Origin of the sequence: Blastochloris viridis, assembly GCF_001402875.1 — a bacterium.
Taxonomy (GTDB): Bacteria; Pseudomonadota; Alphaproteobacteria; order Rhizobiales; family Xanthobacteraceae; genus Blastochloris; species Blastochloris viridis.
The window spans coordinates 54774-167777 of record NZ_CP012946.1 but is presented as its reverse complement, the minus strand read 5'-3'; the positions used below and the strand labels follow the sequence as shown (position 1 = coordinate 167777).

The 113004-nt window shown below is 68.6% G+C and carries 102 protein-coding genes, 1 tRNA gene and 1 pseudogene (2 of these 104 running past the window's edge); 49 read left to right on the top strand and 55 right to left on the bottom strand.

The window, feature by feature from the left end; all coding sequences use genetic code 11:
- On the bottom strand, window positions 1-88 hold the 5' portion of the coding sequence (gene metW / locus BVIR_RS00785) for a methionine biosynthesis protein MetW (protein ID WP_055036016.1). It extends 572 nt beyond the left edge of the window; only the first 88 of its 660 coding nucleotides appear in the window; its start codon is at window positions 86-88; its stop codon lies off the left edge, out of view.
- Complete coding sequence (metX, locus tag BVIR_RS00780) at window positions 85-1272, bottom strand: homoserine O-acetyltransferase MetX (protein ID WP_055036015.1); 1188 nt, start codon at window positions 1270-1272, stop codon at window positions 85-87. The genes metW and metX overlap by 4 nt, the downstream gene beginning before the upstream one ends.
- A gap of 186 nt (window positions 1273-1458) precedes the next feature.
- Between metX and BVIR_RS00775 the strand changes: the two genes are divergently transcribed.
- From BVIR_RS00775 to BVIR_RS00760, 4 genes are all read left to right on the top strand, one after another.
- Window positions 1459-2328, top strand: coding sequence for a chorismate mutase (locus tag BVIR_RS00775; protein WP_055036014.1), 870 nt, complete (start codon window positions 1459-1461; stop codon window positions 2326-2328).
- 109 nt (window positions 2329-2437) lie between these two features.
- Window positions 2438-3547 (top strand): pyridoxal phosphate-dependent aminotransferase, encoded by a 1110-nt coding sequence (locus tag BVIR_RS00770; RefSeq protein ID WP_055036013.1) that lies wholly within the window; start codon window positions 2438-2440, stop codon window positions 3545-3547.
- Window positions 3540-4511 (top strand): prephenate/arogenate dehydrogenase family protein, encoded by a 972-nt coding sequence (locus BVIR_RS00765; RefSeq protein ID WP_055036012.1) that lies wholly within the window; start codon window positions 3540-3542, stop codon window positions 4509-4511. The genes BVIR_RS00770 and BVIR_RS00765 overlap by 8 nt, the downstream gene beginning before the upstream one ends.
- 99 nt (window positions 4512-4610) lie before the next feature.
- Window positions 4611-4961 (top strand): YnfA family protein, encoded by a 351-nt coding sequence (locus tag BVIR_RS00760; protein WP_055036011.1) that lies wholly within the window; start codon window positions 4611-4613, stop codon window positions 4959-4961.
- Between the two features lie 26 nt (window positions 4962-4987).
- Here BVIR_RS00760 and BVIR_RS00755 read toward each other — a convergent pair whose 3' ends face one another.
- Window positions 4988-5770, bottom strand: a complete 783-nt coding sequence (locus tag BVIR_RS00755; protein WP_082416516.1) for a class I SAM-dependent methyltransferase — start codon at window positions 5768-5770, stop codon at window positions 4988-4990.
- Window positions 5771-6012: 242 nt separating this feature from the next.
- On the opposite strand from BVIR_RS00755, the gene gloB reads away from it, so the two are divergent.
- On the top strand, window positions 6013-6774 hold the full coding sequence (gene gloB, locus BVIR_RS00750; protein ID WP_055036010.1) for a hydroxyacylglutathione hydrolase: 762 nt from the start codon (window positions 6013-6015) through the stop codon (window positions 6772-6774).
- A complete protein-coding gene (locus BVIR_RS00745; protein WP_236823646.1) occupies window positions 6774-7271 on the top strand; it encodes a cupin domain-containing protein in 498 nt (165 codons plus the stop codon). The genes gloB and BVIR_RS00745 overlap by 1 nt, the downstream gene beginning before the upstream one ends.
- On the opposite strand, the gene yddG is transcribed toward BVIR_RS00745, so the two are convergent.
- From yddG to BVIR_RS00730, 3 genes are all read right to left on the bottom strand, one after another.
- Window positions 7272-8150, bottom strand: a complete 879-nt coding sequence (gene yddG, locus BVIR_RS00740) for an aromatic amino acid exporter YddG (RefSeq protein WP_055036009.1) — start codon at window positions 8148-8150, stop codon at window positions 7272-7274. It abuts the gene before it with no gap.
- Between the two features lie 88 nt (window positions 8151-8238).
- A complete protein-coding gene (gene phbB, locus BVIR_RS00735; RefSeq protein ID WP_055036008.1) occupies window positions 8239-8964 on the bottom strand; it encodes an acetoacetyl-CoA reductase in 726 nt (241 codons plus the stop codon).
- A gap of 157 nt (window positions 8965-9121) precedes the next feature.
- Entirely contained in the window at window positions 9122-10300 is a 1179-nt protein-coding gene (locus tag BVIR_RS00730; RefSeq protein WP_055036007.1) for an acetyl-CoA C-acetyltransferase, read from the bottom strand.
- Between the two features lie 261 nt (window positions 10301-10561).
- Here BVIR_RS00730 and phaR point away from each other — a divergent pair, with 261 nt between their 5' ends.
- Entirely contained in the window at window positions 10562-11131 is a 570-nt protein-coding gene (gene phaR, locus BVIR_RS00725) for a polyhydroxyalkanoate synthesis repressor PhaR (RefSeq protein WP_055036006.1), read from the top strand.
- A gap of 157 nt (window positions 11132-11288) precedes the next feature.
- Here the strand turns inward: phaR and BVIR_RS00720 are convergent, their stop codons facing one another.
- Window positions 11289-12989 carry a GGDEF and EAL domain-containing protein gene (locus tag BVIR_RS00720; RefSeq protein ID WP_236823644.1) on the bottom strand — a complete coding sequence of 567 codons (1701 nt, stop codon included), beginning with the start codon at window positions 12987-12989 and terminating at the stop codon, window positions 11289-11291.
- A 151-nt stretch (window positions 12990-13140) separates the two neighbouring features.
- Between BVIR_RS00720 and BVIR_RS00715 the strand changes: the two genes are divergently transcribed.
- Complete coding sequence (locus BVIR_RS00715; protein WP_055036005.1) at window positions 13141-13437, top strand: hypothetical protein; 297 nt, start codon at window positions 13141-13143, stop codon at window positions 13435-13437.
- 93 nt (window positions 13438-13530) lie between these two features.
- On the opposite strand, the gene BVIR_RS00710 is transcribed toward BVIR_RS00715, so the two are convergent.
- Complete coding sequence (locus BVIR_RS00710; RefSeq protein ID WP_055036004.1) at window positions 13531-14229, bottom strand: RluA family pseudouridine synthase; 699 nt, start codon at window positions 14227-14229, stop codon at window positions 13531-13533.
- 51 nt (window positions 14230-14280) lie between these two features.
- Here BVIR_RS00710 and ftsY point away from each other — a divergent pair, with 51 nt between their 5' ends.
- Both ftsY and BVIR_RS00700 read left to right on the top strand, forming a co-directional pair.
- Complete coding sequence (gene ftsY, locus BVIR_RS00705) at window positions 14281-15288, top strand: signal recognition particle-docking protein FtsY (RefSeq protein WP_210165874.1); 1008 nt, start codon at window positions 14281-14283, stop codon at window positions 15286-15288.
- Between the two features lie 2 nt (window positions 15289-15290).
- Window positions 15291-15872, top strand: coding sequence for a septation protein A (locus BVIR_RS00700; protein ID WP_055036003.1), 582 nt, complete (start codon window positions 15291-15293; stop codon window positions 15870-15872).
- A 144-nt stretch (window positions 15873-16016) separates the two neighbouring features.
- Here the strand turns inward: BVIR_RS00700 and BVIR_RS00695 are convergent, their stop codons facing one another.
- The 7 genes from BVIR_RS00695 to tsaD all read right to left on the bottom strand — a co-directional run bounded on the left by BVIR_RS00695 (window position 16017) and on the right by tsaD (window position 22489).
- On the bottom strand, window positions 16017-16562 hold the full coding sequence (locus BVIR_RS00695) for a L,D-transpeptidase (protein ID WP_055036002.1): 546 nt from the start codon (window positions 16560-16562) through the stop codon (window positions 16017-16019).
- A gap of 270 nt (window positions 16563-16832) precedes the next feature.
- On the bottom strand, window positions 16833-18785 hold the full coding sequence (gene acs, locus BVIR_RS00690; protein ID WP_055036001.1) for an acetate--CoA ligase: 1953 nt from the start codon (window positions 18783-18785) through the stop codon (window positions 16833-16835).
- Between the two features lie 179 nt (window positions 18786-18964).
- Window positions 18965-19627: a class I SAM-dependent methyltransferase gene (locus tag BVIR_RS00685; RefSeq protein WP_055038574.1), complete on the bottom strand. Its 663-nt coding sequence runs from the start codon at window positions 19625-19627 to the stop codon at window positions 18965-18967.
- A 98-nt stretch (window positions 19628-19725) separates the two neighbouring features.
- Window positions 19726-20148, bottom strand: a complete 423-nt coding sequence (locus BVIR_RS00680) for an EVE domain-containing protein (protein WP_055036000.1) — start codon at window positions 20146-20148, stop codon at window positions 19726-19728.
- A complete protein-coding gene (locus BVIR_RS00675; RefSeq protein ID WP_055035999.1) occupies window positions 20149-20445 on the bottom strand; it encodes a hypothetical protein in 297 nt (98 codons plus the stop codon). It abuts the gene before it with no gap.
- Window positions 20442-21437 carry an NAD(P)H-dependent glycerol-3-phosphate dehydrogenase gene (locus BVIR_RS00670; protein WP_055035998.1) on the bottom strand — a complete coding sequence of 332 codons (996 nt, stop codon included), beginning with the start codon at window positions 21435-21437 and terminating at the stop codon, window positions 20442-20444. The genes BVIR_RS00675 and BVIR_RS00670 overlap by 4 nt, the downstream gene beginning before the upstream one ends.
- A complete protein-coding gene (tsaD, locus tag BVIR_RS00665) occupies window positions 21434-22489 on the bottom strand; it encodes a tRNA (adenosine(37)-N6)-threonylcarbamoyltransferase complex transferase subunit TsaD (RefSeq protein WP_055038573.1) in 1056 nt (351 codons plus the stop codon). The genes BVIR_RS00670 and tsaD overlap by 4 nt, the downstream gene beginning before the upstream one ends.
- 113 nt (window positions 22490-22602) lie before the next feature.
- On the opposite strand from tsaD, the gene hemC reads away from it, so the two are divergent.
- The 4 genes from hemC to BVIR_RS00645 all read left to right on the top strand — a co-directional run bounded on the left by hemC (window position 22603) and on the right by BVIR_RS00645 (window position 27556).
- Complete coding sequence (hemC, locus tag BVIR_RS00660; RefSeq protein ID WP_055035997.1) at window positions 22603-23559, top strand: hydroxymethylbilane synthase; 957 nt, start codon at window positions 22603-22605, stop codon at window positions 23557-23559.
- Between the two features lie 4 nt (window positions 23560-23563).
- Window positions 23564-25822, top strand: a complete 2259-nt coding sequence (locus BVIR_RS00655) for a uroporphyrinogen-III synthase (RefSeq protein WP_055035996.1) — start codon at window positions 23564-23566, stop codon at window positions 25820-25822.
- 16 nt (window positions 25823-25838) lie between these two features.
- On the top strand, window positions 25839-27395 hold the full coding sequence (locus tag BVIR_RS00650; RefSeq protein ID WP_055035995.1) for a heme biosynthesis protein HemY: 1557 nt from the start codon (window positions 25839-25841) through the stop codon (window positions 27393-27395).
- Between the two features lie 85 nt (window positions 27396-27480).
- A tRNA-Thr gene (locus tag BVIR_RS00645) sits at window positions 27481-27556 on the top strand.
- 18 nt (window positions 27557-27574) lie between these two features.
- Here the strand turns inward: BVIR_RS00645 and BVIR_RS16570 are convergent.
- A complete protein-coding gene (locus tag BVIR_RS16570; protein ID WP_145911916.1) occupies window positions 27575-27850 on the bottom strand; it encodes a hypothetical protein in 276 nt (91 codons plus the stop codon).
- A gap of 90 nt (window positions 27851-27940) precedes the next feature.
- Between BVIR_RS16570 and BVIR_RS00640 the strand changes: the two genes are divergently transcribed.
- Entirely contained in the window at window positions 27941-28141 is a 201-nt protein-coding gene (locus tag BVIR_RS00640) for a CsbD family protein (protein WP_055035994.1), read from the top strand.
- A gap of 31 nt (window positions 28142-28172) precedes the next feature.
- Window positions 28173-28547, top strand: coding sequence for a hypothetical protein (locus BVIR_RS00635; protein ID WP_055035993.1), 375 nt, complete (start codon window positions 28173-28175; stop codon window positions 28545-28547).
- A 218-nt stretch (window positions 28548-28765) separates the two neighbouring features.
- On the opposite strand, the gene BVIR_RS00630 is transcribed toward BVIR_RS00635, so the two are convergent.
- Window positions 28766-29563: a response regulator gene (locus tag BVIR_RS00630; protein WP_055035992.1), complete on the bottom strand. Its 798-nt coding sequence runs from the start codon at window positions 29561-29563 to the stop codon at window positions 28766-28768.
- Between the two features lie 220 nt (window positions 29564-29783).
- Between BVIR_RS00630 and BVIR_RS17000 the strand changes: the two genes are divergently transcribed.
- From BVIR_RS17000 to BVIR_RS00610, 4 genes are all read left to right on the top strand, one after another.
- Entirely contained in the window at window positions 29784-29954 is a 171-nt protein-coding gene (locus BVIR_RS17000; protein ID WP_236823642.1) for a NepR family anti-sigma factor, read from the top strand.
- Window positions 29944-30489 carry a sigma-70 family RNA polymerase sigma factor gene (locus BVIR_RS00620; protein ID WP_082416514.1) on the top strand — a complete coding sequence of 182 codons (546 nt, stop codon included), beginning with the start codon at window positions 29944-29946 and terminating at the stop codon, window positions 30487-30489. The genes BVIR_RS17000 and BVIR_RS00620 overlap by 11 nt, the downstream gene beginning before the upstream one ends.
- 387 nt (window positions 30490-30876) lie before the next feature.
- Window positions 30877-31065: a DUF1328 domain-containing protein gene (locus BVIR_RS00615; RefSeq protein WP_417852037.1), complete on the top strand. Its 189-nt coding sequence runs from the start codon at window positions 30877-30879 to the stop codon at window positions 31063-31065.
- A gap of 371 nt (window positions 31066-31436) precedes the next feature.
- Window positions 31437-31694 (top strand): con-10 family general stress protein, encoded by a 258-nt coding sequence (locus BVIR_RS00610; RefSeq protein WP_055035989.1) that lies wholly within the window; start codon window positions 31437-31439, stop codon window positions 31692-31694.
- A gap of 500 nt (window positions 31695-32194) precedes the next feature.
- Here the strand turns inward: BVIR_RS00610 and BVIR_RS16565 are convergent, their stop codons facing one another.
- The 5 genes from BVIR_RS16565 to BVIR_RS00590 form a co-directional block, all read right to left on the bottom strand.
- A complete protein-coding gene (locus tag BVIR_RS16565; RefSeq protein WP_145911917.1) occupies window positions 32195-32461 on the bottom strand; it encodes a hypothetical protein in 267 nt (88 codons plus the stop codon).
- A 555-nt stretch (window positions 32462-33016) separates the two neighbouring features.
- Window positions 33017-33358, bottom strand: coding sequence for a hypothetical protein (locus tag BVIR_RS00605; RefSeq protein WP_145911918.1), 342 nt, complete (start codon window positions 33356-33358; stop codon window positions 33017-33019).
- Between the two features lie 91 nt (window positions 33359-33449).
- Window positions 33450-33761, bottom strand: a complete 312-nt coding sequence (locus tag BVIR_RS00600) for a hypothetical protein (RefSeq protein WP_156331021.1) — start codon at window positions 33759-33761, stop codon at window positions 33450-33452.
- Window positions 33762-33873: 112 nt separating this feature from the next.
- Window positions 33874-34974 carry an AI-2E family transporter gene (locus BVIR_RS00595; RefSeq protein ID WP_169788562.1) on the bottom strand — a complete coding sequence of 367 codons (1101 nt, stop codon included), beginning with the start codon at window positions 34972-34974 and terminating at the stop codon, window positions 33874-33876.
- A 215-nt stretch (window positions 34975-35189) separates the two neighbouring features.
- Window positions 35190-35708 carry a PRC-barrel domain-containing protein gene (locus tag BVIR_RS00590; RefSeq protein ID WP_055035985.1) on the bottom strand — a complete coding sequence of 173 codons (519 nt, stop codon included), beginning with the start codon at window positions 35706-35708 and terminating at the stop codon, window positions 35190-35192.
- Window positions 35709-35969: 261 nt separating this feature from the next.
- Here BVIR_RS00590 and BVIR_RS00585 point away from each other — a divergent pair, with 261 nt between their 5' ends.
- Together BVIR_RS00585 and leuD are read left to right on the top strand one after the other, a co-directional pair.
- On the top strand, window positions 35970-36398 hold the full coding sequence (locus tag BVIR_RS00585; RefSeq protein WP_055035984.1) for a metallopeptidase family protein: 429 nt from the start codon (window positions 35970-35972) through the stop codon (window positions 36396-36398).
- A 74-nt stretch (window positions 36399-36472) separates the two neighbouring features.
- Window positions 36473-37078, top strand: a complete 606-nt coding sequence (gene leuD / locus BVIR_RS00580; protein ID WP_055035983.1) for a 3-isopropylmalate dehydratase small subunit — start codon at window positions 36473-36475, stop codon at window positions 37076-37078.
- 254 nt (window positions 37079-37332) lie between these two features.
- On the opposite strand, the gene BVIR_RS00575 is transcribed toward leuD, so the two are convergent.
- The 6 genes from BVIR_RS00575 to tesB form a co-directional block, all read right to left on the bottom strand.
- A complete protein-coding gene (locus BVIR_RS00575) occupies window positions 37333-38151 on the bottom strand; it encodes an exodeoxyribonuclease III (protein WP_055035982.1) in 819 nt (272 codons plus the stop codon).
- 351 nt (window positions 38152-38502) lie between these two features.
- Entirely contained in the window at window positions 38503-39270 is a 768-nt protein-coding gene (locus BVIR_RS00570; RefSeq protein ID WP_055035981.1) for an outer-membrane lipoprotein carrier protein LolA, read from the bottom strand.
- Between the two features lie 116 nt (window positions 39271-39386).
- The gene (locus BVIR_RS00565; protein WP_055038571.1) at window positions 39387-41876 is read right to left on the bottom strand and encodes an FtsK/SpoIIIE family DNA translocase; all 2490 of its coding nucleotides are present in this window, start codon (window positions 41874-41876) and stop codon (window positions 39387-39389) included.
- Between the two features lie 222 nt (window positions 41877-42098).
- Window positions 42099-43562, bottom strand: a complete 1464-nt coding sequence (locus tag BVIR_RS00560; protein ID WP_055035980.1) for an ammonium transporter — start codon at window positions 43560-43562, stop codon at window positions 42099-42101.
- Between the two features lie 28 nt (window positions 43563-43590).
- Window positions 43591-43929 carry a P-II family nitrogen regulator gene (locus BVIR_RS00555; protein ID WP_055035979.1) on the bottom strand — a complete coding sequence of 113 codons (339 nt, stop codon included), beginning with the start codon at window positions 43927-43929 and terminating at the stop codon, window positions 43591-43593.
- 408 nt (window positions 43930-44337) lie between these two features.
- Window positions 44338-45204 (bottom strand): acyl-CoA thioesterase II, encoded by an 867-nt coding sequence (tesB, locus tag BVIR_RS00550; RefSeq protein WP_055035978.1) that lies wholly within the window; start codon window positions 45202-45204, stop codon window positions 44338-44340.
- A gap of 176 nt (window positions 45205-45380) precedes the next feature.
- On the opposite strand from tesB, the gene BVIR_RS00545 reads away from it, so the two are divergent.
- Window positions 45381-46607, top strand: coding sequence for a ubiquinone biosynthesis hydroxylase (locus BVIR_RS00545; RefSeq protein WP_055035977.1), 1227 nt, complete (start codon window positions 45381-45383; stop codon window positions 46605-46607).
- A gap of 9 nt (window positions 46608-46616) precedes the next feature.
- Here the strand turns inward: BVIR_RS00545 and BVIR_RS00540 are convergent, their stop codons facing one another.
- The 6 genes from BVIR_RS00540 to BVIR_RS00515 all read right to left on the bottom strand — a co-directional run bounded on the left by BVIR_RS00540 (window position 46617) and on the right by BVIR_RS00515 (window position 59266).
- The gene (locus tag BVIR_RS00540) at window positions 46617-47042 is read right to left on the bottom strand and encodes a DUF2934 domain-containing protein (RefSeq protein ID WP_197604381.1); all 426 of its coding nucleotides are present in this window, start codon (window positions 47040-47042) and stop codon (window positions 46617-46619) included.
- Window positions 47043-47604: 562 nt separating this feature from the next.
- The gene (gene glgX, locus BVIR_RS16195) at window positions 47605-51594 is read right to left on the bottom strand and encodes a glycogen debranching protein GlgX (protein ID WP_082416510.1); all 3990 of its coding nucleotides are present in this window, start codon (window positions 51592-51594) and stop codon (window positions 47605-47607) included.
- The gene (gene glgA / locus BVIR_RS00530; RefSeq protein WP_197604379.1) at window positions 51591-53237 is read right to left on the bottom strand and encodes a glycogen synthase GlgA; all 1647 of its coding nucleotides are present in this window, start codon (window positions 53235-53237) and stop codon (window positions 51591-51593) included. Before glgA ends, glgX begins: the two co-directional genes overlap by 4 nt.
- Complete coding sequence (gene glgC / locus BVIR_RS00525; protein ID WP_257720203.1) at window positions 53234-54559, bottom strand: glucose-1-phosphate adenylyltransferase; 1326 nt, start codon at window positions 54557-54559, stop codon at window positions 53234-53236. The genes glgA and glgC overlap by 4 nt, the downstream gene beginning before the upstream one ends.
- Window positions 54550-56742 carry a 1,4-alpha-glucan branching protein GlgB gene (gene glgB, locus BVIR_RS00520; protein ID WP_055035974.1) on the bottom strand — a complete coding sequence of 731 codons (2193 nt, stop codon included), beginning with the start codon at window positions 56740-56742 and terminating at the stop codon, window positions 54550-54552. The genes glgC and glgB overlap by 10 nt, the downstream gene beginning before the upstream one ends.
- Window positions 56743-56860: 118 nt before the next feature.
- A complete protein-coding gene (locus tag BVIR_RS00515) occupies window positions 56861-59266 on the bottom strand; it encodes a glycogen/starch/alpha-glucan phosphorylase (protein WP_055038569.1) in 2406 nt (801 codons plus the stop codon).
- Between the two features lie 426 nt (window positions 59267-59692).
- Between BVIR_RS00515 and BVIR_RS00510 the strand changes: the two genes are divergently transcribed.
- Together BVIR_RS00510 and BVIR_RS00505 are read left to right on the top strand one after the other, a co-directional pair.
- On the top strand, window positions 59693-60712 hold the full coding sequence (locus BVIR_RS00510) for a lipid kinase (protein ID WP_055035973.1): 1020 nt from the start codon (window positions 59693-59695) through the stop codon (window positions 60710-60712).
- A gap of 314 nt (window positions 60713-61026) precedes the next feature.
- Complete coding sequence (locus BVIR_RS00505; protein ID WP_055035972.1) at window positions 61027-61410, top strand: response regulator; 384 nt, start codon at window positions 61027-61029, stop codon at window positions 61408-61410.
- Between the two features lie 31 nt (window positions 61411-61441).
- Here the strand turns inward: BVIR_RS00505 and BVIR_RS00500 are convergent, their stop codons facing one another.
- The 3 genes from BVIR_RS00500 to BVIR_RS00490 all read right to left on the bottom strand — a co-directional run bounded on the left by BVIR_RS00500 (window position 61442) and on the right by BVIR_RS00490 (window position 66092).
- A complete protein-coding gene (locus tag BVIR_RS00500; RefSeq protein ID WP_055035971.1) occupies window positions 61442-62800 on the bottom strand; it encodes an ABC1 kinase family protein in 1359 nt (452 codons plus the stop codon).
- 83 nt (window positions 62801-62883) lie between these two features.
- Complete coding sequence (locus BVIR_RS00495) at window positions 62884-64053, bottom strand: alpha/beta fold hydrolase (RefSeq protein ID WP_055035970.1); 1170 nt, start codon at window positions 64051-64053, stop codon at window positions 62884-62886.
- Between the two features lie 221 nt (window positions 64054-64274).
- Window positions 64275-66092, bottom strand: coding sequence for a M3 family oligoendopeptidase (locus BVIR_RS00490; RefSeq protein WP_055035969.1), 1818 nt, complete (start codon window positions 66090-66092; stop codon window positions 64275-64277).
- 302 nt (window positions 66093-66394) lie between these two features.
- Between BVIR_RS00490 and BVIR_RS00485 the strand changes: the two genes are divergently transcribed.
- From BVIR_RS00485 to BVIR_RS00475, 3 genes are all read left to right on the top strand, one after another.
- The gene (locus tag BVIR_RS00485; RefSeq protein ID WP_055035968.1) at window positions 66395-67909 is read left to right on the top strand and encodes a sigma-54-dependent transcriptional regulator; all 1515 of its coding nucleotides are present in this window, start codon (window positions 66395-66397) and stop codon (window positions 67907-67909) included.
- A 203-nt stretch (window positions 67910-68112) separates the two neighbouring features.
- On the top strand, window positions 68113-70203 hold the full coding sequence (locus BVIR_RS00480; protein WP_055035967.1) for a L,D-transpeptidase family protein: 2091 nt from the start codon (window positions 68113-68115) through the stop codon (window positions 70201-70203).
- A gap of 301 nt (window positions 70204-70504) precedes the next feature.
- Complete coding sequence (locus BVIR_RS00475) at window positions 70505-72181, top strand: peptidoglycan L,D-endopeptidase MepK (RefSeq protein ID WP_417852062.1); 1677 nt, start codon at window positions 70505-70507, stop codon at window positions 72179-72181.
- A gap of 217 nt (window positions 72182-72398) precedes the next feature.
- On the opposite strand, the gene BVIR_RS00470 is transcribed toward BVIR_RS00475, so the two are convergent.
- The 4 genes from BVIR_RS00470 to BVIR_RS00455 all read right to left on the bottom strand — a co-directional run bounded on the left by BVIR_RS00470 (window position 72399) and on the right by BVIR_RS00455 (window position 77167).
- Complete coding sequence (locus tag BVIR_RS00470; protein ID WP_055035965.1) at window positions 72399-73415, bottom strand: esterase-like activity of phytase family protein; 1017 nt, start codon at window positions 73413-73415, stop codon at window positions 72399-72401.
- 8 nt (window positions 73416-73423) lie between these two features.
- Window positions 73424-75340, bottom strand: a complete 1917-nt coding sequence (cobT, locus tag BVIR_RS00465; RefSeq protein ID WP_055035964.1) for a cobaltochelatase subunit CobT — start codon at window positions 75338-75340, stop codon at window positions 73424-73426.
- A gap of 19 nt (window positions 75341-75359) precedes the next feature.
- Window positions 75360-76343, bottom strand: coding sequence for a cobaltochelatase subunit CobS (gene cobS, locus BVIR_RS00460; RefSeq protein ID WP_055035963.1), 984 nt, complete (start codon window positions 76341-76343; stop codon window positions 75360-75362).
- Window positions 76344-76546: 203 nt separating this feature from the next.
- Complete coding sequence (locus tag BVIR_RS00455; RefSeq protein ID WP_055035962.1) at window positions 76547-77167, bottom strand: J domain-containing protein; 621 nt, start codon at window positions 77165-77167, stop codon at window positions 76547-76549.
- A gap of 87 nt (window positions 77168-77254) precedes the next feature.
- Here BVIR_RS00455 and BVIR_RS00450 point away from each other — a divergent pair, with 87 nt between their 5' ends.
- A complete protein-coding gene (locus BVIR_RS00450; RefSeq protein ID WP_055035961.1) occupies window positions 77255-77521 on the top strand; it encodes a BolA family protein in 267 nt (88 codons plus the stop codon).
- Window positions 77522-77738: 217 nt separating this feature from the next.
- Here the strand turns inward: BVIR_RS00450 and BVIR_RS00445 are convergent, their stop codons facing one another.
- From BVIR_RS00445 to BVIR_RS00435, 3 genes and pseudogenes are all read right to left on the bottom strand, one after another.
- Complete coding sequence (locus BVIR_RS00445; protein ID WP_055035960.1) at window positions 77739-78023, bottom strand: GIY-YIG nuclease family protein; 285 nt, start codon at window positions 78021-78023, stop codon at window positions 77739-77741.
- Window positions 78024-78041: 18 nt separating this feature from the next.
- Window positions 78042-80045: pseudogene (locus BVIR_RS00440) on the bottom strand (methylmalonyl-CoA mutase family protein); the annotation flags it as partial.
- Between the two features lie 67 nt (window positions 80046-80112).
- The gene (locus tag BVIR_RS00435; protein WP_055035958.1) at window positions 80113-80364 is read right to left on the bottom strand and encodes a GlsB/YeaQ/YmgE family stress response membrane protein; all 252 of its coding nucleotides are present in this window, start codon (window positions 80362-80364) and stop codon (window positions 80113-80115) included.
- Window positions 80365-80593: 229 nt separating this feature from the next.
- Between BVIR_RS00435 and ccrA the strand changes: the two genes are divergently transcribed.
- Window positions 80594-81880, top strand: a complete 1287-nt coding sequence (ccrA, locus tag BVIR_RS00430) for a crotonyl-CoA carboxylase/reductase (RefSeq protein WP_055038568.1) — start codon at window positions 80594-80596, stop codon at window positions 81878-81880.
- Window positions 81881-82127: 247 nt separating this feature from the next.
- Here ccrA and BVIR_RS00425 read toward each other — a convergent pair whose 3' ends face one another.
- From BVIR_RS00425 to BVIR_RS00415, 3 genes are all read right to left on the bottom strand, one after another.
- The gene (locus BVIR_RS00425; RefSeq protein ID WP_055035957.1) at window positions 82128-84068 is read right to left on the bottom strand and encodes a propionyl-CoA synthetase; all 1941 of its coding nucleotides are present in this window, start codon (window positions 84066-84068) and stop codon (window positions 82128-82130) included.
- A gap of 299 nt (window positions 84069-84367) precedes the next feature.
- Entirely contained in the window at window positions 84368-85963 is a 1596-nt protein-coding gene (locus tag BVIR_RS00420) for a DHA2 family efflux MFS transporter permease subunit (RefSeq protein WP_055035956.1), read from the bottom strand.
- Between the two features lie 8 nt (window positions 85964-85971).
- Window positions 85972-87171, bottom strand: a complete 1200-nt coding sequence (locus BVIR_RS00415; protein ID WP_055035955.1) for an HlyD family secretion protein — start codon at window positions 87169-87171, stop codon at window positions 85972-85974.
- 249 nt (window positions 87172-87420) lie between these two features.
- Between BVIR_RS00415 and BVIR_RS00410 the strand changes: the two genes are divergently transcribed.
- On the top strand, window positions 87421-88113 hold the full coding sequence (locus BVIR_RS00410; protein WP_417852061.1) for a TetR/AcrR family transcriptional regulator: 693 nt from the start codon (window positions 87421-87423) through the stop codon (window positions 88111-88113).
- Here BVIR_RS00410 and BVIR_RS00405 read toward each other — a convergent pair.
- Window positions 88080-88793, bottom strand: a complete 714-nt coding sequence (locus tag BVIR_RS00405; protein ID WP_082417273.1) for an LOG family protein — start codon at window positions 88791-88793, stop codon at window positions 88080-88082. The genes BVIR_RS00410 and BVIR_RS00405 overlap by 34 nt on opposite strands.
- 317 nt (window positions 88794-89110) lie before the next feature.
- Window positions 89111-89293 carry a YdcH family protein gene (locus tag BVIR_RS00400; RefSeq protein ID WP_055035952.1) on the bottom strand — a complete coding sequence of 61 codons (183 nt, stop codon included), beginning with the start codon at window positions 89291-89293 and terminating at the stop codon, window positions 89111-89113.
- A 190-nt stretch (window positions 89294-89483) separates the two neighbouring features.
- On the opposite strand from BVIR_RS00400, the gene BVIR_RS00395 reads away from it, so the two are divergent.
- Window positions 89484-89690: a YdcH family protein gene (locus BVIR_RS00395; protein WP_055035951.1), complete on the top strand. Its 207-nt coding sequence runs from the start codon at window positions 89484-89486 to the stop codon at window positions 89688-89690.
- 20 nt (window positions 89691-89710) lie between these two features.
- On the opposite strand, the gene BVIR_RS00390 is transcribed toward BVIR_RS00395, so the two are convergent.
- Both BVIR_RS00390 and BVIR_RS00385 read right to left on the bottom strand, forming a co-directional pair.
- A complete protein-coding gene (locus BVIR_RS00390) occupies window positions 89711-90196 on the bottom strand; it encodes a peroxiredoxin (protein WP_055035950.1) in 486 nt (161 codons plus the stop codon).
- Between the two features lie 154 nt (window positions 90197-90350).
- Window positions 90351-91247 (bottom strand): protein-disulfide reductase DsbD domain-containing protein, encoded by an 897-nt coding sequence (locus BVIR_RS00385; RefSeq protein WP_145911920.1) that lies wholly within the window; start codon window positions 91245-91247, stop codon window positions 90351-90353.
- A 129-nt stretch (window positions 91248-91376) separates the two neighbouring features.
- Between BVIR_RS00385 and BVIR_RS00380 the strand changes: the two genes are divergently transcribed.
- Window positions 91377-91991, top strand: coding sequence for a YqgE/AlgH family protein (locus BVIR_RS00380; RefSeq protein ID WP_055035948.1), 615 nt, complete (start codon window positions 91377-91379; stop codon window positions 91989-91991).
- Between the two features lie 269 nt (window positions 91992-92260).
- Here the strand turns inward: BVIR_RS00380 and BVIR_RS00375 are convergent, their stop codons facing one another.
- The gene (locus BVIR_RS00375) at window positions 92261-95152 is read right to left on the bottom strand and encodes an EAL domain-containing protein (protein ID WP_055038567.1); all 2892 of its coding nucleotides are present in this window, start codon (window positions 95150-95152) and stop codon (window positions 92261-92263) included.
- 242 nt (window positions 95153-95394) lie between these two features.
- Entirely contained in the window at window positions 95395-96399 is a 1005-nt protein-coding gene (locus tag BVIR_RS00370; protein WP_055035947.1) for an NAD(P)H-quinone oxidoreductase, read from the bottom strand.
- Between the two features lie 271 nt (window positions 96400-96670).
- Here BVIR_RS00370 and BVIR_RS00365 point away from each other — a divergent pair, with 271 nt between their 5' ends.
- Complete coding sequence (locus BVIR_RS00365) at window positions 96671-96868, top strand: DUF1192 domain-containing protein (RefSeq protein WP_055035946.1); 198 nt, start codon at window positions 96671-96673, stop codon at window positions 96866-96868.
- A 346-nt stretch (window positions 96869-97214) separates the two neighbouring features.
- On the top strand, window positions 97215-97733 hold the full coding sequence (rcdA, locus tag BVIR_RS00355; protein WP_055035944.1) for a protease adaptor protein RcdA: 519 nt from the start codon (window positions 97215-97217) through the stop codon (window positions 97731-97733).
- Window positions 97734-97999: 266 nt separating this feature from the next.
- Here rcdA and rpmE read toward each other — a convergent pair whose 3' ends face one another.
- Window positions 98000-98227: a 50S ribosomal protein L31 gene (gene rpmE / locus BVIR_RS00350; RefSeq protein WP_055038566.1), complete on the bottom strand. Its 228-nt coding sequence runs from the start codon at window positions 98225-98227 to the stop codon at window positions 98000-98002.
- A 252-nt stretch (window positions 98228-98479) separates the two neighbouring features.
- Here rpmE and BVIR_RS00345 point away from each other — a divergent pair, with 252 nt between their 5' ends.
- The 7 genes from BVIR_RS00345 to proB all read left to right on the top strand — a co-directional run bounded on the left by BVIR_RS00345 (window position 98480) and on the right by proB (window position 106207).
- Complete coding sequence (locus BVIR_RS00345; RefSeq protein ID WP_055038565.1) at window positions 98480-100321, top strand: ABC transporter transmembrane domain-containing protein; 1842 nt, start codon at window positions 98480-98482, stop codon at window positions 100319-100321.
- A 246-nt stretch (window positions 100322-100567) separates the two neighbouring features.
- Window positions 100568-100882, top strand: coding sequence for a 50S ribosomal protein L21 (gene rplU, locus BVIR_RS00340; protein WP_055035943.1), 315 nt, complete (start codon window positions 100568-100570; stop codon window positions 100880-100882).
- A gap of 59 nt (window positions 100883-100941) precedes the next feature.
- Entirely contained in the window at window positions 100942-101211 is a 270-nt protein-coding gene (gene rpmA / locus BVIR_RS00335; protein WP_055035942.1) for a 50S ribosomal protein L27, read from the top strand.
- A gap of 132 nt (window positions 101212-101343) precedes the next feature.
- Complete coding sequence (locus tag BVIR_RS00330; RefSeq protein ID WP_055035941.1) at window positions 101344-101970, top strand: GNAT family N-acetyltransferase; 627 nt, start codon at window positions 101344-101346, stop codon at window positions 101968-101970.
- A gap of 267 nt (window positions 101971-102237) precedes the next feature.
- Window positions 102238-103863, top strand: coding sequence for an anti-phage dCTP deaminase (locus BVIR_RS16190; protein WP_145911921.1), 1626 nt, complete (start codon window positions 102238-102240; stop codon window positions 103861-103863).
- A 63-nt stretch (window positions 103864-103926) separates the two neighbouring features.
- Window positions 103927-104970, top strand: coding sequence for a GTPase ObgE (gene obgE, locus BVIR_RS00325; protein WP_055035940.1), 1044 nt, complete (start codon window positions 103927-103929; stop codon window positions 104968-104970).
- Window positions 104971-105067: 97 nt separating this feature from the next.
- The gene (gene proB, locus BVIR_RS00320; RefSeq protein WP_055038564.1) at window positions 105068-106207 is read left to right on the top strand and encodes a glutamate 5-kinase; all 1140 of its coding nucleotides are present in this window, start codon (window positions 105068-105070) and stop codon (window positions 106205-106207) included.
- Window positions 106208-106271: 64 nt separating this feature from the next.
- Here proB and BVIR_RS00315 read toward each other — a convergent pair whose 3' ends face one another.
- Window positions 106272-106523, bottom strand: coding sequence for a hypothetical protein (locus tag BVIR_RS00315; RefSeq protein WP_055035939.1), 252 nt, complete (start codon window positions 106521-106523; stop codon window positions 106272-106274).
- A 215-nt stretch (window positions 106524-106738) separates the two neighbouring features.
- Here BVIR_RS00315 and BVIR_RS00310 point away from each other — a divergent pair, with 215 nt between their 5' ends.
- The 7 genes from BVIR_RS00310 to BVIR_RS00280 all read left to right on the top strand — a co-directional run.
- The gene (locus tag BVIR_RS00310) at window positions 106739-108025 is read left to right on the top strand and encodes a glutamate-5-semialdehyde dehydrogenase (protein ID WP_055035938.1); all 1287 of its coding nucleotides are present in this window, start codon (window positions 106739-106741) and stop codon (window positions 108023-108025) included.
- A 94-nt stretch (window positions 108026-108119) separates the two neighbouring features.
- The gene (locus tag BVIR_RS00305) at window positions 108120-108782 is read left to right on the top strand and encodes a nicotinate-nucleotide adenylyltransferase (protein WP_417852036.1); all 663 of its coding nucleotides are present in this window, start codon (window positions 108120-108122) and stop codon (window positions 108780-108782) included.
- Window positions 108783-108911: 129 nt separating this feature from the next.
- Window positions 108912-109271 (top strand): ribosome silencing factor, encoded by a 360-nt coding sequence (gene rsfS, locus BVIR_RS00300; protein ID WP_055035937.1) that lies wholly within the window; start codon window positions 108912-108914, stop codon window positions 109269-109271.
- 14 nt (window positions 109272-109285) lie between these two features.
- Entirely contained in the window at window positions 109286-109768 is a 483-nt protein-coding gene (gene rlmH / locus BVIR_RS00295) for a 23S rRNA (pseudouridine(1915)-N(3))-methyltransferase RlmH (protein WP_055038562.1), read from the top strand.
- Window positions 109769-109998: 230 nt separating this feature from the next.
- The gene (locus tag BVIR_RS00290; protein WP_236823640.1) at window positions 109999-111300 is read left to right on the top strand and encodes a murein hydrolase activator EnvC family protein; all 1302 of its coding nucleotides are present in this window, start codon (window positions 109999-110001) and stop codon (window positions 111298-111300) included.
- Window positions 111297-112658 carry a S41 family peptidase gene (locus BVIR_RS00285; protein WP_055035935.1) on the top strand — a complete coding sequence of 454 codons (1362 nt, stop codon included), beginning with the start codon at window positions 111297-111299 and terminating at the stop codon, window positions 112656-112658. The genes BVIR_RS00290 and BVIR_RS00285 overlap by 4 nt, the downstream gene beginning before the upstream one ends.
- Before the next feature lie 191 nt (window positions 112659-112849).
- A protein-coding gene (locus BVIR_RS00280) for a divergent polysaccharide deacetylase family protein (protein ID WP_055035934.1) crosses the window boundary here: on the top strand, window positions 112850-113004 show its start. It continues 1051 nt past the right edge of the window; only the first 155 of its 1206 coding nucleotides appear in the window; it begins with the start codon at window positions 112850-112852; the stop codon falls past the right edge of the window.

Here is a 113004-nt window from a genome sequence, read left to right as displayed (position 1 = left end):
TGTCGGCGACGGTCAGAAGATCGACGCGGGCACCGTTGATCGCGCTCAGCGGCTTCGCCGGCGCAGCGGACGCTTCGAGCACGCTCATGCCGCCACCGGCAGGCCGCGCGCCTTGGCGGCGGCATCGAGGAAGCCGCGCAGGGTGGCTTCGAACTCCGGAACGTCGAGCAGGAAGGCGTCGTGGCCCTTGTCGGTCTCGATCTCGACGAACGACACCGAGGCGGCGGCGGCGTTGAGCGCCTTGACGATCTGGCGCGACTCCGAGGTCGGGAACAGCCAGTCGGAGTTGAAGGAAACGACGCAGAACCGCGTCCTGGTGCCGCGGAACGCCTGAGCCAGTATGCCGCCATGGTCGGCGGCAAGATCGAAATAGTCCATCGCCCGCGTCACATAGAGATAGGAGTTGGCGTCGAACCGCTCGACGAAGCTGAGGCCTTGGTGGCGCAGGTAGCTCTCGACCTGGAAATCGGCGTCGAAGCTGAAGCCCGGCGTGGTGCGGTTCTGCAGGCGGCGGCCGAACTTGTTGTGCAGCGCCGCCTCGGACAGATAGGTGATGTGGCCGCCCATGCGTGCCACCGCGAGGCCCTTTTCCGGCCGGGTGCCGGCTTCGATATAGCGGCCGCCGTGCCATTCTGGGTCCGCCATCACCGCCTGGCGGCCGACCTCGCCGAACGCGATGTTCTGGGCGGAGTGGCGGGCGGCGGAGGCGATCGGCAGCGCCGAAAACACCCGGTCCGGGTAGCTCGCCGCCCACTCCAGCACCTGCATGCCGCCCATCGAGCCGCCGGCCACCGCAAACAGCGTGTCAATGCCGAGGTGGTCGATGAGCTTGGCCTGGGCGTTGACCATGTCGCGGATGGTCACCACCGGCAGATCGAGCGCCCACGGCTTGCCGGTCGCCGGATTGGTCGAGGACGGCCCGGTGGTGCCCATGCAGCCGCCCAGCACGTTGGCGCAGATCACAAAATAGCGATCGGTGTCGAATGCCTTGCCCGGACCGACCATGGTCTGCCACCACCCCGGCTTGCCGGTGGCGGGGTGGACGTTGGCGACGTGCTGGTCGCCGGTCAAAGCGTGGCAGATCAGGATGGCGTTGCTGCGGGCGGCATTCAGCGTGCCGTAGGTCTGGTAGGCGCATTGCCATGGCGCCAGCACCGCGCCCGACATCAGGCGCAGCGGCTGCTCGACCCCGAACCGCACGACCAGCGACGACGGCTCGTCGGTCTCGCGGCGAGCCAGATCGAACACCCTCGCCTTGGCGTGCTTGGTCATTCCAATCCTTTGCGGTCCCATCGTTCTCGTCAACCGCCGTTTCGTTCGTTACAACGGACGAAACGGCCCGGCAAGATCGCCTGTCAAGCCCTCTGACACCGCTACGGAGCGCCCAGCCCGCCGGAGCCGCGGCAAAGCGCCACGCGCACGGCTTGCATCCTGCGGCATCCCGCCTATCAAACGGTTATGACAAAGCCCACCCCGCCCTTCTCCGCGCTGGCCCAGCTTCGGGCCGACATCGACCGCATCGACGCCGAGATGCACCGTCTTTTGATGGAGCGCGGCGAGATCATCGACCGCCTGGTGGCGGTGAAGCAGACCAGCGAGAGCGGGTCGGCGTTCCGGCCTGCCCGCGAAGCGGACATGATGCGACGGCTGGTCGCGCGGCACCACGGCCGGCTGCCGCTCGACACGGTGGAGAGCATCTGGCGGGTGATCATCGCGACCTTCACCTGGGTGCAGGCGCCCTACACCGTGCACGCCGACCTCTCGGCCGGCGAGGCGGTGATGCGCGACGTCGTGCGGTTTCATTTCGGCTTCACCGTGCCGTTCGTGACCCATGTCGGCGCAGCCGGGGCGCTGGCGGCGGTCGCCGCCTCCAAGGGCGACCTCGCCTTGGTGCCGGCGGCGAGCCTGTCCGGCAACGGCGCGTGGTGGACCGCGCTGGAGGCCGCAGGCGCGCCCAAGATCATCGCCCGGCTGCCGTTCGTCGAGCGCGCCGACCACCCGGCCGGGCTGCCGACCTTCGTGGTGGCGCGGCCGGCGCTGGACGCGGTGGCAAACGAGGTGACGACGGTGAGCGTGCGGGTCGCCGGCTGGGGACCTCAGGTGGCGAGCGCCATCGCCCCGCTCGCCGACACCATCGCCGCGCCCGACCGCGCGCTGGACGGCGCCATGCTGCTGGTGTCGCTGCCGCCCGAGCGGGCGCTGGACGACGTGCTCGTCGCCATGCGGCAGGCGGGCGCCTCGGTTCGCAACACCGCTCTCGTCGGCGGCCACGCCAGCCGCTATACCGTGGCGCGCGACGGCGCCCAGCCGGTTCCGGTGGGCCGCTGAACCGCCCGACCGCGCCCCGCCCCTCCCGCAATCGCACGTCTGGCGCCCTTCGGTCAGGCGCAAGTCAAGTCGCACGATTTACGTTGCACGATATTTCGGAGTTTCGATCATGAACGCGCCCGTCCGTCCGCTGCCCTGCCCTGGCGTGCTCGCCATCGATCCTTACGTGCCGGGCAAGAGCGGCGCGCCGGGCGTCGACAAGGTCTACAAGCTGTCGTCGAACGAGACCCCGCTCGGCGCCTCCAAGCACGCCATCGCCGCCTACGCCGCGCTGGCCGACAAGCTGGAGTTCTACCCCGACGGCGCCTCGACCGCGCTGCGCGAGGCGATCGGCTCGACCTTCGGCCTCGACCCCGCCCGCATCGTCTGTGGCGCCGGCTCCGACGAGATCCTCAACCTCCTGGCCCGCGCCTATATCGCGCCGGGCGACGAGGCCATTTATTGCACCTACGGATTCCTGGTCTACAAGCTCGCCATCCTGGCGTGCGGCGGCGTGCCGGTGGTGGCGCCGGAGACCGACTGCACCGCCAATGTCGACGCCATCCTGGCCAAGGTGACGTCGAAGACCAAGATGGTCTTCCTCGCCAACCCCAACAATCCGACCGGCACCTATCTGCCGGTCGACGAGGTGCGGCGGCTGCAGAACAGCCTGCCCGCCAGCGTGCTGCTGGTGCTCGATGCCGCCTACGCCGAATACGTTCGCCGCAAAGACTACGAGGCCGGCATCGAGCTGGTGGCGACGTGCGACAACGTCGTGATGTGCCGCACCTTCTCCAAGATCTACGGCCTCGCCGGCCTGCGCCTCGGCTGGATGTACGGCCCGGCCCACGTGGTCGACGCGCTGAACCGCATCCGCGGGCCGTTCAATGTCGGCGCGCCGTCGATCGCCGCCGGCGTCGCCGCACTGGCCGACGCCGACCACCTCAACGCCGCGCTGGCCCACAACGACCGCTGGCTGCCCTGGCTCGCCGAGGCGATCGCCAAGCTCGGCCTCACCGTGACGCCGAGCGTCGGCAACTTCCTGCTGATCCACTTCCCGGCCACGCCCGGCAAGACCGCCAAGGACGCCGACGCCTTCCTCACCGCCCGCGGGCTGGTGCTGCGCGGCGTTGCCGCCTATGGCCTGCCCGACTGCCTCCGCCTCACCGTCGGACCGGAGGAGGCCAACCGCCTGGTGGTCGAGGCGCTGACCGTATTCACCGGAGGCAGAGGTGACTGATGCCGCACCGGTTTTCGGCACCGTCGCGCTGATCGGCGCCGGGCTGATCGGCTCGTCGCTGGCACGGGCGACCCGCGCCCGCGGGGCCGCCACGACGGTGATCGTCACCGACGCCTCCGAGCGGGTGCGGCACCGTGTCCGCGCCCTCGGCTTCGCCGACGTCGTCGTCGACACCGCCGCCGAGGCGGTGGCGACCGCCGACCTCGTCATCGCCTGCGTGCCGGTCGGCGCGCAGGGCCTCGTCGCCGCCGAGATCGGTCCGGCGCTCAAGCCGGGCGCCATCGTCTCCGACGTCGGCTCGGTCAAGGCCGCGGTGGTGCGGGACATGGCGCCGCATTTGCCGGCCCACGTCCAGTTCGTGCCGGCCCACCCGGTGGCGGGCACCGAGAATTCCGGCCCCGACGCCGGCTTCGCCGAATTGTTCGAGGGCCGCTGGACCATCCTCACGCCGCCCGACGGCAGCGACCCATTGGCGGTGAGACAGGTCGCGACCTATTGGGAGCAGCTCGGCGCCAAGGTCGAGGTGATGACGCCGGAGCACCACGATCTGGTGCTCGCCATCACCAGCCACCTGCCGCACCTCATCGCCTACAACATCGTCGGCACCGCCGACGACCTGGCGGCGGTGACCAAGAGCGAGGTGATCAAGTTCTCGGCCGGCGGCTTCCGCGACTTCACCCGCATCGCCGCCTCCGACCCGACGATGTGGCGCGACGTGTTCCTCGCCAACCGCGAGGCGGTGCTGGAGATGCTCGGCCGCTTCACCGAGGATCTGGCCTATCTGCAGCGCGCCATCCGCTGGGGCGAGGGCGACAAATTGTTCGACCTGTTCACCCGCACCCGCGCCATCCGCCGCTCGATCATCGAAAGCGGGCAGGAGACCGCCGCGCCCGACTTCGGCCGCCGGGCCAGCCCTGCCAGGGAGCGGGTACCGGTGCCGCGGCCCTACGGGGCCGGGGAGTAGGCGCTCCCGCTCGGCACCGGACCGCAGCCGGATGGACCGCAGCCGGCCTCCGCGCCGCGGTCTGTTGCGCTCCGTCTCGGCAGATGACACCGTCCAGCCATGACCACGATTGCCGCCACCGCCCTGATCTATGCCGCAACCGCACTCGCCGAGATCGCCGGCTGCTTCGCATTCTGGGCGTGGCTGCGGCTCGACAAGTCGCCGCTATGGCTGCTGCCCGGCGTCGCCGCGCTGGTGGCGTTCGCCTATCTTCTGACTCTGGTCGACTCCTCGGCCGCCGGCCGGACGTACGCCGCCTATGGCGGCGTCTACATCACCGCCGCGCTGATGTGGCTGTGGTTGGTCGAAGGCAGCCGGCCCGACCGCTGGGACCTGACCGGCGCTGCGATCTGTCTGGTCGGCGCCGCCGTCATCCTGTTCGGACCGCGGGCCTATCCGGTATCCGGCTGATCAAGCCGGACCCCGGCGCCGTTCCGTCACCGCGCCACGGCGCCGCTGTCATCCCGCCCCACCGCATCGCCGAGGCTCACCCGCGCCCCGGCGGCGGCGGGACCGAACGCCGGCTCCAGCGAGGGCACCAGCCGGGTCCGCCGCACCGGCGCCGGCCGGTAGACCTGCTTGGTGGCCTCGACAATGTGGACCCCGGCGAACGGCAGGCCGAGCGAGGCGCCGAGCCGCTCCAACGCCGGCGCCGAGCGCAACAGCAGACCGCGCGGCGCCGGCGGCAGATAGAGCGCTTCCGACCAGCCCACCGGCGTGAACCAGGTTTCGCGCAACAGGTGGACGATCTGCGATTTCGAATAGGGTCGGCCCTGGCCGAACGGCGTCGAGTCGATGCGGGCCCACAGGCCCGAGCGGTTCGGCACCACCGCCAGCAGCCGGCCGCCGGCAGTCAGCGCCCGCCACACCTCGCGCAGCACCACCGCCGGATCGGCCGACATCTCGATCAGGTGGACGCACAGCACCCGGTCGATCGAGGCGTCGGGCAACGGCAGTTCGGCGGAGTCGACCAGCGCCGCCAGCGACGGCCCGCGGGTCGGCCAGTACATCACGCCCTGATTGTCGGGCATGAAGGCCAAGGTGCGCTCGGCCTCGTCTCGGAACACGCCGAGATAGGGCGTCGGATAGCCGAGCCCGATCATGCGCTCGCCGGTGACGTTGGCCCAGCGCGCCCGGATCGCCCGCGACACGAAGCGCCGCGCCACCATGCCGAGCGACTGGGCGTAGAAACTGCGAAGATCGACGACGTCGAGCGGCATGGTGCGCCTATCGGGTTGCAGAGCCTTCCGCCCGCTTCAGGCGGCACGGGGTTGATGCTAGCCTGCATCGTCTAGAACATGATGCGCGAACGGGGCAACAGCTCCTGAGAATACATCATGAACAACAAATACTTAGATCATGTTCCGCAACAGCGGGACGCGGGTTTGCGAAAGCAGCCGCGAGCAAACAAAGGCTATCGTCCCAAAACCGTACCGCCATCGTCCCCTGGGCCGGAACCGTCATGACCGCCACCATCCGCCAGTTTCGTTGCCGATCCGACAATTACGGCGTCCTGATCTTCGATTCCGCGACGCGCGCAACTGCCGCGATCGACGCACCCGACGCTGCCGCCATCCAGGCCGAGCTCGCGGCGAACGGCTGGCGGCTCACCGATATTCTGGTCACTCATCACCACGCCGACCACACCGCCGGTATTGCCGAGTTGGTCGCCGCCACCGGCTGCCGGGTGCTCGCGGCCAAGTCCGGCGACATCTCCCACGCCACCGCCACCCTTGCCGACGGCGACCACGTCAGGGTTGGCGCACTCGCGGCCACCGTGCTGGCGACGCCCGGCCACACCCTCGACCACCTTGCGTTCTGGTTCGCGGACGTCGGCGCCGTCTTCGTCGGCGACACCCTGTTCTCGCTCGGCTGCGGCCGGCTGTTCGAAGGCAGCGCGGCCGAGATGTGGGCCTCGCTCGACAGGCTGCGCGCCCTGCCGGACGACACCCTGGTCTATTGCGGCCACGAATACACCGCCGCCAACGCCCGCTTCGCCCTGACCATCGAGCCGAACAACGCGGCGCTGGCCGCGCGGGTGGCAGAGGTCGAGCGGTTGAACGCCGAGGGTCGGCCGACCCTGCCGACCACCATCGGCCTGGAGAACGCCACCAACCCGTTTTTGCGCGCCGACCGGCCGGAGGTCGCCGCCGCGGTGGGATTATCCGGCGCATCGGCGGCCGCCGTATTCGCCGAACTCCGGCGACGAAAGGACCGGTTCTGATGAGCGATGCGACCTTGCACCATCTCACGGCCGAAACACTGATGGCCCAGCCCCTCACCGCCAGCGATGTCATCGACCTGCTCGGCCTTCAGCCCCATCCCGAGGGCGGCCATTATCGCGAGACCTTCCGCGATGCCGGCGACATCCCCGGTGGCCGCGGCGCCTCGTCGGCGATCTTTTTCCTGCTGGCCGCCGGCGAGCGCTCGCACTGGCACAAGGTCGACGCCGCCGAAGTCTGGCATTTTTATGCCGGCGCCCCGCTGGTGCTGTCGCAGGCCGAAAGCGAGGCCGGTCCGGTGACCAGCGCCGTGCTCGGCCCAAACCTTGCGGCCGGGCAGCGGCCGCAGATCGTGGTGCCGGCCGATGTGTGGCAAGCGGCCGAGCCGCTCGGCGGCGCGTCGCCGCACACGTGGACGCTGGTCGGCTGCACCGTGGCGCCAGCGTTCGTGTTTCCCGGTTTCGAGCTGGCGCCGGCGGGATGGCAGCCCAAAAGCTGATCAGCGCCGGAAGAAATCCAGCGCCGCCACCACCGCGCCGGCGGTGATCAGCGCCGCCGCAGCGAGCAGCGTCCAGCTCGCGGCGGCGTAGCCCGCAATCACCAGCAAGCCGGTCGAGAGCACCGGCGCGGCGTAGGACGCTGCGCCCAGCACGGCAATGTCGCCGCGCTTGACGCCGTGGTCCCACACATAGAACGCCAGCCCGACCGGCCCCAACCCCAGCGCCACCACCGCCGCCCATTCGGTGGCGCCCGCGGGCCACACCGTATCCTCCACCGCAAGGTGGCACAGCGCCGACAGCACCGCGGTGACGAAGCAGAACCCGGCCACGGCGTCGGTCGGAACGTCTGGCAGGCGGCGCGACAGCACCGAATAGGTCGCCCACACGAAGGCGCACACGAACGCGGCGGCGAACCCCGGCAGATAGGCGTCGTCGATGGCGACTGCGCGCCCGCCGGTCACCACCACGATGGTGCCGGCAAAGCCGAGCATGGCGCCGACAACATGGTGGAGGCGAAGCCGCTCGCCGGGCAGCGCCGCCGAGAACAGCACGATGAGCAGCGGCCACAGATAGTTGATGAGGCCGGCCTCCGCCGGCGGCGCCAGCCGCAGCGCCATGAAATACAGCGCGTGGTAGCCGAACAGCCCGCCGACCCCGAGCAGCCACACCGGCACCGGCTGGCGCAGCGCATAAATGCCGGCCGGCCGCGCGATCCAGCGCACGGCGCCAACGGCGGAGCCGATCAGGAACGTCACCGCGGCGAGCTGGAACGGCGGGATGCCGCCGGAAGCGGCGGTGAGCGTCGCCAGCGTCGACCATAGGGCGATGGCGGCGAGGCCAACGAGCGTCGACGAACGGGTGGTGGATGCTGCGATCATGGACCGGGCGGGCGTGGACAGCGCGGTGTCGCTGGCCCGCCCGCCTTCGTCAAGCTCAGTTTGGCAGGAGAGCCGCCCCGCCCCACGGTCACGGCATGTATTGGCCGCCATTGATCGAGATCGAGGCGCCGGTGATGAAGCCTTCCTTGTCGTCGACCAGGAACATCACCGCGCGGGCGATCTCGTCCGGGTCACCGAGCCGTCCGACCGGGATCAGCGGCAGGATCGACTTTTCCAGCACGTCCTTCGGCACCGCCTGCACCATCTCGGTGCCGATGTAGCCGGGGCAGATGGCGTTGACGGTGATGCCCTTCTTGGCGTTCTCCAGCGCCAAGGCCTTGATGAAGCCGATCTCGCCGGCCTTGGCCGCCGAATAATTGGTTTGGCCGATCTGGCCCTTCTGACCGTTCATCGACGAGATGACGATGATGCGGCCGAAGTTGCGCTCGCGCATGCCGTCGATGACCGGACGGCACATGTTGAACAGCGAACTGAGGTTGGTATTGATCACCGCCGTCCACTGCTCGACGCTCATGCGGTGGAACATGGCATCTCGGGTGATGCCGGCGTTGTTGACCAGGATTTCGATCGGACCGAGGTCGGCCTCGACCTGCTTGATGCCGGCAGCGCAGGCATCAAAGGACGAAATGTCCCACTTATAGACCGCGATGCCGGTCTCTTCCTTGAACTTGGCCGCCGCCGCGTCGTTGCTGGCATAGTTGGCCGCGACGGTGTGCCCGGCGGCGTGGAGCGACCGGCTGACCGCCGCGCCGATGCCACGCGTTCCACCGGTGACCAGTACAACATGCCCCATAGCCGTTTCCCCTTTTAAACGTGATGAAAAATCGCGGGTTTTGTCTCCCGCGTTGTCGGTGACGCTCGTGACTTCGCTAGTTTGGGTCGGAATCGTGCGACGGGGCGCTGTGGCGTCCCGTCGCAGTCGACCATGTGCCAAGGCCGCTCGGGTCCGGTCAGGACCGCTCGAGACACATGGCGATGCCCATGCCGCCGCCGATGCACAGCGTCGCGAGCCCTTTCTTGGCGTCGCGTTTGCCCATCTCGTGCAGCAGCGACACCAGGATGCGGGCGCCGGAGGCGCCGATCGGATGACCGAGCGCGATGGCGCCGCCGTTGACGTTGACCTTCGCGGTGTCCCAGCCGAGGTCCTTGTTGACGGCGCAGGCCTGCGCCGCGAACGCCTCGTTGGCCTCGATCAGGTCGAGGTCCTCGACGCTCCAGCCGGCCTTCTTCAGCGCCGCGCGCGAAGCCGGGATCGGGCCCGAGCCCATCAGCGCCGGGTCGACGCCGGCCTGCGCCCACGACACGATGCGGGCGAGCGGCGTGAGCCCACGCTTGGCGGCCTCGGCCGCGCTCATCAATACCAGCGCGGCGGCGCCGTCATTGATGCCCGAGGCGTTGCCGGCGGTGACGGTGCCATCCTTCTCGAACGCAGGCCGCAGCTTCTGGACCGCTTCGATCGTGGTGCCGTGGCGGGGGAACTCGTCGGTGTCGACGACGATGTCGCCCTTCTTGGAGGGGATCACCACCGGCACGATCTCGTCCTTGAAGCGGCCGGACTTCTGCGCCGCCTCGGCCTTGTTCTGCGAGGCCACCGCGAACTGATCCTGCTCAAGCCGGGTGATCTGCCATTGCTTGGCGACGTTCTCGGCGGTGTTGCCCATGTGGTAGCCCTGGAAGGCGTCCCACAGCCCGTCGCGCAGCATGGTGTCGAGGAATTCGACCGTCCCCATCTTGGCGCCGTTGCGCAGGTGAGCGACGTGCGGCGCCTGGCTCATCGATTCCTGGCCGCCGGCCACCACGATGCCGGCATCGCCGGTGGCGATCGCCGCCGCACCGAGCGCCACCGAGCGCAGGCCCGAGCCGCACAGTTGGTTGACGCCCCAGGCCGGCACCTCGACCGGCAAACCGGCAGCGATCGCCGCCTGCCGCGCCGGGTTCTGGCCTTGGCCGGCGGTGAGGATCTGGCCGAGGATCACCTCGGTGACCTCGCCACCCTCGACCTTGGCGCGTTTCAGTGCCTCCTGGATGGCGATCTTGCCAAGCGCGTGGGCCGGCTGGCTCGCCAGGGTGCCGTTGAAGGTGCCGACCGGCGTGCGCGCCGCGCCGACGATCACGACATCGTCTTTCATCTCCCACTCCCGATTTATTATGTGCCCGAGATTCTTGTTAGCCTGACTGACATTGACCGGGCGAGCCGGCTTGCCGCTGCGGTTTTCACCGCCCGGCACAACCATCCTTCATTACCGTTCGTTGCGCTGTCAATTGATGCGTTCGGAGGTGTCGCAAACGCCGCAGGACGCGCGGAATCACCTAGCCGCCCGAGCGGAAAGGCCATATTCTTCACGAAAAGCGGCCTTGAGGATGGGCTGCCCGGGGAGACGCACCGCAAAATGGCCAAGACACACGATCCCATCACCATCAAGAAATACGCAAACCGGCGACTCTACAACACCGGAACCAGCAGCTACGTGACCCTGGAAGATCTCGCCGTGATGGTGAAAAGCGGCGAAGACTTCCTCGTCTACGACGCCAAGACCGGCGACGACATCACCCGTTCGGTGCTCGGCCAGATCATTTTCGAGCAGGAGAACAAGGAGGGCCAGAACCTTCTCCCGGTGACGTTCCTGCGCCAGTTGATCCGGTTCTATGGCGACAGCATGCAGATGCTGGTGCCGCGTTATCTCGACATGTCGCTCGATAACCTGTCGAAGGAACAGGAGAAGTTCCGCGGGTTGATGACCGGCGGCTTCGCCCAGGGGCCGTTCGGCGGGCTGATGGAGGAGCAGGCGCGACGCAACATGGAGATGTTCGAGCGCACCTTCACCATGTTCCTGCCGTTCGCCAAGCGCGAACCGGCGGAGGGCGCCAAGGCCGAACTGACCGACGAGATCGGCGACCTCAAGCGCCAGATCTCTGAAATGCAAAAGCGGATCGACAAGCTTTCCGAACGGGACAATTGATCGCAGCTCCGGCCGATCAGGCCGGAGTTTCGTCGTCCGGTCGCCGAAACACCCCGCCGATCAAGCATCGTCGGCGAGGTTGTTTGCGGATCACGGCGCGATCATCCGGGCGCGGTATGATTCGGCCGCGCGTCGCGGCCCGCCGGCGCAGCGCCGTTTACGCCGCGCCGTGCACCGCCGGCGCGGCGCGTTCCTGCGGCATGCCGAACAGCGAGCCCTGCAGATAGTCGCAGCCGATCTCCGCCAGCGCGGCGGCCGTGGCCTCGTCCTGCACCCACTCGGCCACCGCCTTCAGGTCCATCTGCCGCGCCAGCCGCACCAGCGTCTCGACGAAGGCGCGGTCGTCGCGCGAGGCCTGCATCCGCGCCACGAAGCCGCCGTCGATCTTGACCATGTCGACGGCAAGCTCGCGCAGATTGCGGAACGAGGTGTAGCCGGCACCAAAATCGTCGATCGCCGCCAGGCAGCCGAGATCGCGGACGCGGGTGACGAAGGCGCGGGTGGCATCGACGTCGCGGATCGCCGCCGACTCGGTGATCTCGACGATCAGCCGCCGCCCCATTTCCGGAGCTCGGCGCAGGCCCGCCGACAACAGGTCGCACCACTCCCGGTCCAGCGTCGAGGACGGCGAGACATTGATCGAGAGCCGGACCTCGGGCCGCTCGGCAAGTTCGGCCAGCGCCAGTTCCAGCACGCGATGGTCGATCAGCCGGACCAGGCCCAGCCTTTCGGCCACCGGAACCACCTGGGCGCCGTCGAGCAGGGTGCCGTCCGCGCCCCGCACCCGCATCAACGCCTCCAGGAACGCGACGTCCCGCGATGTCGTCGCCACGATCGGCTGGAACGCCAGCGACACCCGGCGCTGGTTCAGCGCCCCGACGATCTCGTCGGTGATCAGCGCGTTGGCCCGGCGCTGGCCCTCCCGCTCCACGCTCGGCACATAGGCGACGAAGGCGCCGCGGCGGCGGAGCTTGGCGGCGTCCAGCGTCTCCTGGGCGCGCAGGAAGATTTCCGGCGTCGAGCGGGCGTGGCGCGGAGCCACCACCCCGCCCAGCGAGATGGTGACCGCGACCGGACCGGCCTTGGTGTGAACCACGTCGCTGCGCATCGCCTCGATCAGGCGGCGGGCGGCGACGTCAAGGTCCTCGGCGCTGCAATTGTGGATCAGGATGCCGAACTTGTTGCCGGAGAAGCGGCCGATCGCATCGCCCCCGCGCAGCCGCGAGCGCAGCCGGCGCGCCACTGCGGCGATGACGTCGTCGGCGACGTCGAAGCCGTAGGCGTTGTTGATCACCGCGAGATTGTCGATCGCAGCAAGCAGAAAGCCGATCGATGAGCGGTACTTGTGGGCGGTCTCCAGGCCCTCCTCGACCACCTCGGCCAGCCGCGCCCGGTTCATCTCGCCGGTGAGCGGGTCGAACCGCGACCGGAACGTCAGATCCTGCTCGCGCTCGTGCCGCGCGGTGACGACCCGGACAATGCCGCTCACCCGCACCGGACGACCGTCGGCGCCGGCCAGCCAGCGCCCGGAATCCTCCAGCCAGACCGACGCCCCGCTCGGTCCCTCCGGGAAAAACCCATACTCGACGCAGAACGCCACCTTGGAGCCCGGCGCAGCGGTGCCGGAACGGGCCACCATGTCAAACCGGGACACCGCCGTCGCCGGCGCGACCAGCTCGGCGAAGCGGCGGCCGGTGTCGATCCGGTCCCGATCGCGCACGCCGAGGACGTGGTCCGCCCCCGCGCTCCATTGGAGCGTGTCCGAGCCGAGATCCCAGACATAGAGGGCCTGGCCGAGGCTGGCGAGCATCTCGACCACGTCCGAACCGGAAAATGCAGCGTCGTCGACTGTCGGCACAGCAATGGCTCCGGGTCAGCGGCAGGTTTGGCGAACCCTGCTCCGGCAACCGTTAAAGCCGGCCCAATACCGCCATCGCCGCTGGCCCGCGGCTTGAAAGGTGGGTGACAGGATGCCCTAAAGTGTCCCAGAATGGGACAGGAGCCTCGCCATGATGATCAACGCCATCACCAGCCCCACCACCGCCAGCCGGTTCCGCTCCGAGAAGGTGGCGCCGCTGACCGACACCGCGCTGGTGGCGGTCGAGCCGGCGACGCCGACCGCGCCAGGAGCACTTAACGTCCGCCGTCGGCCGGACGCCGGGCTGCTGGTGCAACTGATCGCCCACGCCGAGGGAATGGACTGGACCCGCGACAAGCGCCGCGCCGCCCCCGAAGTCGCCACCGCAGCTTACCGCGCCACCACCACCGCGCCGGCGACGCAGGGCCGGGAACTGGCGGCGGCCTGACAGGGCGCCTGAACGGCGGGTCGTGCGCTTTCCGTCAAACGGTTTTTCAACACCGAAGCCATGAGGTTTCGGACTGCCCGGCCGGGCCTTGCATCACACCTCGGCCCCGCAAGCAGCAAGCGCTGCGCGCATGTGCTCGGGCACCGGGGCGGTTGCCGTGACAGGCTCGGCGCCGGGGGCGAACGGCACCGTGACGGCGCGGGCGTGGAGGTGCAGCGGCGGCCCGCCGAACCGCAGCGCCTGGCCGTAGACGGCATCGCCCAGGATCGGAAAGCCGCACGCTGCGGAATGGACCCGCAGTTGGTGGGTGCGACCGGTGAGAGGCTCAAACTCCACCCATGTCAGGTCGCCGCCGCCGTGGCTGGAGGCCGCGCGACCGCGCACCCGGAACCGCGTCTTCGACGGCGCCCCGGCCGGGTCGACCTTCATCCACCAGCCGCGGCCGGGCTCCTTGGTCGCCAGCGGCAGGTCGATCAGCCCCTCATCGGTGTCCGGCGTGCCTTCGACCACCGCCCAATAGGTCTTGGACACGCGCCCGCTCTTGAATAAATCGCCGAGCCGCGCCAAAGCCTTGCGGTGGCGTCCCAGCACCAGGCAGCCGGAGGTGTCCTTATCGAGCCGATGGGCGAGCGCTGGCGCGCGCGGCAGGCCGAAGCGCAGCGCGTCGAACAGCTGTTCGAGGCTCTCACCGCCTTTGGGGCCGGAATGCACCGGCAGGCCGGCGGGCTTGTCGATCACCAGCATCATGGCGTCGCGGTGCAGCAGCCGCGCCTGCAACTCTTCTCCCGTCATCCGGTTCGGGCTATCGAGGGGCGAAGGCCCCGTCAACGTGCGAAGGCAAACATGACCCAAGATAAGCCCGGCTTCTTCGGCCGCCTGTTCGGACGCCGCGAGTCTGCCGAGACCGAGGCCGTGGTCGAGGCCGCGCCGAAGCTGAGCTGGTGGCAGCGGCTGAAGGGCGGCCTCGCCCGCACCGCGTCCGCGCTGTCGACCGGCATCACCGACCTGTTCACCAAGCGCAAGCTCGACGCCGGCACGCTGGAAGACCTGGAGGACCTGCTGATCCAGGCCGACCTCGGCATCGACACCGCCGGCCGTATCGCCGGAGTGCTGCGTCAGGAGCGCTACCAGCGCGACATTTCGCCCGACGAGGTCAAAGCGGTGCTGGCGACCGAGATCGAAGCGGTGCTGGAGCCGGTGGCCAAGCCGCTCGCCATCGACGCGGAGAAGAAGCCGTTCGTGCTGATGATGGTCGGCGTCAACGGCTCAGGGAAAACCACCACCATCGGCAAGCTCGCCGCAAAGTTCACCGCCGAGGGCAAGAAGGTGGTATTGGCCGCCGGCGACACATTCCGGGCCGCCGCCATCGAGCAGCTGAAGGTTTGGGGCGAGCGCACCAAGGTCACCGTGGTGTCCGGCGCCCAGGGCGCCGACGCCGCGGGATTGGCGTTCGATGCGCTCGCCGCGGCCAAGGACGGGGGCGCGGACATCCTGATGGTGGACACCGCCGGCCGGCTGCAGAATAAGGCGGCGCTGATGGCGGAGCTCGAAAAGGTGATCCGCGTGCTGAAGAAGCAGGACGAAACGGCACCGCACGCCGTGCTGCTGGTACTGGATGCCACCGTCGGCCAGAACGCGATGTTGCAGGTCGAGGCCTTTCAGAAGACTGCGGGCGTCACCGGTCTGGTGATGACCAAGCTCGACGGCACCGCCCGCGGCGGCATCCTGGTCGCGCTCGCCGCCAAATTCGACCTGCCGATCCACTTCATCGGCGTCGGAGAGGGCGTCGACGATCTCGAACCCTTTGCTGCGCGCGATTTCGCCCGTGCGCTGGTCGGACTGGAGGATTGACGATGACGACTGCCGAAACCCAGCCGGCGCGCCGCCAGCTCCACCCGCTGCTCAAGCTCGCGCTCGAACTGGGGCCGCTGGGGTTGTTCTTCTTCGCCAACGGCCGCTACGGCATCTTCATCGCCACCCAGGCGTTCATGGTGGCGGTGGTGATCGCGCTGGCGGCGAACTGGCTGCTGGCGCGGCGGCTCGCCGTCATGCCGCTGGTGTCGGGCGCGGTGGTGCTGGTGTTCGGCACCCTCACCGTGGTGCTGCAGGACGACGTCTTCATCAAGATCAAGCCGACCATCATCAACGTGCTGTTCGGCACCGTGCTGCTCGGCGGCCTCGCCTTCGGCAAGCCGCTGCTTGAACTGGTGTTCGACGGCGTGGTGTCGCTGACGAACGAGGGCTGGAAGAAGCTGACGGTGCGGTGGGCGCTGTTCTTCTTCGTGCTCGCCGTCCTCAACGAGGTGGTGTGGCGCACCCAGACCACCGATTTCTGGGTCAGCTTCAAGGTATTCGGCATCCTGCCACTGACCTTGGTATTCAGCGCGCTGCAGTATCCGCTGATGATGCGCCACGCCCTCAACAAGCCGAAGTAGCCGATCCCATCGTCGTCCCGGACGGCGCGGGATGCGGAGCATCCGGCACCGATCCGGGATCGTCAGCAGAAAAAACGTCTCTCCTGCTTGCGGCCCCGGATCGCGCGGCTGGCACCGCTTGTCCGGGGCGACGACGCGACAATCTCAGCGCTCCACCACCACGCGGGTGCCGACCCGAACCTGGGAAAACAGGTCGAGCACGTCCTCGTTCAGCATGCGGATGCAGCCGAACGAGGCGGCCGAGCCGATCGAGCGCCGCATCGAGGCCGAGGTGCCGTGGATGGCGTATTCGCCACCTGACAGCGTCAGCGCCGCCGCGCCCATCGGATTGCTGGCGGCGCCACCCGGAATGAGGCTCGGCAGCGACGGCTTGTAGCGTTTGACCTCGGTCGGCGGCGACCACGCCGGCTGAAGGTGCTTGCCGTCGATATAGGTCGCGCCGGTCCACTGACGGCCGCTCATGCCAACCGCGACCCGATAGCGAATGGCGCGGCCGTCGCCGACGACGTAATAGAGCCGCCGCTCCGACGTCTTCACGACGATGGTGCCGGGCATCGCCTCGGCCTTGAAGGTGACCACCTCGCGCGCCGCCGCGGCCGGCCGCACCTCCGCGGCAACCGAAACGCCCGCTGCAACCGCCGCGACCGCCGCGAGGCGGCTCGCTGCGGCAATTCCCCGAAACTGACGCATGACGCACTCCCACAGCCGGCTTCAGTCGCCGGGCGCAGGGATGATCGCCCAAACCGGTTGCCGGGCGATTTCCGGTGTCGAACCAGAGGCATCCGTCGCAGCACTATCGTCGAGGTTTCGCCAATCAGCGTCAACAAAACAAAAATCGCGGCGCGTTGGCCCGCGCCGCGATTGTCGAAGGTCATGGGGTTCCGGCTCATCGTGCCCGAGAACCGCCGCCTGCCCGCCCGACAGCCGGTTCCCAGATCACGCGATCTCCCGGAAAACGCGTCAGGCGGCCACGCCGCGGCGGTTCTGACGGTTGCCGATCAGGTCTTCGACCACGCCCGGATCGGCCAGGGTCGAGGTGTCGCCGAGATTGCCGAACTCGTCCTCGGCGATCTTGCGCAGAATGCGGCGCATGATCTTGCCGGATCGGGTCTTGGGCAGGCTGGGCGCGAACTGGATCAGGTCGGGCTGAGCGATCGGGCCGATCTCCTTGCGCACCCAGTTGACCAGTTCCTTGCGCAGTTCCTCGCTCGGCTCGATATCGCTCATCAAGGTGACGTAGGCGTAGATGCCCTGGCCCTTGATGTCGTGCGGATAGCCCACCACCGCCGCCTCCGACACCTTCGGATGCGCCACCAGCGCGCTCTCGACCTCGGCGGTGCCCATGCGGTGACCGGAGACGTTGATGACATCGTCGACGCGGCCGGTGATCCAGTAGAAGCCATCGGCATCGCGGCGGCAGCCGTCGCCGGTGAAATACTTGCCGGCATAGGTCGAGAAATAGGTCTGCACGAAGCGCTCGTGGTCGCCATAGACCGTGCGCATCTGGCCTGGCCAGGAGTCGGACAGCACCAGATTGCCTTCGCAGACGCCATCCAGCACCTGACCATTGGCGTCGACCACCTCCGGCACCACGCCGAAGAACGGCAGCGTCGCCGAACCGGGCTTGAGCTTGATGGCGCCGGGCAGCGGCGTGATCAGGATGCCGCCGGTCTCGGTCTGCCACCAGGTGTCGACGATCGGGCAGCGGTGGTCGCCGACCACGCGATGGTACCACTCCCACGCTTCCGGGTTGATCGGCTCGCCAACCGAGCCGAGCAGGCGCAACGACGCGCGCGAAGTCTTCGTCACCGGCGCCTCGCCGGCCTGCATCAGCGAGCGGATGGCGGTCGGGGCGGTGTAGAAGATGTTGACCTTGTGCTTGTCGATCACCTCCCAGAACCGGGAGATGGTGGGATAGTTCGGCACGCCCTCGAACATCAGGGTGGTGGCGCCGTTGGCGAGCGGCCCATAGACGATGTAGCTATGGCCGGTGACCCAGCCGACGTCCGCGGTGCACCAGTAGATGTCGCCATCGTGATAGTCGAACACATATTGATGCGTCATCGCGGCATAGACCAGATAGCCGCCGGTAGTGTGCAACACACCCTTCGGCTTGCCGGTCGAGCCGGAGGTATAGAGGATGAACAGCGGATCCTCCGCGTTCATCTCGGCCACGGCGCACTCGGCCGGCATGTTCTTGGCGATTTCGTCATAATAGACGTCGCGGCCGGAGCGCATCGGCACATTGGCGCCGGTACGGCGCACCACGATGACGCTCTCGACCCCGCCGGCGCGGTCGCAGGCGGCGTCGGTATTGAGTTTGAGCGGCACCTTGCGGCCACCGCGCAGGCCCTCGTCGGCGGTGACGATGACGGTCGAGCCGGCATCCTCGATGCGGCCGGCGAGGCTGTCGGGCGAGAAGCCGCCGAACACCACCGAATGGATGGCACCGATGCGGGCACACGCCAGCATGGCGTAGGCGGCCTCGGGAATCATCGGCAGGTAGAGGGTGACGCGATCGCCCTTCTTGACGCCGCGCGACTTCAGAACGTTGGCGAAGCGGCAGACTTCCTCATAGAGCTCGCGATAGGTGATCTTCTTGTCTTCCGCCGGGTTGTCGCCTTCCCAGATGATGGCGACCTGGTCGCCGCGGGTGGCAAGGTGGCGGTCGACGCAGTTGTAGGCAACGTTGGTCAGGCCGTCCTCGTACCATTTGATCGACACGTTGTGCGGATCGTACGAGGTGTTCTTGACCTTGGTATAGGGCGCAAACCAGTGAATGCGCTTGCCGTGCTCTCCCCAGAACGCGACCGGGTCCTTCACCGAGGCGGCGTAGATCTCCCGGTACTTGGCCTCGTCGACATAGGCGCGGGACGACCACTCGGCGGGAACGTCATAGGTCTTCTCGGACATTCATGTCTCCCCAGGACAATGGCCGCGGCTGCGGGCCGCGTGCTCGGATAGTTTCGCTCGCATATTTCACCGATCGCCGGCAAGGCGACAAGCGGCACATCTCTCGCACTTTGGTCGCGGACACCGCCATCGAACGCGCTGCAGGCGCCACGTTTTTCCGGCCAAGCGCAACCTGGACGTCAATTCGTCAGCGCAAACACCGACGTTTGCTTGACGTCATGATCCTCAACCTCGCGCGTCACCGGCACGGCGTAGCTGGCGAGCGCGGTGAGGCGCGCCTGCGGCAGATAGCTGCGGCCAGGATCGCCGACCAGCACCCGGACGCCGGCGGCGGCGTAGCGGTCGAGCAAGGCGAGGACCCGCTGGGCGAGATCACGCTCGTAAAACACGTCGCCGACCATGACGACGTCGACCCCCGGCATCGGCGGCCGGTCGAGCTGGTCGGCGGCCTCCACCGCGATCTCGACCGCGTTGGCGGTGGCGTTGAGGCCGATGGCGGCCACCGCGAACGGGTCGATGTCGGCAGCGGTCACCCCGGCGCCGGCCTTGGCGGCGGCGATCGCGACCAGGCCGGAGCCGGAGGCAAAATCGAGCACCCGCCGCCCGGCGAACTCGCCGGCATTATCGAGCACGAAGCGCGCCAATGCCTGCCCGCCAGCCCATGCGAACGCCCAGAACGGCGGCGGCAGCTGGATGCGGCCGAGCTCGGCCTCGGTCGCCTGCCACAGCGGCACCGCCTCGCCCGCGAGGTGAAGCCGGATTTCCGGCACGAATGCCAGCGGCTGAAGCCGGGTGTTGGCGCGGATGAAGGCGGCTGGCGAGGTCGCTGGTGGCAAGGTCATGCCGGCGGGCATATCATGACGGCGGCGAAGATGGGTGCTCGCCATGGGCGATCCCTCGCCGCGCCTGATGGAAGCGCCCGTTCAGCGACAGGTTGGCCTCACACCGCCAACCCGCCCATCCGGCAGATCAGCACCCATTCGGCGTCGGAGACCGGCTGCACCGACAGCCGCGAATATTTGAGCAGCGCCATGTCGGCCAGCGCCGGCGTCGCCTTGATGGCCGCGAGCGTCACCGGCTGCGGCAGTGGCTCGACCGACTTCAGATCCACCACCACCCACGGCGCGCCCGGCTCGGCGGTGGGGTCGGGATAGGCGGCGCGGATGACCTCGACGATGCCGACGATCTCCTTGCCCTCGTTGGAATGGTAGAACAAGCCGCGCTCGCCGACCGCCATCTTCAGGAGATTGAGCTTGGCGGCGTGGTTGCGCACGCCGTCCCAGGCGGTGCCGCGCTCACCGGCCGCAACCTGGTCCTGCCAGGACCATTTGAACGGCTCGGATTTAAACAGCCAATGCGCCATTCACGGCCCCGCTGCGTCGCGGGTCGCGGCGGTGGCGGCGCCCTGCACCACCGGGCGGAACGCGGCGAGTTCCTCGGCGAAGCGGTCGAACTCGGCGGCGGTCATCGTCGCCTTGGCGTCGCCGATGGCGATGTCGACCACGATTTCGCCATTGGCCTTGCGCCGCCGCACCACCGCCACCGGGCAGCTCGCCGAGTGGGTGAGTTCGAAGCCATGGGTGCGGGCGAGTTCCTCCGAGCCCATGCTGGACTGCGCCGCCTCCAGGCCGCGGGCGAGCCGCTCGAAAAAGCTGGTCATGCTGCCTCCGCCTTCTGGGGCCGGGTGAGCAGACCGGTGATGGCCTCGTCGATGCCGATACGGCCGGCCAGCACCGCCTCGACCGCACCCGCGATCGGCATCTCGACTCCGGCCTTTGCTGCCATCTCCACCAGCACCGGCGCCGTGAAGAAACCCTCCGCCAGCGGGCCCGAACCGGGCGCGGGCAGCGGCTCGCCGGAGCCCAGCTTGAAGCCGAGCGAAAAGTTGCGCGATTGCGGCCCCGAGCAGGTGAGAACGAGATCGCCGAGCCCGGACAGGCCCGCCAGCGTCTCCGGCCGGGCGCCGTGGGCGAGGCCGAACCGGCGCAGCTCGGCAAAGCCGCGGGTGATCAGCGCCGCCGCGGCGCTGGCGCCGAACTTGCGGCCGTGGGCGATGCCCACCGCGATCGCCAGCACGTTCTTGGCGGCGCCGCCGATCTCGACCCCACGCACGTCGGTGGAATGATAGAGCCGGAACGACGCCGAGCCGATGGCGCCGGCCAGCCACGCCGCGACGCTCTCGTCGGCCGAGGCGATGGTCACCGCGGTCGGCAGCCCGGCAGCAACGTCAGCGGCAAAGCTCGGACCCGACAGGATGGCGGGAGTGGCGGCGGGCGCGGCCGCGGCAATGACCTCGGTGACGAAGCGGTCGGTCTTGGGCTCGATGCCCTTGGCGCAGGCCACCAGCGGCGTGCCCGGCCGGATCAGCCCCGCGAGCTTGCCCGCCACCTCGCGCAGCGCGCCGGTCGGCACCACCATCAAAATAGCGGAGGCTTGCGCCAACACAGTGAGATCGCCGGTGACCTCGACGCCCGGCGCGATCGGCACCCCCGGCAGAAACATCTTGTTCTCGCCGGTTCGGGCCATGTCCTCGGCATGGCCGGGTATGACCGTCCACAGCACGGCGCGGGAGCCGGCCCGGGCGGTGGCGTTGGCCAGCGCGGTGCCCCAGGCTCCGGCGCCGGCAACTCCGATGGTGGCAAAATTGGTCACGGGTCGGTTGCCTCGATCTTGAGCGGCGAGCCCATCGGCCAGCGCGCCCGGGGTGGCGAATCAAGCTCGTCCGCCTTGCCCAGCGCCAACCGCTCGGCGCCGGCCCAGGCGATGATGGCGCCATTGTCGGTACACAGCGCCGCCGGCGGCAGCAGCAGCCTCAGCGCATTCTCGGCGGCGATCCGGTCCAGCGCGCCGCGAATCGCCTTGTTGGCGCCGACGCCACCGGCGACCACCAGCGCTTTGGGCTTGTTGTACTTGCCGGCGAACCGGCGCAGGCCCATGCGCAGGCGGTCGACCACGACATCGACCACCGCCGCCTGGAACGAGGCGCACAGATCATCGACGTCGCCGTCCGAGAGCGGCGCCGCGCTTTCAGCGGCGAGCCGCACCGCGGTCTTGAGGCCCGACAGCGAGAAATCGGGGTCGTGGCGCCCCAGCAACGGCCGCGGCAGAGCGAATCGGGCGGGATTGCCGCGGGCTGCGGCGATCTCGACCTGCGGCCCGCCCGGATAGGGCAGGCTCAGCATCTTGGCGACCTTGTCGAATGCCTCGCCGATGGCATCGTCGATGGTGGTGCCGAGCCGCTCGTAGCGATCGACGTCGAGCACCGCCACGATCTGGGTGTGGCCGCCGGACACCAGCAACAGGCAATAGGGAAAGCCGAGCCTGCCGACCAGGCGCGGCGAAAGCGCGTGCGCTTCCAGGTGGTTGACCGCGATCAGCGGCTTGCCGGTGGCGAGCGCGATGGCCTTGCCGGTGGTCAGGCCGACGATCACGCCGCCGATCAGGCCGGGCCCAGCGGCAGCGGCGACGGCGTCGAGGTCGGCAAAGCCCACCTTGGCTTCGGCCATCGCCCGGGAAATGATGTCCTCCAAGGCCTCGACATGGGCACGCGCCGCGATTTCGGGTACCACTCCTCCGTACTCGGCATGTTCGAGAACTTGGGATAGAACGACGTTCGACAGGATTTCGCCGTGGCCGTCGTCATGGCGACGGACCACGGCGGCCGAAGTCTCGTCGCATGTCGTCTCAAGTCCGAGTACGAGCATGTCCGTCACCGCGTTCCGGCTCCCGCTTGGTTCGTGTTCAGCGGATTAGTGATAGTCCGCATCCGCCCGCGCTCTGCGCATGTCTAAACGTCGGCGTAACATCGGCCTGCCTCATGACGCAATCTTCTCCGTTCCTTCGCCTCGGTACCCGGGGTAGTGCCCTCGCGCTCGCGCAGGCTTATGAAACCCGTCGCCGGCTGGCCGCTGCCCATGGCGTACCGGAAGACGACATCGTCATCGAGATCATCAAGGTGATCGGCGACCAGATCCTCGACCGGGCGCTGTCCCAGGCCGGCGGCAAGGGCCTGTTCACCAAGGAGATCGAGGACGCGCTGCTCGAGGACCGCATCGACCTCGCCGTCCACTCGTCGAAGGACCTTCCCACCGTGCTGCCCGATGGCTTGGTGCTGCCGGCCTTTCTGCCACGCGAGGACGTCCGCGACGTTTTGATCAGCCATACGACCGGCGGGCTCGAAGGGCTGCCGCAGGGCGGCAAGGTCGGCTCGGCCTCGCTGCGCCGCCAGGCCATGGTCAAGCGGGCACGGCCCGACCTTGAGGTGGCGCTGCTGCGCGGCAACGTCGAGACGCGGCTGCGCAAGGTCGCCGAGGGCACCATCGATGCCACGCTGCTGGCGCTGGCTGGCCTGAAGCGCCTCGGCCTGATCGACCGCTTGCCCGACGGCGTCACCGCCACCGTCATCGACGCCGACGCCTTCGTTCCGGCCGTCGGCCAGGGCGCCATTGCCATTGAGACCCGCGAGGGCGACGCCCGCACCCGCGAGCTGATGGCGGCGATCAACGAGCCGGCCACCGAGCGGGCGCTGGCCGCCGAGCGCGCGTTCCTGCATGAGCTCGACGGCTCCTGCCGCACCCCGATCGGCGGCCACGCCCGCGTCACCGGCGATCGGCTGTCGTTCTCCGGCGTGATTTTGGTGCCGGACGGCAGCGAGGCCCACGAGACCAGCCGCGAGGGCAGCGTGGCCGAGGCCGCCGCGCTCGGCGCCGACGCCGGCCGCGAGCTGCGCGGCCGGGCGGGGCCGGCGTTCTTCGCCGCGCTCGCCGGGGCTTGAGCCGATGCGCCTGCTGGTCACGCGGCCGGAGCCCGGAGCCAGCAGGACCCGGGCCGACCTCGCCGCCCGCGGCCATGATGCCGAGATCGATCCCCTGATGACCATCGTGCCGGTGGCGCTCGCGCCACCGGACGGCCGGTTCGACGCCGTGGCGCTGACCAGCGTCAACGGTGCGCGGGCGGCAGCCGGGCTGCCGTGGCTGGTCAAATCCGGCGTGCCGGTGTTCACGGTCGGCCGCCGCACCGGCGATGCCGCGCGCGCAGCCGGCTTTGCCGACGTCACCAGCGCCGAGGGCGACGTCGGCACCCTGGCGGACGTGCTGGCCAAAGGCCTGATTGCCGGTGAGCGGGTGCTGTGGCTGGCCGGCGAGGATCGCTCCGGCGATCTCGCCGCGGCGTTGGCGCCGCACGGCATTGCGGTCGAGACGGTTATCGCCTACCGCGCTGAACCGGCTGAACATCTCGCGGAAACGACGATCGCAGCATTGTCGGCCGGGCGAATCGATGGAATTCTGCACTATTCTCGCCGCAGCTGTGAGACGCTCCTGGCGGCGGGTCGGCGCGACGGTGTTTATGAGGCTGTCGTCCGCCTGCCACACTATGCGCTGTCGCCGCGAGTGGCAGCGCCGCTGGGGGCGGTGGGCGCCGACGTGCGCGTCGCTGCAACACCGGACGAGAGCGGGCTGTTCGAGCTGCTGCCGTCCGCAGGCGGCAATGATGTGAGGCATGGGAGGACGGCGATGGCATCAAACTGGGAAGGCGCGAAACCGCACGAGTCCGGGCAAACGCCCGCCGATCAAACCGCGTCGCCGACTGAAAACACCGCCGTGACGATCGAGGGCACTGTGCCCGAGGCGGCTGAGCCCGAGATGGCGACGTCGCCGGACGATACGCCGGCGGCCCAGGCGACGCCGGGCGAGGTAGCCGACTCGGGTACGTCTGAAACCGCCGCGCAGGCAGCCGAGGCGGCGCCGGTGGTGGCCGAGAGCCAGGCCGAGCGCCTGCCCGCCGACGCCGTGGCCGTCGACGAGACCCGGCCGGACGAGATCCCGCCCGCGGCGTCGAACCGCGAACCCGCGGCCGCCGAAGCCCCCGTCACAGCCGCCCCCGCAGCACGAGCCACCGCGCCCGCGCGCGGCGGCGGCGCGGTGGCTGGCACCATCGCCGGCATCCTGGCCGGTGCTGCAACCGCCGCCGCGCTGAGCTATCTGCCGATCCTGCCGCCGCGCCCGAGCGACCCCGGCCCGCTGCTCGAGGCCCAGGCCCGGCTGCAGGCAGCCGAATCCCGCATCGGCGCGCTGGAGGCCCGGCCCGAGCCGACCGCGTCCGAGCCGGCGCCGGCGAAGTACGACGAGATCGAGGCGCTCGGCCACCGCGTCGCCGACCTGGAGCGCGTCGCCCAGGCGCTGGCCCGCATCGACGCCCGCCTCGACGCGCTGGAGGCCCGGCCGCAGAGCGAGGGCGCCGCCGCGCCGCAAGCGCCGGCCGAGGACGCCCGCGTGTCGGAACTGGCAGAGCGCATCACCGCGCTCGACGGCCGGATCGAGACCACCGCCCACACCGCCGAAGAGGCGGTGAAGCTGGCGACCGCCGCCGGCGAGGCGGCGCAGCGCGCGGCCAGCGCCGCGACCGCGCTGCCCGACCGCCTCGCCACGCTGGACAAGAAGGTGGCCGACCTCGCCGGCCTGCCCGGCCGGGTGGTGGCGCTCGACCAGCGCATCCAGCTGGCGGCACAGCCGAGCCGGGCCATCGCTTGGCCGGTGGCGCTCGGCACTCTTCGCACCGCGGTCGACGAGGGCCGGCCATACCGGAGAGAGCTCGACGCCGCGGTGGCATTGTCCGGCCCCGGCTACGAGAAGCTGCGCAGCATCGACGGCGCGGCGGACAAGGGCCTGCCGACGTTGCGCGCGGTGCAGGCGCGGTTCGGTCAGGTGTCGAGCGCGCTGCTGGCGACGGTTCCGCGCACCGGCGAGCCGGAAGGCGTTTTGGAGCGCCTGGCCCGCAACGCCGAGGGGCTGGTGCGGTTCAGGCCAAGCCAGCCGGTCGATGGCAACTCGACCGGTGCCGTGGTCGCCCGCGCCGAGGACCAACTGGCACGGGGCGACCTCGCAGGAGCGATCGCCACCGTGGGCGAATTGCCACCCGACCTCGTGAAGGTCGCCACCCCCTGGCTGCAACTCGCCAAGGCGCGGCTCGACGCCGACCGCCTCCTGAGCGAACTGACCGCCGAGGCTCTCGCCGCCTTGGCCCGCACTGGCGGCTGAGAGCAGGAGACGCGCCATGATCCGCCTTGTTATATTCCTGGTTGTCCTTACCGCGATCGCGTTCGGCGCCGGCTGGCTGGCCGACCGGCCAGGCATCGTCGCCATCCACTGGCAGGGCTGGAACATCGAGACCTCGGTGCTGTTCGCCGCGGTGTCGCTGGTGTCGCTGGTGGTGGCCGCCGGGCTGCTGTGGTCGATCCTGTCGACGCTGTTCAACCTGCCCACCCTGATGTCGAGTTCGCTGAGCTCGCGGCGTCGCTCGCGCGGCTTCCAGGCACTGTCGCGCGGCATCGTCGCCGCCGGCGCCGGCGATGCCCGCACCGCGCGCAGGGCCGCCGCCGAGGCCGAGCGCCTGCTCGGCCACGAGCCACTGACGCTGCTGCTGCGGGCCCAGGCCGCCCAGCTCAGCGGCGACCAGTCGGCGGCCGAAGCGACGTTCCACGAGATGGCCGCCAACAAGGAGACGCGGCTGCTCGGCCTGCGCGGGCTGTGGATGGAAGCCCAGCGCCGCGACGACCTCGCCGCCGCCCGCGGCTACGCCGAAACGGCGGCCGGCGAGGCGCCCGGACTGCCGTGGGCGGCGCAGGCCGCGCTCGATACCCGCGCCGCCGCCGGCGACTGGGCCGGCGCGCTGGCGCTGCTCGACCGCAACAACCGCTCGGGCGTCACCGACCGCAGCTCGGTGAAGCGGCTGCGCGCGGTGCTGCTCACCGCCGACGCGATGGCGCGGCAGGCCGTCGAGCCCGAGGCGGCACGCGAAAAGATAACCGAGGCGATCAAGCTGGAGCCGACGCTGGTGCCGGCGGCGGTGCTGGCCGGGCGCCTGTTCGGCCGGACCGGCGAGCTGCGCAAAGCCTCCAAGATCCTGGAGACGGCGTGGCGCGAGACGCCGCACCCGGAGATCGCCGAGGTTTATGTCCATTTGCGTGACGCCGACGGCAGCCGCGACCGGCTGGAGCGGGCCAGGACGCTGCAGCGCCTGTCGCCGAGTGGCCATCCGGAAGGTGCGCTGGCGGTGGTGCGGGCCGCGCTCAACGCCCAGGACTTCGCCACCGCCCGCACCGCCATCGTCCACCTCACCTACGAGCCGACCCAGCGCGTCTGCCTGCTGATGGCAGAGCTCGAGGCGGCCGAGAACGGCGACGTCGGCAAGGCCCGCGAATGGGCGGCCCGCGCCGTCCGCGCCAAGCGGGACCCGGCTTGGGTGGCCGATGGCTTCGTGTCGGATCGCTGGCTGCCGATCTCTCCGGTCACCGGCCGCATCGACGCCTTCGAATGGAAGGTGCCGCCGATCGAGCTCGGTGGGCCGGTGCTGGAGCACGAGATGGAGACGGCGATGACCGTGGTCGAGGCCGCCGCCAACGCCCGCACCCAGGACGCGGTGACGGTGTCGCCGGCCGAGAGTGCGCCGGTGGTTCCGGCAGAGCCGATCATCGTCACCCCCGAGCCGGAGGTGCTGCCGCCCCAGCCCGCGCCGGACGCTCGAGGCCGGACGCAGCTTCAGGCCGGCGCCGACCCGGACACATCGCGCGGCGAGGCGAGCGAGCCGGCGGAGCAGCGCCAGCGCGCCTGAATCGGCCACCGCCGAGGAAACAGTTTGACCGGCTGGCACCGCCTCGCTTGAAAAAGCGGGGCGGTTCGTTTAAGCGGACACCGTCGCCGCGGTAGCTCAGCTGGTAGAGCACCTCATTCGTAATGAGGGGGTCAGGGGTTCGAATCCCTTCCGCGGCACCACCCATCCTCCTGACAAACTTAAGATTTCGAAGTCACGCAACGGGCGGCGATGGTTTTGTGCTGCGCGGGCGAAACAGCGGGGAAGCACTCGCACCACAGTTCGAGCGGGTTCCGGCTGCCAAAACGCACCTTCACCTTCAACAACTCAGCAGCCAATTCGGCGGAACCTGGTGATCTATCTGCACCGGTGCCGGAGACCTCGGCCAAGGCCGGCGGGCTCAGCCGCCCGGTCCGTTCCAGCTCCATTTCGAGCGGCCCGCCGGCGTTGGCGCGGTCGAGGCCTGCCGCGGTCACCGAGCCGGCACCGCGATCCGGAACCTCGCGCCCAGGCCGGCGTTGGAGGCAGGTGGCCGAACGGCTCGGCCCAACCATGTGGAGATCACGATGAATTGGGACCGCATCGAAGGCAACTGGAAGATGTTACGCGGCCAAATCCAGCAGAAGTGGGGTGACCTTACCGATGACGACCTCGACCGGATCGAAGGCAAACGCGTCGAACTGATCGGCCGTCTGCAGGCCCGCTACGGCCTGGCGCGTGATGAGGCCGAACGTCAGGTCGACTCCTGGACGGATACGCTATCGTGACCGCAAACAACAGTCATCGGCAGTGACAGATATGTTTGATTCGCTGAAACCCGTCGGCTCGATCGGCCGGCGCCTGGAGCGCACCGAGGCCCGCCTCGACCGCATGATCCGCGGCACGCCGTCGTGGTCGGACTGGCTCCCCGGCGCCGGGTCCCGCCCCGGCGTCTGGTCGCAGGCGCGCTCGGCCTGGTCGAGCCTCGGACCCAACCTGTTCGGATCCCGACCCCGGGCCGAGCGCTGGTCCGGCGCCGCCGACCGAGTCGGCGCTTCAACCCGCGCGATTGCCGAGGATCTGGTCCGGCTCGGCGCCCAGGCGGCCCAGAGCGCCCGCCACCGGCCGATCGGCAAGGTCGTGCTGGTCGCGGCCGGACTCGGCCTGCTGGCGGCGCTGGCGCGGCGGGATTGACCCTGAGCCCGCTCTGCCGCCCGGCCGGGCGGCGGCGGCCACTGACCGCCTTGGCATGCCTTGAGACCGAAGAGGCCGCCGGAACGCCAGCGGCCTCTTCTCGTTGGCGACCATCGCAAGATCGTCCCGGCCGGCCAAGCTTGCGCGGCCCAAAGGGGCCTACCCCAAGCTTTCTCGGGCCAAGCTTGCGCGACCAAAACCGATCGGGGAGCCGACGGTCAGGCCACCGCGCGGCGGCGCGGCCGGGCGTTGCGTTCGAAAAACAGCGCCTGACTGATCACGGCGGCGGCGTGGTTGGGCCGGAACGGCTTGGCGATCAGGAAGGCCGGCTCCGGCCGCTCGCCGGTGAGGAAACGTTCGGGATAGGCGGTGATGAACACCACCGGCACCTCGAACATGGTCAGGAGCTCGTTGACGGCGTCGAGCCCGGAGCTGCCGTCGGCGAGCTGGATATCGGCGACGATCAGGCCGGGCCGGCGCTCGGCCGCCAGCTTGATCGCCTCGTCGCGGGTGCGGGCGACGCCGAGCACGCGGTGTCCGAGCGATTCCACCAGCGCCTCGAAGTCGAGCGCGATCAGCGGCTCATCCTCGATGATCAGAACGTCGGTGGCGATGTCCTCGGCGAGTTCGCGGCCGGCGACGTCGAGCAGGTTGCGGAAGGTGGCGCGGTCGACGCCGAGGATGCGGGCGCCTTCGTCCTCGCTGAAATTCTCCAGGCTGACCAGCAGGAACGCCTGGCGCGGCAGCGGCGTCAGCTGCTTCAGCCGCGCCTCGCTGGGCGAGGACGGTGTGCTGTCATCGGCATGATTGACCGACAGCGAATTCCAGATCTTCGAGAAAATCCGGAACAGCTCGATCTTGTTGTCCGAGGGCTTGGTCGTGGCCGGGACGTTCGCCAGCATCGCTTCGAGCGTCGCGATCACATAGGCGTCGCCGCCCGCCTGATCTCCCGTAACGGCACGTGCGTACCGGCGAAGATAAGGAAGGTTCAGCGCCACGAGTTCGGCTGTCGTCATAACAGTCACCTCCAACCTTCGGGCGCAATCGCTCCGCCCCAGCTTCACCTGCAAACGCAGCCCCATCAAATTTGTTCCCCACCGGGAACCGAACTTCGCCCGGGAAGTTAGAGGGAAGACGCGGCATCGCAGCCCCGCGGGCGGGGATCGGGGGCAGGGTCAAGAGGGTCAATCAATGACACAATATAGGGCGCGGGGGCTTGAGACGGAGGCCGATCCGATGGATGCGTCGGCCGCGCTTCCTCGGCTCGACCGGGATGCGCAGGCCCGCATCGGGGAGCAATTGCGGGCGATGTACGACGAGCTTCTCCAGCAGCCGGTGCCGGTGCGGTTCGTCGAACTCCTGAAAGATCTCGACAAAACCGAGAAGGATACGATGGATGATGATTGAACCGTCCATGCGAGACGCCCTTCTTGCCGCGGTGCCGAGCTTGCGCGCATTCGCCATTTCGCTGTCCGGAAACGTCGATCGGGCGGACGATCTTGTGCAGGAGACACTGCTGCGGGCGCTCTCGCACATCGACAGCTTCCAGCCCGGCACCAATCTGAACGCCTGGCTGTTCACCATCTTGCGCAACCTGTTCCATTCCGAATATCGCAAGCGCCGACGCGAGGTCGAGGACGCCGACGGCGTCTACGCCGCCCGCCTGTCGACCCAGCCAGAACAGGGTGCGCGGCTCGACCTTGAGGACTTCAAGGCTGCGCTCACCCGCCTGCCGCCGGACCAGCGCGAAGTGCTGCTGCTGGTCGGCGCCTCCGGCTTCTCCTACGAAGAGGCGGCCGAGATCTGCCAATGCGCGGTCGGCACCATCAAGAGCCGCGTCAACCGCGCGCGCACGCGGCTGTCGCAGATGCTTGCGGTCGAGAGCGTCGACGACATCGGACCGGACGACAAGACCCGTGCCGCGCTGCAGGCGACCGGCTGACGACGTTGCGGGCGCCCTCTCGGGCCTCCGACCATAACAACAGTGTTGCGCGGGCCGGATGCCGCAACCGGCCTGCGCATTCGCTTGGGGTACCCTCCCCCATTGCGTCTTCTCACGACGTTTGAGACGCGGGGACGCGCTGCGGCCGGTTGCGGCTTCAGGCGTGGCGCGCGCTGACCTCCCAACAGTGTCCGGCAATCGCTGGGTGGTGCCGCCCAGCGGCCCGGCGGGTAACGAGCCTGGGAACCCGACGTCGCCAGTCGGTTTGCCGGCTTATCGAAACCCGCCGAAGCTGCAAATGTTGCAGCGGCTCGGGTGCGCGCCAGGGAACAGGTTGCACCGCCTCACGTTGGTAGATCGCACACATCGACCCAATGGAGGCAAGTCATGATCGGCAATTTGATCAACTGGGCCGTCATCTTGTTAATCGTCGCGCTGGTGGCAGCGGTATTCGGATTCGGTGGCCTGGCCGGCACGGCGACCAGCTTCGCGACAACGCTGTTCTGGATCGCGCTGGTATTCGCCTTGGTGCTGTTCGTCGCCAACCTGCTGCGAGGAGGGCGCAGCACGTTGTGATCCGACGTCGGGCTGCGGCCTGAAGTCCGTGATGTCCTCGCCGCGAGTTCCGGTGTCACCGAAGCCGCGCGGCGGGGGCCTTTCGGCAATCGCGACCCAGGGCATTCTTCGTAATCGTCGATGCCGGTTTGCCAACGCGACTGCGCAACCCCAACGGCTATGCGCGACCGCCTGGTCCAATCGGCGGACGCTCGTTCCCTCATGCCGCATCAGGTCCCGAGCGCGCGGCGGGCCTCACCCGGCGCGCGCTCGCGAGGTGCGGCATATCGAGCATCGCCGCAAACGTCGCAGTCAATCGCGTACCGCCAACGGAACCACGACGACGCCGTTCGCGTTCTTCTCCCGACAACGACCATAAGGAGTGCGTGGGAATGGAAGCGATCGCCAAAGCCAAGCGCGGCTTTGCGGCAATGGACGCCCAGACTCGGCGTGCCATCGCGCGCAAGGGCGGGCAGAGCGTTCCGCCGGAGAAGCGCGTGTTTGCCAAGGATCGCTCCTTGGCGACGTCGGCCGGCCAGAAAGGTGGACGCAGCGTCGATCCTGCCAACCGCTCGTTCTCGCAGGACCGAGAACTGGCCTCCGACGCCGGGCGCAAAGGCGGCCGCAAGCGCGCAGCCGCTCACTCGTAGTCGCCGGCCGGGAATGGACCGCCGCAGGTGCGGCGACCCCGAGCAAACACCGAGCACAGACAATCTGCCCGCCGCGACGGACTCCGGAAGGAGACCGCCGCGGCGTCAGCGTTTTGGCAGGGCCACCTCGAAATACGGAATTCTGGCAACACGGCTGCGGACGATTGCAGCCCGAGCCAGGAGCCGAATTGCGGGCGAGAGTGCTTTTTCGACACCGGTTTTCCGCCCGCGCGCATTGAGCCGACCGCCGCATCGGTCGGCGTTGCGGTCACCTTGTGTTTCGTGCCGCGCGAAACCGGCGACTGCCGCGAAAGCATGGCTCCGCCGCCGCACGCACAACGCCGGGCGCCGGTCCATGACCGACGTCCGGCGGCAGCCGTTGGCAGCGGGCTGCGCAATCCCTCGGCCGGCGCGGCGTCATCGCGGTTGGCGCCGCAGCGGAGCGTTGGTTGGATCTGATTTCGTCCGCGAAGCCCGCACCCGCTTTTGCGGAGCGTGCGTCAGCCCTTGGCACCATAGCCCTTGGCCGAATTGGTGCGGCGCACACGCGATCGGCCGACGGCAGCCGGCTGCTGGCCGGCGCCCTCGACCAGATCGGGGGCATGGCGCACCAGAAGATCGTCGAACCCCGCGTCGGCATGGCTGTTCAGCGCCCGCGCCAGCCGCGAGGCGCCCACCAGCTCGGGGCCAGACTGCGCGTCTACGATCTGACGAATGCTTTCACGCACCATCGACACTTCGAGGGCGGGGCGGGAACGTGCACTCATATCGGACATCCTCGACGAACAGTTGAAGACGGAGGGACTTCGCAGCCGCGCGCTCGGTCATCGACTCCAAGTCACCGTCGACCGAAACCAACGACGATTGAACCAACGACGATTGAACCGACGATGACTGAAACCGACGACGGCCGGGGTATCGACGGCCGACGCCGCCGCGAAGCGAGGTGACGCGGCCGCCGGCTGATCGAGCCCGGAAAGCCGTATTGCTTCGCTCGCCGAAAGCCCGGCGTTCGAACGGGATGTTCAGCGAACCCGTTCCCGGTAGATCGCCTGCGATCCACCGGAAACCCTATGACGGGATTGGCACGGCAGCCTCGCCGCGCCGAATCCGGCCAGCCGGTGCTCGCGCGAACCGCGAGCTGCGGCGGGCGAATCGCAGACCCTCGGCCGATCCGCCAAGGCTGGTGTGACGGAACCGCCGAGGCGACGCCATACGGCAGCGGTTACATGCGGTTAGGATGCGAATCACGATAGCTGTAGTGTTGCCGAAGGTTGCGGCATCATCGCGGCAGAGCGCCAGCGTGCCGTGGCGACGCCGCCTCAGCGCTCGGGGCGGCGGGTGTTGAGGAGCACCAGAATGACGCCGATCGCCGCCGCAGCGGCAACCGCGCCGACCGGGGCGTGACGCCCCAGCAGCCGCGCGGCGCGCACGCCGAGCCGCGCCACCGTCGGATCGAGCGCCAACAGCGCCGCTACGGCGCTGGGCCGGTTGCGCTGAAGGTCCTGGACGCGCCGCGAATAGACGTACGCGGCCAGCGCCGCCACCACCGCGGAAACGCCGAACAGCGCGGCGAACACCAGGCACGCGACCACCAGACTCTCGGTCTGCGCGATCCACACGAACAGCGCCGCCACGCTGAACACCAGCGCGAGAAAGGCCATCGCATAAGCGACGGCCTTTCCTGCGAGGTGGGACGTGTTCGCGGCCACACGCGAGCGGACGTATTGAACCAGCCCGAACGCCATTGTGACCTCAGCGGCGCAGCAGGCCGCCAATCAGCACGCCGGCGGCCATCGCCAGCAGCACCGTCGTGATCGGCTGGCGCTCAACCGAGCGCTCGACGGCCTCGCGGAAATTGCCGGCGACCTCGTGCACGTTTTCGCTGATCTGGTTGCCGGCGTCGCGGGCGCGATTGGCAACGTCTTCTGCAGTGTGCTTGGCCTTGTCGGTGTACTTCTCGACGGTCTCGCTCGCCGCGTCCTGAATGGCGGACGCGGCCTCGGACGCCTTGTTGCGGGCGCGGGCGGCCTGGCGCTCGGATTCATCCGGAAAAACAGATGCCATCTTGGGCTCCTTCGGTTCGAGGATTGGCGTCTGAACTGTGCCGGGGCAACGTCCGCCCACGACCTTGGTTCCGAAATTTCGGCGATGCAGCAAGGCCGGCGCGGTGCCTTTGTCATGCCGGAAGATCGATCGCGTCGGACGGCAATACATAGGACTGCAGCGTGACGGCGACGATCACCAGCGGCGTCGCCAGGAACGCACCGACCGGCCCCCACAGCCAGGTAAACAGGCAAATGGCGACGAACAGGAACAACGGTTCGAGCGTCAGCCGGCCGCCGATGACGCGCGGCGTGATCAGATTGCTTTCGACGGTGGTGATGGCGAGATAGGCCAGCGCCGGCAGCAGCGCCGCGCCCAGCGTCGGCATCGCCACGACGCCCATGCCGAGCAGCGCAACCTTGAGAATGAGCGGCCCGACCACCGGCAGGAAATTGAGCACGAAGGCGAGAAACCCCCACACCGGCGCCGCCGGCACGCCGAGCGCGAACAGCGCCAGCGTCGTCACGATCGCCACCCCGGCATTGATCGTCGCCGCCACCGCAAAATAGCCGAGCAGCTCGTTCTCGATCTCCGACAGCACGCGCAAGGTGGTGAGTCGCGCGGCGCGGCTCGGCATCGCCAGCACCAGCTTCGCCTTGATCGATTTGCGGCCGGTGAGAAACAGCACCAGCGTGAACAGGAACACCGCGAACTGCGCGAACGCCGGCGTGACGGCGGAAAATACCGACGTCACCACCGCGGTCTGCTCCGGTGCGATCTGCACCGTCGGCGTGGTGACGGACCCCTGGAACAGCCCAGCGATCTCGTCGAACACCGACGCCGCCCGCTCGAACACCGCCACCTTCTCGCGCACCGTCCGCGCGATGTTCGGCGCGTCCGCGATCCATTCGGAAATGGTGGGAACGAACCACACCGCCGCACCGCTGACCGCCAGCGCCAGAACCAGCAGCAAGGACAGATTGGTGACAACGGGCGAGATGCCGATGCGCTGGGCGCGGTCGGAGATCGGGCCGAGGATCATGCCGAACACCAGGCCGGCAACCAGCGGCAGCAGCAGCGCCCGCGCCCAGTACAGCAGTCCGAGCAGGGCGATGGTGGCCAGCACGATGACGGCGAGCTCGGACGCTCGCCGCCATGCTCGCGCGCTATGGTGACGGCCGGGCGGCGGCGCAGTGTCGCCAGGCTCGGCGGCTGCGACGGACGCGCGACGCATCCGAGCTGGCATTGTCACCCTCCGCCGTCGCGCCGGCGCCCGTGGCTGATGTGGCTTTAGTCAAGGTCGCGTCTTGATCGCGCGGTCACGCTCGCCGAAAACCCTTGATGGGACGGGATTCTCGGCGATCGAAATTCGGTTCTCCGGCTGAGGCAGCCGGAGAACCGATCGTTCTGTCATCGCCGCAAGTCCTCAGCTGGACCCGGCCGCACCCATCAGCGCGCCACCGTTCCGGACGGAACGGAGAGCAGGCCGGTGGTGGTGGTGCGCTGCGAACTGAACGCCGGCGCGTTGCGGAGCTGATCGCGGGTGGCGTTGAGGGTGATGCGGTACTGGTCGTGCCAGGCGCGGCGGTTGGCGGCCGACGGCGCCGGGGCGGTGCTGCTGGCCGGCGCCATCGCGATCTGCAGCGAGTTGTAGGGCACCGCCACGTTCTTCTCGCCGATGCCGAGGAAGCCGCCGACGCCGAACACCACGGCGTGAACCTGGCCGCCGCGGTCGAGGAGAATATCGCTGATTTCGCCGATCGAGTTGCCATCGGAGCCGTAGACATTGGCGTCCATCAGCTCGGACGCGAGCACCTGGTTGCCTTGCGGCGCCTGCAGGAAGCTCACTTGACCGGCCTGGCCCGCGCTGGAGCCCGGCATGGACGGCGAGGTCGAGGACTGCGCGAACGCCGGAGCGGTGGCGAACGCCAGTGCGGCGATGCTGGCCGCCAAAATCTTGGTCATCATCTGCTCTCCTGTGGGGTGATCACCCGCCAAAACAACGGGATTCGGCGGGTGGTGCTTCAACGGCCCACCAACGCTGCGGCCAAACCGATGTTCCGCGCTTACGGCTGCGCTGGCCGCGCCCGCCGGCGGCTGAAGCGGCTTGGTTTGCGTCCTGTGCGATCAAGGCTAGGCTGCCGTCAGCGCGGCCGAAAAACCGGCGATCGAATGCGGGAGAGCGCCGCACGACCGCCGCGCCGGAGCGCCCACGCAGGACCGCGACCGATGACGAACCGTGCCGATCCCCCGCCCTGGCCCACCCTCCAGGCGCCCTCGCTCGACGACATGACGGAGCTGGCGGAGGCAGCGTTCGCCGCGCTGCCGGAGGCGTTCCGCCGGCTGTGCGAGGGCGTCGTCATCCAGGTCGCCGAGTTCCCGACCGAGGACACCCTCGACGAGATGGAGATCGACAGCGAGTTCGACCTGCTCGGGCTGTTCCAGGGCTTCGGCCTCGCCCAGGACGGCGCCGTCGCCCCCACCGGGCGACTGCCCAACATGATCTGGCTCTACCGCCGCCCGATCCTCGACTATTGGGCCGGCCACGAGGAGACGCTGGGCGGCATCGTCACCCACGTCCTGGTGCACGAGATCGGCCACCATGTCGGGCTGTCGGACGAGGACATCGCCGAGATTGAGCGCGCCGCCGAGCCGTAGCGCCGGCCGGTCGTCTTGGAATGGCTTGAAACCCGAGCCCCGTTCTGGCAAACCGCGCCAATCCGGAGGAAGCGATGGACACGTTCACGGTGCTGACGGGCGTTGCGGCGCCGCTCAGGGTGGTCAATGTCGACACCGACATGATCATCCCCAAACAGTATTTGAAGACCATCAAGCGCACCGGCCTCGGCCAGGGCCTGTTCTCGGAGGCACGCTACAACGAGGACGGCACCGAGAATCCCGAGTTCGTGCTGAACAAGCCGGCCTATCGCAACGCCAAGATCCTGGTGGCGGGCGACAATTTCGGCTGCGGCTCCAGCCGCGAGCACGCGCCGTGGGCGCTGCTCGACTTCGGCATCCGCTGCATCATCTCGACCAGCTTCGCCGACATCTTTTACAACAACTGCTTCAAGAACGGCATTCTGCCGATCAAGGTGACGCCGGCCGAGCTGGAGAAGCTGTTCGACGACGCCGAGCGCGGCGCCAACGCCACGCTGACCATCGACATCGCGACGCAGGAAATCCGCGGTCCCGACGGCGGGGTGATCCGCTTCGAGGTCGACCCGTTCCGCAAGCACTGCCTGATCAACGGCCTCGACGACATCGGCCTGACCATGGTCAAGGCCGACCGCATCCAGACGTTCGAGGCAAAGACCGCCGCCACCCGCCCCTGGCTGTGACGGTACCGCACTGACCTGATGCGTCGCCCCGATAAGCGGCGACGCCGCGCCTCCCGGCCTGGCGCTGCGCCGCGAGCTGCTTGTTGCGGCCGGGCGGGCGCAGCCGTTCCCGGACCCGCCGCAGATCGACGCCCGCGGCCCACAATGGCGATCCGGGCGTCGCCGGGACCGCCGGCGCCCTCATACGAGGTCCGGCTGATCGCTTCGTAATCCGGAAAGACACCTCACCAGAACTTCGCTAACCGGACAGGATTTCACAGCTCGAACGTCGCCAGCACCGGCGCGTGATCGGATGGCTTGTCCCAACTGCGAGCGCAGGCCAGCACCTCCATGCCCTGGAAGCCGCCGGCAACCGGCGCGCTGGCCCAGACGTGGTCGAGCCGGCGGCCGCGATTGGAGGCCGCCCAGTCGGTGGCGCGGTAGCTCCACCACGTAAAGAGCTTGTCGGCCGCCGGCACCTGGCGGCGCATGACATCGACCCAGGCCCCGGCGCTCTGCCAGGCAGTGAATTTCTCGACCTCGACCGGGGTGTGGCTGACCACGCCCAACAGCTGGCGGTGGCTCCAGACGTCGTGTTCGAGCGGGGCGACGTTGAGGTCGCCGACCAGGATGGTCCGTCCGGCGCGGCCCTGGGCCGCGAGCCGGCCACAGCCCGCCGCCTGATCGAGGAAGGCGAGCTTGTGGGCGAATTTCGGGTTGACCGCCGGGTCGGGCTCCTCGCCCCCGGCCGGCACGTAGAAATCGTGGATGGTCAGCGGATCGGCGAGGCCGGCGGTGCGGCCGAGCGTCACCGACAGGTGGCGGCAGTCGTTCTTGTCGCAGAACGCCCGCCGCTCGATGGTCTCGAACGGCAGCTTCGACAGCACCGCGACGCCGTGCCAGCCCTTCTGGCCGTTCAGCGCGACGTAGGGGTAGCCCATGCCGACCACCTCGCGCACCGGAAACTTGTCGTCCGGGCACTTGGTCTCCTGCAGGCAGATCAGGTCGGGCTGGCGCTCGGCCAGCAGCCGTCCGAGCAGCGGCAGACGCAGCCGGACCGAATTGATGTTCCAGGTGGCGAGGGTGAGACGCATGTGGTGGCGCTGAGGTGGGTCGAGGCTCGATCGGGAAATGGTGCGCGGGCGGCCGGACGGCCCCGCTCAAGAAAAACCGATACGCCAAAAGTCCTGAAGATCAAACCCGCCAGTCAATCCGGCGCACAATGCTCAAAACGAAACACGCCCGGTCTCGGGGGAAAGACCGGGCGCGTTCACGCAGGGGCTTGCATCGGGAGGGCACCGATGACTGTCAGGGCATTTCTTGGTGCGATGAGGGGGACACCTCAACGCCCTGGGCCATGATTGGAAAATGACACGTCCTGCGATTTGAACAAGGTCTCCGAGGGCAATTTGCCAGCTTCAGGTGCGCGACATTCGGCCGCTACCCTACTGGAGTACGCGCTCGTAGTTGATTTTGAACAGATCGGCGCTCGGCCGGCGGGTGGTGTCGACGTTGTAGATCGCCACGGTGGTGTCGTAGCCCTGGGAGTCGGTCACCGTCCATTGCTTGAGCTGGAAGTCCTGCGCGCCGAACATCAGCATCAGGCGGTGGGTGCCGGCGACCGGATGGCGCTCCTCCAGCACCACCGACACGAACAGCTCGTCCTTCTGCACCGCGATCACCGGGGCGTCGCGCAACAGGTCGACCTTGTCGGCCAGCAGGAAGCGCAGCGGCGTCTGCGACAGCGGCGTGATGTCCTGGGTCGCCAGCTTCTTGTCGCGCACCGCGATCGAGCCGCCGTCTGAGATGAACTCCAGCGGGCTCGGCGGCGCATAGTCGAAGCGCACCTTGCCGGGCTTCTGCAGGTAGAACTGGCCCTGGGTGCGGCCGCCGTCGGGCGCGACCTGGACGAAGTCGCCGGAGGCGAACACCAGGGCGTTGAACGAGGTATTGATCTTCTGCACCAGCTCGCGGGTCGGGCCGTCGAGCGCGGCGATGGTGCCCCTGGCCGGCATCGGCGTCGCGGCACGCACCGGCACGGTGCTGGCCGCGTTGGCGGGGGCCTGGTTCTGCTGGGCCGGCCCAACCGCCATCGGCGACGCCAGCGGCTGGGCCGGCGTCTCGGCCAGCGCGGCCGGCCCGACAGCGGGGTCTAGCACCGCCACGCCCAAAACCGCCAAGCCGGCGGCCGCGGCAACGAGCCCGTAACGCATCGTGGAGTCCTCCGAAGAAAAGTCGCCCGCCTGCTAAGCGCGCGGCGTGGCGAGAATGCGGCCCGCACCATACCACGATCGCGCCACGGGCTCGCCGGCGGCGGCAGCAGCGGCGGTCAGTAGCCGCCCTCGCTCTCGGCCTCGATCAGGATCTCGCGCTTGCCGGCGTGGTTGGCGGCACCGACGATGCCTTCCTTCTCCATCCGCTCCATCAGCGAGGCGGCGCGGTTGTAGCCGATCTGCAGCCGGCGCTGGATGTAGGAGGTCGACGCCTTGCGGTCGCGCACCACCACCTCGACCGCCTGGGCGTAGAGGTCGCCGCCCTCCCCGCCCATAGCGGTCTTGTCGAACACCGCGCCGTCGTCGCCGTCCTCGTCCTCCGCCGCGGTGACGGCGTCGAGATAGTCCGGCTGGCCCTGGGACTTGAGGTGGGCGACGACGCGCTCGACCTCGCCGTCGGACACGAACGGGCCGTGGACGCGGGAGATGCGGCCGCCGCCGGCCATGTAGAGCATGTCGCCCTGGCCGAGCAGCTGCTCGGCGCCCTGCTCGCCCAGAATGGTGCGGCTGTCGATCTTCGAGGTGACCTGGAAGGAGATGCGGGTCGGGAAGTTGGCCTTGATGGTGCCGGTGATGACGTCGACCGAGGGTCGCTGCGTCGCCATGATGATGTGGATGCCGGCGGCGCGCGCCATCTGGGCAAGGCGCTGGATGGCGCCCTCGATGTCCTTGCCGGCCACCAGCATCAAATCCGCCATCTCGTCGACGATCACCACGATGAACGGCAGCGGGCCTAGGTCCATCTCCTCCCGCTCGTAGATCGCCTCGCCGGTGGCCTTGTCGAAGCCGGTCTGCACCGTGCGCACGATGCGCTGGCCCTTGGCGGCGGACTCGGCGACGCGGTTGTTGAAGCCCTCGATGTTGCGCACCCCGAGCTTCGACATCTTCTTGTAGCGGTCTTCCATCTCGCGGACCGCCCATTTCAGCGCCACCACCGCCTTCTTCGGGTCGGTGACCACCGGCGTCAACAAATGCGGGATGCCGTCATAGACCGACAGCTCCAGCATCTTGGGATCGACCATGATCAGCCGGCACTCGTTGGGCGGGTAGCGGTAGAGCAGGCTGAGGATCATGGTGTTGATCGCCACCGACTTGCCCGAGCCGGTGGTGCCGGCGATGAGCAAATGCGGCATGCGGGCGAGGTCGGCCACCACCGGCTCGCCGCCGATGGTCTTGCCGAGACAGAGCGGCAGGCGGTCCTTGCCCTCGCCGAACGACGGCGCCGCCAGCAGCTCGCGCAGCAGCACCTTCTCGCGCTTGGGGTTGGGCAGCTCGATCCCGATGACGTTGCGGCCGGGCACCACCGCGACGCGGGCAGACACCGCGCTCATCGAGCGGGCAATGTCCTCGGACAGGCCGATGACGCGGCTCGACTTGATGCCGGGCGCCGGCTCAAGCTCGTAGAGCGTCACCACCGGGCCGGGGTGGGCGCCGATGATGGCGCCGCGCACGCCGAAATCGTCCAGCACGCCTTCAAGCAGGCGCGAGGTCTCCTGCAGCGCGCCCTGGCTCAGCGCCGGCTGGCCGGAGCCCTTGGCGGCGCCGAGCAGGTTGACCGGCGGCAGCTCGAACGGCGCCTCTAGCGGCGCCGATTCGGCCTCGCGCTCGCGGGCCTGCTGGCGGCTGCGGCCGGCCTTGATGCCGCGCGCCGGGCCGCGGGTCGGCGGCAACACCTCGCCGGAGGCGGGGTCGCGCGCGCCGGAAGCTGCCCTGACCGGCGGCGCCGGAGCCGGGGTCGCGGCGAGCTCGCCGTCGTCCGACCACACCGGCGGACGCGGCGGTGCCGGCTCGCGCCGCTCGCCGAAGCCGGGCGCAGCGGCCACCCGCCGCAGCGGCGCGGCCGGGCGCCGCCGCAGATGGCGGGACAGCGTGGCGCGGATGGTGAAGAACCAGTGCGCCAGGAAGCCGAGCGACACCGAGGCGGTGTCGTGCTCCTCGCGCACGAAGCGATCCTCGGCCGGCGGCCTGGACGCGGCGGCACCAAGACCGGCGCCGGAGGCGCCCAGCACCAGGGTGGCGGTTGCCACCGCCAGCGGCACCCCCACCAGCGGCCGGCCGACCGCATCGATCGGCCCGATCACCCAGGCCAGCGCCTTGAGCACGCCATCGCCGACGATACCGCCGAGCCCGGACGGCAGCGGCCAGGACGTCGGCACCGGCAGGCAGGCGGCGGCGGCGGCGGCGAGCACGATGCCGCCCAGCCACAGCAGCAGCCGCAGCCGCTCGCGGCCGACCCGGCGGCTGGCGGCCAGCCGCCAGCCCAGCACCGCGATCGGAATCAGCAGCGCCAGCGCGCCGATTCCCACGAACTGCATGACGAGATCGGCAGCGATGGCGCCGGGCGTGCCGAGCAGGTTGCGGGCCGGCAGGCTGGTGGCGTGGTTGAACGAGGGGTCCTTGACCGACCATGTCGCCAAGGCGAGCGCCATCGCCAGCACCAAAGCCAGGATCGACAGCCCCACCAGCTGCGAGGCGAATCGGCGCAGCGCCGGGATCAGCTCCTCGGTCAGGAGATCCGCCAGCCATCGGCGCCGGATCAGCTGCATGCCCGCCTCCGCAACACTGCCGGCGGCGCGCACAGCGCCGCCAATGCTAAGGCAGTCTAGCCGGGTGCGGTAAAGACTCGCTTAACCATCGGCGGCCGTTGCGTCCGGAACCGCCACCACACACTAAAACGGCCCCGGCTCAGAGCCGGGGCCGCTTCACGTTGGCGCGGGCTGCGCCGCGCCGAGGTCATACGGGCTGCGGCCGACTGGCCAAAGACCGTATCAGAGGTTGTAGGCGCGCTCGCCGTGATCGACGAGGTCGAGGCCCTCGCGCTCCTTGTCGACGGAGACGCGCAGACCGACGGTCCAGTCGATCAGCTTGAGCAGGATCAGCGAGCCGATGCCGGACCAGCCGAGCGACACCAGCACCGCCTTGGTCTGGGCCCAGACCTGGGTGGCCATGTCGTACGCCCCGACCTGACAGACCCCCGCGGTATCGCAGGTGGTGTAGTCGACGATGCCGGCGCCGCCGAGGTCCGGAGAGACCAGGACGCCGGTGAGGATGGCACCGATGATGCCGCCGATGCAGTGCACGCCGAACACGTCGAGGGCGTCGTCGTAGCCGAGCGCGTTCTTCACCGCCGAGCAGAAGATGAAGCAGACCACGCCGGCGATGACGCCGAGCGCGATCGAGCCCATCGGACCGGCAAAGCCGGCCGCCGGGGTGACGGCAACGAGGCCGGCCACCGCGCCGGTGACGATGCCGAGCAGCGAAGCCTTACCCTTCACCGCCCATTCGACGAACATCCAGGCCAGCGCCGCCGCCGCGGTGGCGACGAAGGTGTTGACCAGAGCCAGCCCGGCATAGCCGTTCGACTCCAGGTTCGAGCCGGCGTTGAAGCCGAACCAGCCGACCCACAGCAGCGCGCCGCCGATCATGGTCATGGCCAGCGAGTTCGGGGACATCAGCTCACGGCCGTAGCCGATGCGGCGGCCGATCACGAGGCAGGACACGAAACCGGCGATGCCGGCATTGATGTGCACCACGGTGCCGCCGGCGAAGTCGATGGCGCCGTAGCTCCAGATCAGGCCAGCGTCGGCCAGAACCTCGTCAAGCTTGGCCTGGGCGACCGCCTTGGCCGCCTCGTCGGGCGCACCGCTCACCGCCAGCGCGGCCGCGGAGATCGCGTCTGGGCCGGCCCAGTACCAAACCATGTGGGCGATCGGGAAGTAGATGAAGATCAGCCACAGCGGCACGAACAGCGCGACCGCGGCGAACTTCATGCGCTCGGCGAACGCGCCGACGATCAGCGCCACGGTGATGGCGGCGAACGTCATCTGGAAGGCGACGTAGACCAGCTCCGGAATGGCGACGCCGACCGAGAAGGTCGCGGCCAGCGACTCCGTGGTTACTCCCGACAGGAACACCTTGGAGAACCCGCCGAAGAACGGATTGTCGCCGGTGAAGGTCATCGAGTAGCCGAACAGCGCCCACAGCACGCAGGCGACGCAGACGCAGTAGAACACCTGCATCAGCACGGAGAGCATGTTCTTGGTGCGGACCAGGCCGCCATAGAACAACGCGAGGCCCGGGATCGTCATCAACAGGACGAGCACGGTCGAGATCAGCATCCAGGCGGTGTCGCCCTTATCGACCTTCGGCCCGTCCTGGGCGAGCGCCGGACCGGCGGTCAGGAGCACGACGGCAAGTGCCGGCAGCGCCCGACGCAGGGTGGAAAGCGTCATTTCAGTCAACTCCTTGCGGGACGGAAGATCACAGAGCGTCGGTGTCGGTTTCGCCGGTGCGGATGCGGACGGCGTGCTCGATCGAGTAGACGAAGATCTTGCCGTCGCCGATCTGGCCGGTCTTGGCGGCGGTGGTGATGGCGTCGATCACCTTGTCGACCTGGCTGGTGGGAACGGCCACCTCGATCTTGAGCTTGGGCAGGAAGCTGACGGCGTATTCGGCGCCGCGGTAGATTTCCGTGTGGCCCTTCTGGCGACCGTACCCCTTCACTTCGGTGACGGTCAGGCCATGCACGCCGATGCCGGTGAGGGCGTCGCGCACCTCGTCCAGCTTGAACGGCTTGATGATCGCCGTGACGATTTTCATAGGTTGCTGTTTCCCGCTGTTGCCCGCCGCCCCGAAGACGCGGCCAGGTGTCTATCGTGTCGGGTGATTCCGCACGAAGGCACGTGCCCCCCGTGGCAAACCCGCCGCTATGGGAATCAAACGCCGTGCCAAGCGAACTGCGCAGCACAAGGCGCTGACATTCAAGGGGAAAGCGATTCAGCCGCGGGCGGCCGCCGCCGCAGAAATGGGTAAATGCCCAGAATTTGTTCAGGAGCCCGCCGGCACCCCTGCCCAGCAACCGCTCGCGCGCCTAAATTGTGTGCAGCGTCGGCGGCGACCCAGCCGCAGGCACGCCTGCCGGCCGGGCTTTCTTAAAAAATGGCAAACAAACGTGGTTAACGAATCGTTGCCGCGGACACGCGGGCACCGATCGCGGTTGATCCAGGCTCAGCCGTACGGCTGGCGCTGCCGGATCAGCCCCTCCTGGGCCACCGAGGCGACCAGCCGGCCGTCGCGGGTGAACAGCGAGCCGCGGGCGAAGCCGCGCCCGCCGGAGGCGTTCGGGCTGTCATGGGCATAAAGCAGCCAGTCGTCGACCCGGAACGGCCGGTGGAACCACAGCGCATGGTCGAGCGAGGCCGGCAGGATGTCGGGCTCGAACACGGTGCGGCCGTGCGGGATCAGCGCGGCATCGAGCAAGGTGAGGTCGGACAGGTAGGCCAGCACGCAGCGGTGCAGCACCGGGTCGTCCGGCAGCGCGTCGGCGATGCGGGCCCAGATGTGAAAGCGGCCCTCGGTCTGGCGCTGGCCGAGATAGCGGCCGAACTCGACCGGCCTCAGCTCGATCGGCCGCTCGCGCTCGTAATAGGCCCGCACCGGATCGGGCATCAGCGGCAGCACGCGCCGCTCGATCTCGGCCTCGCCCGGCAGTTCATCCGGCCCCGGCACCACCGGCATCGCCATCTGGTGGACGAAGCCGTCCTCGTCGCCGTGGAACGACACCATGGTGGCGAAGATGGTCTTGCCGTGCTGGATGGCGCTGACCTGGCGGGTGGTGAAGCTCTTGCCGTCGCGGATGCGGCCGACCCGGTAGATGATCGGCACCGCCGGATCGCCCGGCAGCAGGAAATAGGCGTGCAGCGAATGCGGCAGGCGGTCCTCGACGGTGCGGCAGGCGGCGACCAGCGCCTGGCCGATCACCTGGCCGCCGAACACCCGCTGCCAGCCGACCTGCGGGCTCGAGCCGCGGAACAGGTTCACCTCAAGCCGTTCGAGATCGAGAATGTCGAGCAGTTCCTGCACCGCGGCGGACATGCGTTCACTCCGGGGGATGGCGCGTATGGACGACGACGAGGCGATTCGGCCGAGCCGAGCGGACCAGCCGAGCCAGACTGGCGCCAGCGCGACCACGGATCAAGCGTCCGGGTGCCGTCTTGCCTTGCGCGGACCGCGACGGCCCAATACCTCAACTGCATAATGGGGAGTGACAGATGCCGAACGACGCCGAGATCGTGATTGCCGGCGGCGGGTTCGCCGGGCTGGCGCTGGCGCTGGCCCTCAGGCAGGGCCTGGGCCGGGCGGCGCACATCGTGGTCGGCGATCCCGCCCTCGCCGCGCCCGCCGCCGCCGACGGCCGGGCCTCGGCGTTCGCCGCCGCCTCGCGCCGCCTGCTCGCGGCGCTCGGGGTGTGGCCGCAATTGACGGCGGCGGCCCAGCCCATCCTCGACATGGTGGTCACCGACAGCCGGACGGCGGACGCGGTGCGGCCGACGCTGCTGACCTTCGCCGGCGAGGTCGAGCCCGGCGAGCCGTTCGCCCACATGATCGAAAATCGCGTGGTGCTCGACGCCCTGGCCGCGGCGTGCCGCGACGCCGGCATCGAGATGGTGCCGGCGGCGGTGCTGCGCGCCACCGACGATGCCGGCGGCGCGCGCATCCTTGCCGAATTCGCCGACGGCCGCAGCGTCCTGGCGCACCTCGTTGCCGCCGCCGACGGCGGCCGCTCGCACCTGCGCCAGCGCGCCGGCATCGCCACCCTCTCGCGACAGTACCGCCAGTCCGGCATCGTGGCGACGCTGGGCCTGGAGTTCGACCATGACAGCCGCGCCGAAGAGCATTTCCTGCCGAGCGGGCCGTTCGCCTTCCTGCCGCTGACCGGACGGCGGGCCTCGATCGTCTGGACCGACGATAGCTCCGCCGCCGCGCACTGGTGCCGGCTGGCGCCGGAGGCGTTCGTGGACGAGGTCGCCGCCCGGCTCGGCGCCCGGTTCGGCCGGCTGACGCTGATCGATGCGCCGCGCGCCTTCCCGCTGCGGCTGATGATCGCGCGCGAGTTCGTCAAGGGCCGGCTGGCGCTGGTGGGCGATGCCGCCCACGTCATCCACCCGGTCGCCGGCCAGGGCCTCAATCTCGGCCTTCGCGACATCGCCGCGCTGGCCGAAGCGATGGTCGACGCCGCCCGGCTCGGCCTCGACCTCGGCGGACCCGAGGTGCTGGAGCGCTACGCGCGCTGGCGGCGGTTTGACACCCTCACCATGGCCGCCGCGACCGACGGCCTCAACCGGCTGTTCTCGACCGACGCCGGCCCGCTGCGGCTGGTGCGCGACATCGGCCTCGGCGTGGTCGAGCGCATGCCCGGCGTGAAGCAGCTCATCATCCGCGAGGCCGCCGGCCTCGGCGGCGCGGTGCCGCGGCTGCTGCGCGGCGAGGCGATCTGACGGCGCCGCTCAGGCAGTGCCGCGCTGGCTGAGCAACTGCTCGATTTCGCGCTCGGCGTCGAACCAGTCCTCCTGCTCAAAGCCCGGCGCGAACTGCCGGCGCTCGGCGCGGTAATAGGCGGCGTCGGCCACCATCGCCGCCCGTTCCTCCGGCGAGATCGCCGCCGCAGCGTCGTGGCCGTTGGCGGCGGCAGGCACGGCCGCAGCCTCGGTGTCGACCGCCACCGTCGCGGCGACCACCGGCTCGGCGACGGCGGGCTCGGGCGCCTCGACGCGGCGGGATACGGCGAGCGGCGCGTCGGCCGCCGGAGAGGTTGCGATGGCGGCGACGGTCTTGCCGGCGTTGCGCGCCGGATTGCTGGCGGCGACCGCCACGGCCGGTGCGGGTGCCGCCTTTGCCGTCCGCTTGGACCCCGTCTTCTTGCCCTCTGCCATGATCATGCTCCCGGTTCATACGGTTTCCGGTTGATCACGTCGTGATCCCGGAAACGGCCCATCGAGAATCCTCGTTCGCAAACGGAATTTTCGACGATCGAAATGTGGTCTCCGGTTCGATCGGCCGGAGACCACATCAGCGGATGCGGCGCTTTCGGCGTCCGCGTCGAAATCGAACTCGACCACCCCCGCCCACGGATTGGAAGGTGCCCGGACCTATTACGTCATCTCGGCCCTAAATAGGATGGCGCATATGCCACCGCGATGACGGTTTTCGTTCGGCTGGCATGAGCGGACCGCACGTTCACATTGCCGGCCGCGGTCGGGCGGCAACCGAACCGGCCGCGCCCGTCCGATTTTGGCCGAGCCTGCGGATTGCGCAACACCGCTTTCAACTTTGGCCGAACATGCTCGAATGCGGGTCCCGAAGATCACTTCGGAATCCCGAGACCCGCCGTTCGCCGAAAATCCTTGTTCGGAGCCGGCATTGCCGGCGACCGGGCCTCGAAAACGTGCCGGATTTTCGCCCCTGCCATTCGTCGGCCAAGGTCGAGCCTCCGCCTCAGCGACCGCCCCGCCCCTTGAGCGCGGTCGCGACGGCCCGCATGGCGGGCGAGGTTTCCAGCGCGTCGACGGTGAGGTTCATGCGGCGGCGCCAGTTCGGCTGCTCGCGGTCGGTGCCCGGCACGTTGAGCGCGGAGAGTTCGCCCGCGACGTCGTCGGCCTGGACCAGCACCACTGCCGAGGTGGCGCTGCCGAGCCCGCCATGGAGCGCCGCCAGCAGCGCCGGCGACGGCGTTGCGGCCTCGAACCACGACGGCTCGGTCGGCCAGCCGGCGGCGAGCAGCATGCGACTGAGCCGGGCGAAGTCGGCACGCCGGCCCTCGCGGCGGCGCGCTGCCTCGGCGGGGTCGCACCGCCCGAGCTTGAGGTCGACGTCGATGTCGCGACCTTTGACCCAGCCGGCGAAGGTCGGCAGGTCGTGGGTGCCGAAGCTCGCCACCGAGGCGTGCGAGAAGCGCGCCGGCAGCCGGAACTCGGCGCCGTCGTGCTCGAACAGCAGGATGCGCATGCCGAGCATGCCGGCCTCGGTGGTGCGCTCGCGGAAGCCGGGCGGCACGGTGCCGAGGTCCTCGCCCACCACCAGGCAGTGCGCCGCCCGGCTCTCGTCGGACAAGACGCCGAGCATGTCCTCGAACGGATAGCGCACATAAGTGCCCTCGGTGGCCTTGGCGCCGTCCGGCACGAAGAACAGCCGCACCAGGCTCATGGCATGGTCGATGCGCAGCGCGCCGGCGTGGCGCATGTTGGCGGCGACCAGATCGCGGAACGCGGCGCAGCCGGTCTCTGTGAGGCGGAACGGGTTGAGCGGCGGCACGCCCCAGGTCTGACCCTCGTCCGAGAACGGATCCGGCGGCGCGCCGACCGAGACGCCGGAGACGAAGTCCGCCGGCGCGGTCCAGGTCTCGGCGCCGTCCGGCGCGGCGCCGACGGCAAGGTCGCGGTAAAGCCCGATCGACAGGCCGGCGGCGCGGCCGCGCTCGGCGGCACCGCCGAGCTGGCGGTCGGCCAGCCATTGCTCGAACAGCGAAAAGCGGATTTCACGGCCGTGGGCGCGCCGCGCCGCCTCGACGCCGGCGCCGACGACCGAGCCGAGCCCGGCCGACCAGCGGCTGCGGTCGGTGGTGCCGGTGGTGCGCGAGATCGCCTGGAACAGCGCGAAATCGCCGAGCGCCTTGCCGCCGTGGGCGACGAAGCGGGCGTAATCGACCGCCAGCGCCTCGGGCAACTGGCCGCGCTCGGCGCGGACGTCGAAGGTCTCGAACGCCGCGCGCAGCACCGCCTCCTTGACGGCGGACACCGCGGGATAGTCGACCTGGTCGCGCCTGGCGAGCGCGGCGATCGCGCCGGCGTGGGCATCGAGCACGGTGCGGGCCAACGCCGAATCCAGCGCCTCCGGCAGGCTGGCGACGTCGATATAGATCGGGTCGAGAAAGCGGCGGTCGCTGGGGTGGTACGGGCTGGCCCGGCTGCGGTCGGTGGGGAACAGCGCGTGGAACGGATTGACGCCGACCAGCGCGGCGCCGCGCCGGGCCGCACCTTCGGCGAAGCGGCCGAGCGTCTCGAAATCGCCGATTCCGGCGTCGCCGTCGTGGCGCAACGCGTAGAGGTGGGCGGCGAGACCGAACAGCCGGCGGTCGTCGGCCAGCGCCGGCGGCTGGTAGCACGCCGCAGCGTGGCGCGGCACCGCGCGGACGCGGGCCTGCAGATAGCCAAGGCTGTCGCGGGCCTGGGCGGTCGAGCCGACCGCGAGCCCCATGCCGGCCAGGATCGCCTGCAACGTGTCGGGCGCGGCGCGGCGGGCGCTGCCGTCGAGCCCCCACCATTCGCGCTCGACGCCGGCGGCCTCGGCAAGCTCGCTCAGCACGTTGGGATCGACGCCGGTGCGGCGGCGGGCGCGCACCTCTTCGCCGGCCGCGTCCGCCGCCACCGCGAACAGCCGCACCGAGCGCGGGGCGATGGTAGCGGTGGCGAGACCCTCGACCGTGACCGGCACGGCGCGGTCGGGCGCGGCGCTGTCGACCAGCTCGCGCCACACCCGCTCGTTCTCGGCGTCGGGCAGCGTCACGGCGACGTCGGCATCGCCGCCATTGATCCACACCACCACGCGGGAGGCCGGCTCGGCGCCGGCCGGGGTGGCCAGCGCAAGGCCGAGCACGCGGTTTTCCGCGCTCTGCCAGTCGGCGGTGGTCATCGCCAGGCCCGACGGGCTGAGCCAGGTGGCGTCGGCAACCCCGCCCGGCTCCAGCGCCCGGCCGGTGAGGAAGCGATCCTCGCGCAGCGCCGGGTGGGCGGCGCGCACCTTGATCAGCCTGGCGGTGAACGCGGCCAGCGCCGGGTCGGCATTGTCCCAGTCCAGCCAGGTGATGGGATTGTCCTGGGCATAGGCATTGTTGTTGCCGGCCTGGCTGCGGCCGAACTCGTCGCCCGCCGTCAGCATCGGCGTGCCGCGCGACACCATGAGCGTCGCGAGCAGCGCGCGGATGTCGCGGGCGCGCACGACGCGGATCGCGGCGTCCTCGGTCGGGCCCTCGGTGCCGTGGTTCCAGGAATTATTGGCGTCGGTGCCGTCGCGGTTGCCCTCGCCATTGGCGAGATTGTGCTTGCGCTCGAAGGCGACGGTGTCGGCGAGGGCGAAGCCGTCGTGGCAGGCGACGTAATTGACGCTGGCGGTCGGGCCGCGGCCGCTCCACTGGAAGATGTCGGAGGAGCCGGTGAGCCGCGTCGCCAGAACACCGGCGAGGCCGCCATCGCCCCGCCAGAACCGCCGGACGTCGTCGCGGAAGCGGTCGTTCCACTCGCGCCAGGGCGCGCGGAAGCGGCCGAGCTGGTAGCCGCCGGGGCCGCAGTCCCACGGCTCGGCGATCAGCACGCGCTCGGCCAGCACGTCGTCCTCGGCGATGGCTTTGAGCAGCGGATGGTCGGAATCGAAGCCGTCGCGGCGGCGGCCGAGGGTGGCGGCGAGGTCGAAGCGGAAGCCGTCGATGCCGGCGTTCACCGCCCAATGACGCAGGCTGTCGACCACCAGCTGCAAGGTGGCGGGCTCGTCGCACGCCAGCGTGTTGCCGCAGCCGGTGTCGTTGATCAGCTCGCCGTCGGCGGCGTGGCGGAAATAGGTCGGGCCGTCGAGACCGCGCAGCGACAGGCTGGGCCCTAAGATGTCGCTCTCGCCGGTGTGGTTGAACACCATGTCGAGCAGCACCTCGAAGCCGGCGGCGTGCAGCGCGTCGACGGTGTCGCGCACCTCGGCAAGGCCGCCGGGGGCAAGGCGCGGGTCCGGCGCCATGAACACGATCGGGTTATAGCCCCAGGCATTGGAGAGGCCGAGCGGCCCCAGGTGCCGCTCGTCGATCCACGGCGTGATCGGCATCAGCTCCAGCGTGGTGACGCCGAGCGCCTTCAGGTGATCGATCACCGCGGGCGTGGCCAGCGCTGCGATGGTGCCGCGCCGGGCTGGCGCCACCGCCGGGTGGCGCATGGTGAAGCCGCGCACCAGCACCTCGTAGATGACGCGGCGGTCGGGCGTCAGCCGCGGCCGGGGCTGGCGTGGCGGCGCGATCGGCCGGCGCAGCACCGCCTTCGGCACGTCGGGGGCGCTGTCGACCGCGGACGGAGAGCCGACCTCGCCGGCGTGGGCGCGCATCGAGGCGGTGAGCGCGAAAGCGCGGTCGAGCTCGACGGCGTAGGGATCGGCCAGCAGCTTGGCGGGGTTGAAGAACAGGCCGCGGTGGGGATCGAACGGCCCCTCCGCGCGCAGGCCGTAGCGGGCGCCGTCCCTGAGGCCTTCGACCCGGCCGACATGAAGGTCGCCGTCGCGCTCCAGCGCCACCCGGCCCAGCTCGCGCTGGCCGTCGGCATCGAACAGGCACAGCGTGACCCGGCTGGCATGACGGGAATAGACGGCGAAGCTGACGGACCGGCCGTCGGCGTCGAACGTCGCCCCAAGCTTTCCGAGACGCCGGTTCGACGGTAACAGCCCGTCTTCGCTCATGAATCGTCCTGCCCCACCAGCGAGCGGAATACCGCGGCATAGGCGGCGGCGCGGCGCGTCCACGACAGGTCGAGCGACATGCCCTGGCGCTGCAGCGCCCGCAGCGCCGGGGTGTCGGCGTAGATCGTCACGAAGCGGTCGATCGCCTCCTCCAGCGCCTCGCCGCTGACCGGGCCGAACTGGATGCCGTCGGCGACGCCGAGGTCGCAGGTGGCGGCGGTGGCATCGATCACGGTGTCGAACAGCCCGCCGACGCGGGAGACGATCGGCACGCAGCCATAGCGCAGGCCGTAGAGCTGGGTCAGGCCGCACGGCTCGAACCGCGACGGCACCAAAATGGCGTCGGCGCCGCCCTGGACGAGATGGGCGAGCTGCTCGTCATAGCCGGCATAGACGCCGACCCGGCCGGGATTGGCGGCGACCGCCTTCGCGAACGCCTTCTCGAGCGCGGCATCGCCGGTGCCAAGCGCGATGACCCGGCAGCCCTGGGCCAGGATCGCCGGCAGCGCCTCGATCACGATGTCGATGCCCTTCTGCCACGACAGCCGCGACACGATGCCGATCAGCGGTCCGGTGCCCGGCAGCAGCCCGAAGCAGCCTTCCAGCGCCGCCTTGTTCTGGGCCCGCCGCTCCAGGGTGTCGGCGGTATAGGTCGCCGCCAAGGCGGAGTCGGTCGCCGGGTTCCAGGTATCGACGTCGATGCCGTTGACGATACCGGACAGCGCCGCGCCCTTCTGGCGCAGCAGGCCGTCGAGCCCCATGCCGTCGGCGGGCCTGCAGATCTCGGTGGCATAGCGCGGGCTGACCGTGGTGATGCGATCGGCGAAGCGGATGCCCGATTTCAGGTAGCCGATGCCGCCGTAATATTCGACGCCATCGGTCGAATAGGCGTGGCCGGGCAGGCCGATGGCGTAAAGCAGATCGCGCGAGAACTGGCCCTGGAACGCCAGGTTGTGGATGGTCAGCACGGTCCGCGGCCTGGTGTGGCCACCATAGTGCAGATAGGCCGGCGCCAGCGCCGCCTGCCAGTCGTGGACGTGCAGGATGTCGGGGACGTAGGCGCCGAAATCGCCGCGGGCGATGAGGTAGGCCATGTGGGCGAGCGCGGCGAACCGCACCGGATTGTCCGGCCAGGGCTGGCCGTCCGGCCCGGAATAGGGGTTGCCCTCGCGCCAGAACAGCTGCGGCGATTCCAGAACGTAAAGCTGGTGCCCGGCGGCGCGGCCGGCGAGCAGCTTGCAGAAGGCGCCGAAGAAATAGCCGTATTCGGCGATCACCTCGGTGTCTTCCAACGCGCGCAGCACCGCCGGATAGCCCGGCACCAGGGTGCGCACCTCGACGCCGTGGTGGGCGAGCGCGAGCGGCAGGCCGCCAACGACGTCGGCAAGGCCGCCGGTCTTGATCAGCGGAAAGATCTCGGAGGCGACCGCCAGCACCTTCAGCGGCTTTGGCCCGGCCGGCGCGGGCGGCCCCGGCTCGGCCGCGACGCTCTCGACCGCCGCCGCCAGCTTCGGCGCAGTGGCGGGGACCTCGGCGACGGGCGCGGGCTCCGGCGCCGCTGGGGCAGCGACGGCCGGCGCGGCCACCGGCGCCGCGGCGCGGGCGCGCGCCTTGCGGCGTTTTGGCGTCGACACCTCGCTCATTCCGGCAGCCTGTCGATCATGGACTGGGTGATCAGCACGATGCCCTTCTCGGTGCAGCGGAACCGCTTGGCGTCGAGCTCGGGGTCCTCGCCGACCACGAGGCCGGGCGGGATGCGCACGCCGCGGTCGACGATGGTGTTGCGCAGCCGGACGCGCCGGCCGATGTCGACATCGGGCAGCACCACGGACGTCTCGATGCGCGAGAACGAATTGACCCGCACGCCGGCGTAGAGCAGCGAGCTGCGCAGCGCGCCGCCCGAAACGATGCAGCCGGCCGACACCAGCGAGGACACCGCCTGGCCGCGGCGGCCTTCGAGGTCGTGCACGAACTTCGCCGGCGGCGCGATCTCGGCGTAGGTCCAGATCGGCCAGTCGCGCTCGAAGATGTTGAGCGCCGGCACCACCGCGGTGAGGTCGATATTGGCCTCGTGATAGGCGTCGAGCGTGCCGACGTCGCGCCAATACGCCTCCGGCTCGCTTTCGGAACGCACGCAGGACGCGGTGAAGCGGTGGGCGACGGCTTTGCCGTGCTTCACCAGATGGGGAATGATGTTCTTGCCGAAATCGTGCGAGGAGGTCGGGTCGGCGGCGTCGCGGCGCAGCTCCTCCATCAGGAAGCGCGTCTCGAACACGTAGATGCCCATCGAGGCCAGCGCCATGTCCGGCTTGTCCGGCATCGGCGGCGGATCGGCCGGCTTCTCGACGAAGTCGATGATGCGGTCGGTCTCGTCGACGTGCATCACGCCGAAGCCGGTCGCTTCCATCCTCGGCACTTCGAGGCAGCTGACCGTGACGTCGGCCTTCTGCTCGACGTGCTGGCGCAGCATCGGCTCGTAGTCCATCTTGTAGATGTGGTCGCCCGCCAGGATGATGACGAACTGCGGCGTGTAGCCCTCGATGATGTCGATGTTCTGGTACACCGCATCGGCCGTGCCGACGTACCACATGTCCTCCGCCACGCGCTGGCTGGCGGGCAGGATGTCGAAGCCTTCCTTGCGTTCCTGGCGGAAGAAGTTCCAGCCCGACTGCAGGTGGCGGATCAGGCTGTGGGCCTTGTACTGGGTGGCGACGCAGATGCGGCGGATGCCGGAATTGAGCGCGTTGGACAGCGCGAAGTCGATGATGCGCCAGGTGCCGCCGAAATAGACCGCCGGCTTGGCTCTGCGGTCGGTCAGTTCCATCAGCCGTGATCCGCGGCCGCCGGCCAGCACGAACGCCATGGCGTCGCGGGCGAGCGGACCGGAGTCCGAACGATTGGCGCGGGTGACGGCGGGCGCGACCGGCAGGCCGGGCGAGGCGTGACCTGGGGATGTCATGGGCATTCCCACTCAAGATACAGTGTAGCCAAGGGCGGAAGCGTCAGGACGGCCGACACGCCGTCATATTCGGTGGCGATGGCCTGCACTGCGCCGCCATTGCCGACGTCGGAGCCGCCATAGTCGCGGGCGTCGGTGTTCAGCCGCTCGATCCAGCGGCCGGCCCGTGGCAGCGGCACGCGGTAGCCGTGGCGCGGCACCGGCGTGAGGCTGGAGACGACGGCGACGAGGTTGGTGCCGTCGCCCGACACCCGCGCCCAGGCGAACGCCGAATTCTCGCTGTCGTCGACGATCAGCCAGCGGAACCCCTCCGGCTCGCAGTCGCGCTCGTGCAGCGCCGGACACTGGCGATTGAGGCGGTTGAGGTCGCGGACCAAACGCTGCATGCCGCCGTGCGGCAGGTGGCGCACCACGCCCCAATCGAGCGCACGCGATTCGCTCCACTCGTCGCGCTGGGCGAACTCCTGCCCCATGAACAACAGCTTCTTGCCGGGATAGCCCCACATCAGCGCGAGATAGGCACGCAGCGACGCAAAGCGCTGCCAGTCGTCGCCCGCCATCTTGTGCAGCAGCGACGCCTTGCCGTGCACCACCTCGTCGTGGGACAGCGGCAGGATGAAGTTCTCTGAAAATGCGTAGAGCAGGCCGAAGGTGATATCGTCGTGGTGCCAGCGGCGATAAATCGACTCGCGCGACATGTATCGCAGCGTGTCGTTCATGAACCCCATGTTCCACTTGAAGCCGAAGCCGAGGCCGCCGGCATAGACCGGGTGGGAGACGCCGGGCCAGGCGGTCGATTCCTCGGCGATCATCAACACGCCGGGATGCTGGGCATAGACGATCTCGTTCAACCGCTTCAGGAACGCGATCGCCTCGAGGTTCTCCTTGCCGCCGAACTTGTTTGGCAGCCACTCGCCGTTGCGGCGCGAGTAATCGAGATAGAGCATCGAGGCCACCGCATCGACCCTCAGCCCGTCGATGTGGAACTGCTCCAGCCAGAACAGCGCGTTGTTGGTGAGGAAGTTCGAGACCTCGGTGCGGCCGAAATTGTAGATCGCGGTATTCCAGTCGGGATGGAAGCCGCGGCGCGGGTCCTCGTGCTCGTAGAGCGCGGTGCCGTCGAACCGGCGCAGGCCATGGGCGTCGGTCGGAAAATGCGCCGGCACCCAATCGAGAATGACGCCGATGCCGGCCTTGTGGGCGGCATTGACGAAACGGGCGAAGCCGTCCGGGTCGCCGTGGCGCGCGGTCGGCGCAAACAGGCCGGTCGGCTGATAGCCCCACGAGGCGTCGAGCGGGTGCTCGCTGACCGGCAGCAGCTCGATATGGGTGAAGCCCATGTCGACGACATAGGGCACCAGCGTTTCGGCGAGTTCGTCATAGCTGAGAAATTCGCCGTCGGGGCCGCGCTGCCAGGAGCCGAGATGAGCCTCGTAGATCGTCATCGGCTCGCGCCGCGGGTCGCGCTTGGTGCGCGCCTCCAGATAGGCGGCGTCGTCCCACTCGATCTGAAGCGGACCGGCGACGATGGAAGCGGTGTTGGGCCGCAGTTCCGACTGGAACGCCATCGGGTCGGCCTTGAGCGGCTGCAGCGTGCCGTCCGCGCCGACGATCTCGTACTTGTAGATGGTGCCGATCGGCAGATCGGGGATGAAGATCTCGTAGACGCCGGCGTCGGCCCGATGCCGCATCAGGTGGCGGCGGCCGTCCCACTGGTTGAAGTCGCCCACCACCGAGACGCGCTGGGCGTTGGGCGCCCACACCGCGAAGTGCACGCCGGCGACGCCCTCGTGCACGATGGGATGGGCGCCGAGCTTGTCATAGAGGCGAAGATGGGTGCCCTCGGCGGCGTAATAGTCATCCAGCGGGCCGAGCACCGGCCCGAACGCGTAAGGATCCTCGAACTCCCAGCTGCCGGCATCGTTCTTGGCGCGCAGCCGGTAGTGGATGCGGGGCCCGGACCCGAGCGAGCCTTCGAACACCCCCTGCGGATCGCGCTGTTCGAGGCGGGCGAGCACCGCGCCGGCCTCGTCGATGACCGCAACCTCGTCGGCACCGGGAACGAAGGCCCGCACCACGCGCACCGCGCCAACATCGTGCCAGCCCAGGACGCCGAACGGGTCTGAGTGCCGTCCGGCGGCGATGGCCAGGATGTCGTCGGCCTCGAGTCGAATATCGTTGCCCGTCATATCGCCCCCGGCGTCATTGCGCCCCGTCCGAACGGAGCCGCTCGGACGGCATCATCGTCTCGCTGGATCGTCCGCGCACGGTCCCGAACGGGGTCGCCATGCACCGCGCATGCACGACTCAGCGTGTCGGCACGTTCCAGATCTCCTCGGAATATTGTCGGATGGCCCGATCGGAGGAGAACCAGCCCGAATGCGCCGTGTTGAGCACGGCTTTTCGAGCCCATTCCATCGGATCGCGCCACAACCCAGCGATCTTACGCTGTGCCTCCGCATAAGCTGCGAAGTCGGCAGTGACAAGGAAATAGTCGTGGTTGCGCAACGCATCGACCGTGCCGCGATGGCGCGAGGGATCGTCGGGCGAATAGACGCCGGCGTAGAGCGACTCGAACGCTGCCGACAGCGCCGGAATCCGCGACACCGTCTCGCCGGGATTGTAGCCCTGGCGGCGCGTCGCCTCGACCTCTTCCGCGGTGAGCCCGAAGATGAAGATGTTGTCGTCGCCGACGTGCTCCTTGAGCTCGATATTGGCCCCGTCGAGCGTGCCGATGGTCAGCGCGCCGTTGAGCGCGAACTTCATGTTGCCGGTGCCCGACGCTTCCATGCCGGCGGTGGAGATCTGCTCGGACAGGTCCGCGGCGGGGATGATCACTTCCGCCAGGCTGACATTGTAGTTCGGCAGGAACACCACCTTGAGCAGACCGCGCGTCGCCGGATCGGAATTGACCACGCGGGCGAGGTCGTTGACCAGCTTGATGATGTATTTCGCCGTGGTGTAGCTCGGCGCCGCTTTGCCGGCGAAGATCTTGACCCGCGGCACCCAGTCGACGCTGGGCTGGGCGCGGATGGCGTCGTAGAGCGCGATGGTCTCGAGGATATTGAGCAGCTGGCGCTTGTATTCGTGAATGCGCTTGACGTGAACGTCGAACAGCGCGGTCGGGTCGACCCGCACGCCGAGCCGGTCGAGGATCAGCGCCGCCAGCCGCTCCTTGTTGGCGTGCTTGACCCGCATGAAGCGCTCGCGGAACGCGGCGTCCTTGGCATGGGGCGCGAGCAGCGACAGCTTCTCGAGGTCATCGAGCGGCGCATCGCCCACCGTCTCGCGCACCAGCCGCGTCAGGTCGGGGTTGGCCTGCATCAGCCAGCGCCGCGGCGTGATGCCGTTGGTCTTGTTGGTGATGCGGTCGGGATAGAGCGCCGCGAGATCGCGGAACACCGTCTTCTTCATCAGGCCGCTGTGCAGCGCCGATACCCCATTGACCTTGTGCGAGCCGACGAAGGCGAGGTTGCCCATCCGCACGCCGCGGCCGTGCCACTCGTCGATCAGCGAGATCGCCGCCAGCATGCTATCGTTGCAGTCGGGACGTTTGCGCGCCTCGGCGATCAGCTTGGCATTGATGGCGTAGATGATCTGCATGTGGCGCGGCAGAAGCCGCTCCATCAGCGACACCGGCCACATTTCCAGCGCTTCGGGCAACAGTGTGTGGTTGGTGTAATTGATGGTGCCGCGGGTGATCGACCACGCCTCTTCCCAGCCCAGCGCGTGGACGTCGAGCAGGATGCGCATCAGCTCGGCCACCGCGATGGCGGGGTGGGTGTCGTTGAGCTGGATCGCCGCCTTGTCGGGCAGGCTGCGGATGTCGCCGAACTGCTGAACGTGGCGGCGTACCAGATCCTGCAGCGAGGCGGCGGTGAAGAAGAACTCCTGGCGCAGCCGCAGCTCCTGGCCGGCCTGGGTCGAATCGGAGGGATAGAGCACGCGCGAGATGCTCTCGGCGCGGGTGCGGTCGGCGACCGCGCCGATGTGATCGCCGCGATTGAACGTCTCCAGCTGCATCGGATCGGCGGCGCGGGCGCGCCACAGCCGCAGCGTGTTGACGCGGGCGCCGCGCCAGCCGACGATCGGGGTGTCGTAGGCGATGGCGAGCACGCGCTCGGCCGGTCGCCAGGTGTGACGCACCGCGCCGTCCCAGGCTTCGCTGGCATCGACCGTGCCGCCGAAGCCGATCTCGTAGGCGACCTCGCGCCGCTCGAATTCCCACGGATTGCCGAAGGCGAGCCAGTCCTCGGGCAGCTCGGTCTGCCAGCCATCGGCGATCTTTTGCCGGAACAGGCCGTGGTCGTAGCGGATTCCGTAGCCGTGAGCGGCGATGCCGAGCGTCGCCATGCTCTCCATGTAGCAGGCGGCAAGCCGGCCGAGGCCGCCATTGCCGAGCGCGGCGTCGGGCTCGAGCTCCGCCATGGCGTGGTAGTCGACGCCAGCCTCGATCAGCGCTTCGCGCATCACGCCGTCGAGCAGAAGATTGCTCGACACGTCGCGCAGCTGCCGACCGATCATGAATTCGAGCGAGAGGTAATAGACCCGCTTGCGACCGGTGATGTAGGCCTCGCGAACCGATGCGATCCAGCGGTCGACGATGTGGTCGCGCACCGCAAGGGAGGTGGCGCGCAGCCAGTCGTGCAGCTTGGCGCCGGCGGGATCCTTGCCGACGGCATAGGTCAGCTTGGCAAAGATCGCGGCGCGCATTTGGGCGGCGTCGACCCGGGTGGCGTACGCCACCCCGTCGGTCACCGGCTCGTCGAGCGTGACGGGTTCACCGGTGGGCGCCGCGTTCGGCATCAGATAAGGCATGCGTCCTCGATTTGAGTACGGGGGAGGTTGCCGAGTAGCTTACGCCCTGACCCGACGTGGATGAAAGAGACCGGGTGAAAGAGGCCCGGACGATAGAGCGCCGACGCTTCGCCGGCTGAGAATGTCCGCCTGGCGCCGTATCAGGAGCTGAGTCGGTACCAAGGATATATGACGAAGGTTTCAGAAGCCTCGCCGCTAGCGCCCTTCTGCGCCTCGGCGCCGCGGGCCCCAAGCGTGCGATTCCGCACCGTACAATTTCGAAGCGTGCAATTCCGAAGCGGCACGCTCCCTACAGGAACTTCGCGTGCTGCCCGCGATTGAATGCTCATCACTCGTTGGAGGATACCTGTGGCGCCTGCTGACCGGCAACGAGAAATCGCGCCCGACCCGGCCTTTGCCATGCCATGCGACGATACGGACGGCGCTGGTGCCGACCCAGGCCCGCGACGAAACCGCGCGGCGAGCCCGCCGACCCGGCTGCTGGTGCTGGTTAACCGCAACTCCCGGCGCGGCGCAGCGTTCGACGCCGCCATGGTCGCACCGCTGGTCGAGGCCGGCATCGAGCCGATTGTGGAGACCTGCGACGCCCCGGCCGAAGTTTCGGCGCGCATCGTCGCCGCCGCCGCCGAATTCGACGGCGTGGCGATTGCGGGGGGCGACGGCACGCTGAACAGCGCCGCCGCCGGGCTGGTCGCCACCGGCCTGCCGCTCGGCATCCTGCCGTTCGGCACCGCCAACGATCTGGCCAACACGTTGGGCATCCCGGAGGACCCGGCCGAGGCGGCACGGGTGATCGCTCGCGGCCACACCCGCCGCATCGACCTCGGCGAGGTCAACGGCTGCTATTTCTTCAACGTCGCCAGCGTCGGGCTGGCGGCCGAGCTGACGCGACAGCTGACCGGCGAGCGCAAGCGGCGCTGGGGGCGGCTCGCCTACCCGCTGACCGCGCTGCGGGCGCTGTTCGACATGCGGCCGTTCCACGCCGACGTGGTTACCCCTGCCGAGCGAACGCGGGTGCTGACGCTGCAGATCACGGTCGGCAACGGCCGCCACTATGGCGGCGGCATGACGGTGGCGGAGGCCGCCGAGATCGACGACGGCCAGCTCGACCTGTTCAGCCTGGAGCTGCGCTCGCCCTGGCTGTTGGTGCGGATGCTCGCCGACCTGCGGCGCGGCTCGCACGGCAGTTGGCGCGAGGTCCGCGTCAGCCGCGGCGCGGGCTTCGAGATCCGCACCCGCCGATCGCGTCAGGTGAGCTGCGACGGCGAGCTGATCACCACCACGCCGGCGCGGTTTCGGGTGCGGCCGGCAGCGGTCACCGTCTACGCGCCTTCTCCGTAACAACCGCCCTGTTTACGGATAATTAATCAAGCTATGATCGTAAACGAATCAGTAAAACGATTCCCCCCTCCCCGCACCTGTCAAGACCACGACCAGCCCCCAGCATCGAATCTGCGCATATAGTCGATAGTTTCGGATATGGGCTTGACCGGCGGCGTAGCCGGCACTGGGCCGGCAGCAATCCCTTTTCCGATCTTCTTGGCCACCGAAAGAAAAGGCTGACGGAGTTACGGAACTTTGCGCTCGGTGTCGCATTTAATCCGGGTGAAGAGATATCAGGTCCAACCGGACCGAAACAAAGGCTGATCTCCGCCATGGCGCGCATTTTGATCGTAGAAGACGATGGCATGATCGCCTGCGATCTCCACTCTATCGTCGATGGTGCCGGGCACGCGGTGATCGGACCGGTCGCGTCGGTCCGAGAGGCACAGGCGCTGCTGGCGCGCTGCGAGGCGGCCCTGCTTGACGTCGACGTGCGCGACGGCAAGACCTTCGACCTCGCCTTGGCGCTGGCAAACCGCGGGCAGCCATTCGTCTTCGTGACCGGCTCGCTGCCGCAGGACGTACCGACGGCGTTGCGCGCCGTCCCGTTTCTGCCGAAGCCCTTCAGAGAGGCCGATATCTGCCGCTGGCTGAGCCGGATCGAGCGGCCCGCGACCGCCCCGGCGTTCGTCACGGCCGAACCGGTACCGGCCTGACAGACGTCCGCGCGCTCCGACGCCGGCAAGTTCAGTGCGTCGGCGACAGCCCCGCCATCGCCAGCGCCTCGGCCTGACGCGCCGCTACCTTTTCCACTGAGAACGCCTCGATCGCGGATTCGAACAGCCGGTGGAAATTGACCTCGGCCCGCAGCCGGAGGAACACGCCGCCGAGGCCGATGGCGGCACGGTCCATGAACACGAATTCGCGCGGCACGGTGACCGGTCCCATTTCCGTCAAGGCGCGGTGGACCGCGAACGCTTCCTTTCGGCCGTATTCGCCGGGAGCGATGCCGTCGGCGATGGTGCGGACCCGGTCTTCCAGCACCGGGCCGTAGATGAAGCGGGCCCAGATGTTGAGCACGTCGATGATCTCGCGCTTCAGCCCCTTGAAGCCCCACTGCTCATAGGCGTGAACAACGCGCTCGTGATCGTCCTGCTGGAGACCGCGATACAGATCGACCACGCCGCCGACGAAGGACGGCGGGAAGATGCGGATGCAGCCGTAATCGAGCAGGTTGATGCCCGACGGCACGCCGTCCTCGCTGAACACGGTGTAATTGCCGAGGTGAGGGTCGCCATGGATGATGCCGAACCGGCTGAACGGCAGCCACCACGCCCGGTACATCGAGGTCGCGAGCCGGTTGCGGACCTCAAGCTCGTGGTCGACGAAGTCCAGCATGCGCCGGCCCTCGAGCCAGTCGAGCGTCAGTAGCCGCCCGGTCGAAAGCTCCGGCCACACCCGCGGCACCCGCACGTCCGGCACGTCGTCCATCATGTGGCGGTAGACCGCGACGTGGCGGGCTTCGCGGCGATAGTCGAGCTCCTCGCGCAGGCGCGCCCCGATCTCGCGGGCAATCTCACGGGTGTCGATGGCCGGATCGACCCGGCGCTGAATGGCGAACGCGATGTCGAGCTGGGCGAGGTCGGCTTCGACCGCCGACTGCATCTCCGGGTACTGCAGCTTGCACGCCAGCGCCTCGCCGGTGAGCGCGGTGGCCTTGTGGACCTGGCCGAGCGAGGCGGCCGCGGCGGGCTTGTGCTCGAAGCTGCCGAACCGGCTCTGCCACTCCGGCCCGAGTTCGGCGGCCATGCGGCGCTTGACGAACGGCCAGCCCATCGGCGGCGCCTCGCTCTGCAGCTTCTGCAGCTCGTCGGCGTATTCGGGCGGCAGCGCGTCGGGAATGGTCGCCATCAGCTGGGCAACCTTCATGATCGGGCCCTTCAGCCCGCCGAGCATGTTGCTGAGGTCGGCGGCATTCGCCTGGCGGTCGAACCGTCCCAGCATCCGCGAACCGACCATCCTGGCCGCCATGCCGCTGACATTGGCGCCGACCCGGGCATAGCGGGTGGCGCGGGCGGAAAATCGGTTCTGTTCGCTGTCTGTCATGGTTCCGGTCGCATGCCCCGTGTGTCCGAAGATATAGGGGCGGGGGCCCGGAATACCATGTCCGGAGAGGGGAGCCGGACCTGTTAGCCGACCTCGGCCGGCCCCGCGAGGGGGCGGATGGACGCATGGCCGCGGACAACGACGCGCCGGCGGCGCTGCGCGCAGAGCCAGCGCGCAATCTCCGGCCAGCCCTCGGTCAGGCTGCGGGCGCCGACGAACAGCCCGACATGGCTGCTCGGCCACAGCCGGGTCAGGATCGCCGGCGGCGCGGCGCCGACCAGTTCGGCGGCGGCGAGCACCTGCTCGGCCGGCGCCACGATATCCTCGCCGCCGGCGATCAGGGCGAGCGGGTGGCGAACGTCGGCGAGCGCGATGGTGCGGCCGAGGGCAGGAAAGCCGCCGCGCGCCCGCAGGTTGCGCTGGAACAGCCACGCGACGATGTCGAGATAGTACCGCCCGGGCAGATCGACCACGCAGCGGTCCCAGGCGGCGTAGCGCGCCAGCGCCGCCTCCGCCCGCGGGCCAATGTCGTCCGGGCCGAGGTCGAGGTCGCGCCGGGCCTGGCCGCAGGCCTGCTCGGTGGTTTTCGGCCAGGCGGCGCGGATGGTCTCGCCGGACATGCGGCCGCCGCCCCGCTCCACCGCCGCCTGGAACACCGGCAGCGGCGTCGCACGCGCCAGCGCCGACAACGCACTGTCGCCGCGCTCGGTGTCGATCGGGGCGGCCACCAGCACCAACGCGCGCACCTTGGCGGGAAAGCGGGCGGCATAGACCAGCGCCAGCCAGCCGCCCTGGCACAGGCCGATCAGGTCGACCGGCGGCCCGAGCTCATCGACCGCGACGTTGAGTTCGGCGAGGTAGCTGTCGATCGAGAGGTCGCGCATCGTCGGCGTCGCCGACCGCCAGTCGGTGACGGCGAGGCGTTTGACGCCCTCATTGAGGAGGCGCTCGACCAGGCTGTGGCCGGGCGCGAGGTCGGCGATCACCGCGGTGTGCAGCGCGAACGGCGCGGCAATCAGGGTGGCGACGCCGGCAGTGCCGGTGGAGAAGTCGCGCAGCCGCATGGTGGCAAGGTCGAGGCGAACCCGGTTCGGCGTGGTCCAGGCCAACGGCTCGGACGGGGCAGCGGCGCCGGACAGCAGGTGAGCGACCTGCTCGGAAAACCCGCAGGCGGCTTCGGTCATCGCCGCGGCGGCGATGAAGGCGACCTCCCACGGCGTGGCCGTCCAGAGTGTCGGGTGGTCGGAGCGCATGGGGGCCTCCCGCAGGCAGTCAGCATCCCGCAGCGCCGGCCCCGAATCAATGGTTATCCGCTACCCTTGCCCAGTGGCCGGACTGGTCCGGCGGCCGCGCCGCCGACCGCCGCCAATCTCCGCCGCCGGTGCGCATAATGCACCACAGCATGCACGCGCCGCAGGACGGGCGTGCTGTCCGTCCTGCGGGCGCGGATGTTGCGGCGCGATTGCACACCCAACTACGCTTCCAGCGCTTCCAGCTCGCCGATCAGCCGCTCGATCATGCCAAGCCCGGTCTGCCAGAACGCCGGGTCGCGGGCGTCGAGCCCGAACGGCTTGAGCAGCTCGGAGTGGTGCTTGGTGCCGCCGGCGGCAAGCAGGTCGTGATAGCGCTCGGCAAAGCCGTCCGGGGCGCGCTCATAGACGGCATAGAGCGAGTTCACCAGGCAATCGCCGAAGGCATAGGCGTAGACGTAGAACGGCGCGTGGACAAAATGGCCGATATAGGTCCAGAACGTCTCGTAGCCGGGGCCAAGCCGGATCGCGGTTCCCAAGCTTTCGCTTTGCACCTCAAGCCAGAACCGGCCGATTTCCTCTGCCGTCAGCTCGCCATCCCGCCGCGCCTCGTGGATTTTGCGCTCGAAGGTATAGAACGCGATCTGCCGCACCACGGTGTTGAGCATGTCCTCGACCTTGGCGGCGATCAGCGCCTTGCGCTGGGCGCGGTCGGGCGTGGCTTTGAGGATGGCCTTGAACGTCAGCATCTCGCCGAACACCGACGCCGTCTCCGCCAATGTCAGCGGGGTCGGCGCCATCAACGGGCCGTTCGGCGCCGCCAGCACCTGATGGACGCCGTGGCCAAGTTCGTGCGCCAGCGTCATCACGTCGCGCGGCTTGCCGAGGTAGTTCATCAGCACGTACGGGTGCACCGACGGCACGGTCGGGTGCGAGAACGCGCCCGGCGCCTTGCCGGCGCGGATCGGCGCGTCGATCCAGTTGTTCTCAAAGAACCGGCCGGCGATGCCCGCCAGCTCGGGCGAGAACGCACGATAGGCGCCGAGCACGGTTGAGCGCGCCTCCGGCCACGAATAGCTCCTCTGCTCGACCTCGGGCAGCGGCGCGTTGCGGTCCCAGTGGTCGAGCGCGTCCTTGCCGAACCAGCGCGCCTTGAGGGCGTAATAGCGGTGCGACAGCCGCGGATAGGCGGCGCGGACACTCGAGACCAGCGCCTCGACCACCTCGCGCTCGACCCGGTTGGCGAGGTGGCGGCTGTCGGCAACGTCCTTGAAGCCGCGCCAGCGGTCGGCGATCTCCTTGTCCTTGGCCAGGACGTTGGTGATCAGGGTGAAGGTGCGCAGATTGTCGCGGAAGGTTGCGGCCAGCGCATCGGCCGCCGCCTTGCGGCTGGCCTCGTCCGGCTCCAGCAGCAAATTGAGGGTCGGCTCCAGCGTCAGCTCACGCCCGCCCACCTCGAACCGCAGCGCCGAGATGGTCTCGTTGAACAACCGATTCCAGCCGGCGCGGCCGGTGACCGACTTTTCCAGGAACAGCTGCTCGAGGCGATCGTCGAGCTGATAGGGCCGCTCCTTGCGGATGTCGGTGAACCACGGCCGCCAGTGGACGAGTGCCGGATCGGCCAGCGCGGCGTCGATCAAGGCATCGTCGAGCCGGTTGAGCTCGAGCTCGAAGAACAACAGATGCGAGGAGGCATCGGTGACATGTTGCTGGATGTCGCCGAAGAACTTGGCACGGGCGGGGTCGGAATTGTCGCCGGCATAGACGAGGCCGGCATAGGAGATCAGCCGCCCCAGCAGTTCCTCCAGCGCCTCATACTGACGCACCGCCGCGGCAAACTGCCGGCCGGCATCGGCACCGGCAGCGACCTCCGCCAGCTTGCCGCGCCAGGCATCGGCGAAGGCGCGGCACTCAGCATCCGCCCGCGCCAGGTCGGCCGCAACCTCCGCAGACCCCAGGCCGGGATAAAGGTCCGACAGGTCCCATTCCGGGAGCGCAGACGATTCGGGGCTGCCGGGCTGGGCAGAGGCTGCGGTGGTCATGAGTTCGCCTCGCTCTCGATCGTGCGCGGGTCCGGCAGAACCGGGCGGACGATCCAAGTTTCTGATTTATCTAATGTTATTCCGCAAGACCGGTTCCCACTCCTGCGGAAGATGCTGTCGCGACGGAGCCCCCGACCCGACACGGCGTTCGTGGCGCCGATAGGGCAGAGCGTGAATCGGCCATCACGCCACGTCGTAAAGGGGCACAAGCCGAACTTTCGCTCAAGCGTCGAGGTTGGGTTAGCGGTACGTTAACGATCCGCCGGCAGGTTTGCGTCAGAACGGCACAGATCGGGTTGGGTATGAGCGGAGTTATTGTGGTCGTCGACGACGATCCGGTGCAGCGGCGGCTGCTGGAGGCGACGATCGGGCGCCTCGGCTACGCCGTGGTGGCGGTCGACAGCGGCGAGGCGGCGCTCCAGGCGCTGGCGCAGCGCGAGGGCGGCGTCGACGCCGTGCTGCTCGATCTGGTGATGCCCGACCTCGACGGCATGGCGGTGCTGACGCGGCTGCGCGAGCAGGGCTGCGCGGTGCCGGTGATCGTGCAGACCGCCAACGGCTCGATCGATGCGGTGGTGTCGGCGATGCGCGCCGGCGCGGTCGATTTCGTGGTCAAGCCGGTTGGCGCCGAGCGGCTGGCGGTGTCGATCCAGAACGCGCTGGCGACCCGGGCGCTGGAGAGCGAGATCCGCCGCTTCAAGCGCTCGCGCGCGGGCACCCTCACCTTCTCCGACGTCCTGACGCGGTCCTCCCGCATGGCCGCCGTGCTCAAGCTTGCCCACAAGGCGGCCGCCTCCAGCATTCCGGTGCTGATCGAAGGCGAATCGGGCACCGGCAAGGAGCTGGCGGCGCGCGCCATCCACGGCTCCGGGACGCGGCGCGCCAAGCCGTTCGTCGCCGTCAACTGCGGCGCGATCCCGGAAAACCTGGTCGAGTCCATCCTGTTCGGCCACGAAAAGGGGGCGTTCACCGGCGCGTTCGACCGCCACATCGGCAAGTTCGTCGAGGCCGACGGCGGCACGCTGTTCCTCGACGAGATCGGGGAATTGTCCCCGGATGCCCAGGTCAAGCTGCTGCGCACCCTGCAGACCGGCGAGGTCGACCCGGTCGGCGGCCGCCACACGGTGAAGGTCGACGTGCGGGTGGTCTCCGCAACCAACCGCGACCTGCTGGCGCGGGTGAAGGCCGGGCAGTTCCGCGAAGACCTCTATTACCGGCTGGCGGTTTTCCCGCTCGTGCTGCCGCCGCTGCGGCACAGGCCCGAGGACATCCCCGAGCTGGTGCGCCATTTCGCGGTGCGCTTCGCCGCCGAGGAAGGCAAACGGGTGCGGGCGGTATCGGCCGAGGCGCTGAGGATGCTGGCGGGCTATCCCTGGCCGGGCAACGTCCGCCAGCTCGAAAACGCGGTGTTCCGCGCCGTGGTGCTGGCGGAAACCGACGAACTGACGGTGGCGGAGTTCCCGCAGATCGCCGCCCAGATCGACGACGGGGCGCCGCTGGCGCCGTTCGAGGTCGAGCCGGGCGAGATACCGCTCGCGGCCGAGGTGCCGGCGGTGCAGCTCGCCGCCGAGCCCGGCGAGTCGTTACCGCTGACCGGCCCCGGCGGCCACGTGGTGGCGATGGAGGAGGTCGAGGCCGCCGTCATTCGCCACGCCATCCGCCACTATCGCGGCCAGATGACCGAGGTGGCGCGCCGGCTCGGCATCGGCCGCTCGACACTCTACCGCCGGCTGAAGGACCTCGGGCTCGACGCCGAAGCCGAGGCCGAGGCCGGCATCGAAACCGGCGTCACCCTGGCCGCCGCGCTTCCAGCCTGACTGAACCCGGCCCGATCCGGCCGGGTTTGGTCGTCCGATCGCCGCCTCGCCGCGTACATCCCGGGGGCGGTGCCGAGGCTGGTCCACCATCGCCGGACCCACTCGGGGCGTTCGGAAAAAAGCCTCGATGACGGCGTGGTGAGTTGTCGCCATCGGGCAAATCAGATCAGGTCCGTTCACGAATGGCAGCGGGGAAAAACACGATGCGTTCTGGGTCCGCCCGATTTTTCACCGGTGTTGCGATCGCCGCCCTGCTGGCCGGTCTGCTCACCGCCGAGGCCCGCGCCACCCCCGACACCGCACCAGAGCCGCCGGTCCACGCCGCGCCTGCCGACGCCGACGGCCCGCTGTTCGACGAGCCGGAGGATCCGGTTGCGGTCGATGAGGTCGCCGAGCCGGATGGCGAGCCGCCCGCGGCTGAGGCCGCAGCCCCGGCCGAGCCGGCCGCGGCACCGCCGCCCGCCGAGGCGGCAGCGCCCCCACCCTCGATCGACGCGCTGGTGCCGGTGCCCGAGCCTGCCAATGTGCCGCCGCCCGGCCTGAAGGATATCGCCCCGCCGGTCGAAACCGCAGCGCCGCCGGCCCAACCCGCCGCCGAAACCGCCACGCCGGCCGCCGCGCCGGTGGCCCAGCCGCCGCGCCCGGCCGAGGTGGTGGTTCGGCCCACCGTTGATGCCGCGGTGGGCGAGGCGCTGCGCGCGGCGCTGACCGACCGCACCGCCCAGGGCGAGGACAAGAAGCTGCGCGAGGCGCTGCTGCCGGTCTACGAGGCGCGCGGCTTCAAGCCGCTGTGGCTCGAGCAGGGCGCGATCTCGCCGCGCGCCGACAAGGTGCGCGCCACCCTGGCAGACGCCGCCGCCGAGGGGCTCACCCCCGCCGACTACGCCCTGCCCGCCGCGCCCGAGCCGACCGACGCCGCCGCACTGGCGGCGACCGAGCTGAAGACCTCGATCGCGGCGGTGACCTATGCCCGCCACGCCATGTCCGGACGGTTCGACCCGGCGCGGGTGCATCCGCTGGTGACGCCGCGCCGCACCATTCCCAAGCCCGACGAGGTGCTCGCCGCGCTGGCCGCGGCCGCCGACCCCGGCGCGGCGCTCGCCGCCTACAACCCGCCGCACGCGGGCTATCGCGCGCTGAAGACGATTCTGGCCGAGATGCGCCTTGCCACCGCGCCGGACGAGCCCGCCCGCATTCCGGCCGGACCGTTGCTGCGGCCGGGCGGCCGCGACCCGCGGGTGCCGGCGCTGCGCGCCCGGCTCGGGGTGGCCGGTGACGCGTCGGCCACGACCTACGACCCGGAGCTGGTCGAGGCGGTGAAGGCGTTCCAGGACACCCACGACCTCTCGCCCGACGGCGTGGTGGGGTCGCAGACGCTCGCCGCGCTCCATGGCGATCGGACCGCCACCGTCAACGACATCATCGCCAACATGGAGCGCTGGCGCTGGCTGCCGCGCGAGCTCGGCCGCACCCACATCATGGTGAACATCCCCGAGTTCACCGTCCGGATCTGGCAGGACGGCCGGATGATCCACCGCACCCGCGTCGTCACCGGCAAGCCGGCGACGCCGACGCCGGTGTTCAGCGAGAACATGGACTATGTGGTGATCAACCCGGCCTGGAACGTGCCGCCGTCGATCGTCCGGAACGAGATGCTGCCGCTGCTGGCCTCCGACCCCGACGCCATCACCCGTCAGGGCCTGGAGGTTGTGGTCAATGGCCGAGTGGTCGATCCTTACGAGGTCTATGGCGTCGACCCCAACCGGATCTCGTTCCGCCAGCCGCCGGGCGAGCGCAACGCGCTCGGCCGCATCAAGTTCATGTTCCCCAACCAGCACTACGTCTATCTGCACGACACCCCGTCGCGCTCGCTGTTCCAGCGCGACGTCCGCGCCTTCAGCCATGGCTGCATCCGGGTGCACGAGCCGCTCAAGTTCGGCGAAGTGGTGTTCGACCTCGGCATGCCCGGCGAGAGCTGGCCGCCCTCGCGCATCGAGTCGATGTTCGGCCGCGAGGAACACATCATCAAGTTCCGCGAGCGGTTCCCGGTGCACGTGGTCTACTTCACCGCCATGGTCGACGAAACCGGAGCGCTGGTGGTGCGCGATGACGTCTACCGCCACAACGCCCAGGTCAAGGCGCTGCTGGGCCTGGAGGGCACGGTGCGGCCGTTCGTGCGGCCGTCCTCGCCCAAGCCGGTGTCGCTGACCCAGCCGCCGGAACTGAGGCCGGTGGGACCACCGCCCACATTCCTGGAAGAGCTGTTCGGCCTTCGCCCGCCGCGCCGCGGCTGATACTCGGCCTTGGCCGACTTTAACCTGCAATTAGCCGCCGCGCTTAACCATAAAACGAGCGCTTCTCGGCGCGCGGCAGATTTTCGCCATGTTCCCTGCTTACCAGAGCTGAAGCACGTCGGGGGCGGGTGCTAAGTCTCCATTAACCGGACCCGATTAAGACAACGTTCACCCTGGCGAACGCGAGCCAGGGCCGCGTGCGCCTTAGTGTCTCGTCGCGAAATCGGGGACCGGCTCAGTGAGTGTGCGGTATCTCTCCCGCTCGACCTTTTTCCGCCATGGTCGCAACGGCCTGTTCTGCCTGACGCTCGCCGCAGCCGCGGTGGTGTTCGGCGTCCGCGGAACCCAGGACGCGATCGCCAACGGCGACACGCGCACACTGTCCTTCCATCACACCCATACCGGCGAGTCGATCACCCTCACCTACAAGCGTGATGGCCGCTACGACGACGACGCGCTGAAGAAGCTGAACTGGTTCATGCGGGACTGGCGTCGCCAGGAAATGATCAAGATGGACCCGCATTTGTTCGACGTGGTGTGGGAAGTTTATCGCGACGTCGACGCCAGGGCGCCGGTCGAGGTCGTCTGCGGCTACCGCGCGCCAGCCACCAACTCCATGCTGCGCTCCCGCAGCCGCGGCGTCGCCCAGTTCTCCCAGCACACCGTGGGCAAGGCGATCGACCTGTTCATTCCGGGCGTCGGCCTGTCCGCCATCCGCGAGGCCGGCCTTCGCCTCCAGCGCGGCGGCGTCGGCTTCTATCCCAGCTCGGGCTCGCCGTTCGTTCACCTCGATACCGCCAGCGTCCGCCACTGGCCGCGCATGACCCGCGATCAGCTCGCCCGCGTGTTCCCGGACGGCAAGACGGTTCACCTTCCTGCCGACGGCCGCCCGATGCCGGGCTACGAGGTCGCCGCCCGCCAGCTCGATCAGCGCGGCGGCGCCAGCCGCGGCCGCACCGTGCTCGCCTCCCGCGACGGGCCGGACGTGGAGGAGCTGACCGACGACGGCCGCGCGCTGTTCCGCTCGAGCGGTGCCTCCGCCAATGCCGCCGCCGCGGCACCGCGCCGCAGCGTGTTCGCCTGGCTCGGCGGCGACAGTTCGGATGAGCGGCAGTCGGCCCGCGCGCCGCAGGCCCCGGCGACCGCCGAACCGCCCAAACCGATTCAACTCGCGCAGGCGAACGTGCCGCTGCCGCCGGCGCGGCCCTCCGGCATGCCGTTGCCGCTCACCGCCGCCTCGAGCCCGGCCGCCGCGGTTTCGGTTCGTCCGTTCGAATCGACCATCAGCGTCGCCCAGGCCGGCGCGCCCGGCAATTTCGCCGAGGCGCCGCGGCCGGTGACCCAGCCGGCAAGCGCGATGCGCTGGGTGAGCGGTCCCGCCGGCGTCGCGCCGGCGCCGCAGGATACCTCAGCCGACGCCCCGCTGCCGCCGTCCCGCCCCGTCCGCGCGCCGAACGACGGCTTCGCCCTGGCCTCAGCCTCGTCGCGGCCGGCAGGCGACCTCACCGCCGGCGTGTCCCGCGGCCTGCCGGCGCTGATCACCAATGGCGACGAACCCGCCGCCGATTCGACCCCGGCGCTGGCCTACGCCAGCGAGAATGCGCTGCCGCGCCCGCTGCCGGCCGCAGCTTCAACGGCACCCAGCCGGGTTGCCTCGGCGGCGCCGACCACCGCCGCTCCGTCGCGCCGCGACCCGGCGCCGCGCCTGACCGCGCCGCGCACCGAGGGGCCGGGCCTGCCGCGCCTCATCACCACCGCCCGGCTTGGCAATGCCGCGGTCGACCTGCGCCACCCCGACACCAAGACCGCCGCGGCGCTGCTGCGCGGTTCGCACGGCGCGCTCGACGTCCGCTTCAGCCGTGACCCGGCCGAACTCGCCGCCGACCACTTCGCCGGCCCGGCGATCTTGGCCCTGCCGATCGCCCGCTTCGAAGTCGCCGCCCTCGGCGGCGCCGACGGCAAGCGCTCCACGCACTGATAGGGTTCTCCGGCCGAGCGCCGGAGAACCGCCCGTCCGGCCAAAAACGCCGGTGGCCGCGCGTGGTTCCCGCGGTGGAGCCGAGGCGAAAGCGTCAGCATCCGGCCGGTGGCACCAGGCCGACGTTTCATCCGTCGGAGCGCCAGGAAATCTCGTTTCGATCACGGATTTTTCGCCACGCGTTTCCGGGATCCCGCCGGATCATCCGGAACTTCGTTCACTCGACCAGCGCGAACTGCAGCAGCAACGTCCGTTGCAAAAAGCTGAAATTGTCGTCCGAGATCATGGTGAGGATGGTCTCGCCGGCGGCATTGGTGTGGACCGCGAGCCCTTCCATGTTGTCGATCTGCTGCGATCGGCCGGCCTCGATCAGCACCTCGCCGTCAACATCGGCGCCCGGCACGATCGCCGCGAGCGCCATCCGCCGCAGCCGCATCAACACCCCCCGCCACAGCGAATAGTGCCGCTCCAGCACCAACAGGTCCTGGCCGGCGATGGCCGCGTCGGTGACCGAGAAGTCGTTGCTGAGCTTGACGCGGAACTGCCCGAACCGCGACCCGTCGATGATGAAGCCCAGGGCATCTTCGCCGTCGGTCGGGCCGGCCTCGGTGATGCCGATCAGGCTGCCGCCGAGAGGGGACCCGCGCGGCACCGCGACCAGCGCCTCCAGCCCCTTGTTCCGCGGCATCTTCTTCAGCGCCGACGGCACCGGCTGGGGGATGCCGCGGGCGGCGAACGGCGCACCCGAACAATCGTAGCGGCGGATCTCATGCACCCGCTCGATGCCGACGTAGCAGGCGGTGCCGTCGACCGCGAGCGCCTCGACGTCGGCGCGGCCGATGCGGCTCAAGGTCTCGCCGGCCGAGCCGCGTATCGCCGCGATCTCGACATCCGCCAGGCCGCTGAGCCGGCCGTCGGTGTATTCGAGCCGGCCGGTCAGCCACACCCCGGCGTCCGATACCGCCACCATCCGGGTGCCGGTGGGATCGAGCCGCAGCGACGACCAACCGCCGAAGGCGGCGTTGCCCGCGGTCAGTTCCAGCCCGCCGCGATATTCCAGCTTGCCGAACCGCCGCCTCTCCGGCTCGCGCGGGTCGAAGTGGGCGATCGGAACCGCCTTGACCGCGATCGCTTCCGGCTGGACCGGCAGCACCTTGGGCTTGGCGGTGGCAACCGCGGCGGCGCCGACCGATGCCACCGCGGCGACCACGACGGCGAGAACAACCTTGCGCATGGGGCGGCTCACGCGGCGCGGTGGCGGCGGCGGCCCGGCCGGGGCTCGGAACGGTGCTTGGGCGCGGCGTCTTCCTCGAACAGTTCCGCCAGCTTCTCGGTCATCGCGCCCCCCAGTTCCTCGGCATCGACGATGGTCAGCGCCCGCCGATAGTAGCGCGTGACGTCGTGGCCGATGCCGATCGCGATCAGTTCGACCGGCGAGCGGGTCTCGATCTCCTCGATCACCCAGCGCAGATGGCGCTCCAGATAGTTGCCGGGGTTGACCGACAGCGTTGAGTCGTCGACCGGCGCTCCGTCGGAGATCATCATCAGGATCTTGCGGTTTTCCGGCCGCACCAGCGTGCGCTCGTGGGCCCAGGCCAATGCCTCGCCGTCGATGTTTTCCTTCAGGAGGCCCTCGCGCATCATCAGGCCGAGGTTCTTGCGCGCCCGCCGCCACGGCGCGTCGGCCGACTTGTAGATGATGTGGCGCAGGTCGTTGAGCCGGCCGGGCGCGGCCGGCTTGCCGGCGGCGAGCCACGCTTCGCGCGACTGGCCACCCTTCCAGGCCTGGGTGGTGAAGCCGAGAATCTCGACCTTGACGCCGCAGCGCTCCAGCGTGCGCGCCAGGATGTCGGCGCAGGTCGCCGCCACCGTGATCGGCCGGCCGCGCATCGAGCCGGAATTGTCGATCAGCAGCGTCACCACGGTGTCGCGGAACTTGGTGTCGCGCTCCATCTTGAACGACAGCGGATGCATCGGGTCGATCACCACGCGGGCAAGACGCGCCGGATCGAGCAGGCCCTCCTCCAGGTCGAAGTCCCAGCCGCGGTTCTGCTGGGCAAGCAGCCGCCGCTGCAGCCGGTTGGCGAGTCGGGCAACGATGCCCTGCAGGTGGGACAACTGCTTGTCGAGATAGCTGCGCAGCCGCTCCAGCTCATCCGGCGCGCACAGATCCTCGGCGTGGACGATCTTGTCGAACTTGGCCGTGAAGGGCTTGTAGTCTGAGCCGCGCGGGTCGTTCGGCAGCGGGTGGCGCGGCCGCCACGGCTCGCCGCCGTCCTCGGCCTCGCCGATATCGGCATCCTCCGGCAGGTCGCTGGAGGGGGCGTCGTCGGCCTCGCTGGCGCCCTCGGGCAGTTCGTCGGCGGCAAGCTCGGTATCCTGCTCGCTCACGCCTTCGAGGGCTTCCTCGTCGAGGGACTTGCTCTGCTGTTCGTCCTCGCGCTTGTCGTCGGCGCCGTCGTCGTCGTCCTCGTCGGGCTCGGTGTCGCGGCCCTCGGCCATGTCGAGCGCGGCGAGCAGGTCGCGCACGGTCTCGGCGAACCGCCGCTGGTCGTCGATCCGGCCGGTGAGCTTGTCGAGATCGCGCCCGGCCCGCGCCTCGACGACGTCGCGCCACAGCGCCACCACCTTCTCCGCGCCGGTCGGCGGGGCGCGGCCGGTCAGGCGCTCGCGCACCATCATCGCCAAGGCGTCGGCCAGCGGCGCCTCGGCGCGGTCGGTGACGTCCGAGAAGCTGGCGCGGTGGTAGCGGTCCTCCAGCATGGCGGCGAGGTTGCCGGCGACGCCGGTCATGCGGCGCGCGCCGATCGCCTCGACCCGGGCCTGCTCGATCGCCTCGAACACCGCGCGCGCCTCCGGGTTGTCCGGCGCCAGGCGGCGGTGGACGGCGGTGTCGTGGCAGGCAAGACGCAGCGCGATCGAATCGGCGTGGCCGCGGATGATCTCGGCGTCGTGCAGCGTCAGCTTGCGCGGCGGCTCCGGCAGCCGCACCCGGGTGCCGGCCACGCTCGGCCGCTCCGGCGCAAAGCCGACGTCGAGGTCGGGGCGGCGGGCGATCGACTTCAGGCAGGTCTCGACCGCGCGCTTGAACGGCTCGGTCGGCGCGTCGCGGGCGCCGGTCTTGCCGCGGTTGGAGCCTGAGCGCGGATCGCTGGCCATGCTGCTGGGTGCTCCCGCCTCAGGTGAGCGCGACGTTCACCGCCGACTCGGGCAGGTCGTGGCCGAAGCAGCGCTGGTAGAACTCGGCGACCAGCGGCCGCTCAAGCTCGTCGCACTTGTTGAGGAAGGTGACGCGGAAGGCGAACGCCAGCTCCTTGAAGATATCGGCATTCTCGGCCCAGGTGATCACGGTACGCGGGCTCATCACGGTGGAGAGCTCCCCGTTCATGAAGGCGTTTCGGGTCAGATCCGCCAAGCGGACCATCTTGGAGATGGTGTCGCGCCCCTTGTCGTTTCGGAACGATTTGGCTTTCGCCAGCACGATCTCGACTTCCTTGTCGTGCGGCAGATAGTTCAGCGTGGTGACGATCGACCAGCGGTCCATCTGGGCCTGGTTGATCTGCTGGGTGCCGTGATAGAGCCCGGTGGTATCGCCAAGGCCGATGGTGTTGGCGGTGGCGAACAGCCGGAAGGCAGGGTGAGGGCGGATCACCCGGCTCTGGTCGAGCAGCGTCAGCCGGCCGGACGATTCCAGCACGCGCTGGATCACGAACATCACGTCCGGGCGGCCGGCATCGTACTCGTCGAACACCAGCGCGACGTTGTTCTGATAGGCCCAGGGCAGAATGCCATCGCGGAATTCGGTGACCTGGTGGCCCTCCTTGATGACGATGGCGTCCTTGCCGATCAGATCGATGCGGCTGATGTGGCTGTCGAGGTTGACGCGCACGCACGGCCAGTTGAGGCGGGCCGCAACCTGCTCGATGTGGGTGGATTTGCCGGTGCCGTGATAGCCCGAGATCATCACCCGACGGTTGTGGGCGAAGCCGGCCAGGATGGCGAGCGTGGTGGTGCGGTCGAACACGTAGTCGGCATCGACGTCCGGCACATGGTCCTCGGCCTCGGAGAACGCCGGCACGTCGAGATCGCTGTCGATGCCGAACACCTGGCGGACCGACACCTTCATGTCGGGGACGGGGGCCGTGGACACAGTGGGCGTCATGAACTCAAATCCTTGCCGCGGCGGGAAACCGGCGGCCGCCGCCGGAACGCCGGCGCAGCCCGCCCGAATCCTAACCGGGATGTTTCGCCGCCGCCAACCGGCGGCGGTCGCAGCGTGCCGGCAAATTTCGACATGCCGGCAACTTTATAGAGCCGGCGAGCGAACTCGGCCAGACCCGCGGCCGGCCCGCGCGAGGCCGCGCCTCAGCACAGCCCGGCGCCTTTCAGATAATTGTAGGCGGAGATGATGTCGCGGAGCTTCTCCTCCGAGGAGGTGTCGCCGCCATTGACGTCGGGGTGGTGGCGCTTGGCCAGCACCTTGAACCGCGCCTTGATCTCCTCGCGGGTGGCGTCGACCTCCAGGTCGAGCGCGGCCAAAGCCTTGCGCTCGCCGTTGCGGATCATCCGCCCGCGCGGCTCGGCCTTGGCCTCGTCCGCCGGGGCGCCGAACACCCGGAACGGATTGCCGTACGCGAACTCGCCGGCCTCGTAGGCCGCCTCCGCCTTGTGGGCCGCGGCGTGGACGCCGTTGACGCCCATCTTCCAGGTTGGGCGATGGCCGGTGATCGCCGCCTTCTGCCACGCGGCGACCTCGTCGTCGCTCATGCCGGCGAAGTAGTTGTAGGACTGGTTGTATTGGCGGACGTGGTCGAGGCAGAAATGCAGGTAGTCGCCATCGCGGCCGCGGCCTTTCGGCGCGCGGTGGGTCCCCTCGCCCTGGCAGCCCGGCCACTGGCACAGCGGGCCGCGCCGCTGCACCACCGGCTCCTCCTTGGGCTGGCGGGCGGCGCGGATGCGATCGAACAGGGGCGAGTTCAGCTTCATGATCGAATTATGAGAAGTCGGGTGCCGGCGAACAAGAAAGGCTGGCCCGGATTGACCGGCGGGTCACGCCGTCCATATCGATAACACATGACAGCTGCCGAACGCATCGCGAGCCGCCTCCAGGCCGCGCTCGACCCCGCCGACCTCAAGGTCATCGACGAATCGGACCGCCACGCCGGCCACGCCGGCGCCCGCGCCGGTGGCGAGAGCCACTTCCGGGTCTATATCGTGGCGGAGGCGTTCCGGGGGAAGACCCGGCTGGATCGTCACCGCATGGTGAACGAGGCGTTAAAGGCCGAGCTTGAGGCCGGCATCCACGCGCTGGCGGTTCACGCGAACGCGCCGGGGGAGTGAACGGCTTCAACCCCCGCAGCAAGTCGAGATCAAGACGTGGATGGCCGGGACAAGCCCGGCCATGACGACATGATCGACAGCGCCTGTGTTTTCAAAACCGCCTCTCGTTTTGGCGCGTTTCCGGTTAAGGCTCGATCAAAGCACTCGACCGCCAAAAACCTGGCTCATCATGGCCGGGCCTGTCCCGGCCATCCACGACTTCCTGCCAAGCCCAAATTCATAACAGCGACCCGTACAAATCATCCCAGTCCGGATTGAGAGAGTGGATCAGCCGCACCTTCCAGGCTCGCGGCCAGTGCTTGATGTTCTTCTCGCGCTGGATGGCGTCGGGCATGGTGGCGCATTCCTCGAAATAGACGAGGCGCATCACGCCATAGCGTACGGTGAAGCCGCCTGTGACATGGGTGCGGTGCTGCCAGACCCGGCGCAGCAAATCGGCGGTCACGCCGACATAGAGCGTGCCATTCGGCCGGTTGGCGAGGATATAGACCCAACCGGCCATCACCCACCCCTCAACGCCTCACGCCGCCTTCTGCCCCGCCCCGCCGACGATGCGCACGATGTCGGCCATGATTCGGTTCAGCTCGTAATCCTTGGGCGTGTAGACCGCTGCGACCCCGGACGCCTTGAGCAGGGCGGCGTCCTCCGGCGGGATGATGCCGCCGACGATCACCGGCACGTCGTCGAGCCCCTCCTTGCGCATGCGCTCCATCACGTCGCGCACCAGCGGCACGTGGCTGCCGGACAGAATCGACAGGCCGACGACGTGGACGCCCTCCTCCAAGGCGGCGTTGACGATCTCGGCCGGGGTGAGGCGGATGCCCTCATAGACCACCTCCATGCCGGCGTCGCGGGCCCGCACCGCGATCTGCTCGGCGCCGTTGGAGTGGCCGTCGAGCCCGGGCTTGCCGACCAGGAACTTGAGCCGGCGGCCGAGCCGCTTCGACACCAGTTCGACGTCGCGCCGCACCTCGTCGAGCCCGACCACGTCGGCGCGGGCGGCCCGCCCGACCCCGGTCGGGGCACGGTATTCGCCGAACACCTCGCGCAGCGTGCCGCCCCACTCGCCGGTGGTGATGCCGGCTTTGGCGCAGGCGATCGATGGCTCCATGATGTTGCGGCCTTCCGCCGCAGCCGCGCGCAGCGCCGCCAGCGCCTTGGCGGCCGCCTTGGCGTCGCGGCTGGCGCGCCAGGCGTTGAGGCGCGCCACCTGCTCGGCCTCGACATGCTCCGGCACGGTGAGGATGGCGCCCTCGCCGGTGGTGAGCGGAGAGGGCTCGGTCTCCTTGAAGCGGTTGACGCCGACCACGATCTGCTCGCCGCGCTCGATGCCCTCCAGCCGCCGGGTATTGGTCTCGACCAACTGCTGCTTCATGTAGCTCGACTCGATTGCGGCGATGGCGCCGCCCATGGCGTCGATCTTGGCGATCTCCTGGAGCGCCTCGGCCTTCAGCGCCTCGACTTTCGCCGCGATCTCGGTCGAGCCGTCGAAGATGTCGCCGAACTCCAGCAGGTCGGTCTCATAGGCAAGAATCTGCTGCATGCGCAGCGACCATTGCTGGTCCCACGGCCGCGGCAGGCCGAGCGCCTCGTTCCAGGCCGGCAGCTGCACCGCGCGGGCGCGGGCGCGCTTGGACAGCGTCACCGCCAGCGTCTCGATCAGGATGCGGTAGACGTTGTTCTCCGGCTGCGGCTCGGTGAGACCGAGCGAATTGACCTGCACGCCGTAGCGGAACATGCGGTGCTTGGGATTGGCGACCCGATAGCGGGTGCGGGTGATCTCGTCCCACAATTCGCCGAATGCCCGCATCTTGCAGATCTCGGTGAGGAACCGCATGCCGGCGTTGACGAAGAACGAGATGCGGCCGACCACCTCCTCGAACCCAGCATGGTCGACTTCGCCCGAGGCCAAGACGGTGTCGAGGATGGCGATGGCGTTGGACAGCGCGAACGCCAGCTCCTGCACCGGCGTCGCGCCGGCCTCCTGCAGGTGGTAGCTGCACACGTTCATCGGGTTCCACCTCGGCATCTCGCGGGTGGTGAACAAGATGACGTCCTTGGTCAGCCGCATCGACGGCGCCGGCGGGAACACGTGGGTGCCGCGCGACAGATATTCCTTGATGATGTCGTTCTGGGTGGTGCCGGAGAGGGCGGCGCGGCCGGCGCCCTGCTCCTCGGCGGCCGCGATGTAGAGCGCGAGCAGCCACGGCGCGCAGGCGTTGATGGTCATCGAGGTATTCATCTCGGCGAGCGGGATGCCCTCGAACAACGTTCGCATGTCGCCGAGATGGGCGATCGGCACGCCGACCTTGCCGACCTCGCCCCGCGCCAGCACGTGGTCGGAATCGTAGCCGGTCTGGGTCGGCAGGTCGAACGCCACCGACAGCCCGGTCTGGCCCTTGGCAAGGTTGCCGCGATAGAGCGCGTTCGACGCCGCCGCGGTCGAGTGGCCGGCATAGGTGCGAAAGATCCAGGGCTTGTCGCGGGTGGTCATCGGCTTAAGGCTCCGGCACAGCGTTCGGTCGGGCGGGGCAAAGGATTGTTCTACCCGGTCGGCGCGGGCGCAACCATGCCGCCTTCGTCGGAGGACGCTACCTTCGGACCAGCCGCAGCAACAACAGCAGCACGATGGCGCCGATCAAAGCCCGGATGATGGCGCCGAGGATGGTGGTGCCGAACATCAGGCCGCTGGCGCCGAGCAGCCAGTTGCCGAGAAAGGCACCCAGGATGCCGACCACGATGTTGCCGGCAAGCCCGAAGCCATAGCCGGTCACGATCAGGCCGGCGAGCCAGCCGGCGATGGCGCCGATGATCACGAGGACAATAAGAGCTTCAATCGACATCTCAGTTCACTCCCCGAGGTTAACTGAACTGACGGCGGTGGCGGCAGCGACCTGCGGTCACAGACCCGCGCGCAGCAGGCGGAGCCGACCAAGGTCGAAGGCACGTCCACTCGCACCGTTTGAAACTATTCGCTATGTTGCACTGCCGAACGGCCGCTGCAAGACGGCTGTTTCAAAGAGCCGTCTTGTTTCAACGAGACAGCCGTCCAACAGGGAGACCGCGATGACGATGACCGCTGCAGCCGAGACCTCGGCTTCGAACGGGACCTCGGCCACCAAGGATCTCTATGACATCGGCGAAATTCCGCCGCTCGGCCACGTGCCGCCGAACATGCACGCCTGGGTGATCCGCAAGGAGCGCCACGGCCCGCCCGAGCAGTCGTTCCAGCTCGAGGTGGTGCCGACCTGGCCGATCGGCGATGACGAGGTGCTGATCCTGGTGATGGCCGGCGGCGTCAATTACAACGGCGTGTGGGCCGGGCTCGGCCAGCCGATCTCGGTGCTCGACGTCCACAAGCAGCCCTATCACATCGCCGGGTCCGACGCCTCCGGCATCGTGTGGGCGGTGGGCGCCAAGGTGCGGCGCTGGAAGGTCGGCGACGAGGTCATCGTCCACTGCAACCAGGACGACGGCGACGACGAGGAGTGCAACGGCGGCGACCCGATGTTCTCGGCTTCCCAGCGTATCTGGGGCTATGAGACCCCGGACGGCTCGTTCGCCCAGTTCTGCCGGGTGCAGTCGCGCCAGCTGCTGAAGAAGCCGGCTCACCTCTCCTGGGAAGAGGCGGCCTGCTACACGCTGACGCTGGCCACCGCCTACCGCATGCTGTTCGGCCATCCGCCGCACACGCTGAAACCCGGCGACAATGTGCTGGTGTGGGGCGCCTCCGGCGGGCTCGGCGTGTTCGGCATCCAGCTGTGTGCGGCCTCCGGCGCCAACGCCATCGGCATCATCTCCGACGAGTCCAAGCGCCAGTACGTGCTCGACCTTGGCGCCAAGGGCGTCATCAACCGCAAGGACTTCAACTGCTGGGGCCAGATGCCCAAGGTCAATACCCCCGAATACGACGCCTGGACCAAGGAGGCGCGCAAGTTCGGCAAGGCGATCTGGGACATCACCGGCAAGAAGGACGTCGACATCGTGTTCGAGCATCCCGGCGAGGCCACCTTCCCGGTGTCATGCCTGGTGGTCAAGCGCGGCGGCATGGTGGTGTTCTGCGCCGGCACCTCCGGCTTCAACCTCACGTTCGATGCCCGTTACGTGTGGATGCGGCAGAAGCGGGTGCAGGGCTCGCACTTCGCCCACTTGAAGCAGGCCTCGGCCGCCAACCAGTTCGTGCTCGACCGCCACGTCGACCCGTGCATGAGCGAGGTGTTCGGCTGGGGCCAGATCCCGCTCGCGCACACCAAGATGTGGAAGAACCAGCACGCGCCCGGCAACATGGCGGTGCTGGTCAACGCCCCTAACCCCGGCCTCAAGACGCTGGATGACGTGGTGGCAGCGCGGCAGGGCTGATGCGGCGCCCACGCGTCCCGCCATCAGCGGTGCGGCGCCGGTGTCATACAAAATCCGGCCGATCCGGCCCGAGGCTCGTCGTCCGGGCGCCGCATGATCGCGGGCGCGGGCGGCACCGGGATCGAACCCGGCTCCCGCACTGAAAAGGGCCTCCGGCTGGTCGCCGGAGGCCCTTTTTATTGGCCAGAACCCGGAGGCGCCGCGACCCTTCGGCGGCTGCGCCTCCGTAAACCTCAAGCGCCAAACCTCAGGCGCCGACGCCGTGGCTCTTCATCTGCTCGGCGATCTCGTCGAGGATGCCCGGATCGTCGATGGTCGCCGGCATGGTCCAGTTGTCGCCGTCGGCGATCTTCTTCATGGTGCCGCGCAGGATCTTGCCCGAGCGGGTCTTGGGCAGGCGGTTGACGGTGATGGCGATCTTGAACGCCGCCACCGGCCCGATCTTGTCGCGCACCAGCTTGACGATCTCGTTTTCGATGTCGATCGGCTTCTTGGTGACGCCGGCCTTCAGCACCACGAAGCCGCACGGCACCTCGCCCTTCAGCTCGTCCTTGATGCCGATCACCGCGCACTCGGCCACCGCCGGGTGGGACGCCAGCACCTCTTCCATGCCGCCGGTCGACAGCCGGTGGCCGGCGACGTTGATGATGTCGTCGGTGCGGCCCATGATGTAGAGGTAGCCGTCCTCGTCGACGAATCCGGCGTCCGCGGTCTTGTAGTAGCCGGGGAACTCGTGAAGGTAGCTGTCGTCGAAGCGGTCGTCCTGCTGCCACAGCGTCGGCAGGCAGCCGGGCGGCAGCGGCAGCTTGATCACGATCGAGCCCATCTTGTTGACGGCGACCGGGTGGCAGGCCTCGTCGACGACCTGGACGTCGTAGCCCGGCATCGCCACCGTCGGCGAGCCCGGCTTGATCGGCAGCAGGCCGAGCCCGACCGGATTGCCGGCGATCGCCCAGCCGGTTTCAGTCTGCCACCAGTGATCGACCACCGGCACGCCCAAAATCCGCTCCGCCCACATCACGGTATCGGGGTCGGCGCGCTCGCCGGCCAGGAACAGCGTGTGCATGCACTTTACGTCGTAATCGGCCAGCAGCTTGGCGTCGGGGTCTTCTTTCTTGATGGCGCGGAACGCGGTCGGCGCGGTGAACAGCGCCGCCACCTTGTACTCCGACACCACGCGCCAGAACGCGCCGGCGTCCGGGGTGCCGACCGGCTTGCCCTCATAGATGATGGTGGTGCAGCCCGCGAGCAGCGGCGCGTAGACGATGTAGGAGTGGCCGACCACCCAGCCGACATCGGAGGCGGCCCAGTACACCTCGCCCGGCTTGATGCCGTAGAGGTTGGACATGGTCCAGTGCAGCGCCACCATGTGGCCGCCATTGTCGCGGACCACGCCCTTGGGGATGCCGGTGGTGCCGGAGGTGTAGAGGATATAGAGCGGGTCGGTGGCCTTGACCGGCACGCAGTCGGCCTTTTTGCCGGCGGCCTCGGCCTTGGCGACTTCGCTGGCCCAGTCGTAGTCGCGGCCTTCTGTCAGCTTGGCGGTGGCCTGCGGCCGGGCGAAGACGATGCAGGTCTCCGGCTTGTGGGCGGCGAGGTTGATGGCCTCGTCCAGCAGCGGCTTGTAGGGCACCACGCGGTTGGGCTCGATGCCGCACGAGGCCGTCACGATCAGCTTCGGCTTGGCGTCGTTGATGCGGGTCGCCAGCTCTTTCGAGGCGAAGCCGCCGAACACCACCGAGTGGATGGCGCCGAGCCGGGCGCAGGCGTACATCGCGATCGCCGCTTCCGGGATCATCGGCATGTAGACGATGACGCGGTCGCCCTTGCCGACGCCGAACTCGGCCAGCACCGCGGCGAAGGTCGCCACCTTGTGCTGAAGCTGGGCGTAGGTGATGCGGTCCTTGGTGCCGGTTACCGGCGAGTCGTAAATGATCGCGTCCTGATCGCCGCGACCGGCCGCGACGTGGCGGTCGATGGCGTTGTAACAGGTGTTGCAGACCCCGTCGGGGAACCAGCGGCCATAGACGCCGAGTTTCTCGTCGAACACCGTCTTGGGCTGCTCAAACCAATCAAGGCCCTTCGCCGCCTCGCCCCAGAATGTCTGCGGGTCGGCTTTCCAGGCGGCATAGACATCCCAATAGCGGCTCGCCGGCGCAGCGGCCGGCGCACGGGTCGTTGCAGTCATGGCGGTTCCCTCTCGCTCGGCCCTATGGACGGGCCTTGCCCCCGATTGTGGCCGGAACCATACAGCGCGCAAGCATTGACGCTATCGGACATAAGGCGGAGAGGCGCGCGCGCCGAAATGTCGCGCGTGGCCGCCGCAGCCGCTACGGAATTCTACCGGTCGAGGCGACCCGCGTCGCGCCGCCTGCGGGCGCGGGATATCCCGATGTTATCCAAGACGGCGTGCTCGCCCGAACTCCTTGTTCGAAAATAGGATTTCCGGCAAACGAAAGCCGGTCCCAACGCGTGATCCGGCAAAGATCAATGGCCGCCTCCGCCGCCATCCATCGGCTTTGGCTTGTGTAGTGCCATGGCGGCGCAGGCCACCAGCCCGAACAGCACGGTCAGCACGAAAAACACGTCGGCGAACGCCATCACCAGCGCCTCGCGCCGCACCAGCAGCGCCATCTGCTTGATCGCGGCCATTTCGTCGGTGCCGGGGCCGAAATGGGAGAACTTCAGCGTGAGGTTCGCCAGCAGCTCCTCTGCTGCGCCGCGGCCCCAGGCGACGTGCTCGTGCAACCGCGCCAGGTGCAGATCCATGCGGTCGTTGAGAACGGTATTGATGGCGGCGAGCCCGATGGCGCCGCCGAGATTGCGGGCGAGGTTGAACAGGCCGGAGGCGTTCTTGAGCTCCTCCTGCGGCAGGGTGCCGAGCGCAAGGTTGGTGATCGGCACCATGCACAGCATCAAGCCAGAGCCGCGCAGAATCTGGGGGACGAAGATCTCCCAGAAGTCCCAATCCTTGGTGACGTCGGTCACCATGAAGGTGCTGAGCCCGACCGCGGCGAAGCCGATCATCATCAACAGTCGCGGATCGATCTTGGTCGACAGCTTGCCGGAGATCGGGGCCGTAAGAAACATGGCGACGCCGGAGACGAACACGGTTTCGCCGATCATCAGCGAATCGTAGCCGCGCACCCGCGCCAGATAGACCGGGTAAAGATAGGTGAGGCCGTAAAGACCGATGCCGAGCACCCCGGACAATAGCGAGCCGAAGGCAAAGTTGCGGTCGCGATAGGCGTAGATGTCGACGATCGGCTCGTGCGCAGTGAAGGCCCGCCAAGCGAACACCACCGCACCGACAACCAACACCACGGTGCAGTTGAACACCGCCTCGTCCTGGAGCCAGTCGTGGTTCGGCCCCTCCTCCAGCACGTATTCCAAGCTGCCGAGGAATGCCGCCATGCCGAACAGACCGAGCCAGTCGAGATGCTTCAGCAGGGAATGGTCGGGCTTGTCGAAATCGATCAGCAGCACTGCCGCCAGCGTCACCGCGATGCCCGGCCCGACATTGATCAAGAACAGCCAGTGCCAGGAAAACGCCTGGGTGAGATAGCCGCCGATGGTGGGGCCTATGGTCGGCGCCAGCGTCGCGATCAGGCCGATCAGTGGCGTCACCACCGCGCGCTGCTTGCCGCGGAACAGCGTGAACGAGGCCGCGAACACGCTCGGGATCATGCCGCCGCCGATGAAGCCCTGGATGGCGCGAAAGACGATCATCTCCTCGATCGAGGTCGCGGTGGCGCACAGTGCGCTGGCCAGGGTGAAGCCCGCGGCGCAGCCGGCGAACAGCACCCGCGTCGACAGCGCCCGCGACAGAAAGCCCGACAGCGGGATCATCACCACCTCGGCGATGAGGTAGGCGGTCTGCACCCAGGAGATTTCGTCGGCCGAGGCCGACAGCCCGGCCTGGATCTCGGCGAGCGAGGCGGAGACGATCTGGATGTCCAGGATCGCCATGAACATGCCGAAGATCATCGCCGCGAACGCCACCACCCGCATCGGGTCGATGCGTTCGTCGGCGGGGGCGCCGGCCGGCACAGCGGTGGCCCCGGTCAGGGTGGCGTCGGTCATGGCGAGTCTCAGTTCGGCGTGCGGGTGTCGATCTCGACCACCACCGACAGGCCGGGCCGCAGCCGCCCCTCGCGCGCGATCTCGGCCGGCACCTTGATCCGCACCGGCACGCGCTGGACGATCTTGGTGAAGTTGCCGGTGGCGTTCTCCGGCGGCAGCAGCGAGAACACCGCGCCCGAGCCCGGCGCAATGCTGTCGACGGTGCCGAGGATGTCGCGACCTGGATCGGCGTCGACCTGGATGTGGGCGATGGCGCCGGGCCGGATGCGCGCGATCTGGGTCTCCTTGAAATTGGCGTCGATATAGACGTTCTCGACCGGCACCAGCGCTGCCAGCCGCTTGCCGGGGCTGACATAGTCGCCGGCCTGCACCGACTTGTTGGCGATGACGCCGGCGAACGGCGCGCGGATCACCGTGAAGTCGAGGTCGCGTTTGGCGCGGTCGCGCGCCACGTCCAACTCGGCGGCGACGCGGGCGGCCTCGGCGCGCTGGGCCTGAAGCACCCCGACATTGAGCTTGGCGGCCTCCAGCGCGCCGCGGGCGGCGGCCTCCAGCGCCCGGGCGCGGTCGCGGTCGGCGGTGGCCTTGTCGACCGTCGCCTTGGCGCCGACGTCGCGGGTAAAGAGCTGTTCGGCGCGGGAGAAATCGGCCTCGGCCCGAACCCGATCCGCCACCGCGGCGTCAAGCTGGGCCTTGGCCTGGTCGATGCCGATCCTGGCGGCCGCGATTTGCTGGTCGATGCGGGCCACGGTGGCGGCCTGCGTCGCCCGCTTGGCCTCGGCGCTCACCAGCGCGAGGCGATAATCGCCGTCGTCCAGCACCACCACCGGGTCGCCGGCGGCAATGCGCTGGTTGGCCTCGACCGGGACCTGCGCGACCAGCGCGGCGATCTTGGGCGCCAGGGTTGCGCTCTCGGCGCCGATGTAGGCGTCGTCGGTCGAAACCAGAAAGCGGCCCTCGGTCCACCAATGATAGCCGTACCAGACGACGGCGCCGGCGAGCAGCAGTGCGATTACCGGCAGCACGCGCCGGACGCGGGAGGGGCGCGGCGCTTCCGCCTGCACCGGGGCGGCGGGCGGCGGCGCGGCGGGCGGATTCGTCGTGGGTGGATTCAGAATGGGCGGAGTCTTCGCGCCCGGACTCTTGGCAGCCGGAGTCTCGGCGGGTGAATCCGGGCGTTCGGCGTCGATCAGGTCGGTGGTCTTCATGCGACGGTCGCGGTCCCTGGCTCAGTCCGCCCGGATCGGCGGCGGTGCCCGAGGACATCGCTGCGCCATATTGACCGAACCGTTCGGTTCGATATTGATTAAGGCAGCCCGGATCGGATATCAAGAGGGAACCGAACCGTTCGGTTCGATCTATCTCGCGAATGTGAGACGAAATCCGGCTGATCAGGCCGGAAACCGTATAATTCCCGGTCCGGGTGACGGCGGCATGAGATGGGAGCGATGCGTGACATGAGCGAGGCGGCGGCGGAGCGGAGCAGCGCGGACGGGGGCGAATGCGGCCGCCGCGGCCGCCCGGCCGCCGGCACCGACCCGGCCAAGCGGCGCCAGATCCTGATGGGCGCCGACCGGGTGTTCTCCGCCATGGGGTTCGACGCCGCCTCGATGAACGACATCACCCGCGAGGCCGGCGTCTCCAAGGGCACGCTCTACGTCTATTTCGCCACCAAGGAGGATTTGTTCTCGGCGCTGATCGAAGAGAAGCGCCGCGAGCACGTCGAGGACGTGTTCAAGCTGATCGACGACGACCCCGATGTGCGCACCACTTTGTTGAGGTTCGGCGCCGCATTCGCCCGCTTCCTCACCTCTGATTGGACCCTGCGCGCCCAACGCATCGTGCTCGGCGTCACCGAGCGCATGCCGGAGATCGGCCGCGGCTTCTACACCGAGGGGCCGGGCCGCTGCCGGCCGATCCTCGCCGACTACCTTCGCCGCATGACCGAACGCGGCCTGCTCGCGGTCGACGACGCCGCCTTCGCCGCCGCCCAGTTCACCGAACTGTGCCAGACCAATCTGGTGCGGCCGCGGCTCTACCGCGCCATCGATACCGCACCGAGCGACGCCGAGATCGCCTATGTCATCGGCAAGGCGGTCGAGATGTTCCTTGCCGCCTACGGCCGGCCGGCCGGGGCGCCGAGCGGCTGAGGCGGCAACGCCGGATCGTGCTTGCCGAGGCCGTGGCGGGCCAGCACCGCCCAGGCTTCGTCGGCGGAGTCGGCGTAATCGATCAGTGCGACGTCGTCCTGGTCGATCAGGCCATTGTCGACCAGGATCGGCAGGTCGAGCAGCCGGGTCCAGAACGCGCGGTCGACCAGCACGATCGGCACCGGCCCCATCTTGCCGGTCTGCCGCAGCGTCAGGATCTCGAACACTTCGTCGAGGGTGCCGAACCCGCCGGGGAACGCCACCAGCGCGTTGGCGCGGATGGCGAAATGCATCTTGCGCATCGCGAAGTAGTGGAAGCGGAAGGTGAGGAGCGGCGTGGTGTAGGGGTTCGGCATCTGCTCGTGCGGCAACAGGATGTTGAAGCCGATCGAGGGCGCGCCGACATCGATCGCGCCGCGGTTGGCCGCCTCCATCAGGCCGGGGCCGCCGCCGGTGGTGATGACGTTGTCGCGGACGCCGTGGCCGTGGTCGAGCGCACCGCCGCGCTGGGAGGCGATGCGGCCAAAGTCGCGCGCCATGGCGTACCAGTCGGCGTGGCGGCCGGGGCCGGTCTCGCGCACGCGGGCACTGCCGAACACCACCACGGTCGAGCGGATGTTTTCGCGCCGAAGGGTTTCCTCGACCTTGCTGTATTCGAGCAGAAACCGCGCACCGCGCATGGAATCGCCGAGCAGGAAGTCGCGGTCGAGCGCCGCCAGGCGATAGGACGGCGACTGGAGCGCCGGCGTCGCGTCCGGCCCAGCGGACGCAGAGACAGGATCGGTCACGACGCGAACCACGCAGACTGGGTCATCGCGACCACAATACCGACCTTCCGTCCCAACTGCATTTTCCGCACGCGCGGGCGCAAAAACCAAATCGCGTGGACCGCATTCGGCCTCGCTGTCCACGCAACCCCATTTGCTGGACTGGCAGGCGTCGGCCAACCCCGATCGCCCCGCGCCAGCTGCGGTCTCAAGTCACGGTCTCGTGCAGATCAGTGCAAGCTGACGACGTCGGCCCGGAGCTTTTCGATCTCATCCTTGAGCGCAAGCTTACGCCGCTTGAGTTCCGCGATACGCAGATCGTCGGCGGACGGATGGGCGATGTGATTTTCGATCTCGCGGGAAATCGCCTGATGGCGCTTCTCGAGTTCCGCAAGGTGGGCCTGCATGGACATCTGCTACGTTCTCCCTTAAGGGCCAAGCGGAAGAAGTCTGCCATGCAGTTTCAGGCAAGTCGACAGCCGACTGTGCTGCGTCGCAGCACTCCGGACCGGCTTTGCCGGCCCCTCCTGCCTTGCGGGAGGTGCAAGGCGGAGTGATACTGACCTTGTGCGCCGCGGGGCGGCGGAGCGAGCCTGCGGCGTGATGACCCAATCAGACGAATCGGAACTGCGCGCCCAGTTGTCCCGGCTCAAGCAGGAGCACCGCGACCTCGATGCCGCCATTGCCGCGCTCGAAGCGACGGCGGGGTTCGACCGCATCCAGGTCCAGCGCTTGAAAAAGCGCAAGCTGCTGATCAAGGACCGCATCGGCGAGATCGAAGATCAGCTGTTCCCCGACATCATCGCCTGAGCGCCCTGCGCGCCGGCCGCTCAAAGATGCTTGAGCAGCGTCTCCGCGCTCGACTGCTCGGCCTTGGACGGCGTGTCCTCCACCGACAGCACCGTCACCGCACCGTCGTCCACCACCATCGCGTAGCGCTTGGAGCGGATGCCCATCCCGAACGCCGAGGCGTCGAGCTCGAGCCCGACTGCCCGGGCGAACTCGGCGCTGCCGTCGGCGAGAAAGGCGATCTTGCCTTCGGCGCCGCTGGCGTTCGCCCACGCCGCCATCACGAACGGATCGTTGACCGCGGTGACCATGATGGCGTCGACGCCCTTGGCCTTGAAGTCGGCCGCCCGCGCCAGATAGCCCGGCAGGTGATTCTTGTGGCAGGTCGGGGTGAACGCTCCCGGCACGGCGAACAGCACCACCTTCCTGCCTTCGAACAGCTCGGCGGTGGTCTTCGCCGCCGGCCCGTCCTCGCCGGGGACGCGGAAGGTGACGTCGGGCAGGCGGTCGCCGACCTTGATGGCCATGGTCGAAGCTCCTCGTCGGAATCTCGGGTTCAGATTTCGGCTGCGTGGCGCTCAAGCCCGCGCTGCACCGGCATTTAGTGCGATGCGGCGCCGCGTCCAGGGCTGTCCTCGTGGTCGCGGGGCCGGATCGGGAGCGATGGCGCCGCCGCTCCGGTTACTCCAGCGGCACCACGGCTTCGATGGCGCCGCCCTCTGATGCCAAGGTGAGCGTGAGCTTCGCGCCCGCGAGGACCGCCCCGGCGGGCATCCCGTCGAGGTCGAACAGGAATCGCACCCGGCCGTCACCGACCACCGTGGCCGGGGCCGGCACCGGCAGCGCCCAGTCCGCGCTCGGTCCCTCGACGAACAGTTCGGCATCGGCCGGCGCATGTGCGTCCACCCGCGCCCGCCACGGCACCGTGCTGCGGTCGATGGCGACCGCAGCGATGGCAAGCGGGCCGCCGGCACCGACCGCGACCGGACGCGGCACCCGGGCGCCGAAGCGCTGCAGCAGCGCCGCAGCATCAGGTCCGGCCGCGCTGCCCACCAGCGTCGCGACCTTGACCGGATCGGTCGGACCTGGCTTCCGCGGCGACAGCGGCAGGCGGAGCGACACCTCGGCCGGAATGCACAGCGTGCCGCACACCGCGTAGGAAACCGCCGCCGCCAGCACCACCGGCCGGGCCGGGTCGAGCGGATGCACGGTGAGGGGAAACACCACGCCGCCGCCATAGCCGATCGACACCGTGCCGCCGGCCTCGAACCGTTGCGGCGCCGGCCACGACACCTCGACCGCCCGCACATTGAGCGAGCCGGCGAAATCGAACCGTGGCGGCAGCCCGGCCTCGCCGGGATAGCGCCAATAGGTCTTCCAGCCGGGGTCGAGCTTGAGGTCGACACCGGCCTTCAGGCCGGCACCGTCGTTCGCCGCCGGCGCGATCAGGCGCACTGCGGAATAGGGCGCCTTGACCCAGGCCGATTCGGCGGCGGCGACCACCACCGTCGCCGAGCCCAGCGCGGCGGCGGTGGCGACGCCCCCCAGCATCCGGCGAAAAACGAAACAGATAGACACGGCGACCCGCTCCTGCGTTGCGCCAATTATTCACCTTCGCCGGAGCGCGCCAGCCACGAGTTCGTGAGAGATTTCCCTCGGTGGAACGCCACCGTTTGCAAAGGCGGACGGAGCAGCTACCATTCGGCCATGAAGCTCATGCGATCCAGCCGAAGCGACCGGTCGGTCGGCTATCTGGACGGCCAGATGCTGATCGCCATGCCCTCGATGCACGACGAGCGTTTTGAACGCTCGGTGATCTATCTGTGCGCGCATTCGGCCGAGGGTGCGATGGGCATCGTCGTCAACCACCTCGCGCCGGACATCCGCTTTTCGGACCTCTTGGTGCAACTCGAGATCGTGCCGGAAGCGGACCTGATCCAGCTCCCGCGCGGCGCCGACGACATCCGCGTGCTGCGCGGCGGGCCGGTCGAGACCGGCCGCGGCTTCGTGCTTCACAGCTCCGATTTCTTCATCGAGAACTCGACGCTGACGATCAATGACGGCATCTGCCTCACCGCCACGCTCGACATTCTCAAGGCAATCGCCCAGGGCACCGGCCCGCACAACGCCGTGCTGGCGCTCGGCTACGCCGGCTGGGCGCCCGGCCAGCTCGAGTCGGAAATCCAGGCCAATGGCTGGCTGCACTGCGCGGCCGATCCCGACCTGATCTTCGGCAGCGAGACCGAGGCCAAGTACAATCAGGCCCTGCGCAAAATCGGCGTCGGCATCGGCAACCTCGCCAGCGAGGCGGGGCACGCCTGATCTTTGCGCGCGCGACCAACGGCGGTCGGCCGCCGGCCGGTGGTCCCGATCGCAGATTTTCGTGAAATCATTGATGTCCGAGGCGAAAATCCGGGCGTTTCGACGGCCCCGTGGGTCGGCATCGGAGGCCGTCCGAATTACGCCACCGCGTCGTCGTCCCGGGCGAACGGCGCAGCCGTGAGACCCGGAACCGGCATCAGATAAAGATCACATCATCCTGAAGACGATCCCGGGTCTCGGCTGGCGCCTCGCCCGGGATGACATGCTCCCTACCGCCCCGCCGCGGCGCGCTGGCCTTCGGCCGGCACCGGCGCGATGAGGCGCCGGGCCTCCTCGGCAGTGAGCGGCTCGCCAAACACGAACCCCTGCACGTACTCGCAGCCGAGCCGGGCCAACTCGATGGTATCGGCCTCGGTTTCGGCGCCCTCCGCCACCACCTCCATGCCGAGGTCGTGCGCCATCGCCACGATCGAGCGCAGCAGCACCGGCCGCGCGCCACTGGCGGACGGCCGCACGAACTGCTGGTCGATCTTGATGGTGTCGAACGGAAAGCGCTGCAGATAGGCCAGCGACGAATGGCCGGTGCCGAAATCGTCGAGCGACAGCCCGGCGCCGAGGTCGCGGATGCGCGACAGCATCTGCGCGGCATATTCGGGATTGGCCATCACCAGCGATTCGGTGAGTTCGAGCTTGAGCGTGTCGGGGATGACGACGTTGCGGGCGAGCACGCCTTTGACGTCCTGGATCAGATCGTGCCGCAACAGCTGGCGCGACGACACGTTGACCGAGACGAAGATCGGCGGATCGAGCCGAAGCACCCGCTGCCAGGCGCCGAGCTGGCGCGCGGCGCGGTCCATCACGAACAGGCCGAGATCGACGATCAGCCCGGTCTCCTCGGCGATCGGGATGAATTCCGCCGGCGCCAGCTTGCCGAGCCGCGGATGGTTCCAGCGCGCCAACGCCTCGAAGCCCGCCACCGTGCGATCCTCCAGCCGCACGATCGGCTGGTAAAGGATGGCGATCTCGTCGCGCTCGATCGCCCGCCGGAGGTCGGATTCGATGCCGAGCCGGTCGGGCTTCTGCGCCCGCAGCGCCGGCTTGAACACCTCGATGCGATCACCGCCGATGCGCTTGGCGACCTGCATCGCCAGCTCCGCGTCCTTCAGCACCTCCTCGCGGCGGCCGTGCTCGGCGTCGACCAACGCCAGCCCGATCGAGGCGGTGAGAAAGATCTCGCGGTTGGCGAAGGTGATCGGCGTCCGCAGCGTCTTGCGGATGGTGTCGGCGAACGCGGTGATTCGCTCGGGCTCGCGCTCCGACAGCAAGATGATGCCGTACTGGTCGCCCGACAGCCGCGCCAGCGTGTCCTGCGGCTTGAGCAGCCGCGTCAGCCGGCGGGCGATGGTGAGCAGGATGGAATCGCCGATCGACACCCCGGCCGACAGATTGACCTGCTTGAAGCGGTCGATGTCGAGCAGGATCACCGCCGGCCGCATGGTCTCGTCGATGCGGGCGAAGCCGAGCGCGGCGTCCATCCGGTCGAGGAACAGCGCGCGATTGGGCAGGCCGGTCAGGTTGTCATGGACGGCGTCGTGCAGCAGCCGTTCCTCGGCGGTCTTGTTCTCGGTGATGTCCACCATGGTGCCGATGCAGCGCACCACTTCGCCGTCGGAGCCGATCACCGGGCGGGCCCGCAGCGAGAACCACATATAGTGGCCGTCCTGGCTGCGCAGCCGAAGCTGCTGGGCGATGCGGCCGCGGCGCTGATCGACCACGCTGTCGAGCGCGGTGCGGAAGCGGTCGCGGTCGGACGGATGCAGTGTCTCCAGCCAGCCGGCGGCATCGGTCTCCAGCGAGCCGCGCTTGAGGCCGAGCAGTTGCTCGGCTTCCGGGCTGGTGAAGATGGCGTCGCGGCCGACGTCCCAGTCCCACACGATGTCGCCGGAGCCGGCGATCGCCAGCGCCCGCCGCTCGATGTCGCTGACCGCGCCGGCGAGGCCGCCGCCGGCGAAGGCGTGCTGCATCACCGTGAAGCCGATCAGCATCACGATCAGCACCAGGCCGCCGAGCAGCGCCGGTGCCACCAGCTCGTTGAGGAACGCGCCGCTGATGGTGAAGCCCGAGGTGATCACCCAGATCAGCAGCAGCGTCCAGGTCGGGATCAGCAGCACGGCGCGGTCGAAGCCGTGGGTCGACAGATAGACGATGAGGCAGAAGCCGAGCACGGCTACGGCGAGGATCGACATGCGGGCGATGCCCGCCGCCATCGGCGGATCGACCACCGCAAGGCCAATCAGCGCGCCGAGGAAAACCAGCCAGCCTATGGCGATGTGACCGTAGCGGACGTGCCAGCGGCTGAGGTTCAGATAGGCGAACAGGAACACCACCAGCGTGGCCGCCAAGATCGCCTCGCCGCCGGCGCGCCAGATCTGCTGGGTCTCGGTGCTAAGGTCGAACACCCGCGCCCAGAACCCGAAGGTGGTGCCGATCTGCGCCAGCACCGCCCAGCCGAGCAGCGCCGCAGCCGGAAACATCACCGAGCCCTTGACCACGAATAGGATGGTGAGGAACAGCGCGAGCAGGCCGGCGATGCCGATGACGATGCCGTAATAGAGGGTGAAGGAGTTGACCTTGGCCTTGTAGGCCTCCGGCTCCCACAGATAGAGCTGCGGGACCTGCGGCGTCCGCAGTTCGGCAACCAGCGTCACGGTGGCGCCGGGGTCGAGGGTGACAAGGAAGGTGTCGGAGCCGGGATCGTTCTGCTGCTCGGGGCGGAAGCCCTGGCTCGGCGTCAGGCTGACGATGCGAATCGAGCCGAGGTCCGGCCAGACCAGCCCCGATCCGACCATGCGAAAATGCGGCGCGACAACCAGCCGGTCAAGCTGTTCGTCGGTGTTGTTGGCCAGCGCGAACACCAGCCAGTTCGAGGTCGTCCCCGGCTCGCGGGCGCGCACCTCGATGCGGCGGACGATGCCGTCCGGCCCCGGCGCGGTCGAAACCTGGATACGGTCGCCCTCCACACGATGCTGCTCGGCGGCGGGCAGAAGATCGATCGCCGGCACGTTCTGGCGTACCGCGACCGCGTCGAGAGCCTCAGCGCTGTGACTGGCCAGCCCCGCGAACAGGGCCACCACCATCAGTGCGGCACGGATGACACGCAAGAACCTCACCTCCGCAACGGCGATGCCGGGTCGATCGGCAGTGGTACCGGCGGCCGCGGGCTTTCTCAAGGCGAACCAATACGGCTTTTCGAGGCCGCAGCACAAAAGCGGGATCCAGCTCCTGGCCGTTCGCGCCGCTCGCCGCAACCGGTGATCCGGCTTTCGGACTGATTAATACGGTTTCCGGATGATCACTTCGTGATCCCCGAAACCGAAGTCTTCGCGCCGGCGGCCGCCCGTCGTCAGGCCAGCAGCACGATCTTGCCGATGTGCTCGCCGCTTTCCATGCGGGCGTGGGCCGCGGCCGCCTCCACCAGTGGAAAGGCGCGGTCCATCACCGGGCGCAGGCGGCCGGCCTCGACCAGCGGCCACACCTGCGTGGCCACCGCCCGCGCCAACGCCGTCTTGAAGGCGTCGCTGCGCGAGCGCAACGTCGAGCCGGTGTGAGTCAGCCGCTTCAGCATCAGGCGGCGGAAATCCACGGTGGCCTTGAAGCCGCCCTGGAACGCGATCTGCACAATGCGGCCGTCCGGCGCCGCGGCCTCATAATTGCGCTCGATATAATCGCCGCCGACCATGTCGAGAATGACATCGGCGCCGCGGCCAGCGGCGAACGCCTTGACCTCGGCCACGAAGTCGTGAGTGCGGTAGTTGATGGCGCGGTCGGCCCCGAGCTTGAGGCAGGCCGCGCACTTGTCGTCGCTGCCGCAGGTGACGACGACGCGGGCGCCGCGGGCCTTGGCAAGCTGGATCGCGGTGGTGCCGATGCCGGAACTGCCGCCATGGACCAGCAGGATTTCGCCGGCGGTGAGCCCGCCGCGCTCGATCACGTTGTGCCAGACCGTAAAGGTGGTCTCCGGCAGCGCCGCCGCCTCGGCGGCGGAAAGACCGGACGGGCGCGGCAGCGCGTGACCGGCCTCGGCCAGGCAGTATTCGGCATAGCCACCGCCGGAAACCAGGGCGCACACCTCGTCACCGGCCCGCCACCCGCCGGCGTCCGGACCCAGCGCGACGACGGTGCCGGCAATCTCCAGCCCCGGAAGGTCGGAGGCGCCGATCGGCGGCGGATAGAGCCCCTTGCGCTGCATCACGTCCGGGCGATTGACCCCGGCCGCCGCCACCTTGACCAGGAGTTGGCCCGGCCCCGGCACCGGCACCGGGCGCGGCTCGGGCACCAGCACCTCCGGCCCGCCGGGCCGGCTGATGGCGATCGCAGTCATGGTCGCGGGCAGGGCGGTGGCGGACATCGTCGACCTCGCAAGGCTGTATCGCCAGCAGCCCTATCCTCCCCCTGCCCGGCTGACAACGGCAGACACCGGCGGCCAGCCGTCAGTTGCGCGCGAGGGCGGCACCGGGCTCCGGCCGCGGCGCCGGCCGGCGAACGCATCCACGCACCCGACACGATCGCGCGAACGATCTAAGTTTCTGAATCCGTAGAGATTTAGTCCTAAGGCTCTGCTCCCACTTCTGCGAAAAAGGCTCTAGGCTGGCGCACCTGAACAACATGGGAGCAACGCGATGGTGTTTCGCGACGACGACGCGCCGCGGCGCAAGGTGAGCCACGACATCGGCCAGCTGCTCGACACCCTGTCGATCGGCGAACTGGAGGAGCGCATCGAGCTGCTGCGGGCGGAGATCGTCCGCCTGGAGGCGGCGGCGCTCGCCCGCAAGGCCACCCAGGCCGCCGCCACCGACATCTTCAAGCGGCCAAGCTGAAGCATGGCCGTGCCGGGCGCGCGGCGCAGGCCTTTGGCAGATTTCGCTTTTTTGGCAAAACGGCCTGCCTTTGCCGAGACGGGCCGGGTCCGAAGCAAGCAAATTCGAACTTGCCCTTAACCCGGGATTAAGCATCCAGGCGCATCACTGTGGACGTCCAGTTTCTGGACGTCGAGTGGCTCCTTTCCACTCTGTTTGACGCCTCCCTGTTGACACTCCGGAGCCGCTCCAAGCGGCTCCTTTTTTTGTATCCGCCGTCATTTTCACCATTCGCCCCCGGCGGCCTTTACTCGACGCTCATAGGCGTGCTTCAAGATCGCAAGGCTTTGGGGAAGGGCCGCGATCGATGAGCGAGACCGAACTATCGACGCCGCAACCGGTGGTGCTGGCCGAGCGCCTGCTCGGCACAGAGGCGTTCGCGCAGCTGTTCAAGGAAGGCATGAGCCTGGTGGAGTCGACGGCGGCCTACCTCGACGGGCCAGGCCGGCAGGAGTCGCGCGCGCTCGACCGCACCGCCTCGTTGGCCTACGCCACCGAGAGCATGCGCCTGACCACCCGGTTGATGCAGTTGGCCTCCTGGCTGTTGCTGCAGCGCGCGGTCAATGACGGCGAGCTGACCACCGAGCAGGCCAAGAACGAGAAGAACAAGGTGCGGTTTTCCGGCGCCGCCGCGCCCGAGAATGACCTGCTGGGCCAGTTGCCGGAGCGGCTGCGCGAGCTGATCAGCGGCTCGATCGCCTTGCAGGACAAGGTGGTCCGCCTCGACGCCATGCTCTACAGCGACCGCCGCGAGTTGCCGCCGGCCGACAACCCGGTCGAGCGCCAGCTCGGACTGCTCAAGGCGGCGTTCGAACGCCCGGCCTGAGCTGCGGGCGTCGGTCGGCTCGATCGAGCCGCCGTCTCGGCGGCGGGACCGCAAGCCCGCAAGTTTGTCCCAATCAACCACACCATCCGCCGTGCCTGCGGCCAGCAAGCCGGCGGGCGGTTTGCGGCCGCCCGAAATCGACGCGCGTCGCGACCAAGGATCTCGGCAAGGATCTTCCCCCGGCGAGCACGGCAATCCGCAAACGCCAAAAAAGCCCGGTGCCGCACGGCACCGGGCTTTGACGTGATCTGCCGAAGGCGCGAGGCTCAGGCCTTGAAGCCGAACCCGGCAAACTTCTTCTGGAACCGCGACACGCGGCCGCCGCGGTCGAGCAGCTGCTGGGTTCCGCCGGTCCAGGCCGGGTGGGTGTTGGGGTCGATATCCAGGTTCAGGGTATCGCCCGGATTGCCCCAGGTCGACCGGGTGTCGTAGGTCGTCCCGTCGGTCATCATCACTTTGATGACGTGATAGTCGGGGTGGATGTCGGACTTCATGGTCGCGTCCTTCAGGTCGGCCGCAGCGAGGTCGGCCAAAGTGGCCGCCGGACCGATGGGGCCCAGCATCAATCGGAAGGCGCGGCATTAGCCGAGACCGGCCGCGGTGGCAAGGGCCTGACGGCACAATACGGCGTCAGCCGAAACGCGCACCGAGATTGAGGCGTTTTATCGGCGTTGCGTGGGGGCGTGAGCCGCGCCATGGTGCCGCCCGGCCGCAAAGCATTGAACGAAGAGACCGGAACCTGTTCGATGGGAGTTGGAGGCGTGAGTCAGCCCAGCCGTGATGCCGCGAGCGGTGATACCGCGAGTCCCGATGCCGCGAGCCTTGCTGCCGATCGTCGCCGCGGCCGGCTGAAGCCGCTGTCGGCGCTTGTGCCGTTCGTCGGCCGCTACAAAGGCCGCGTCGGCGCCGCGCTGGTCGCGCTGGTGGTGGCGACGCTGGCAACGCTGGCGGTTCCGGTCGCCGTCCGCCGCATGATCGACCACGGCTTCGCCCCGGAGAATGCCGGCTTCATCGACCAGTATTTCTCGATGATGCTGGCGGTGGTCAGTGTGCTCGCGCTGGCCAGCGCGGTGCGTTATTACCTTGTCACCACGCTCGGCGAGCGCATCGTCGCCGACCTGCGCGCCGCGCTGTTCGCCCACCTGTTGCGGCTCGACGCCACCTTCTACGACACCGCCAAGACCGGCGAGCTGATCTCGCGCCTCACCGCCGACACCACCCAGATCAAGTCCGCCGTCAGCACCGCCGCCTCGATCGCGCTGCGCAATGTCATGATGGTGATCGGCGCGGTGGCGATGATGGTGGTGACCAGTCCGGGCCTGTCCGGCCTCGTGTTGGTGGCGATTCCAATCATCGTGCTGCCGCTGGTCGGGTTCGGCCGCTCGGTGCGCAAGAAGTCGCGCCTCGCCCAGGACACCCTGGCCGATGCCTCGGCCTTCGCGGCGGAGTCGATCTCGGCGGTGCGGACGCTACAGGCCTTTACCGGCGAGGGCACCGCGCGGAGCCGGTTCGACCGTGCGGTCGAGGCCGCGTTCGCGGCGGCGCGCAGCGCCACCCGCGCCCGCGCCAGCCTCACGTTCGTCGGCATCTTCCTGGTGTTCGCATCCGTGGTCGCGGTGCTGTGGTCCGGCGCCCAGGAGGTGCTGACCGGGCGGATGACGCCGGGCACGCTCGGCCAGTTCGTGCTGTTTGCGGTGTTCGCCGCCTCCTCGCTCGGCCAGCTGTCGGAAGTGTGGGGCGAGGTGTCGCAGGCGGCCGGCGCCGCCGAGCGCATCACCGAGCTGCTCGGCGTGAAGCCGTGCATCGACGTGCCGGCGAAGCCGACGGCGCTGCCGAAGCCGGCGGTCGGCGTGGTGGCGTTCGAGAGCGTGCGGTTCGCCTATCCGACCCGAACCGGCACCGCGGTGCTCGACGGCGTGTCGTTCGTGGTGCGGCCCGGCGAGCGCGTGGCGCTGGTCGGCCCGTCCGGCGCCGGCAAGAGCACCGTGTTTCACCTGCTGCTGCGGGCCTACGACCCGGCCAGCGGCAAGGTGAAGCTCGACGGCGTGTCGCTCGCCGATGCCGACCCCAGGGACGTGCGCGGCCACATCGCGCTGGTGCCGCAGGACGTCGACATCTTTGCCGCCACGGTGGCCGACAACATCCGGGTCGGCCGGCCCGACGCCACCGACGAGGAGGTGCGCCACGCCGCCGAACTCGCAGCGGCCGACGAGTTCGTCGCCAAGCTGCCGAACGGCTACGGCACCCTGATCGGCGAACGCGGCATCACGCTGTCCGGTGGCCAGCGCCAGCGCATCGCCATTGCCCGCGCCATCCTGAAGGACGCCCGCGTGCTGCTGCTCGACGAGGCGACCTCCTCGCTCGACGCCGAGAGCGAGACGCTGGTGCAGACCGCGCTCGACCGCCTGATGGAAGGCCGCACCACGCTGGTGATCGCCCACCGTCTCGCCACCATCCTGTCGGCCGACCGCATCCTGGTGATGGATGGCGGCCGCATCGTCGAGGAAGGCCGCCACGGCGAGCTGGTGGGGCGCGGCGGGCTCTACGCCCGCTTGGCCAAGCTGCAGTTCAAGGCCGCGGCGGAGTGAACCAGAGCCGCGACACGTCGTTGCTCGCCCGAGGATGACGGAACAGACCGTGGGCCGGGATCGTGGCGATCCCGGCCCACTTCATTTTCCGGTTGCGGAGCGGGGCCCGTTCTTGACTCCGGCGGCGCGTGCCGTGTACATGCCGACCTTCGGCGGCGTGTAGCCTTTCGCGCCGCTTTCACCCTTCCGATTCACGATCGCCAAAAAGCCGGTCTTTCAGGCCGGGATCGAACACGGGACAGAACGATGTTCGCGGTCATTAAAACGGGCGGCAAGCAGTACCGCGTCGCCCCCAACGATACCCTCGAGGTCGAAAAGCTCGAGGCCGCCGCCGGAGAGACGGTGACGTTCGCCGAGGTGCTGCTGGTTGGCAGCGAGGGCTCGACCACGGTCGGCAGCCCGACCGTCGACGGCGCCGTGGTCACCGCCGAGGTGGTGGAGCAGACCCGCGGCCCGAAGGTCATCGCCTTCAAGAAGCGCCGCCGCAAGAATTCTCGGCGCAAGCGCGGCCACCGTCAGGATTTGACGTTGGTCAGGATCACCGAGATCCGCGCCGCCTGACGGTCATCGGATCGTCCAGAATCAGTTCTAGATCGAGATAGGGTTCCGGGAGACCGGTCATGGCTCACAAAAAAGCAGGCGGCTCGTCGCGCAACGGGCGCGATTCGAACGCGCAGCGCCTCGGCGTGAAGAAGTTCGGCGGCGAAGCGGTGCTCGCCGGCAATATCATCGTGCGTCAGCGCGGCACCAAGTGGCACGCGGGCGACAACGTCGGCATTGGCAAGGATCACACCCTGTTCGCCACTGCTGCCGGTCACGTTGCGTTCCGCGCCAAGGCGAACGGCCGAACCTTCGTATCCGTGATTACGGCGGCGAAGGCGGCGGAATAGGCGGACACCAAAACTTCGGGGGTCCGTCGGCATCAGTCGAACCGGCGGACCCTCCACGATACGACGGGTCGATTGCAAGGGGAGACGGGATGCCGGCTCCCCTTTCGTTTTCAACCAGGGAGGACCCGTCCCATGACTCTCGAGAAGTCCTGCGAAATCCGTTTGCCCGGGGAGATCTGTCTCCCCGTCCTCGAGACCGAGCGGCTGGTGCTGCGCACGCCGCGTCTTGAGGACGCGGCTGCGATCGCGGCGCTGGCCGACGACCCTGCCATCGCCATCAACACGGCGCTGATTCCCAACCCCTACCGCAAGCAGGACGCCGAGGCCTGGATCGCCCAGGTCGCGACCCTCGACGACGACGGCGCGACGTTCGGCCTCTACCTCAAGGGTCGCGACATCTTCATCGGCGCGTGCGGCCTCAACCGGCTCGACGGCGTATTCCATCTCGGCTACTGGCTCGGCGCGCCCTATCGCGACGGCGGTCTTGCCACCGAGGCGGCTCGCGCCGTCATCGATTTTGCCTTCGCGCGGCTGAAGCAGCCGGAGATTACCTCGGCTGCGCGCGTCACCAACGCCGCCTCGCGCCGGGTGCTGGAGAAGTGCGGCTTCCAGTGGACCGGCGTCGGCCTGACGCGGGTCAAGGCGCTCGCGGCCTCGGTGCCGGTCGACCGCTTCCGGCTCGACCGCAAGACCTGGGCCTCGCTGCGGGCGTGGGGCGCGGTGCCGCTCGCCGACGGCCCGTCGATGCGGATGGCGTGAGCCGTAATTCCCTCTCCCATTTTGGGGGAGGGAATTTTCCCAAGTAAAATCACTTAAGCTCCACGCATGGGGATTTTACACAATCCGCGGTCGGGAGAGGGCCGCGTAAATTGCTGGTTGTCTTAATGGCGAGAGCAGTGTCTTCAAACGACTGCCGCATCTCTTCCGAGAGATATGACCTTTTTGTAACTTCCTGCAGTGCGGATCCTATCTCCTCGCGCAGCCACCCAGGAGAAAGGCCAGCTGTATCGCTCATTGGAGTCTCCCTTGACAAATCCCGAATCGCCCCCTCAGGCGCCGTGCGACTTTAACGAGGATGCCCTTCTTAATCGAGAACCTTTAAGAGGTTCCCCAATCAAATTTGTCTCTCCCGTCGACTATCCAGATTTAGTTTTTGCGTTAGCCGGCCCAGTTGGAGTTGATATCGACTATATCCAGCAATCGATATCCGATTGCCTCAAAAGTTTTGACTACTCAACAGAATTTATTCGAATTACTGAAATTATGCAGGACATAAAGTGCAGCAAAACTATCGACTGCACGGATATGTTAAAAGAATACCAATCAAAAATAGAGTATGCAAATGAACTTCGGAGGGCCTATAGAGCGAAGGACTTACTTGCTGCCCTTACAATAAGCGCTATTAGCAAGCTACGCGAGCAAATAAAAGAACGGGACGAGGCCACAAACAAATCAAATATTCAGCCATCCCGACGAAAGCTCGCTTGGGTGGTACGCCAACTCAAAACTCCCGAAGAAGTTCGTCTTCTTCGAGCGGTTTATGGAAAGCAATTTGTGTTGGTTTCAATTTACAGCTCGCCGCAACGGCGTGAAGATTTTTTAATTTCAAAAATAAAGATCAAGTCACGTGGGACTATAGATAACAATACTTCTAGCGAAGGCGCCCAGAGACTGATTGAAAGAGACAGCAAAGAGGATAATGAGTACGGTCAAAACCTATCAGGAACATTTTGTCTCGGTGACATATTTGTAGATTCTAACAACAAAGAGTCTGCAATTGTATCAATAGATCGCTTTTTGAACGCTTTTTTTGGGAGCAACGAAATCTCCCCAACGAGAGACGAATATGGAATGTATTTGGCGAAGACCGCATCCTTGCGATCCTGTGACCTCTCTCGTCAAGTTGGCGCCGCGATTTTTTCAAAAACCGGCGAAATTATTAGCCTTGGGTCAAACGAAGTACCCAAAGCGGGCGGAGGGACCTATTGGACCGGAGACAACGCCGACAGCCGCGACATAAGACTCGGGCATGATCCAAATGAAATTAATAAAGTAGAGATTTTTGCAGAGATTATATCTCGACTTTTAGAAGATAAACTTCTTTCAAATGATCTTTTGAACAAAGATGCGGCCAGTATTGTTACAATACTTCTTTCAAAAAATGAGGGCAAGCGCTACAAAGACTTGCGTGTTATGGATATAATTGAGTTTGGCCGTATCATCCATGCAGAAATGTCTGCAATCTGTGACGCAGCTAGGAATGGAAGAGCAATAATTGGCGCGACCCTTTTTTGTACAACATTTCCTTGTCATTTATGCGCTAAACACATTGTGGCGTCAGGAATTGGTAGAATTGTCTATTTAGAACCGTACCCGAAAAGTTACGCCAAAAAGCTCCACAGCGATTCAATTCAGGTAGAAGACCATAGTGATAGCGAAAAAGTTTCTTTCGAGCCTTTTATCGGGATTTCACCCTCACGTTACCGCGAATTATTTGAGGGCGGTCGAAGGAAAGATCCATTTGGTGAGGCATTAAAGTGGAAGAACGATCCACGAAAACCGGTCATTGACGTCGTCGTTCCACCGCATTTTGAGGCAGAAAAACTTGTGATTGCGCAGCTCGGAAAATTAATCGTATCTGGTACTGGCTGACCGACCTTTGCAGCAATGGGAATTTTGGTTTGCATGGGCCAATGAATGAATTAATTGAATACAATGAAATTCCTCGATCAGGCCAAGGTATATGTGAAGGCAGGCGACGGCGGCAACGGTTGCGCCTCGTTCCGCCGTGAGAAGTTCATCGAGTTCGGCGGGCCGGACGGCGGCGACGGCGGCCGCGGCGGCGACGTCGTCATCCTGTGCGTCGACGGCCTCAACACCCTGATCGACTACCGCTACCAGCAGCACTTCAAGGCCGGCCGCGGCGGCAACGGCATGGGCAAGCAGCGCCACGGCGCCGGCGGCAAGGACATCGTGCTCAAGGTGCCGGTCGGCACCCAGGTGTTCGACGACGACCAGGAGACCTTGCTCGCCGACTTCACCGAGGTCGGCCAGCGGGTGGTGCTGCTCACCGGCGGCAATGGCGGCTTCGGCAACATCCGCTTCACCACCTCGACCAACCGCGCCCCGCGCCGGTCCAACCCCGGCGAGGTCGGCGGCGAGCGCTGGATCTGGCTGCGCCTCAAGCTGATCGCCGACGCCGGACTGGTCGGGCTGCCCAATGCCGGCAAGTCGACCTTCCTGGCGGCGGTGTCGGCCGCCCGCCCCAAGATCGCCGACTACCCCTTCACCACCCTCCACCCCAATCTCGGCGTCGCCCATGTCGGCGAGCGCGAATTCGTCATCGCCGACATTCCCGGCCTGATCGAGGGCGCCCACGAGGGCGTTGGCATCGGCGACCGCTTCCTCGGCCACATCGAACGCTGCCGGGTGCTGCTGCACCTGGTCGACGGCACCACCGAGCACGCCGGCAAGACCTACAAGGCGGTGCGCAACGAACTCGCGCTCTACGACGGCGGCCTTGCCGACAAGCCCGAGGTGGTGGCGCTGTCGAAGGCCGACGCGCTCGACCCCGACACCCTGAAGGAGCAGGTGGCGCGGCTGAAGCGCGCCGCCAAGCGCACGCCCTTGGTGCTGTCGTCGCACTCCCACGCCGGCGTCACCGAGGCGCTCCGGGCGCTGGTCGCGGTGATCGACTCGGCGAAGGAGGCCGAGGCAGAGGCCGAGCACCTCGCCGCGGCGGAGCCGTGGCACCCTTGACCATCGCTGCACCGGCATCATGGCTCGTGCCCAGCCGATGCCGGTTGCCAACCCGCCCCGCCCGTGCAACAGCGCGGCCATGACCGCCTCCGCTCCGATGTCGACCGTTCAGCAGCCCGCGCCCCAACTCGCCTCGTTCCGACGCATCGTCGTCAAGGTCGGCTCGGCGCTGCTGGTCGACCCCAAGGAGGGCGTGCCGCGCACCGAATGGCTGAGCTCGCTCGCCGCCGACCTCGGCATGCTGCACCGTCGCGGCACTGACCTGATGGTGGTGTCGTCGGGCGCCATCGCGCTCGGCCGCACCGTGCTCAAGCTCGGCCGCCGGCCGCTGAAGCTGGAGGAAAGCCAGGCCGCCGCCGCCGTCGGCCAGATCGCGCTCGCCAGGGTGTGGTCGGAGACGCTGGCGGCGGAGGGCATGAAGGCCGGCCAGATCCTGCTGACGCTGGGCGATACCGAGGAGCGGCGGCGCTACCTCAACGGCCGCAACACCCTCGACAAGCTGCTCGAGCTCGGCGCGGTGCCGGTGATCAACGAGAACGACACCGTCGCCACCACCGAGATCCGCTACGGCGACAACGACCGGCTGGCCGCACGGGTCGGCACCATGGCCTCGGCCGATCTGGTGGTGCTGCTCTCCGACGTCGACGGCCTCTACACCGCGCCGCCGCAGAAGGACCCCACCGCCACCCATCTTCCGGTAATTCCACGCATCACCGCCGAGATCGAGGCGATGGCTGGCGACGTCGGTTCCGAGCTGTCGCGCGGCGGCATGCGCACGAAAGTCGAAGCGGCGAAGATTGCGACCTCGGGAGGGGCCCACCTCGTCATCGCCTCCGGCCGGGTGTCGAACCCGCTGCGCGCCATCGAGCAGGGCGCGCGGGCGACCTGGTTCCTGACCCCCGCCAACCCCGTCACCGCCCGCAAGAAGTGGATCGCCGGCTCGCTGGAGCCCAAGGGCACGCTCTACATCGATGCCGGCGCCTGCGCCGCGCTGAAGCGCGGCAAATCGCTGCTGCCAGCCGGCGTCATCAAGATCGAGGGCGCATTCGCCCGCGGCGACGCCGTGATCGTGCGTGGCCCCGACGGCGACGAGGTGGCGCGCGGCCTGGTCGCCTATGACGCCGAGGACGCCGCCAAGATCCTGCGCCGATCCTCGGAGGACATCATGATGATCCTCGGCTTCTCCGGCCGCACCGAGATGATCCACCGCGACGACATGGCGTTCGCGGGGGAGTGACGTCGCCGGCGGCGGGTGGACACGCGCGGCGCCCATTCCGAAACCGCCATGAGGTCAGGCCGGCTCAGCCGATCAGCCTCATCAGGCTGTCATAGCTGATCCAGCCCATCGCCGCCGCGATCGCCGAAAAAGCCCCGACGAATGCGAAGAAGGCGTTGGGCCGCTCGTCACGAAAGATCGCGAACTCGTCCGAGCCGATCGGGCCGTAGGCCTGGGCGACGCCGTCGCGCAGGCATAGAAAGACGTAATGGATCAGCGCCAGCGTATTGATGAGAAAGATGATGAATACGCTGACGGAAATGAGATGTTCCAGCATCGCAGCCGAACCCCAGAAGACCGGCTCTGCGTGGCGGAGCCGAACATGGTGCGAACGGGGGAGGCGCAGCTATCGCCCAGCCGCGCCGAACGAGCAAGCCCCGATGCCGGGCCCGGCAGCAAAGCCGCGCGGGCGCGCGGCTTGCGCTCGCGGCCGACCCCCGCTCTGTGATAGGACAGCGCCCCGCCACACTGGCGGGCTGATGGAACTCAACCATGACCGCGACCGACGCCACGGCTCCTGACGACCTCGACGCAATGATGCTCGACATCGGCGCCCGTGCCCGCGCGAGCGCCCGCGCCCTGGCGCTGACGCCGGGGCCGCGCAAGGACGAGGCGCTGAAGGCGATGGCCACAGCGGTGCGCACTGAGGCCGAGGCCATCCTCACCGCCAACGCCGAGGACGTTGCCGACGCAACGGCCGGCGGCGCCGACAAGGCGTTCCTCGACCGGCTGGCCCTGACCCCCGAGCGCATCGAGGCGATCGCGGCCGGGCTCGACGTCGTCGCCGGCCTCAGTGACCCGGTCGGCTCGGTGCTGGCGGCCTGGACCCGGCCCAACGGCCTGATGATCGAGCGGGTGCGGGTGCCGATCGGGGTGATCGGCGTGATCTATGAGAGCCGGCCGGGCGTCACCGCCGACGCCGGCGCGCTGTGCATCAAGGCCGGCAACGCCGCCATCTTGCGCGGTGGCTCGGAGAGCCTGCGCTCGGCCACCGCCATCCACCGCGCGCTGGTGCGCGGCCTGAATGAGGCGGGGCTTCCCGCCGACGCCATCCAGCTGGTGCCCACCCGCGACCGCGCTGCGGTCGGCGCCATGCTCGCCGGGCTGAACGGCGCCATCGACGTCATCGTGCCGCGCGGCGGCAAGGGCCTCGTCGCGCGGGTGCAGGCCGAGGCACGGGTGCCGGTGTTCGCGCACCTGGAGGGCATCTGCCACGTCTATGTCCACGCCGGCGCCAACCTCGACACCGCCAAGGCGGTGGTGCTGAACGCCAAGATGCGGCGCACCGGCATCTGCGGTGCCGCCGAGACCCTGCTGGTCGACCGGGCGGTGGCCTCGACCCACCTTCAGCCGCTGGTCGCCATGCTGCTCGACGCCGGCTGCGCGGTGCGCGGCGACGCGGCGGTGCAGGCGGCCGATCGCCGCGTCACGGCGGCGGCGGCGGCCGACTGGTCGACCGAGTACCTCGACGCCATCATCTCGGCCAAGGTGGTGGACGGCATCGAGGCCGCCATCGCCCACATCGAGCGCTACGGCTCCCACCACACCGACGCCATCATCACCGAGGACTTCACCGCCGCCGAGCGCTTCCTCGGCGAGGTCGACTCCGCCATCGTGCTGGTCAATGCCTCGACCCAGTTCGCCGACGGCGGCGAGTTCGGCTTCGGCGCCGAGATCGGCATCGCCACCGGCAAGCTGCACGCCCGCGGCCCGGTCGGGGTCGAGCAGCTCACCAGTTTCAAGTATAAAGTGCGCGGAAATGGGCAGACCCGGCCGTGATCCGGCTTCCGGCAGATCCCTCTGTGATCCCGGACGCGATATCGCCGAAGATCCTGTTTCGACGCCAAGATACTCGGCGAGCGGGCTCGAAGGCTTGGCCGGCGGCAAACCGCATGGCGGCGCCGGCGTGCCGGCGCGGCTGCCGGCCACCGCGGCCGGGCTGAAGGTCGGCCTGTTCGGCGGCTCGTTCGACCCGCCCCACGCCGCCCACCGCGCCGCCTCGTTGCTGGCGATGAAGCGGCTCGGGCTCGATTTCGTGTGGTGGCTGGTCACGCCCGGCAACCCGCTGAAGGCGACCGCCGGGCTGCCGCCGCTCGAGGCCCGGCTTGCGGCGGCACGGGCGCTGGCACGGCATCCGCGCATCAAGGTGAGCGGGATCGAGGCCGAGATCGGCACCCGCTACACCTTCGACACCCTGGCCTATCTCACGCGGCGCTGCCCCGGCGTGCGGTTGGTCTGGATCATGGGCGCCGACAACCTCGCCGGCTTTCATCGCTGGCAGCACTGGCGCGACATCGCCGATCTGCTGCCCATCGCGGTGGTCGACCGCGGCGGTGCCCATTGGCGGCCGCTGGCCGCCCCGGCGGCACGCGCGCTGGCGCGCAACCGGCTGGCCGAAGACAACGCCCACGCCCTGGCTGGCGCCACCGCGCCGGCCTGGGTTTTCCTGCACGGGCTCAAGTCGCCGCTGTCGTCGACTGCCCTGCGGCAACGTCAACGACGCCCGGCGACCTTGGCGCAACCGACGACGTATTGAAACCGTCGCCCGTCATGACGTATTCTAGATTTGGCGCCGACTGTCGGCGCCGCAGAGAAAAGGTAGGAATCCCTGTCCACCCAAGCCCTGTCCGCGGTCGAAGGCTCCGTCCCGACCGCGCCGGTCTCGATGGCGCGTCCTGCCGCTAGCGAGATCCTCACGATGGTGCTCACGCGCCTGGACGACGATCAGGCCGAAGACACCGTGACCATCGATCTGGCCGGCAAAACGCCGATCGCCGATTGGATGGTGGTCAGTTCCGGCCGGTCGCAACGGCATGTTGGCGCCATCGCCGATCACATTGTCGAGCACCTCAAGAGCCACGGGGTCGATGGCGTGCGGGTCGAGGGTCAGCCGCACTGCGACTGGGTGCTGATCGACGCCGGCGACGTCATCGTCCACGTCTTCCGGCCGGAAGTGCGCGGCTTCTACAACATCGAGAAGATGTGGTCGGGCGTCGGTCCCGACGGCCGCACCCGCGCATCCTGACGGCCGGCTGGGCGGTGCGGATTGTCATTGTCGCCGTCGGCCGGCTCAAATCCGGTGCCGAGCGGGAGCTTGAGACGCGCTACCTCGAGCGAGCCCGCGCGCTGGGCCGCGGGCTTGCCCTCGCCCCGGTCGATCTGACCGAACTCAGCGAGAGCGCCGCCCGCCGGGCCGAGGCCCGCATCGACGAGGAGGCCGTTCGCATCGCCGCGGCACTGCCGGCAGGTGCGAGCGTGATCGCGCTCGACGAACGCGGCAAATCGCTCGCCAGCACGGATTTTGCCGCCCACATCGGCCGTGCCCGCGACAGCGGTCGCGGCACGCTCGCCTTCGTCATCGGCGGCCCGGACGGCTTGGCGGAGGCGCTGCGGGCGCGGGCCGAGCTGGTGGTGTCGTTCGGCGCGCTGACCTGGCCGCACCAGCTGGTGCGCGTCCTGCTCGCCGAGCAGGTCTACCGCGCCATGACCATCCTGTCCGGCCACCCCTACCACCGCGCCTGACGCCGGCGGTGACGCCATGGTTAACGGATTATTGCCGTGGGCCGGCTCAAGCACTCTCCGCAGGCAGGTGCCGGCTTTGCGAGAGAGTGCGATACCTCAAAGGCTTAGATCGGCCGCTGGGTGCGATCAGATCGGTGGTACGCCCTAAAGGAGAACCGCCGATCGCGGCAGCGCCGGCCGGCGACGCGCGAAATCCTGCCCCATCTTTGCCCGAACCTGGGTTTATCCAGGTGCCAGATCATGTCCCGCTGATGCGCCGCCGCCCGAGAGTTCCGGAGATCGCCCTCATCGCTGCCCTGCTGGCCTGGCCGCATCCTGCCGTTTCCCAGGACAAGCCGGTCGCCAGCCGGGAGGAGAAGGCGCGCGAACTCGACAAGGTGCGCGAGGATCAGAAACGGGCCTCGGAGGCGGAGGCCCGCATCCGCGGCGAGATCGAAGCCATCCGCAACGACCGCAAGGCGCTGACCCAGACCCTGATCGACACTGCGGCGCGCATCCGCGGCGTCGAGGCCAAGATCACCGAGTCCGAGGCGCGGCTGCCGCAGCTCGATTCCGACGAGGCCCGCATCCGCACCGCGTTGAACGGCCGCCGCAAGCTGCTGGCGGACCTGCTCGCGGTGCTGCAGCGGATGGGCCGCGCGCCGCCGCCGGCGCTGATCGCCCGGCCGGAGGACGTGCTGGAAGCGGTGCGCAGCGCCATGCTGGTCGGCTCGCTGCTGCCCGAACTCCGGCTGGAGGCGCTGGCTTTGGCCGGCGACCTCGCCGAGCTGGTGCGGCTGCGCCGCGCCATCGCCGACGAGAAGGCCAGCCTGGAGTCCTCGCGCACCGCCCTGGCCGAGGAGCACCAGCGCCTCACCGCGCTGGCCGAGGAACGCCAGAACCGCGAGCGCGACAGCGTGCAGGCGCTTGAGGCCGAGCGCCAGCGCACCAGGGACCTCGCCCGTCAGGCCGATTCCCTCGAGAAATTGATCTCCAGCATGGAGGCCGGCCCCGCCGCCAAAGCCGCCGAAGCGGCGGCCAAGGCGCCGGATCGCCAGCCCGGCAATGCCGCGGCTGCGCTGAAGGACGCCGGGCGACTGGCGCCGGCGCTGCCGTTCGCCCAGGCTAAAGGCCTGCTGCCGCTGCCGGTTAACGGCGTGCGGCTGCGCGATTTCGGCGAGAAGGACGGCCTCGGCGGCCTCGAGCGCGGGGTGTCGCTGGCAACCCGCACCAATGCCCAGGTGACCTCGCCCTGCGACGGCTGGGTGGTGTTCGCCGGGCCGTTCCGGTCCTATGGCCAGCTCTTGATCATCAATGCCGGCAGCGGCTACCATATTCTTTTAGCGGGCATGGACCGCATCACCGTGCAGCTCGGACAATTCGTCTTGACCGGCGAGCCTGTCGGCGGGATGGGTGGCGGTCCACGGGCTGCGTCTCTGGTGACGATCGGAACCAGCCAGCCGACTCTTTACGTCGAATTCCGCAAGGACGGAACGGCGATCGACCCTGGTCCCTGGTGGATATCGACAGACAGCGAAAAGGTTCGCGGATGATGCGCAGAACGCCCTTGTTCTTTCTCGGTGCGGCGGCCGGCGCCGTGCTGGCGGTGGTGGTGAGCCAACCTGGGCTGACCCAGTTCGGCGCGTTCGCCAAGTCGGCGGCCACGACCGATACCTACCGCCAGCTCAATTTGTTCGGCGACGTGTTCGAGCGTATCCGCTCCGATTATGTCGAGAAGCCCGACGACGCCAAGCTGGTCGAAGCCGCCATCAACGGCATGCTGACCTCGCTCGACCCGCACTCGAGCTATATGGATGCCAAGTCGTTCCGCGACATGCAGGTGCAGACCCGCGGCGAGTTCGGCGGCCTCGGCATCGAGGTGTCGATGGAGGACGGCCTGGTCAAGGTGGTCGCGCCGATCGACGACACCCCGGCCGCACGCGCCGGCATCCAGGCCGGCGACCTCATCACCCACCTCGACAACGAGGCGGTGCAGGGCCTGACGCTGCAGCAGGCGGTCGAGAAGATGCGCGGCCCGATCAACACCCCGATCGTGCTGCGTATTTCGCGCAAGGGCGCCGAGAAGCCGATCGAAGCCAAGCTGGTGCGCGACCTCATCCGCATCCGCGTGGTGCGCTGGCGCGAGGAAGGCGCCGATCAGGACATCGGCTACATCCGGCTGTCGTCGTTCACCGAACAGACCGCCGAGACGCTGAAGCGCGCGATCGAGGACCTCACCAAGAAGATCCCGGCCGACAAGCTCAAGGGCTTCATCGTCGACCTGCGCAACAACCCCGGCGGCCTGCTCGACGCAGCGGTCGACGTCACCGACACCTTCCTCGATCGTGGCGAGATCGTCTCGACCCGTGGCCGCAACAGTGAGGAAACCCAGCGGCGCAACGCCCGCGGCGGCGACCTCACCAAGGGCAAGCCGATCATCGTCCTGATCAATGGCGGCTCGGCGTCGGCCTCGGAAATCGTCGCCGGGGCGCTGCAGGACCACAAGCGCGCCGCCGTGCTCGGCTCGCGGTCGTTCGGCAAGGGCTCGGTGCAGACCATCATCCCGCTCGGCCAGAACGGCGCCATCCGCCTGACCACCGCGCGCTACTACACCCCGTCTGGCCGCTCGATCCAGGCCAAGGGCATCGAGCCCGACATCGAGATGATCCAGGACATGCCGGACGAGCAGAAGGCCAAGGCCGCTGCGGTCGGCGCCGGTGAGCCGCGCGGCGAATCGTCCCTGCGCGGCCACCTCAAGAACGACAAAGAGGAAGAGAAGACCGGCTCGCCGGCTTACGTTCCCGCCGAAGCCAAGGACGACAAGCAGCTGCAGATGGCGATCGACCTTTTGAGCGGGAAGATCACCAACGCCGCCTTCCCGCCAAGCACCAAGGCTGGCGTGCCGAACTGAGCGGCGTCTGCCGCCCCTCCCCAATGCAAACGCCCGGCCTCGGCCGGGCGTTTTCGTTTGCAAAGCGGTGCAACGCCAGGGAGGCTGGCTTAAGCTTTTGGTAAAGAATGATGTTTTCGTAACCGGGTTTTCACTTTTCCCGATCATGATCTAGACTGTGACGATGATTCGGCCTGAGTGGCGCACGACCCATGTCGGTGGATGATCTTCAGCAACCGTTGGGCACGCCGCCAACCAAACTCGGCAGCTCGCGCTTCAAGGCCTTTCGCACGCGGCTGTTTCGGTTCCCGCTGGTGCTGATGATGACCGGCGCCGGGGCACTGTTCCTCGCCGCCATGGTCGGCTG

Excerpts from the sequence above, each read along its gene's own strand:
- BVIR_RS00755 (WP_082416516.1), bottom strand. The coding sequence starts at position 5,770 with ATGCCGCTCGACGTCGTCGATCTTCGCAGTTTCTACGCCCAGTCGCTC.
- phaR (WP_055036006.1), top strand. The coding sequence starts at position 10,562 with ATGGCCAAGACACACGATCCCATCACCATCAAGAAATACGCAAACCGG.
- BVIR_RS00770 (WP_055036013.1), top strand. The coding sequence starts at position 2,438 with ATGAACGCGCCCGTCCGTCCGCTGCCCTGCCCTGGCGTGCTCGCCATC.
- BVIR_RS00380 (WP_055035948.1), top strand. The coding sequence starts at position 91,377 with ATGAAGCTCATGCGATCCAGCCGAAGCGACCGGTCGGTCGGCTATCTG.
- leuD (WP_055035983.1), top strand. The coding sequence starts at position 36,473 with ATGGACACGTTCACGGTGCTGACGGGCGTTGCGGCGCCGCTCAGGGTG.
- BVIR_RS00515 (WP_055038569.1), bottom strand. The coding sequence starts at position 59,266 with ATGCGCGCCGCGATCTTTGCCAAGCTGACCTATGCCGTCGGCAAGGAT.
- BVIR_RS00345 (WP_055038565.1), top strand. The coding sequence starts at position 98,480 with ATGGGAGTTGGAGGCGTGAGTCAGCCCAGCCGTGATGCCGCGAGCGGT.
- rplU (WP_055035943.1), top strand. The coding sequence starts at position 100,568 with ATGTTCGCGGTCATTAAAACGGGCGGCAAGCAGTACCGCGTCGCCCCC.
- glgC (WP_257720203.1), bottom strand. The coding sequence starts at position 54,559 with ATGCCCATGACATCCCCAGGTCACGCCTCGCCCGGCCTGCCGGTCGCG.
- BVIR_RS00695 (WP_055036002.1), bottom strand. The coding sequence starts at position 16,562 with ATGCGTCAGTTTCGGGGAATTGCCGCAGCGAGCCGCCTCGCGGCGGTC.
- BVIR_RS00595 (WP_169788562.1), bottom strand. The coding sequence starts at position 34,974 with ATGCGTCGCGCGTCCGTCGCAGCCGCCGAGCCTGGCGACACTGCGCCG.
- BVIR_RS00600 (WP_156331021.1), bottom strand. The coding sequence starts at position 33,761 with ATGGCATCTGTTTTTCCGGATGAATCCGAGCGCCAGGCCGCCCGCGCC.
- BVIR_RS00405 (WP_082417273.1), bottom strand. The coding sequence starts at position 88,793 with ATGCGCGGTGCGCGGTTTCTGCTCGAATACAGCAAGGTCGAGGAAACC.
- BVIR_RS00315 (WP_055035939.1), bottom strand. The coding sequence starts at position 106,523 with ATGCTGGAACATCTCATTTCCGTCAGCGTATTCATCATCTTTCTCATC.
- BVIR_RS00590 (WP_055035985.1), bottom strand. The coding sequence starts at position 35,708 with ATGATGACCAAGATTTTGGCGGCCAGCATCGCCGCACTGGCGTTCGCC.
- BVIR_RS00400 (WP_055035952.1), bottom strand. The coding sequence starts at position 89,293 with ATGTCCATGCAGGCCCACCTTGCGGAACTCGAGAAGCGCCATCAGGCG.
- tsaD (WP_055038573.1), bottom strand. The coding sequence starts at position 22,489 with ATGCTCGTACTCGGACTTGAGACGACATGCGACGAGACTTCGGCCGCC.
- proB (WP_055038564.1), top strand. The coding sequence starts at position 105,068 with ATGTCGACCGTTCAGCAGCCCGCGCCCCAACTCGCCTCGTTCCGACGC.
- BVIR_RS00560 (WP_055035980.1), bottom strand. The coding sequence starts at position 43,562 with ATGACGCTTTCCACCCTGCGTCGGGCGCTGCCGGCACTTGCCGTCGTG.
- BVIR_RS00615 (WP_417852037.1), top strand. The coding sequence starts at position 30,877 with ATGATCGGCAATTTGATCAACTGGGCCGTCATCTTGTTAATCGTCGCG.
- BVIR_RS00445 (WP_055035960.1), bottom strand. The coding sequence starts at position 78,023 with ATGGCCGGTTGGGTCTATATCCTCGCCAACCGGCCGAATGGCACGCTC.
- BVIR_RS00715 (WP_055036005.1), top strand. The coding sequence starts at position 13,141 with ATGATGATCAACGCCATCACCAGCCCCACCACCGCCAGCCGGTTCCGC.
- BVIR_RS00650 (WP_055035995.1), top strand. The coding sequence starts at position 25,839 with ATGATCCGCCTTGTTATATTCCTGGTTGTCCTTACCGCGATCGCGTTC.
- BVIR_RS00435 (WP_055035958.1), bottom strand. The coding sequence starts at position 80,364 with ATGTCGATTGAAGCTCTTATTGTCCTCGTGATCATCGGCGCCATCGCC.
- BVIR_RS00685 (WP_055038574.1), bottom strand. The coding sequence starts at position 19,627 with ATGACCTTGCCACCAGCGACCTCGCCAGCCGCCTTCATCCGCGCCAAC.
- BVIR_RS00485 (WP_055035968.1), top strand. The coding sequence starts at position 66,395 with ATGAGCGGAGTTATTGTGGTCGTCGACGACGATCCGGTGCAGCGGCGG.
- BVIR_RS00700 (WP_055036003.1), top strand. The coding sequence starts at position 15,291 with ATGACGACTGCCGAAACCCAGCCGGCGCGCCGCCAGCTCCACCCGCTG.
- acs (WP_055036001.1), bottom strand. The coding sequence starts at position 18,785 with ATGTCCGAGAAGACCTATGACGTTCCCGCCGAGTGGTCGTCCCGCGCC.
- BVIR_RS00635 (WP_055035993.1), top strand. The coding sequence starts at position 28,173 with ATGTTTGATTCGCTGAAACCCGTCGGCTCGATCGGCCGGCGCCTGGAG.
- BVIR_RS00570 (WP_055035981.1), bottom strand. The coding sequence starts at position 39,270 with ATGCGTTACGGGCTCGTTGCCGCGGCCGCCGGCTTGGCGGTTTTGGGC.
- BVIR_RS00745 (WP_236823646.1), top strand. The coding sequence starts at position 6,774 with ATGAGCGATGCGACCTTGCACCATCTCACGGCCGAAACACTGATGGCC.
- ftsY (WP_210165874.1), top strand. The coding sequence starts at position 14,281 with ATGACCCAAGATAAGCCCGGCTTCTTCGGCCGCCTGTTCGGACGCCGC.
- BVIR_RS00655 (WP_055035996.1), top strand. The coding sequence starts at position 23,564 with ATGCGCCTGCTGGTCACGCGGCCGGAGCCCGGAGCCAGCAGGACCCGG.
- glgA (WP_197604379.1), bottom strand. The coding sequence starts at position 53,237 with ATGAGCGAGGTGTCGACGCCAAAACGCCGCAAGGCGCGCGCCCGCGCC.
- rpmA (WP_055035942.1), top strand. The coding sequence starts at position 100,942 with ATGGCTCACAAAAAAGCAGGCGGCTCGTCGCGCAACGGGCGCGATTCG.
- cobT (WP_055035964.1), bottom strand. The coding sequence starts at position 75,340 with ATGGCCAGCGATCCGCGCTCAGGCTCCAACCGCGGCAAGACCGGCGCC.
- hemC (WP_055035997.1), top strand. The coding sequence starts at position 22,603 with ATGACGCAATCTTCTCCGTTCCTTCGCCTCGGTACCCGGGGTAGTGCC.
- BVIR_RS00555 (WP_055035979.1), bottom strand. The coding sequence starts at position 43,929 with ATGAAAATCGTCACGGCGATCATCAAGCCGTTCAAGCTGGACGAGGTG.
- rpmE (WP_055038566.1), bottom strand. The coding sequence starts at position 98,227 with ATGAAGTCCGACATCCACCCCGACTATCACGTCATCAAAGTGATGATG.
- tesB (WP_055035978.1), bottom strand. The coding sequence starts at position 45,204 with ATGTCCGCCGCGGTGCAGGAACTGCTCGACATTCTCGATCTCGAACGG.
- BVIR_RS00680 (WP_055036000.1), bottom strand. The coding sequence starts at position 20,148 with ATGGCGCATTGGCTGTTTAAATCCGAGCCGTTCAAATGGTCCTGGCAG.
- BVIR_RS00500 (WP_055035971.1), bottom strand. The coding sequence starts at position 62,800 with ATGACAGACAGCGAACAGAACCGATTTTCCGCCCGCGCCACCCGCTAT.
- BVIR_RS00410 (WP_417852061.1), top strand. The coding sequence starts at position 87,421 with ATGAGCGAGGCGGCGGCGGAGCGGAGCAGCGCGGACGGGGGCGAATGC.
- BVIR_RS00450 (WP_055035961.1), top strand. The coding sequence starts at position 77,255 with ATGACAGCTGCCGAACGCATCGCGAGCCGCCTCCAGGCCGCGCTCGAC.
- BVIR_RS00330 (WP_055035941.1), top strand. The coding sequence starts at position 101,344 with ATGACTCTCGAGAAGTCCTGCGAAATCCGTTTGCCCGGGGAGATCTGT.
- BVIR_RS17000 (WP_236823642.1), top strand. The coding sequence starts at position 29,784 with ATGGATGCGTCGGCCGCGCTTCCTCGGCTCGACCGGGATGCGCAGGCC.
- BVIR_RS00760 (WP_055036011.1), top strand. The coding sequence starts at position 4,611 with ATGACCACGATTGCCGCCACCGCCCTGATCTATGCCGCAACCGCACTC.
- BVIR_RS00310 (WP_055035938.1), top strand. The coding sequence starts at position 106,739 with ATGACCGCGACCGACGCCACGGCTCCTGACGACCTCGACGCAATGATG.
- rsfS (WP_055035937.1), top strand. The coding sequence starts at position 108,912 with ATGGCGCGTCCTGCCGCTAGCGAGATCCTCACGATGGTGCTCACGCGC.
- BVIR_RS00540 (WP_197604381.1), bottom strand. The coding sequence starts at position 47,042 with ATGGCAGAGGGCAAGAAGACGGGGTCCAAGCGGACGGCAAAGGCGGCA.
- BVIR_RS00640 (WP_055035994.1), top strand. The coding sequence starts at position 27,941 with ATGAATTGGGACCGCATCGAAGGCAACTGGAAGATGTTACGCGGCCAA.
- BVIR_RS00710 (WP_055036004.1), bottom strand. The coding sequence starts at position 14,229 with ATGACGGGAGAAGAGTTGCAGGCGCGGCTGCTGCACCGCGACGCCATG.
- gloB (WP_055036010.1), top strand. The coding sequence starts at position 6,013 with ATGACCGCCACCATCCGCCAGTTTCGTTGCCGATCCGACAATTACGGC.
- BVIR_RS00490 (WP_055035969.1), bottom strand. The coding sequence starts at position 66,092 with ATGACCACCGCAGCCTCTGCCCAGCCCGGCAGCCCCGAATCGTCTGCG.
- obgE (WP_055035940.1), top strand. The coding sequence starts at position 103,927 with ATGAAATTCCTCGATCAGGCCAAGGTATATGTGAAGGCAGGCGACGGC.
- cobS (WP_055035963.1), bottom strand. The coding sequence starts at position 76,343 with ATGACGCCCACTGTGTCCACGGCCCCCGTCCCCGACATGAAGGTGTCG.
- BVIR_RS00370 (WP_055035947.1), bottom strand. The coding sequence starts at position 96,399 with ATGTCCGCCACCGCCCTGCCCGCGACCATGACTGCGATCGCCATCAGC.
- metX (WP_055036015.1), bottom strand. The coding sequence starts at position 1,272 with ATGACCAAGCACGCCAAGGCGAGGGTGTTCGATCTGGCTCGCCGCGAG.
- BVIR_RS00455 (WP_055035962.1), bottom strand. The coding sequence starts at position 77,167 with ATGAAGCTGAACTCGCCCCTGTTCGATCGCATCCGCGCCGCCCGCCAG.
- yddG (WP_055036009.1), bottom strand. The coding sequence starts at position 8,150 with ATGATCGCAGCATCCACCACCCGTTCGTCGACGCTCGTTGGCCTCGCC.
- BVIR_RS00575 (WP_055035982.1), bottom strand. The coding sequence starts at position 38,151 with ATGCGTCTCACCCTCGCCACCTGGAACATCAATTCGGTCCGGCTGCGT.
- BVIR_RS00585 (WP_055035984.1), top strand. The coding sequence starts at position 35,970 with ATGACGAACCGTGCCGATCCCCCGCCCTGGCCCACCCTCCAGGCGCCC.
- BVIR_RS00545 (WP_055035977.1), top strand. The coding sequence starts at position 45,381 with ATGCCGAACGACGCCGAGATCGTGATTGCCGGCGGCGGGTTCGCCGGG.
- BVIR_RS00420 (WP_055035956.1), bottom strand. The coding sequence starts at position 85,963 with ATGACCGACGCCACCCTGACCGGGGCCACCGCTGTGCCGGCCGGCGCC.
- BVIR_RS00425 (WP_055035957.1), bottom strand. The coding sequence starts at position 84,068 with ATGACTGCAACGACCCGTGCGCCGGCCGCTGCGCCGGCGAGCCGCTAT.
- BVIR_RS00470 (WP_055035965.1), bottom strand. The coding sequence starts at position 73,415 with ATGCGCAAGGTTGTTCTCGCCGTCGTGGTCGCCGCGGTGGCATCGGTC.
- BVIR_RS00775 (WP_055036014.1), top strand. The coding sequence starts at position 1,459 with ATGACAAAGCCCACCCCGCCCTTCTCCGCGCTGGCCCAGCTTCGGGCC.
- BVIR_RS16565 (WP_145911917.1), bottom strand. The coding sequence starts at position 32,461 with ATGAGTGCACGTTCCCGCCCCGCCCTCGAAGTGTCGATGGTGCGTGAA.
- rcdA (WP_055035944.1), top strand. The coding sequence starts at position 97,215 with ATGAGCGAGACCGAACTATCGACGCCGCAACCGGTGGTGCTGGCCGAG.
- phbB (WP_055036008.1), bottom strand. The coding sequence starts at position 8,964 with ATGGGGCATGTTGTACTGGTCACCGGTGGAACGCGTGGCATCGGCGCG.
- BVIR_RS00480 (WP_055035967.1), top strand. The coding sequence starts at position 68,113 with ATGCGTTCTGGGTCCGCCCGATTTTTCACCGGTGTTGCGATCGCCGCC.
- ccrA (WP_055038568.1), top strand. The coding sequence starts at position 80,594 with ATGACCGCTGCAGCCGAGACCTCGGCTTCGAACGGGACCTCGGCCACC.
- BVIR_RS00285 (WP_055035935.1), top strand. The coding sequence starts at position 111,297 with ATGATGCGCAGAACGCCCTTGTTCTTTCTCGGTGCGGCGGCCGGCGCC.
- BVIR_RS00565 (WP_055038571.1), bottom strand. The coding sequence starts at position 41,876 with ATGCAGCTGATCCGGCGCCGATGGCTGGCGGATCTCCTGACCGAGGAG.
- BVIR_RS00495 (WP_055035970.1), bottom strand. The coding sequence starts at position 64,053 with ATGCGCTCCGACCACCCGACACTCTGGACGGCCACGCCGTGGGAGGTC.
- BVIR_RS00415 (WP_055035955.1), bottom strand. The coding sequence starts at position 87,171 with ATGAAGACCACCGACCTGATCGACGCCGAACGCCCGGATTCACCCGCC.
- BVIR_RS00365 (WP_055035946.1), top strand. The coding sequence starts at position 96,671 with ATGGTGTTTCGCGACGACGACGCGCCGCGGCGCAAGGTGAGCCACGAC.
- glgX (WP_082416510.1), bottom strand. The coding sequence starts at position 51,594 with ATGAGCGAAGACGGGCTGTTACCGTCGAACCGGCGTCTCGGAAAGCTT.
- BVIR_RS00675 (WP_055035999.1), bottom strand. The coding sequence starts at position 20,445 with ATGACCAGCTTTTTCGAGCGGCTCGCCCGCGGCCTGGAGGCGGCGCAG.
- BVIR_RS00620 (WP_082416514.1), top strand. The coding sequence starts at position 29,944 with ATGATGATTGAACCGTCCATGCGAGACGCCCTTCTTGCCGCGGTGCCG.
- glgB (WP_055035974.1), bottom strand. The coding sequence starts at position 56,742 with ATGACGGGCAACGATATTCGACTCGAGGCCGACGACATCCTGGCCATC.
- BVIR_RS00605 (WP_145911918.1), bottom strand. The coding sequence starts at position 33,358 with ATGGCCTTTCTCGCGCTGGTGTTCAGCGTGGCGGCGCTGTTCGTGTGG.
- BVIR_RS00390 (WP_055035950.1), bottom strand. The coding sequence starts at position 90,196 with ATGGCCATCAAGGTCGGCGACCGCCTGCCCGACGTCACCTTCCGCGTC.
- BVIR_RS00510 (WP_055035973.1), top strand. The coding sequence starts at position 59,693 with ATGCTCATCACTCGTTGGAGGATACCTGTGGCGCCTGCTGACCGGCAA.
- BVIR_RS00630 (WP_055035992.1), bottom strand. The coding sequence starts at position 29,563 with ATGACGACAGCCGAACTCGTGGCGCTGAACCTTCCTTATCTTCGCCGG.
- BVIR_RS00610 (WP_055035989.1), top strand. The coding sequence starts at position 31,437 with ATGGAAGCGATCGCCAAAGCCAAGCGCGGCTTTGCGGCAATGGACGCC.
- BVIR_RS00505 (WP_055035972.1), top strand. The coding sequence starts at position 61,027 with ATGGCGCGCATTTTGATCGTAGAAGACGATGGCATGATCGCCTGCGAT.
- BVIR_RS00730 (WP_055036007.1), bottom strand. The coding sequence starts at position 10,300 with ATGAAAGACGATGTCGTGATCGTCGGCGCGGCGCGCACGCCGGTCGGC.
- BVIR_RS00395 (WP_055035951.1), top strand. The coding sequence starts at position 89,484 with ATGACCCAATCAGACGAATCGGAACTGCGCGCCCAGTTGTCCCGGCTC.